This window comes from Paenibacillus senegalimassiliensis, assembly GCF_001486585.1.
Lineage (GTDB): Bacteria > Bacillota > Bacilli > Paenibacillales > Paenibacillaceae > Fontibacillus > Fontibacillus senegalimassiliensis.
The window spans coordinates 1384115-1499457 of sequence record NZ_LN909046.1 but is presented as its reverse complement, the minus strand read 5'-3'; the positions used below and the strand labels follow the sequence as shown (position 1 = coordinate 1499457).

General features: G+C 47.1%; 130 protein-coding genes and 1 tRNA gene (2 of these 131 running past the window's edge). 127 read left to right on the top strand and 4 right to left on the bottom strand.

Features of this window, described 5'->3' with window-relative positions:
• The 39 genes from plsX to BN3279_RS20865 all read left to right on the top strand — a co-directional run.
• Positions 1-789, top strand: the 3' portion of a protein-coding gene (plsX, locus tag BN3279_RS21045; RefSeq protein WP_059053674.1) for a phosphate acyltransferase PlsX. Its footprint begins 198 nt before the window's first position; only the last 789 of its 987 coding nucleotides appear in the window; its start codon lies beyond the left edge, outside the window; the stop codon is at positions 787-789.
• A gap of 12 nt (positions 790-801) precedes the next feature.
• On the top strand, positions 802-1788 hold the full coding sequence (locus BN3279_RS21040; protein ID WP_187377848.1) for a beta-ketoacyl-ACP synthase III: 987 nt from the start codon (positions 802-804) through the stop codon (positions 1786-1788).
• Between the two features lie 42 nt (positions 1789-1830).
• On the top strand, positions 1831-2766 hold the full coding sequence (gene fabD, locus BN3279_RS21035; protein ID WP_059053670.1) for an ACP S-malonyltransferase: 936 nt from the start codon (positions 1831-1833) through the stop codon (positions 2764-2766).
• 109 nt (positions 2767-2875) lie between these two features.
• Positions 2876-3625 (top strand): 3-oxoacyl-ACP reductase FabG, encoded by a 750-nt coding sequence (gene fabG / locus BN3279_RS21030; protein ID WP_059053668.1) that lies wholly within the window; start codon positions 2876-2878, stop codon positions 3623-3625.
• Between the two features lie 69 nt (positions 3626-3694).
• Positions 3695-3928, top strand: a complete 234-nt coding sequence (gene acpP, locus BN3279_RS21025) for an acyl carrier protein (protein ID WP_018750834.1) — start codon at positions 3695-3697, stop codon at positions 3926-3928.
• A gap of 127 nt (positions 3929-4055) precedes the next feature.
• Positions 4056-5294, top strand: coding sequence for a beta-ketoacyl-ACP synthase II (gene fabF, locus BN3279_RS21020; protein ID WP_082673154.1), 1239 nt, complete (start codon positions 4056-4058; stop codon positions 5292-5294).
• Positions 5295-5307: 13 nt separating this feature from the next.
• Positions 5308-6012: a ribonuclease III gene (rnc, locus tag BN3279_RS21015; protein ID WP_059053665.1), complete on the top strand. Its 705-nt coding sequence runs from the start codon at positions 5308-5310 to the stop codon at positions 6010-6012.
• A 657-nt stretch (positions 6013-6669) separates the two neighbouring features.
• The gene (smc, locus tag BN3279_RS21010; protein WP_059053663.1) at positions 6670-10242 is read left to right on the top strand and encodes a chromosome segregation protein SMC; all 3573 of its coding nucleotides are present in this window, start codon (positions 6670-6672) and stop codon (positions 10240-10242) included.
• A gap of 43 nt (positions 10243-10285) precedes the next feature.
• A complete protein-coding gene (gene ftsY / locus BN3279_RS21005; RefSeq protein WP_059053661.1) occupies positions 10286-11281 on the top strand; it encodes a signal recognition particle-docking protein FtsY in 996 nt (331 codons plus the stop codon).
• 96 nt (positions 11282-11377) lie between these two features.
• Positions 11378-12022: a PAQR family membrane homeostasis protein TrhA gene (gene trhA, locus BN3279_RS21000; protein ID WP_059053660.1), complete on the top strand. Its 645-nt coding sequence runs from the start codon at positions 11378-11380 to the stop codon at positions 12020-12022.
• A 221-nt stretch (positions 12023-12243) separates the two neighbouring features.
• Complete coding sequence (locus tag BN3279_RS20995; RefSeq protein WP_059053658.1) at positions 12244-12597, top strand: putative DNA-binding protein; 354 nt, start codon at positions 12244-12246, stop codon at positions 12595-12597.
• Positions 12598-12641: 44 nt separating this feature from the next.
• Positions 12642-14021, top strand: a complete 1380-nt coding sequence (gene ffh, locus BN3279_RS20990; protein ID WP_059053656.1) for a signal recognition particle protein — start codon at positions 12642-12644, stop codon at positions 14019-14021.
• A 61-nt stretch (positions 14022-14082) separates the two neighbouring features.
• Positions 14083-14355, top strand: a complete 273-nt coding sequence (rpsP, locus tag BN3279_RS20985; RefSeq protein ID WP_059053653.1) for a 30S ribosomal protein S16 — start codon at positions 14083-14085, stop codon at positions 14353-14355.
• 22 nt (positions 14356-14377) lie between these two features.
• Complete coding sequence (locus BN3279_RS20980; RefSeq protein WP_059053652.1) at positions 14378-14608, top strand: KH domain-containing protein; 231 nt, start codon at positions 14378-14380, stop codon at positions 14606-14608.
• A gap of 114 nt (positions 14609-14722) precedes the next feature.
• Positions 14723-15241 (top strand): ribosome maturation factor RimM, encoded by a 519-nt coding sequence (gene rimM / locus BN3279_RS20975; RefSeq protein WP_059053650.1) that lies wholly within the window; start codon positions 14723-14725, stop codon positions 15239-15241.
• Between the two features lies 1 nt (position 15242).
• A complete protein-coding gene (gene trmD / locus BN3279_RS20970; RefSeq protein WP_059053648.1) occupies positions 15243-16049 on the top strand; it encodes a tRNA (guanosine(37)-N1)-methyltransferase TrmD in 807 nt (268 codons plus the stop codon).
• Positions 16050-16166: 117 nt separating this feature from the next.
• Positions 16167-16331 (top strand): hypothetical protein, encoded by a 165-nt coding sequence (locus BN3279_RS23890; protein WP_157686470.1) that lies wholly within the window; start codon positions 16167-16169, stop codon positions 16329-16331.
• Between the two features lie 313 nt (positions 16332-16644).
• Entirely contained in the window at positions 16645-16800 is a 156-nt protein-coding gene (locus BN3279_RS23885) for a hypothetical protein (RefSeq protein ID WP_157686469.1), read from the top strand.
• A gap of 3 nt (positions 16801-16803) precedes the next feature.
• Positions 16804-17760 (top strand): tyrosine-type recombinase/integrase, encoded by a 957-nt coding sequence (locus BN3279_RS20965; RefSeq protein WP_232436900.1) that lies wholly within the window; start codon positions 16804-16806, stop codon positions 17758-17760.
• A 172-nt stretch (positions 17761-17932) separates the two neighbouring features.
• The gene (locus BN3279_RS20960; RefSeq protein ID WP_059053646.1) at positions 17933-18556 is read left to right on the top strand and encodes a hypothetical protein; all 624 of its coding nucleotides are present in this window, start codon (positions 17933-17935) and stop codon (positions 18554-18556) included.
• 131 nt (positions 18557-18687) lie between these two features.
• Entirely contained in the window at positions 18688-19320 is a 633-nt protein-coding gene (locus BN3279_RS20955) for a hypothetical protein (protein ID WP_059053644.1), read from the top strand.
• Between the two features lie 250 nt (positions 19321-19570).
• On the top strand, positions 19571-20020 hold the full coding sequence (locus BN3279_RS20950) for a hypothetical protein (protein WP_222860895.1): 450 nt from the start codon (positions 19571-19573) through the stop codon (positions 20018-20020).
• A gap of 168 nt (positions 20021-20188) precedes the next feature.
• Positions 20189-20458: a hypothetical protein gene (locus BN3279_RS20945; protein WP_059053639.1), complete on the top strand. Its 270-nt coding sequence runs from the start codon at positions 20189-20191 to the stop codon at positions 20456-20458.
• A gap of 247 nt (positions 20459-20705) precedes the next feature.
• The gene (locus BN3279_RS20940) at positions 20706-21020 is read left to right on the top strand and encodes a hypothetical protein (protein ID WP_059053637.1); all 315 of its coding nucleotides are present in this window, start codon (positions 20706-20708) and stop codon (positions 21018-21020) included.
• Positions 21021-21224: 204 nt separating this feature from the next.
• Positions 21225-21467 carry a hypothetical protein gene (locus BN3279_RS20935; protein WP_059053636.1) on the top strand — a complete coding sequence of 81 codons (243 nt, stop codon included), beginning with the start codon at positions 21225-21227 and terminating at the stop codon, positions 21465-21467.
• Positions 21468-21845 (top strand): retropepsin-like aspartic protease, encoded by a 378-nt coding sequence (locus BN3279_RS20930; RefSeq protein ID WP_059053634.1) that lies wholly within the window; start codon positions 21468-21470, stop codon positions 21843-21845.
• Between the two features lie 127 nt (positions 21846-21972).
• Positions 21973-22497, top strand: a complete 525-nt coding sequence (locus BN3279_RS20925) for a hypothetical protein (protein ID WP_148466886.1) — start codon at positions 21973-21975, stop codon at positions 22495-22497.
• Positions 22498-22681: 184 nt separating this feature from the next.
• Positions 22682-23377 carry an HNH endonuclease gene (locus BN3279_RS20920; RefSeq protein ID WP_059053631.1) on the top strand — a complete coding sequence of 232 codons (696 nt, stop codon included), beginning with the start codon at positions 22682-22684 and terminating at the stop codon, positions 23375-23377.
• A 115-nt stretch (positions 23378-23492) separates the two neighbouring features.
• Positions 23493-24413 (top strand): hypothetical protein, encoded by a 921-nt coding sequence (locus tag BN3279_RS20915; RefSeq protein ID WP_059053629.1) that lies wholly within the window; start codon positions 23493-23495, stop codon positions 24411-24413.
• 176 nt (positions 24414-24589) lie between these two features.
• Entirely contained in the window at positions 24590-25561 is a 972-nt protein-coding gene (locus BN3279_RS20910; RefSeq protein ID WP_059053627.1) for a restriction endonuclease, read from the top strand.
• A gap of 159 nt (positions 25562-25720) precedes the next feature.
• Positions 25721-26179, top strand: coding sequence for a hypothetical protein (locus tag BN3279_RS20905; RefSeq protein WP_148466883.1), 459 nt, complete (start codon positions 25721-25723; stop codon positions 26177-26179).
• A 214-nt stretch (positions 26180-26393) separates the two neighbouring features.
• Positions 26394-26708, top strand: a complete 315-nt coding sequence (locus tag BN3279_RS20900) for a hypothetical protein (RefSeq protein WP_059053624.1) — start codon at positions 26394-26396, stop codon at positions 26706-26708.
• 213 nt (positions 26709-26921) lie between these two features.
• Complete coding sequence (locus BN3279_RS20895; protein WP_059053622.1) at positions 26922-27158, top strand: hypothetical protein; 237 nt, start codon at positions 26922-26924, stop codon at positions 27156-27158.
• A 110-nt stretch (positions 27159-27268) separates the two neighbouring features.
• A complete protein-coding gene (locus BN3279_RS20890) occupies positions 27269-27805 on the top strand; it encodes a hypothetical protein (RefSeq protein ID WP_059053620.1) in 537 nt (178 codons plus the stop codon).
• 159 nt (positions 27806-27964) lie between these two features.
• A complete protein-coding gene (locus BN3279_RS20885; RefSeq protein ID WP_059053618.1) occupies positions 27965-28399 on the top strand; it encodes a hypothetical protein in 435 nt (144 codons plus the stop codon).
• A gap of 358 nt (positions 28400-28757) precedes the next feature.
• Positions 28758-29828 carry an undecaprenyldiphospho-muramoylpentapeptide beta-N-acetylglucosaminyltransferase gene (locus BN3279_RS20880; protein ID WP_059053615.1) on the top strand — a complete coding sequence of 357 codons (1071 nt, stop codon included), beginning with the start codon at positions 28758-28760 and terminating at the stop codon, positions 29826-29828.
• A gap of 402 nt (positions 29829-30230) precedes the next feature.
• Positions 30231-30545, top strand: coding sequence for a hypothetical protein (locus BN3279_RS20875; RefSeq protein ID WP_187377826.1), 315 nt, complete (start codon positions 30231-30233; stop codon positions 30543-30545).
• A 133-nt stretch (positions 30546-30678) separates the two neighbouring features.
• A complete protein-coding gene (locus BN3279_RS20870; protein WP_059053611.1) occupies positions 30679-31128 on the top strand; it encodes a GNAT family N-acetyltransferase in 450 nt (149 codons plus the stop codon).
• Between the two features lie 54 nt (positions 31129-31182).
• Entirely contained in the window at positions 31183-31431 is a 249-nt protein-coding gene (locus BN3279_RS20865) for a DUF3024 domain-containing protein (protein WP_082673153.1), read from the top strand.
• 9 nt (positions 31432-31440) lie between these two features.
• On the opposite strand, the gene BN3279_RS20860 is transcribed toward BN3279_RS20865, so the two are convergent.
• Together BN3279_RS20860 and BN3279_RS20855 are read right to left on the bottom strand one after the other, a co-directional pair.
• A complete protein-coding gene (locus BN3279_RS20860; protein ID WP_059053609.1) occupies positions 31441-31746 on the bottom strand; it encodes a type II toxin-antitoxin system RelE/ParE family toxin in 306 nt (101 codons plus the stop codon).
• On the bottom strand, positions 31730-32005 hold the full coding sequence (locus BN3279_RS20855) for a type II toxin-antitoxin system prevent-host-death family antitoxin (RefSeq protein WP_059053607.1): 276 nt from the start codon (positions 32003-32005) through the stop codon (positions 31730-31732). Before BN3279_RS20855 ends, BN3279_RS20860 begins: the two co-directional genes overlap by 17 nt.
• Before the next feature lie 180 nt (positions 32006-32185).
• Between BN3279_RS20855 and BN3279_RS20850 the strand changes: the two genes are divergently transcribed.
• The 13 genes from BN3279_RS20850 (at position 32186) to BN3279_RS20795 (ending at position 41687) form a co-directional block, all read left to right on the top strand.
• The gene (locus BN3279_RS20850) at positions 32186-32722 is read left to right on the top strand and encodes a hypothetical protein (protein ID WP_059053605.1); all 537 of its coding nucleotides are present in this window, start codon (positions 32186-32188) and stop codon (positions 32720-32722) included.
• Between the two features lie 36 nt (positions 32723-32758).
• Entirely contained in the window at positions 32759-33301 is a 543-nt protein-coding gene (locus BN3279_RS20845) for a GNAT family N-acetyltransferase (RefSeq protein WP_059054615.1), read from the top strand.
• A gap of 156 nt (positions 33302-33457) precedes the next feature.
• On the top strand, positions 33458-34369 hold the full coding sequence (locus BN3279_RS20840; protein WP_059053604.1) for an AraC family transcriptional regulator: 912 nt from the start codon (positions 33458-33460) through the stop codon (positions 34367-34369).
• Between the two features lie 25 nt (positions 34370-34394).
• Positions 34395-34553, top strand: a complete 159-nt coding sequence (locus tag BN3279_RS23880) for a hypothetical protein (protein ID WP_157686468.1) — start codon at positions 34395-34397, stop codon at positions 34551-34553.
• A gap of 354 nt (positions 34554-34907) precedes the next feature.
• Complete coding sequence (locus BN3279_RS20835; RefSeq protein ID WP_059053602.1) at positions 34908-35399, top strand: NUDIX domain-containing protein; 492 nt, start codon at positions 34908-34910, stop codon at positions 35397-35399.
• Between the two features lie 47 nt (positions 35400-35446).
• Positions 35447-35953: a GNAT family N-acetyltransferase gene (locus BN3279_RS20830; protein ID WP_082673152.1), complete on the top strand. Its 507-nt coding sequence runs from the start codon at positions 35447-35449 to the stop codon at positions 35951-35953.
• A gap of 36 nt (positions 35954-35989) precedes the next feature.
• Complete coding sequence (locus tag BN3279_RS20825; protein ID WP_059053600.1) at positions 35990-36355, top strand: hypothetical protein; 366 nt, start codon at positions 35990-35992, stop codon at positions 36353-36355.
• Positions 36356-36553: 198 nt separating this feature from the next.
• Positions 36554-36856, top strand: coding sequence for a hypothetical protein (locus BN3279_RS24300; RefSeq protein ID WP_059053598.1), 303 nt, complete (start codon positions 36554-36556; stop codon positions 36854-36856).
• Between the two features lie 30 nt (positions 36857-36886).
• Positions 36887-37414, top strand: coding sequence for a GNAT family N-acetyltransferase (locus BN3279_RS20815; RefSeq protein ID WP_059053596.1), 528 nt, complete (start codon positions 36887-36889; stop codon positions 37412-37414).
• An 18-nt stretch (positions 37415-37432) separates the two neighbouring features.
• Positions 37433-37915 carry a DUF6933 domain-containing protein gene (locus BN3279_RS20810; RefSeq protein WP_059053594.1) on the top strand — a complete coding sequence of 161 codons (483 nt, stop codon included), beginning with the start codon at positions 37433-37435 and terminating at the stop codon, positions 37913-37915.
• 45 nt (positions 37916-37960) lie between these two features.
• Positions 37961-38473 (top strand): DUF4275 family protein, encoded by a 513-nt coding sequence (locus tag BN3279_RS20805; protein ID WP_059053592.1) that lies wholly within the window; start codon positions 37961-37963, stop codon positions 38471-38473.
• A 455-nt stretch (positions 38474-38928) separates the two neighbouring features.
• Positions 38929-40389 carry an RtcB family protein gene (locus tag BN3279_RS20800; RefSeq protein ID WP_059053590.1) on the top strand — a complete coding sequence of 487 codons (1461 nt, stop codon included), beginning with the start codon at positions 38929-38931 and terminating at the stop codon, positions 40387-40389.
• Positions 40390-40436: 47 nt separating this feature from the next.
• Positions 40437-41687 carry an AAA family ATPase gene (locus BN3279_RS20795; RefSeq protein ID WP_059054612.1) on the top strand — a complete coding sequence of 417 codons (1251 nt, stop codon included), beginning with the start codon at positions 40437-40439 and terminating at the stop codon, positions 41685-41687.
• A gap of 90 nt (positions 41688-41777) precedes the next feature.
• Here the strand turns inward: BN3279_RS20795 and BN3279_RS20790 are convergent.
• Positions 41778-41851 (bottom strand) — tRNA-Pro (locus BN3279_RS20790).
• A gap of 209 nt (positions 41852-42060) precedes the next feature.
• Here BN3279_RS20790 and BN3279_RS20785 point away from each other — a divergent pair.
• The 10 genes from BN3279_RS20785 to BN3279_RS20740 all read left to right on the top strand — a co-directional run bounded on the left by BN3279_RS20785 (position 42061) and on the right by BN3279_RS20740 (position 48626).
• Positions 42061-42321, top strand: coding sequence for a hypothetical protein (locus BN3279_RS20785; protein WP_059054610.1), 261 nt, complete (start codon positions 42061-42063; stop codon positions 42319-42321).
• Positions 42322-42629: 308 nt separating this feature from the next.
• Positions 42630-42974: a 50S ribosomal protein L19 gene (rplS, locus tag BN3279_RS20780; RefSeq protein WP_059053589.1), complete on the top strand. Its 345-nt coding sequence runs from the start codon at positions 42630-42632 to the stop codon at positions 42972-42974.
• A 90-nt stretch (positions 42975-43064) separates the two neighbouring features.
• Entirely contained in the window at positions 43065-43721 is a 657-nt protein-coding gene (gene lepB, locus BN3279_RS20775) for a signal peptidase I (protein WP_089153494.1), read from the top strand.
• Positions 43722-43765: 44 nt separating this feature from the next.
• Positions 43766-44629, top strand: coding sequence for a ribosome biogenesis GTPase YlqF (gene ylqF, locus BN3279_RS20770; protein WP_059053587.1), 864 nt, complete (start codon positions 43766-43768; stop codon positions 44627-44629).
• Positions 44630-44792: 163 nt separating this feature from the next.
• Positions 44793-45413, top strand: coding sequence for a ribonuclease HII (locus tag BN3279_RS20765; protein WP_059053585.1), 621 nt, complete (start codon positions 44793-44795; stop codon positions 45411-45413).
• Positions 45414-45482: 69 nt separating this feature from the next.
• Positions 45483-46694, top strand: coding sequence for a hypothetical protein (locus BN3279_RS20760; protein ID WP_059053583.1), 1212 nt, complete (start codon positions 45483-45485; stop codon positions 46692-46694).
• A complete protein-coding gene (locus BN3279_RS24295) occupies positions 46684-47031 on the top strand; it encodes a flagellar hook-length control protein FliK (RefSeq protein ID WP_059053582.1) in 348 nt (115 codons plus the stop codon). The genes BN3279_RS20760 and BN3279_RS24295 overlap by 11 nt, the downstream gene beginning before the upstream one ends.
• Positions 47028-47333 (top strand): EscU/YscU/HrcU family type III secretion system export apparatus switch protein, encoded by a 306-nt coding sequence (locus BN3279_RS20750; protein ID WP_059053580.1) that lies wholly within the window; start codon positions 47028-47030, stop codon positions 47331-47333. Before BN3279_RS24295 ends, BN3279_RS20750 begins: the two co-directional genes overlap by 4 nt.
• Positions 47326-47718 (top strand): YraN family protein, encoded by a 393-nt coding sequence (locus BN3279_RS20745; protein ID WP_059053577.1) that lies wholly within the window; start codon positions 47326-47328, stop codon positions 47716-47718. The genes BN3279_RS20750 and BN3279_RS20745 overlap by 8 nt, the downstream gene beginning before the upstream one ends.
• A gap of 155 nt (positions 47719-47873) precedes the next feature.
• Positions 47874-48626, top strand: a complete 753-nt coding sequence (locus BN3279_RS20740) for a hypothetical protein (protein ID WP_059053575.1) — start codon at positions 47874-47876, stop codon at positions 48624-48626.
• On the opposite strand, the gene BN3279_RS20735 is transcribed toward BN3279_RS20740, so the two are convergent.
• Complete coding sequence (locus BN3279_RS20735) at positions 48613-50217, bottom strand: YifB family Mg chelatase-like AAA ATPase (protein ID WP_059053573.1); 1605 nt, start codon at positions 50215-50217, stop codon at positions 48613-48615. The genes BN3279_RS20740 and BN3279_RS20735 overlap by 14 nt on opposite strands.
• Before the next feature lie 503 nt (positions 50218-50720).
• Here BN3279_RS20735 and sucC point away from each other — a divergent pair.
• From sucC to pnp, 65 genes are all read left to right on the top strand, one after another.
• Positions 50721-51881 carry an ADP-forming succinate--CoA ligase subunit beta gene (gene sucC, locus BN3279_RS20730; RefSeq protein WP_059053571.1) on the top strand — a complete coding sequence of 387 codons (1161 nt, stop codon included), beginning with the start codon at positions 50721-50723 and terminating at the stop codon, positions 51879-51881.
• A 36-nt stretch (positions 51882-51917) separates the two neighbouring features.
• A complete protein-coding gene (sucD, locus tag BN3279_RS20725) occupies positions 51918-52847 on the top strand; it encodes a succinate--CoA ligase subunit alpha (RefSeq protein ID WP_059053569.1) in 930 nt (309 codons plus the stop codon).
• Positions 52848-52988: 141 nt separating this feature from the next.
• Positions 52989-54080, top strand: coding sequence for a DNA-processing protein DprA (gene dprA / locus BN3279_RS20720; RefSeq protein WP_059053567.1), 1092 nt, complete (start codon positions 52989-52991; stop codon positions 54078-54080).
• Between the two features lie 88 nt (positions 54081-54168).
• The gene (gene topA / locus BN3279_RS20715) at positions 54169-56271 is read left to right on the top strand and encodes a type I DNA topoisomerase (protein WP_059053565.1); all 2103 of its coding nucleotides are present in this window, start codon (positions 54169-54171) and stop codon (positions 56269-56271) included.
• Between the two features lie 71 nt (positions 56272-56342).
• Entirely contained in the window at positions 56343-57665 is a 1323-nt protein-coding gene (gene trmFO / locus BN3279_RS20710; protein ID WP_059053563.1) for a methylenetetrahydrofolate--tRNA-(uracil(54)-C(5))-methyltransferase (FADH(2)-oxidizing) TrmFO, read from the top strand.
• Between the two features lie 96 nt (positions 57666-57761).
• The gene (gene hslV / locus BN3279_RS20705) at positions 57762-58304 is read left to right on the top strand and encodes an ATP-dependent protease subunit HslV (RefSeq protein WP_059053561.1); all 543 of its coding nucleotides are present in this window, start codon (positions 57762-57764) and stop codon (positions 58302-58304) included.
• Positions 58305-58338: 34 nt separating this feature from the next.
• A complete protein-coding gene (hslU, locus tag BN3279_RS20700; protein ID WP_059053559.1) occupies positions 58339-59745 on the top strand; it encodes an ATP-dependent protease ATPase subunit HslU in 1407 nt (468 codons plus the stop codon).
• 409 nt (positions 59746-60154) lie between these two features.
• On the top strand, positions 60155-60562 hold the full coding sequence (gene flgB, locus BN3279_RS20695) for a flagellar basal body rod protein FlgB (protein WP_059053557.1): 408 nt from the start codon (positions 60155-60157) through the stop codon (positions 60560-60562).
• A 6-nt stretch (positions 60563-60568) separates the two neighbouring features.
• On the top strand, positions 60569-61018 hold the full coding sequence (flgC, locus tag BN3279_RS20690) for a flagellar basal body rod protein FlgC (protein ID WP_059053556.1): 450 nt from the start codon (positions 60569-60571) through the stop codon (positions 61016-61018).
• Positions 61019-61065: 47 nt separating this feature from the next.
• The gene (gene fliE / locus BN3279_RS20685; protein ID WP_232436899.1) at positions 61066-61374 is read left to right on the top strand and encodes a flagellar hook-basal body complex protein FliE; all 309 of its coding nucleotides are present in this window, start codon (positions 61066-61068) and stop codon (positions 61372-61374) included.
• Between the two features lie 31 nt (positions 61375-61405).
• A complete protein-coding gene (gene fliF, locus BN3279_RS20680) occupies positions 61406-62989 on the top strand; it encodes a flagellar basal-body MS-ring/collar protein FliF (RefSeq protein ID WP_059053554.1) in 1584 nt (527 codons plus the stop codon).
• Between the two features lie 11 nt (positions 62990-63000).
• Entirely contained in the window at positions 63001-64017 is a 1017-nt protein-coding gene (gene fliG, locus BN3279_RS20675) for a flagellar motor switch protein FliG (protein ID WP_059053553.1), read from the top strand.
• On the top strand, positions 64010-64876 hold the full coding sequence (locus tag BN3279_RS20670) for a FliH/SctL family protein (protein ID WP_059053551.1): 867 nt from the start codon (positions 64010-64012) through the stop codon (positions 64874-64876). Before fliG ends, BN3279_RS20670 begins: the two co-directional genes overlap by 8 nt.
• Complete coding sequence (gene fliI, locus BN3279_RS20665) at positions 64860-66176, top strand: flagellar protein export ATPase FliI (protein ID WP_059053550.1); 1317 nt, start codon at positions 64860-64862, stop codon at positions 66174-66176. Before BN3279_RS20670 ends, fliI begins: the two co-directional genes overlap by 17 nt.
• Before the next feature lie 10 nt (positions 66177-66186).
• Positions 66187-66630 (top strand): flagellar export protein FliJ, encoded by a 444-nt coding sequence (gene fliJ / locus BN3279_RS20660; protein ID WP_059053548.1) that lies wholly within the window; start codon positions 66187-66189, stop codon positions 66628-66630.
• Positions 66631-66672: 42 nt separating this feature from the next.
• The gene (locus BN3279_RS20655) at positions 66673-67629 is read left to right on the top strand and encodes a MotE family protein (RefSeq protein ID WP_059053546.1); all 957 of its coding nucleotides are present in this window, start codon (positions 66673-66675) and stop codon (positions 67627-67629) included.
• Positions 67630-67672: 43 nt separating this feature from the next.
• Positions 67673-69088: a flagellar hook-length control protein FliK gene (locus BN3279_RS20650; protein ID WP_059053545.1), complete on the top strand. Its 1416-nt coding sequence runs from the start codon at positions 67673-67675 to the stop codon at positions 69086-69088.
• 24 nt (positions 69089-69112) lie between these two features.
• Positions 69113-69610, top strand: a complete 498-nt coding sequence (locus BN3279_RS20645; RefSeq protein WP_059053543.1) for a flagellar hook assembly protein FlgD — start codon at positions 69113-69115, stop codon at positions 69608-69610.
• Positions 69607-69990 carry a TIGR02530 family flagellar biosynthesis protein gene (locus tag BN3279_RS20640; protein ID WP_059053541.1) on the top strand — a complete coding sequence of 128 codons (384 nt, stop codon included), beginning with the start codon at positions 69607-69609 and terminating at the stop codon, positions 69988-69990. The genes BN3279_RS20645 and BN3279_RS20640 overlap by 4 nt, the downstream gene beginning before the upstream one ends.
• A 92-nt stretch (positions 69991-70082) precedes the next feature.
• The gene (gene flgG, locus BN3279_RS20635; RefSeq protein WP_059053539.1) at positions 70083-70907 is read left to right on the top strand and encodes a flagellar basal body rod protein FlgG; all 825 of its coding nucleotides are present in this window, start codon (positions 70083-70085) and stop codon (positions 70905-70907) included.
• A 76-nt stretch (positions 70908-70983) separates the two neighbouring features.
• The gene (locus tag BN3279_RS20630) at positions 70984-71208 is read left to right on the top strand and encodes a flagellar FlbD family protein (RefSeq protein WP_059053537.1); all 225 of its coding nucleotides are present in this window, start codon (positions 70984-70986) and stop codon (positions 71206-71208) included.
• A complete protein-coding gene (locus BN3279_RS20625) occupies positions 71205-71678 on the top strand; it encodes a flagellar basal body-associated FliL family protein (RefSeq protein WP_059053535.1) in 474 nt (157 codons plus the stop codon). Before BN3279_RS20630 ends, BN3279_RS20625 begins: the two co-directional genes overlap by 4 nt.
• 48 nt (positions 71679-71726) lie before the next feature.
• Positions 71727-72725 (top strand): flagellar motor switch protein FliM, encoded by a 999-nt coding sequence (gene fliM / locus BN3279_RS20620; RefSeq protein WP_059053533.1) that lies wholly within the window; start codon positions 71727-71729, stop codon positions 72723-72725.
• On the top strand, positions 72715-73941 hold the full coding sequence (gene fliY / locus BN3279_RS20615; RefSeq protein ID WP_059053532.1) for a flagellar motor switch phosphatase FliY: 1227 nt from the start codon (positions 72715-72717) through the stop codon (positions 73939-73941). Before fliM ends, fliY begins: the two co-directional genes overlap by 11 nt.
• A gap of 28 nt (positions 73942-73969) precedes the next feature.
• Entirely contained in the window at positions 73970-74335 is a 366-nt protein-coding gene (locus BN3279_RS20610; RefSeq protein WP_018750925.1) for a response regulator, read from the top strand.
• Positions 74336-74344: 9 nt separating this feature from the next.
• Entirely contained in the window at positions 74345-74881 is a 537-nt protein-coding gene (locus tag BN3279_RS20605; protein ID WP_059053530.1) for a flagellar biosynthetic protein FliO, read from the top strand.
• Positions 74878-75639, top strand: a complete 762-nt coding sequence (fliP, locus tag BN3279_RS20600; protein ID WP_059053528.1) for a flagellar type III secretion system pore protein FliP — start codon at positions 74878-74880, stop codon at positions 75637-75639. The genes BN3279_RS20605 and fliP overlap by 4 nt, the downstream gene beginning before the upstream one ends.
• Before the next feature lie 40 nt (positions 75640-75679).
• Positions 75680-75949 (top strand): flagellar biosynthesis protein FliQ, encoded by a 270-nt coding sequence (gene fliQ / locus BN3279_RS20595; protein ID WP_059053526.1) that lies wholly within the window; start codon positions 75680-75682, stop codon positions 75947-75949.
• 12 nt (positions 75950-75961) lie between these two features.
• Positions 75962-76750 (top strand): flagellar biosynthetic protein FliR, encoded by a 789-nt coding sequence (gene fliR / locus BN3279_RS20590; protein ID WP_059053525.1) that lies wholly within the window; start codon positions 75962-75964, stop codon positions 76748-76750.
• Between the two features lie 14 nt (positions 76751-76764).
• On the top strand, positions 76765-77853 hold the full coding sequence (flhB, locus tag BN3279_RS20585) for a flagellar biosynthesis protein FlhB (RefSeq protein ID WP_059053523.1): 1089 nt from the start codon (positions 76765-76767) through the stop codon (positions 77851-77853).
• Positions 77854-77876: 23 nt separating this feature from the next.
• Positions 77877-79913: a flagellar biosynthesis protein FlhA gene (flhA, locus tag BN3279_RS20580; protein ID WP_059053521.1), complete on the top strand. Its 2037-nt coding sequence runs from the start codon at positions 77877-77879 to the stop codon at positions 79911-79913.
• On the top strand, positions 79910-81325 hold the full coding sequence (gene flhF, locus BN3279_RS20575; protein WP_059053519.1) for a flagellar biosynthesis GTPase FlhF: 1416 nt from the start codon (positions 79910-79912) through the stop codon (positions 81323-81325). Before flhA ends, flhF begins: the two co-directional genes overlap by 4 nt.
• Positions 81322-82209 (top strand): MinD/ParA family protein, encoded by an 888-nt coding sequence (locus BN3279_RS20570; RefSeq protein WP_059053518.1) that lies wholly within the window; start codon positions 81322-81324, stop codon positions 82207-82209. The genes flhF and BN3279_RS20570 overlap by 4 nt, the downstream gene beginning before the upstream one ends.
• Before the next feature lie 30 nt (positions 82210-82239).
• On the top strand, positions 82240-83319 hold the full coding sequence (locus BN3279_RS20565; RefSeq protein ID WP_059053516.1) for a protein-glutamate methylesterase/protein-glutamine glutaminase: 1080 nt from the start codon (positions 82240-82242) through the stop codon (positions 83317-83319).
• A 28-nt stretch (positions 83320-83347) separates the two neighbouring features.
• Positions 83348-85438, top strand: coding sequence for a chemotaxis protein CheA (locus BN3279_RS20560; protein ID WP_059053514.1), 2091 nt, complete (start codon positions 83348-83350; stop codon positions 85436-85438).
• Positions 85439-85471: 33 nt separating this feature from the next.
• Positions 85472-85933, top strand: coding sequence for a chemotaxis protein CheW (locus BN3279_RS20555; protein ID WP_059053512.1), 462 nt, complete (start codon positions 85472-85474; stop codon positions 85931-85933).
• Positions 85934-85937: 4 nt separating this feature from the next.
• Positions 85938-86567, top strand: coding sequence for a chemotaxis protein CheC (locus BN3279_RS20550; RefSeq protein ID WP_059053509.1), 630 nt, complete (start codon positions 85938-85940; stop codon positions 86565-86567).
• Positions 86557-87054: a chemotaxis protein CheD gene (locus tag BN3279_RS20545; RefSeq protein ID WP_059053507.1), complete on the top strand. Its 498-nt coding sequence runs from the start codon at positions 86557-86559 to the stop codon at positions 87052-87054. The genes BN3279_RS20550 and BN3279_RS20545 overlap by 11 nt, the downstream gene beginning before the upstream one ends.
• Positions 87055-87056: 2 nt before the next feature.
• Entirely contained in the window at positions 87057-87476 is a 420-nt protein-coding gene (locus BN3279_RS20540; protein WP_059053505.1) for a hypothetical protein, read from the top strand.
• Between the two features lie 15 nt (positions 87477-87491).
• Positions 87492-88280 carry a FliA/WhiG family RNA polymerase sigma factor gene (locus tag BN3279_RS20535; RefSeq protein ID WP_059053503.1) on the top strand — a complete coding sequence of 263 codons (789 nt, stop codon included), beginning with the start codon at positions 87492-87494 and terminating at the stop codon, positions 88278-88280.
• Between the two features lie 45 nt (positions 88281-88325).
• On the top strand, positions 88326-89735 hold the full coding sequence (locus BN3279_RS20530) for a FapA family protein (RefSeq protein ID WP_392396882.1): 1410 nt from the start codon (positions 88326-88328) through the stop codon (positions 89733-89735).
• A 69-nt stretch (positions 89736-89804) separates the two neighbouring features.
• Positions 89805-90125 (top strand): hypothetical protein, encoded by a 321-nt coding sequence (locus BN3279_RS20525; protein WP_059053501.1) that lies wholly within the window; start codon positions 89805-89807, stop codon positions 90123-90125.
• Between the two features lie 54 nt (positions 90126-90179).
• Positions 90180-90800, top strand: coding sequence for a hypothetical protein (locus tag BN3279_RS20520; RefSeq protein WP_232436898.1), 621 nt, complete (start codon positions 90180-90182; stop codon positions 90798-90800).
• Positions 90797-91381 (top strand): hypothetical protein, encoded by a 585-nt coding sequence (locus BN3279_RS20515; RefSeq protein WP_059053497.1) that lies wholly within the window; start codon positions 90797-90799, stop codon positions 91379-91381. The genes BN3279_RS20520 and BN3279_RS20515 overlap by 4 nt, the downstream gene beginning before the upstream one ends.
• A gap of 415 nt (positions 91382-91796) precedes the next feature.
• Positions 91797-92495, top strand: a complete 699-nt coding sequence (rpsB, locus tag BN3279_RS20510) for a 30S ribosomal protein S2 (RefSeq protein ID WP_059053496.1) — start codon at positions 91797-91799, stop codon at positions 92493-92495.
• A 137-nt stretch (positions 92496-92632) separates the two neighbouring features.
• The gene (gene tsf, locus BN3279_RS20505; protein WP_059053493.1) at positions 92633-93283 is read left to right on the top strand and encodes a translation elongation factor Ts; all 651 of its coding nucleotides are present in this window, start codon (positions 92633-92635) and stop codon (positions 93281-93283) included.
• Between the two features lie 96 nt (positions 93284-93379).
• Positions 93380-94108, top strand: a complete 729-nt coding sequence (gene pyrH, locus BN3279_RS20500; protein WP_018750947.1) for a UMP kinase — start codon at positions 93380-93382, stop codon at positions 94106-94108.
• A complete protein-coding gene (frr, locus tag BN3279_RS20495) occupies positions 94108-94662 on the top strand; it encodes a ribosome recycling factor (RefSeq protein WP_059053492.1) in 555 nt (184 codons plus the stop codon). The genes pyrH and frr overlap by 1 nt, the downstream gene beginning before the upstream one ends.
• 71 nt (positions 94663-94733) lie before the next feature.
• Positions 94734-95501, top strand: coding sequence for an isoprenyl transferase (locus BN3279_RS20490; RefSeq protein ID WP_059053490.1), 768 nt, complete (start codon positions 94734-94736; stop codon positions 95499-95501).
• Positions 95502-95519: 18 nt separating this feature from the next.
• Positions 95520-96317: a phosphatidate cytidylyltransferase gene (locus tag BN3279_RS20485; RefSeq protein WP_059053488.1), complete on the top strand. Its 798-nt coding sequence runs from the start codon at positions 95520-95522 to the stop codon at positions 96315-96317.
• Positions 96318-96331: 14 nt separating this feature from the next.
• Positions 96332-97471, top strand: coding sequence for a 1-deoxy-D-xylulose-5-phosphate reductoisomerase (locus BN3279_RS20480; protein WP_059053486.1), 1140 nt, complete (start codon positions 96332-96334; stop codon positions 97469-97471).
• A gap of 93 nt (positions 97472-97564) precedes the next feature.
• The gene (rseP, locus tag BN3279_RS20475) at positions 97565-98839 is read left to right on the top strand and encodes an RIP metalloprotease RseP (protein WP_059053484.1); all 1275 of its coding nucleotides are present in this window, start codon (positions 97565-97567) and stop codon (positions 98837-98839) included.
• A gap of 46 nt (positions 98840-98885) precedes the next feature.
• On the top strand, positions 98886-100337 hold the full coding sequence (gene proS, locus BN3279_RS20470) for a proline--tRNA ligase (RefSeq protein WP_059053482.1): 1452 nt from the start codon (positions 98886-98888) through the stop codon (positions 100335-100337).
• A gap of 185 nt (positions 100338-100522) precedes the next feature.
• Positions 100523-104842 carry a PolC-type DNA polymerase III gene (locus BN3279_RS20465; protein WP_059053481.1) on the top strand — a complete coding sequence of 1440 codons (4320 nt, stop codon included), beginning with the start codon at positions 100523-100525 and terminating at the stop codon, positions 104840-104842.
• Between the two features lie 614 nt (positions 104843-105456).
• Positions 105457-105918, top strand: a complete 462-nt coding sequence (gene rimP / locus BN3279_RS20460) for a ribosome maturation factor RimP (RefSeq protein ID WP_059053478.1) — start codon at positions 105457-105459, stop codon at positions 105916-105918.
• Positions 105919-106090: 172 nt separating this feature from the next.
• Positions 106091-107188: a transcription termination factor NusA gene (nusA, locus tag BN3279_RS20455; RefSeq protein WP_059053476.1), complete on the top strand. Its 1098-nt coding sequence runs from the start codon at positions 106091-106093 to the stop codon at positions 107186-107188.
• Positions 107189-107202: 14 nt separating this feature from the next.
• Positions 107203-107517: an RNase P modulator RnpM gene (gene rnpM, locus BN3279_RS20450; RefSeq protein ID WP_059053474.1), complete on the top strand. Its 315-nt coding sequence runs from the start codon at positions 107203-107205 to the stop codon at positions 107515-107517.
• Positions 107510-107836, top strand: coding sequence for a L7Ae/L30e/S12e/Gadd45 family ribosomal protein (locus BN3279_RS20445; protein WP_059053472.1), 327 nt, complete (start codon positions 107510-107512; stop codon positions 107834-107836). Before rnpM ends, BN3279_RS20445 begins: the two co-directional genes overlap by 8 nt.
• The gene (infB, locus tag BN3279_RS20440) at positions 107829-110444 is read left to right on the top strand and encodes a translation initiation factor IF-2 (protein WP_059053470.1); all 2616 of its coding nucleotides are present in this window, start codon (positions 107829-107831) and stop codon (positions 110442-110444) included. The genes BN3279_RS20445 and infB overlap by 8 nt, the downstream gene beginning before the upstream one ends.
• Before the next feature lie 15 nt (positions 110445-110459).
• On the top strand, positions 110460-110807 hold the full coding sequence (rbfA, locus tag BN3279_RS20435) for a 30S ribosome-binding factor RbfA (RefSeq protein WP_059053468.1): 348 nt from the start codon (positions 110460-110462) through the stop codon (positions 110805-110807).
• An 18-nt stretch (positions 110808-110825) separates the two neighbouring features.
• The gene (locus tag BN3279_RS20430) at positions 110826-111803 is read left to right on the top strand and encodes a DHH family phosphoesterase (protein WP_059053466.1); all 978 of its coding nucleotides are present in this window, start codon (positions 110826-110828) and stop codon (positions 111801-111803) included.
• Positions 111800-112717, top strand: coding sequence for a tRNA pseudouridine(55) synthase TruB (gene truB / locus BN3279_RS20425; RefSeq protein ID WP_059053464.1), 918 nt, complete (start codon positions 111800-111802; stop codon positions 112715-112717). The genes BN3279_RS20430 and truB overlap by 4 nt, the downstream gene beginning before the upstream one ends.
• A 320-nt stretch (positions 112718-113037) precedes the next feature.
• Positions 113038-113985, top strand: coding sequence for a bifunctional riboflavin kinase/FAD synthetase (locus tag BN3279_RS20420; RefSeq protein WP_059053462.1), 948 nt, complete (start codon positions 113038-113040; stop codon positions 113983-113985).
• A gap of 153 nt (positions 113986-114138) precedes the next feature.
• A complete protein-coding gene (rpsO, locus tag BN3279_RS20415; protein ID WP_059053460.1) occupies positions 114139-114408 on the top strand; it encodes a 30S ribosomal protein S15 in 270 nt (89 codons plus the stop codon).
• A gap of 214 nt (positions 114409-114622) precedes the next feature.
• Positions 114623-115343, top strand: partial view of a polyribonucleotide nucleotidyltransferase gene (gene pnp / locus BN3279_RS20410; protein ID WP_059053458.1) — the 5' portion only. The gene runs 1382 nt beyond the window's last position; only the first 721 of its 2103 coding nucleotides appear in the window; it begins with the start codon at positions 114623-114625; its stop codon lies off the right edge, out of view.

Here is a 115343-nt window from a genome sequence, read left to right as displayed (position 1 = left end):
GAGCCAGTGAAGGCGGTGCGGCGCAAGAAGGATGCTTCAATGGTTGTGGCAGGTCGGCTGGTCCGTGAAGGACAGGCGGAGGCCATGATCTCTGCCGGCAACACCGGTGCGCTAATGACGACGGGTCTGCTGGTCGTAGGCCGTCTGGAAGGGATTGAGCGCCCCGCGTTGGCGCCAATGATTCCGACGGTGGATCAGCGGGGTGTGCTGGCCCTTGACTTGGGTGCCAATATGGATGCCAAGCCGGAGCATCTGGCCCAGTATGCGCTCATGGGTAGCATTTATCGGCAGAAGGTGCATGGGATATCCACACCGCGGGTAGGCTTGCTCAATGTGGGTACTGAGGCTATGAAGGGTAATGAGCTGACCAAGGCGGCTTATCCACTGCTAGAGGCCTTGCCGATTCATTTTGTAGGCAACGTGGAGTCCCGGGATATTTTAAGCGGAGCTTGTGATGTCATTGTCTGCGACGGCTTCGCCGGGAATATTATGTTGAAGTCGCTGGAGGGAACGGCGGGAACGATGTTCTCCATCTTGAAGCAGGAGTTCTCCAAATCCCTGAAGAATAAACTAGCCGCAGCTGTGCTGATGCCTTCGCTGCGTGGAATCAAGAAGATGATGGACTATAAGGAGCATGGTGGTGCGCCGCTTCTGGGTCTGAATGGATTGGTTGTCAAAGGACACGGTTCCTCGGACGGAGGGGCGATCAGAAATGCAGTTCGCCAGGCCAGGTTGGCGCTGCAAAGCCAATTGACGGAGAATATAGCACAGGAAATTAGCAGGAAGTGAGTGACTAAAGCGATGAGATTGCCTTCAGTAGGAATTATCGGAACAGGGAAATACGTTCCAGAGAAAGTATTGACGAATGCGGATTTAGAGAAAATCGTAGAAACGAATGACGAGTGGATTGTCTCCCGGACGGGAATTAAGGAACGGCATATTGCAGCTCCCGATCAGGCCACATCAGATTTGGCTTATGAGGCCGCTGTTCGCGCTTTGAAATCGGCAGGACTTGAAGCAAGTGAACTTGATTTGATTATTGTAGCAACTATTACGCCGGACTCGGCGTTTCCATCGACGGCTTGCATTCTGCAAGATAAGCTGGGTGCCAAAAAAGCTGCCGCATTTGACTTGTCTGCTGCCTGCTCGGGTTTTGTCTACAGCATGGCCGCAGCCAATGGGTTTATTCAAACAGGAATGTACCGTAATGCGCTGGTAATCGGCGCGGATACGTTATCTCGAATTACCGATTATACGGACCGTAACACCTGTGTATTGTTTGGCGACGGCGCTGGCGCTGTTGTGCTTGGTGAAGTGCCGGAAGGCCGGGGCTTCCTGTCCTTCGATCTTGGTGCAGAGGGTGCTGGCGGTGAATTGCTCAAGATGGAAGCAGGCGGTTCACGGTTGCCAGCCTCGGAAGCTACCGTGGCGGAAGGCAAGCATTTCATTTATATGAATGGCCGCGAAGTGTTCAAGTTTGCGGTTCGAGTGATGGGATCGGCTACGGAAGAAGTGCTTCGCAAGGCTGGAAAGAGCAAAGAAGACATCGATCTGTTTGTGCCTCATCAGGCTAATATTCGGATCATTCAATCGGCGATGCAACGCCTGGACTTGCCGGAAGAGAAATGCGTTATCAATGTGGACAAATACGCAAACACTTCTGCCGCTTCAATTCCGCTAGCTTTGGTGGAGGCTGCAGAGGAAGGCCGCATGAAAGAGGGCGACACCCTATTGCTCGTTGGCTTCGGCGGCGGCTTGACCTGGGGAGCTTCCGTACTTGTGTGGTAAGTGAGGCAGGCGGAGATATTAATGAATGGGGGAGTGCAATCGATGAGCAAAATAGCTTTTGTTTTTCCCGGACAGGGGTCTCAAAGCGTAGGTATGGGTAAAGATTTATATGACACTCAGTCAGAGGCGCGCGAGCGCTTCGAACTGGCGGATAAGCAGCTTGGGTTTCCACTCAGCGAATTGATATTCGGTGGCCCGGAAGCCGAACTGAAGCAAACCGCCAATACGCAGCCTGCGTTGTTAACCACAAGCGTGGCTCTGGCCGAAGCATTTGCTGCCAAAGGCCTGGCACCCGACTATGTGGCGGGACATAGCTTGGGCGAGTATAGTGCACTGACTGTAGCAGGTGTGTTATCCTTCGAGGATGCGGTGTCCATCGTTCGCGCACGTGGTGAATATATGGAGCAAGCTGTGCCCGGAGGGCAGGGAGCCATGGCCGCGGTTCTTGGCGGTGAACGTGAAGCGCTGGCCGCTTTATGTGCCGACATTACGGCAGGCGGTGCATTGGTTGAACTGGCGAATGTGAACTGCCCAGGGCAAATCGTGGTATCAGGCAGCAAGGAAGGCATCGAGCAGGTAGTGTCCCGTGTGAAAGAGATCGGGGCTAAACGAGCTATTCCGCTGGAGGTCAGTGGACCGTTTCATTCCTCGCTGATGAAATCGGCCGCGGAGCGATTGCAAGATCGGCTTGCAGCCGCTGCTTTTCATAACGCATCCGTTCCGGTAGTTGCTAACGTCACGGCTCGTCCTGTTCAGGATGGGGCCAAGATTGCGGAGCTGCTGGTACAGCAGGTGTATTCCCCTGTATTATGGGAGGATACTGTTAACTGGCTGATTGCCCAAGGGGTGGATACGTTTGTCGAGATTGGCCCGGGCAGCGTGCTGACAGGGTTGATCAAGAAGACCGACAAGTCGGTGCGGTTGTTTAATGTAAATAATTTGGATAGCCTGGAACAAACGGCGGCAGCGCTGCAATAGAAGCTGTAGCCATTTCAAGGCAGGCATCGCCGCAAAGGAGCCTTAGGCTTCATGAATGGCGTGCCGGATTGGTAGACTTCGGAGTAACTAGGTGAAAGGAGATGGATTGATGAGCAAACCGCTTCAAGGGAAGACGGCTTTGGTCACGGGCGGCTCTCGTGGAATCGGCCGTAGCATTGCACTCGCTTTGGCGGAAGCCGGGGCAGATGTAGTGATCAACTATGCCGGGAACGAGGAGGCCGCAGCCCGCGTTGTTGCCGAAATCGAGGCGTTTGGCGTAAGAGCTTACGCTGCGAAAGCGCATGTTGGAAGCAATGAGCAGTTCGAGGGTATGGTTAAGTCCATGCTGGAAGCCTGGGGACGGATCGACATTCTGGTGAATAACGCAGGAATTACAAGAGATAATTTAATTATGCGGATGAAGGAAGAAGAGTTCGATCAGGTCATTGAGACGAACCTGAAGGGCGTGTTCAATGGCATTAAGGCCGTCACCCGTCCGATGATGAAGCAACGTTCGGGCCGGATCATCAACATTTCTTCGGTGGTTGGTGTGCTGGGTAATGCGGGTCAAGCCAATTACGTAGCGGCCAAAGCAGGAGTGATCGGTCTGACGAAAGCCTCGGCGCGTGAGCTGGCTTCACGTGGCATTACCGTGAACTGCATCGCCCCGGGATTTATCGAAACGGATATGACGGACGAGCTTCCGGAAGAATACCGCCAGAAGCTGCTTGCCGACATCCCGCTGGCCCGTCTGGGACAGCCCGAAGAAATCGCGAACGCCGTATTATTCCTCGCCGGAGACAGCGCGTCCTATATGACAGGGCAAACCCTGCATGTGGACGGCGGAATGTATATGTAAATCGCGTGTTTGGCTTCTATGGCATTTTAACTTCAAATCTCTTATAATACCAAAGAGGAGGTGAACCGGATGTCCGATGTATTGGATCGCGTAAAACGCATTGTTGTGGATCGCCTTGGCGCAGATGAAGCCGAAGTGACACTTGAAGCGTCTTTCAAAGACGACTTGGGTGCGGATTCGCTTGACGTGGTTGAATTGGTCATGGAGCTCGAAGATGAATTCGATCTGGAAATTTCAGACGAAGATGCAGAGAAGATAACGACCGTAGGTGAAGTTGTAAACTACATACAATCTCATACCTAATGTCATTCCAAAGTCCCGTACCTCCTTCATAGCAGGCGGGACTTCTCCTCATCTTGAGGATCTGCGGATTTCATTATTGCATCCATGAATTTGTATAGTACACATAAGTCCAACGAGGTGAGTGTGTTTGAAGCATAGAGTAGTAGTTACAGGTATGGGAGTCGTTACGTCTCTCGGTAAGGATATAGATACATTTTGGAGCAATTTGTTAGAAGGAAAATCCGGTGTTTCGTTAGTTGAAGCGTTTGATGTTAGTGATTATCCTACGAAAATTGCGGCCTCGGTGAAAGATTTTAATCCCGAGGATTATATCGAGCGTAAGGAAGCGCGGAAGATGGACCGATTTGTGCAATTTGCTGCAGCAGCGGCAAAGAATGCCATTGAGGATAGTGCGCTTAATATAGCCGAACAAGCTGACCCGGAACGGGTTGGGGTCATGATTGGTTCAGGCATCGGTGGTCTCGGAACCTTTGAAGATCAGCATAGTGCCTTGTTGGAGAAGGGGCCCAAGCGTGTTAGCCCGTTCTTTATTCCTATGATGATTGCCAACATGGCTTCCGGGCATGTGTCCATTCTGCATGGAGCGAAGGGTCCGAACACAACTACGGTGACTGCGTGCGCGACCGGAACTCATTCCATTGGAGAGTCTTACCGGCTAATTCAGCGTGGTGATGCCGATGTGATGATTTGCGGCGGCGCGGAAGCAACGATCCGTCCAACAGGTATGGCAGGCTTCTGCTCGATGCGGGCCATGTCCACGCGTAATGACGAGCCGGAGAAGGCTAGTCGTCCGTTTGATACGGAGCGGGATGGCTTTGTCATGGGTGAGGGTGCTGGAGTGCTGATTCTGGAATCGCTGGAGCATGCGCAAAAACGCGGGGCCCAGATTTATGGAGAAGTTATCGGCTATGGATTAAGCGCGGACGCACACCATATGACCGAACCTGATCCAAACGGACCGGAGCGTTGCATGAACATGGCCATTCGCGATGCAGGCATTCAGCCAGAGCAAATTGATTACATCAACGCGCATGGCACTTCGACTCCTGTAGGAGACCGCTCGGAGACGACCGCGATCAAGAGAGCGCTTGGCGATCATGCTTACAAGGTAGCCATCAGCTCGACCAAGTCGATGACGGGTCATTTGCTGGGAGCTGCTGGTGGCGTAGAGGGCATTATTTGCAGTCTAACCCTGAAGCATGGTGTCATTGCACCTACCATCAATTTGGAGCATCCTGATCCGGAATGTGATTTGGATTATGTTCCAAATGAAGCCAGACGGGCAGATGTTCAAGTGGCGATGTCCAATTCCTTTGGATTTGGCGGACATAATGCCACAATTATTTTAAAGAAATACGAAGCATAAGGGGTTAGGTCCGGTGAATGGAGATCTGAAGCAGTTACAGCAAAAACTTGAACTGGTATTCCAAAATCGGCAGCTTCTGAAACAGGCCTTCACCCATGCATCATATGTGAACGAGCACCGTTTTAATCAATACGAGGACAACGAGCGCCTGGAGTTTCTAGGCGACGCTGTCCTCGAATTGACCGTTTCGGAGCACTTATATCGGTTATTTCCCGACCGTCCTGAGGGTGAGTTGACCAAGTTGCGGGCCGCCATTGTATGCGAGCCGTCACTGGTTAAGTTCGCCGAAAGCCTGGAATTCGGCCGGTATGTACTGCTCGGCAAGGGCGAGGAATTAACGGGGGGAAGAACGCGTCCGGCACTGCTTGCAGACGTGTTCGAATCCTTTATCGGTGCATTATACCTGGATCAAGGCCTGGAAGCGGCTACTGCGTTCCTTCATCGTTATGTTTTCCCTCAATTGTCTCTGGACGGCAAGCTGCAAACGAGCGACTTTAAGACGGAGCTTCAGGAACTGACGCAGCATCACGGCATGGGAACTTTGGAGTACCGTATCGTGGAAGAGCGGGGTCCTGCCCATGAACGGGAATTCGTCTCCGAGGTTTGCATGGAAGGCCGCGCGCTCGGCCGAGGCAACGGCAGGTCTAAGAAAGAAGCCGAACAACAGGCGGCTGCCGTGGCGCTGGAGTTGCTTAAGAGCTCAGAGCTTGAGAGTTAAAATTAACGACTGTAAAGACCGTTTCGGTATGATGTACTCCATCGTCCGGGGCGGCTTTTTACTTTTTAGAGGTAGTTCAAAAAGTCAGCTTTTGATCACGAAGCGTCTTCTGGGAGTAGATTCGACGTCGAATCTTGAATTCAGCCGGGCCTTCCGTTGCTCACGTACCCAATACGTACGCTGCGCTACTCAGTCCCTAGCTTCATCCAAGCTTCTTGGTGCTGAAAAGCCGACTTTTTGAACCTGTATTTTAAAGGTAGTTCAAAAAGTCGTCTTTTGATCACGAAGCGTCTTCTGGGAGTAGAATCGACATCGAATCTTGAACTCACCCGGTACTTCCGTTGCTCAAGTACCCATGCTTTCAAAGTCGTTTTCTCCGAAAACGTGTAGCTGCGCTACTCAGTCCCTTGCTTCATCCAAGCTCAAGCGTTTTGAAAAAACGCACATCGGAAGCATAAGCTTTGGTGCTGAAAAGCCTACTTTTTGAACCTCTTATTTATAAAGGTAGTTCAAAAAAGTCAGCTTTTGATTACGAAGCGGGGCTAGGGAGTGGGTTCTTAAAAGCAGGAGTTATCTCCTGTTCCGGGGCCTGACTGGATGCCTGTCCAGCAGGGCTTCCGGTATGATACAATACAGGTTAGAGGTGATAGTGAACGTATGTTTCTGAAACGGATAGAGCTAGCGGGCTTCAAATCCTTTGCCGACAAGACGGAGATGGAATTCGTACGCGGCATTACCGCTGTAGTTGGCCCGAACGGCAGCGGAAAAAGTAATATTTCCGATGGCATCCGCTGGGTGCTGGGAGAACAAAGCGCCAAGTCACTACGCGGCGGCAAAATGGAGGACATTATCTTCGCAGGGAGTGATGCGCGTAAAGCGGTCAACTTTAGTGAGGTGTCCTTGACGCTGGATAATAACGATCAGGCGCTGCCGCTTGATTTCAGCGAAGTAACGGTAACCCGTCGGGTTCACCGCAGCGGGGACAGCGAGTATTTTATCAACAAGCAGTCTTGCCGTTTGAAGGATATTACCGAGCTGTTCATGGATACCGGCATCGGGAAGGAAGCTTACTCTATCATCGGGCAGGGGCGAATTGAGGAAATTTTGAGTACGCGTTCGGAGGACCGCCGTGGTATTTTCGAAGAGGCTTCCGGGATCGTAAAGTATAAGAGCCGCAAGCGCGATGCGCGTCGCAAGCTGGATGATACCGAACAAAATTTGCTGCGGATCAACGACCTTGTGGTGGAATTGGAAGACCAGATTGGACCGCTGAAGGAGCAGTCCGAGAAGGCACAGAGATACAAGGAACTGCGTGAACAGTTGAAAAATAAAGAAATCTCCCTCTATGTTCATCAAATTGAGCAGATTCACGAGACGTGGAGTGAGGCGAATGCCAAGCTGACCAAGCTCCAGGAAGAGCAGCTTGCTCTATCGACGGTTGTGTCTGCCCATGATGCCAAGCTGGAGAGTGACCGATTGGCGTTGCGTCAGGTAGAGGATCAAATTGAGACACTGCAAAGACAACTTCTGGAGTACAGCGAGAGCTACGAGAAGAGTGAAGGATATGGCGAGGTCTTGAAGGAGCGAGCTCGCAACCTGGCACAAAACCGCGAGCAGCTAAGCCAGTCTCTGGGGGTCAGTGAAGAACGGTTCGCTCAGCGCTCTTTGGAACTGGAGCAGCTTACGGCCCAGTTCGCAGCGGCTGAAGAACAACTGGGGATGCTGCGTACCGAGCTTGCTGCAGAAGAAGCGAAGCTTATTGGAGTGACCGGCGGAATTAGCCAAGCGCAGGAAGAAGGCTTGAAGGGCCAATTGCTGGATGTCATGAACCAGATGGCGCAATCTCGTAATGAAATCCATTATGCCGACCAGCAGAAAGAAGGCGTGAAGCGCCGGATGGAGCGGGCTGAGGAAGAAGGCGTGAAGTGGACGGATGAGCTTGATCGTCTGAAGGGACGCAAGACCGAACTGGAAATGGTGCTGGCTAAGCTGGGGGAGGAAATTGCCGAGCTTCGCGGCCGCTACATACGTGAAAGCGAGCATAATCAGTCACTACAGAAGCTGGTTGAGGAAAGCCAGGGCGGTATCCGCAAATGGGAGCAAAAACGAGAGGCACTGGTGTCGCGCCGTGATACGATGAAAGAGATGGAGGACGACTACGACGGGTTTGTGCTTGGGGTTAAGGAAGTTCTCAAGGCGTCCAAGAAGTCGTCGTTGTCTGGTGTACATGGCGCTGTTGCGGAATTGATTCGGGTACCGGAGAAGCTGGAGACGGCGGTGGAAACGGCGCTTGGTGCCGCTATGCAGCATATCGTCATGGAGAACGAGGCTGTTTCGCGCCAAGCGATCGCTTTCCTGAAGCAGCGGCAACTGGGCCGGGCAACCTTCCTACCGTTAGATGTTATCCGTCCTCGTCAGATTTCTGCGGCTGACAAGCGTATTCTGGAGGAAGCGGCAGGCTTTGTTGGCATCGGGGCCGAACTAGTGGGCTATGAGCCGAGGTATGAGAGCGTCGTTGGCAGCTTGCTGGGCAATGTCGTATTTGCCAATGATCTGGAGCATGCGAACAAGATGGCAGCCAGGCTGCAATATCGCTTCCGCATTGTGACTCTGGAGGGCGATGTCGTCAACGCCGGTGGCTCGATGACCGGGGGGAGCCAGCATCGTAAGAACAATAATTTGCTGGGACGCAAGCGTCAACTTGATCAGCTTGCGGCAGACATCCGCGAAAGTGAAGAAATGCTGGACAAGCTGCGCAAGGGTCTGACGGATGTACGCAGCCAGCTTGGCAAGTCAGAGAACGAACTGGTCCGGCTGCGTGAAGCCGGAGATGCCAAGCGGGTGGAAGAACAGGCATGTGCCGGAGACTTGAAGCAGGTGGAGCATGAATGGCGGCATGTGTCGGAGCAATTTGAGTTGTACGGCCAGGAGAAGGGACATTACCTGAAGGAACTGGAGGATCTCGAAGCAACCAAGAAGGCTGCGCAAGAGCGGCTGGTAGACTTGGAGAAAGAGGAGATATCCGTTCAGCAGTCCATCCGGGCTGCCGAGTTCGCCCGCAAGGCGAGTGAGTCGGCGAAGGAAGAACTCCAGGATGCCTTGACTGGACTTAAGGTGCGTGAGGGTAAGCTGGATCAGGAATGTCATTCCCTGCGAGAGCAATTACGCCGTTCCGAGTCGGAATTCAAGGTGCAGGAGCGGGAACTGACCCAGAACCGTACGATTTTGCAGTCTATTGAAGCGGATTTGGAGCAAAATGTACAGCAAGGCGTACAGCAACGTGAAGAATTAAATGATTATAAGCTGAAGAAGGAACGGACCAGTGAGCAGCTTGAATTGGAACGGGCTTCTCGTGCCGTCCTGGTTAAGAAGCTGGAGGACGGAGAAAGCGAGACAAAGGACCAACGGGTTGCGCTAAAAGGCGTGGAGGATCAATTGCGGCAAACCGAGATACAGGCCAATCGCCTGGATGTGGAGCTGGATAACATTTTACGCAAGCTGTCTGAGGATTATGAACTTAGCTATGAATTGGCCAAGCAGCGGTATGCTGTGCCAGAGGATGTGCCACAGACTCAAGGAGAGGTCCGGGAACTGAAACGGCAGATTACGATCCTTGGGGAAGTGAACCTTGGAGCCATTGATGAGTACAATCGTGTCTCCGAGCGCTATCAATTCCTTAGTGAGCAGAAGGATGATCTTGTCGAGGCCAAGGCGACGCTTTATCAGGTCATTCGCGAGATGGATGAGGAGATGTCCAAGCGATTCAAAACTACCTTTGATGCGATCCGCCGGGAATTTGTGATTGTGTTCTCCAAGCTGTTCGGTGGTGGCCGGGCCGACCTGATTCTGGTCGATCCCGAGAATTTGCTGGATACTGGTATTGACGTAGTAGCACAGCCTCCAGGCAAGAAGCTGCAAAATCTGCAATTGCTGTCCGGTGGTGAACGGGCGCTGACGGCGATGGCGTTACTATTTGCCATTTTACAAGTGAAGCCGGTGCCGTTCTGCGTGCTTGATGAAGTCGAAGCGGCGCTGGATGAAGCCAATGTCTCGCGTTTTGCCCAGTACTTACGCGAGTTCTCCGAGCAGACCCAGTTCATTGTGGTAACCCACCGCAAGGGGACGATGGAGGAAGCGGACGTGCTATATGGCGTGACAATGGAGGAAGGCGGCGTGTCCAAGCTCGTCTCCGTCAAGTTGGAGGATGAAGAAACGGTTGAAATTGCTTAGCTGACATTTATTGGATGGACAACATAAGGAGGGTTAACCCTGCATGAGTTTTTTTAAGAAATTGAAGGACAGTATCGCTTCCAGAACGGAATCGGTGACAAAGCAGTTCAGAGATGGACTGGAGAAGAGTCGCAAGGGCTTCGTGGAGAAGGTAACGGAGCTGGTGACTCGGCGCAAGAAAATCGATGATGAATTTTTTGAAGAGCTGGAGGAAATCTTGATTGGTGCGGACGTCGGCGTTAATACCGTGCTCAAGTTGATTGATGAGCTGCAGCAGGAGGTTAAGCAGCGTCGTATTGAGGCACCTGCCGAATTGCAGCCGCTTTTGTCCGAGAAGCTGGTGGGTTTGCTACGCGGGGATGAAGATAGCGAAATGCATCTAAGCTCTGATGGCATCAGCGTGATTTTATTTGTAGGCGTCAATGGCGTCGGCAAGACAACGACCATCGGGAAGCTGGCTCATTTCTATAAGCAACAGGGCAAAAAGGTGATTCTGGCTGCAGGGGATACCTTCCGGGCGGGCGCCATTGAGCAATTGGAAGTATGGGGTGACCGGGTAGGAGTCGACGTCATTCGGCAGCAGTCCGGGTCCGATCCAGCGGCGGTAATGTTCGATGCGGTTCAAGCAGCCAAGCAGCGTGGGGCAGATATTTTACTCTGCGATACGGCAGGCCGCTTGCAGAACAAATCCAATCTGATGGAAGAGCTGAACAAAATTTACCGGGTTATTCAACGGGAAATTCCCGGCGCTCCTCATGAGGTGCTGATGGTGCTGGATGCGACGACTGGGCAAAACGCCCTGAGCCAGGCCAAGCTATTTGGAGAGAAGAGTGGTGTAACCGGATTGGTGCTGACCAAACTGGACGGTACGGCAAAAGGCGGTATTGTCATTGCCATTCGTCAGGAGCTGAGTCTGCCTGTGAAGTTCGTGGGCCTTGGTGAGAAGGTCGAGGATTTGCAGCCGTTTGATTCGGAGCAATTTGTCCATGGCTTGTTCGCCGGACTGATTGCGGAAGAGGAAGAGGCGGAAGAAGCTTGATTCTGTCATTGAGGTAACAAATAGGGCAACTTTACCGTATATTATAGGTATGAGCCTAGATTATTAACATGGCAAGAGGAAAGGAGGCGGAGCGAGATGGCCAATACGCATTCGTTTAACCGCAGGGAGGAAGTCGCCAACGCGATTACTCACGGCATTGGGGCATTGCTAAGTGTAGCTGGGCTGGTGCTGCTGATTGTCTTCTCAAGCCTTAAGGGAACGGCATGGCATATTGTCAGCTTTACCATTTATGGGGCCAGTATGCTGCTGCTCTATATGTGCTCCACGCTGGTGCATAGCTTTAAGGAAGGACGGGTCAAGGATTTGTTTGAAATTTTTGACCATTCCTCTATCTACATTTATATTGCTGGTACGTATACCCCATTTTTGCTAGTAGCAGTTCGGGGGCCTTTAGGTTGGAGCCTGTTCGGGATTGTATGGGGGATTGCGCTGGCTGGTGTCATATTCAAAGCCTTCTTCGTGAAGCGATTCCTGGTCCTGTCAACGGTGTTCTACCTGATCATGGGCTGGTTAATCGTGATTGCATGGGGGCCGCTCACCGCTGCTATACTTTTTCAGGGAATGGCTTTACTGGTAGCGGGTGGCATTGCGTATAGTCTGGGAACGATTTTTTATGTGTGGCGTGGCTTCCCTTACCATCATGCCATCTGGCATTTGTTCGTCCTCGCCGGAAGTGTTACTCACTTCTTTGCGATTTTGCTGTATTTGCTGCCGCACTAAGCGAGAAGAACCGCTTATCTAGGGCTGGAATTGTTCGTGGTTTAGCGAGCACTTTGCCTTTGGAGAGCGGTTTTTACTATTATTTGAGGCGCCCTCCAACCGAGAAAAATTTCCATGCCAAGATGTTAAGGGAAAATACTTGACATCTTTTTCGGGTTTCTGTATTATAGGTGGAGTTGATGCGCTGTAAAGTGTTTTTCCTTGACGGAGGGAGTGCCCATATGAGTCAGGAGAATAGGCTTGAGAAAACGAATCGGATCAACCTTTTGTTCGACTTCTATGAAGCGTTGCTGACTGAGAAGCAGCAGACGTTCTTGAAATATTATTTCCTCGATGATTTCTCGCTGGGGGAAATTGCGGCAGAATTCGAGATTAGCCGTCAGGCGGTCTATGAGCATATCAAACGTGCCGAAGGCATGCTTGAGACGTATGAAGAGAAGCTGGGACTGCTGAAGAAGCATGAGCTTCAGAGCGGTGTGTTAGCCCGGTTACAGCAAATTATTGAGGACAGTGCGATGTCTTCTGTACATAAAGAACAGGCAGGAAATTTGCTTCGCGAGGCGGAGCAATTGTAAGATGGAGTTATGAGCGGAATTGTTACGAATGGAGGTGACGATATATGGCATTCGAAGGTTTGACAAGCCGATTGCAAAACGTGTTCAGCAAGCTGCGGGGCAAAGGGAAGGTATCCGAAGATGATGTAAATGCAGCGATGCGCGAAGTGCGCCTGGCCTTGCTGGAAGCGGACGTCAACTTTAAAGTCGTGAAGGAGTTCATCGCCAAGGTCAAGGAGAAGGCGGTTGGCAAGGAAGTGATGGATAGCTTCACGCCAGGCATGGTAATCATCGATATCGTCAACAAAGAGTTGACGGAGTTGATGGGAGGAAGCCAAGCCAAGCTGGCTCGCAGCAATCGTCCACCGACAGTGATTATGATGGCGGGCTTGCAGGGTGCCGGTAAGACGACGACCTCTGCCAAGCTGGCCAAGCTATTGCTTAAGGACAACCATCGTCCCCTGCTGGTAGCGGGAGATATTTACCGTCCGGCTGCTATCAAGCAGTTGCAGGTACTAGGTGAACAGATCAAGGTACCGGTCTTCGCATTGCCGGAAGGTAACAGTCCGGTAGAGATTGCACGTCAGGCGTTGCAGCACGCCAAGGACAACGGCAATGATTACTTGCTGATTGATACCGCTGGTCGTCTGCATATCGATGAGGAATTGATGGAGGAGCTACGGCAAATTCATGAGATTACTCAGCCGGACGAAGTGTTGCTCGTGGTCGATGCCATGACAGGGCAAGATGCGGTTAATGTGGCAGAGAGCTTCAATCAACAGCTTAGTCTTAGCGGGGTAGTCTTGACCAAGCTGGATGGCGATACTCGTGGTGGTGCGGCCTTATCCGTTAAAGCGGTGACTGGCTGTCCGATTAAGTTCGTCGCTTTGGGTGAGAAGATGGATGCCCTGGAGCCGTTCCATCCGGAACGTATGGCTTCGCGGATTCTTGGTATGGGTGACATGCTGTCTCTGATTGAGAAGGCTCAAGCCGGCATTGATGCGGATAAAGCCAAGAAAATGGAACGGAAGATGCGTAACGCGGAATTTACGTTCGACGATTTCCTGGAGCAGATGGAGCAGGTCAAGAAGCTTGGCCCGATTGATCAGATCATGGATATGATCCCGGGCATGGGCAACATGAAGCAGATGAAGGATGTCAAGGTCGATGAGAAGCAGATGGGCCGAGTAGAGGCGATTGTGCATTCCATGACCAAGGAAGAGAAGCAAAATCCTGATATGATTAATCATAGCCGTCGTAAACGTATTGCTGCTGGCAGTGGAACGGTATTGGCGGACGTCAATCGCCTGATCAAGCAGTTTGACGAGATGCGGCGGATGATGAAGCAGTTCTCCAGTATGATGGGGCCCAAGGGCAAGGGGAACAAAATGATGAAGCAGCTTGGCAAAGCTGGTGGCAAGGGTATGAGGTTTCCTTTCCGGTAAAGGCTTGTGAAGGGAAATGTAATTATACATGAAAGTGAATTCTTTAAAGGAGGTGAATTTCGTGGCAGTTCGTATTCGTTTGAAACGTATTGGTGCTCATAAAGCTCCTTTCTACCGTATCGTGGTATCGGATTCCCGTTCCCCGCGTGACGGCCGTTTTATCGAGGAGATTGGTTACTATAACCCGGTTGCACAACCAGCAGTAGTGAACATCGATGAAGATAAAGCATTGAAGTGGCTTCAAGATGGTGCGCAAGCATCTGATACCGTTCGCAACTTGCTTAGCAATGCAGGCGTGATGAAGAAATTCCATGAGCTTAGACAGCAGAAATAATTGCTGATTCGGAGGGTCGTATATGGAACAATTAGTCGGCGTTATTGCGAAGGCTCTTGTTGATCATCCGGACGATGTCCGTGTGGAGGTCGTGGAGAAGGAGCATCTGATTGTCTATGAATTGTCCGTGCATCCTGATGATGTAGGGAAGGTCATTGGCAAGCAGGGAAGAATCGCCAAGGCGCTCCGCACGGTTGTGGCATCGGCAGCCGTGAAGATGGATAAACGGGTGACCGTCGATATTCTATCTTAAAGAACTTTTTGATCATTCAAAAAGATATACGAAAGCGGGTTAGGATGTTTGTCCTAGCCCTTTTTCGTACATGCTGAAACATGAAATGACGGTTACATGATTAGGGAGGGTATTATGTCTGATTCTTTATTGTCTGTAGGCAAAATTGTAAATACACATGGGATTCGTGGCGAGCTGAAGGTGTTATTGCAAACGGATTTTCCGGAAGTTCGGTTCGCGCCTAAACGGCGTCTGATTATGGTGCACCCGGAGACGGGGGAGCAGTCTACTGTAGTAGTGCAGTCAGCACGGCCGTATAAGCAAATGTATATCGTGCAATTTGCCGAATTTTCCAATATTAACGAGGTAGAGAAGTACAAGGGATATGAACTGAAGGTATCCAAGTCCGAGACCGTCGAGCTGCCGGAGAATGAATATTATTTCCATGAAATTATAGGTTGCCGGGTTGTCAGTGACGAGAATGAGGATCTGGGTGAAATTATAGAGATCTTGCGGCCAGGGGCCAATGATGTCTGGGTAGTAAAGCTACCGTCAGGCAAGCAATTGCTGTTGCCAGTCATTGATGATGTGGTTCTGGACGTTAGCATTAAGGACAAGCTGGTCCGGGTTCACGTGATGGAAGGATTGCTGTAACATGCGGGTGGATGTATTGACCTTGTTCCCCGAGATGTTTGCCGGCGTATTTGGCAGTAGCATTCTTGGAAAAGCGCAGGAGAAGGGGATCATCTCCTTGAATGCAGTCAATTTTCGCGATTACGCCGGGAACAAGCACGGCACGGTGGATGATACGCCTTATGGCGGCGGTGGGGGCATGGTGCTCAAGCCTGAGCCGATCTTCCGGGCTGTGGAGGCCCTGTTAGATGAGAAGAGTCAGAGTACGGCAGAGGGAAGCGAAAAGACATCTATAGGTCAAGCGGGAGTTGAAGCAGGTGAGTCTGTGGACCGGCCCCGCATTATTTTGATGTGTCCCCAGGGGGAGACCTTCACGCAGCAAAAAGCCGAGGAGCTGGCACGGGAAGAGCATTTGGTGTTCATCTGCGGACATTATGAGGGATATGATGAACGGATTCGTGAGCATCTGGTGACTGATGAGATCTCCATTGGCGATTATGTACTGACGGGTGGAGAACTACCGGCTATGGTTGTCATTGATAGCGTGGCCCGGCTGCTGCCGGGGGTGCTAGGTAATGAAATGAGCGCCGTCACGGATTCATTCAGCACCGGGTTGCTGGAATATCCGCATTATACGCGGCCTGTTGATTTTCGCGGCTGGCAGGTTCCGGATATCCTGCTTAGCGGGCATCACGCCAATGTTGCCGATTGGCGACGGAAGGAAGCACTTCGTCGCACCTGGGAGCGGCGCCCCGACCTGCTTGAGGGAGTGGAGCTCTCTGCGAAGGAGCAGAAGTGGCTGGAGGAACTTCAGCGGGAAGCTGATTAATCTTATAGCGCCGAGACCGCGAAAATAAGTGTCATTATTCTGCTTGCTGTTGCATATCATGCAAAGTTGGGTAATAAAACAATGCATGATCTTAAGGCAGCAAGGAGGAAACGAAATATGGATTTGGAACACATGTATGAACCAAACGAGAAGCAGATTACGCCAGATGGCGAAGGGTTGCACGGAGGCGACGGGGCGGGCCTGCAAAAGGAAGCTCGGGAGCCTGACCAACAACTGCTGACCGTAGATGACATTATTAGCTTCTATAGCCAAGGGCATTAGCCTGAAATAAATACAAGCACCCGGCAGACCAGGAATGCACAGTACGACTACTTGAAGTTAGATGGATAGGCATGGAGCGTGTGCAATAAAAAGAGCAAGTTCGGTATTTAGCAGAATCCGAAAGCATCGGAAGCGATTTTCTTTTCCATTAGGGAAAGGGGATCGCTTTTTTGTTTAGGCTAGTGTCTTTAGACGCATTTTAGCAGCACGGTTATATCCCAAGAGAAAACCCGATGGATGGGTAGTCATGATTAATATTTCAGGAAGCCAGGCAGAAAAATAATTCTATTTTGCAGGAAGAGAGGTCATGATCATGATAGAAATTAGAAAGTTGAATGCGGATGCACTAGGTTTTAAGCTGCCTTACAACCCAGAGCATGTTGTGTTCATTCGGAAAATTCAGGGTAGACGGTGGGATCCGAATCAGAAGCTGTGGATTATTCCGTACAAGGAGTCAGTCATCTTTTAATTTATGGAAATTTTTCCAAGAAATTTGATTTGGCTGGAGCCTGCGCTGGTAAAGGAGTTTGAATGGTTTAATGCATTTGAAAAAAACTTAAGGAGTCAAAAGATGGATTATCGTAATGCTCTAATTGAAGAGTTGAAAAAGCGTGGCTATAGCAGTAAGACGATCAAAGCCTATTGCAGTCAGGTAAAGCGATTTATCGACTCACTCCCGCCTGATGCGTCCGAGATCAGCAGTGATGCCGTTCAAAAATATTGTTTGTCTTTATTAGCCAAGCACATCTCTCATTCCAGTGTAAATCAGACGATTAGTGCAATTCGCTTCTATGCTAAATACGTATTAAACAAGCCAATGAATGAAATTCAGTATATCCGCCCTAAGAAGCAGCATATCCTGCCCAATGTTTTATCAGAAAATGAGGTGATCCGGCTACTAACGTGCCTAACGAATCTCAAGCATCAAGCTGTTTTATACCTGACTTATTCTTCGGGGCTAAGAGTCAGCGAGGTGGTTCGGCTACGTCTCGCAGATTTGGATACGGAACGACAGACCTTGCGTGTCCGGCAAGGTAAGGGGATGAAGGACCGAATGACTCTCTTATCTCCAACGGCTATGAGTGTGGTGCAAGCTTATATGATTCAGTCTCAACCTGAAGAATGGTTATTTCCAGGTCAACGTTCCGGGCGCCATGTGACGGAGCGTACTGTCCAAAAGGTTTTTGAAAATGCAAAAAGACGGGGAGGAATAGTTAAAAAGGTAAGTGTTCACTCGTTGCGTCATTCATTTGCAACTCATTTGCTTGAGGGCGGAACCGACCTCCGCTATATTTTTAAAATTCTCCATGAACATCCTTTCTTTTGTTCATTTGATGAAGGAACTGCTAGGTCATCAGAGCGCTCGAACCACTCAACGATATACACATGTCAGCACAAAAAACATACAGCGTATTCAGAGCCCGCTTGATCGGCTGGAGCTGAAGGATGGAGAGTAGCACTGGATAAAATATACTTCGTCAATTCCTCTAAATGGATTATACTTGAAGAAGATCGGATAATTACCGATATGTGGAATATATACGAAATTCAGATAAAAGACGTTAGTTGAAACTACTTTATATAATTTGAAGGAGGAAAATATGTATTACATTTTATTGGAAGATAAATATAAAGGTAAGCAAGAAGACATTGGATGTATTATGTCTAAGTTTAGCAAAGAATTATACGAAACTGCTGGTCTTTCATTAGGAATCTATTTAGGTCCTACACACCAAGAAATAGAGTCATATGTTAAACAACAAAACTTTGAGATTGTTTTAGAAGAAATTCTATGGATGAACATGAATCAAGAAGAAAAAATAAATAAATTTTCGGATTATTTAATAAACATAGAATCTGAACAAAACGAATTAATTGTCATTGATTCGTACTTCTTCCCTCCTAATTATAATGAAGATTATTTAGAGATGATTCTAAAAATCGTCGAAAAAAGTAAAGCTAGAATTGTAAAAGTGATTACATCAAACAGAAGAAATCGAAGTTTAGAAAGTATTTTTATTGGAAGAATCAGAGGACTAGGAATGAACTTAGACATTAAATATAGTGAGAAGTTTCATGATCGCTTTTGGATTACAGATCAGTATAAAGGATTTATAACAGGAACATCTTTAAATGGAGTAGGCAGAAAAATTTCGTCTATCAATTATCTAGAAAGAGAAGACATAGAGGCTTTGTTTGAAGAAATTATAAATTTAGTGCAGTAGCATCAACTAACATATTATTCACGCTGCGGGCCGTGCGGCCCTGGGTCCGACGTTCGTCGGACAACCGGTATACGCCGGGTCGTGAATACGGGAACGTTAGACGAAATCCTATAGAAGAAAGAGGTATAAAAATGGATCTTCAAGAAGCATGGAATGTTATCGTTGCGGCAGTTCTCTCTGTAGGTGGTGCTGGAGCAATTATCATAGCCATTTCAAGTTGGCTAGGAAGAATTTGGGCTACTCATATTCAAGAAAAAGATAGAAAGAATTATCAAGCAGAGCTTGAAAAATTGAAAGCTAGTTACATAAATGATTTAGAAGCAAAAAAAAGAGATTATGAAAAAGACAAAATATTATTTGCTCGATATACAGAACATCAATTTAAGTTGTATAACGATTTGTATAGATCATTGTACGATTTAAAGATAGTTGCAGACAAGCTTTGGGAAAAAGCCATGGAAGCTAACCTTCAAGATTTTTCAAAGCAGCTAAGTGAAACAACAATAATATTAGAAAAAAGCATACTACTAATTGAGGATAAGCATTATGAACGATTATCTGAATTGTTAGATAAGTTTTCTAGTTATAAAATTGGCAAAGAAAAACTCATTGATTTAAGAAATCATTCTACCTATAGCCCTAGAGATGAAAAGACTATTAGAGACACAATAGAAATAAACAACAAGTATAGAGAAGAATATTCAAATATAATAAAACAAATCGGTATTTTATTTAAAAGACAGATCAAGATAGGCGAGAATTGAACGGACATCGTCTAACAATATATTCACGCTGCGTGCATACTCCCTTGATCCGGCAGTCGCCGGACACCCGACATGCGCCGGGTCGTGAATACAGAAACGTTAGGTGAAATCATGTAAAGCGGGAGAACAAACTATGAAATTTGGAATCAAAAACTATGAACCGTGATGTTATAGTAGTATTGAAATTGTGGAAAATTTTGATTCTCAGCTAAAGAAGCTGAGAACACAGAAAATTATAAATGTGTATTCAATGTGGAACAAAGTTGATGAAGAGTGGAATGAAGATTCTCCAATCCTTTTAGAATTGACTTCGTGTCAGTTAGAAGTTTGTAATTACAAGTTAGAAGAATTGGCTTTGTCCATGAATTCAATTGACAGAACACAAGAACTAGAAAAATATGATTTTGAAGAGTACGGAAAATTTGAATATGAATGGCGTAAGGATCGGAAAGAACTTCTGGGATTTAGACAAGCAGAGATTGTCGGAATCGAGATTATTGAACAACGATTGGAATCCACATTAATAGCAAGTAAATCAATTTCAGAAGAGGTCGGACAACGAGCTTCAAATTGGATTTTAAACGGTATAGGGTTTGCTACCTCGAAAGGGTACTTTTCTATTTGTAATGGCTTGGATACGAATCAGATTTGTACGTATAAAGAAGATGAAGAGTGTTTAAGATCCATACAAGTTTTTTAGCAATTCGAAGATGAACATGACTCCACCTAACATAATATTCACGCTGCGGGCATACGCCCTTGATCCGGCATTCGCTGGACACTCGACATACGTCGAGTCGTGAATACGGGAACGTTATGTGAAAGATTGGAAAAGATCAATAATATATAAAACAGAAGGAAAAAAGAGATGAAACCAAAAACATTTACTTCGATAAAGACAATCATAGATCAGTGGGATCCGGCAGAACTCCTTGCTATACATTGTCCACAAGACGAGTATGATTCAGAAATTAAAAAGTTAACCCTATATATACAATCAAATGAAAGTCTAAATGAAAAGGAGTTTGGAAAATACATATATAAGATCTTAACAGAATACTTAGGGAATCAATTTCAAGAGACGGAAGAAAGATGTTTAGAGATAAGTAAAAAAATATTAGAGAAAGTATGTAAATAATATTGAGTGTGCACGCAGAGAAGACCAGTCCTTCACATAACACAGTATTCACGCTACGGGGCTATCGTCCCTTGGTTGTCGGATGTATAATCATGGAAGAAGCTCAGACAACAAACGCCCCAGCCTAAGATAAGAGCTATCTAAGGTTGGGGTGTTTCGCGAATACAAGAACGTTATCAGAAACATCCGGAAAGACTAATAGAAACGATAAAGACAAAACACCCTATAAATTAGGAAGTGGTTTTCAGTGAAAAAAATAGCGGTAGTTAGTTTGTACTTTTTGAGCGAGGAAGAGGGCGGGCAAAAAAGATTGATTATTGGAGATTTTTCAACACCTATAGTTTTTGATTTGGATAAAGAATTGAAATATGGACTTTGGAGTGCGGTAGTTGAGTTACATGTTAAACCTAATGAGTGTAGAAATGCTAAGGCTGATCTATATTTTTTATGTTATGACTCAAGTGAAGCACCAAATCATTTATTAGAGCCTGGAAACAGCTTTTCTTTAACGACTAATAAGACAATAGCTAAAGGGAAGATAGAATATTTAAAGAATAAATAAACAATAAGGACAAGCGAACTGAAAGCTAATTCATAGAAGGTGGATGCATCAGATAACATAATATTCACGCTGCGGACATTCGTCCTTGGTCTGGCAGTCGCCAGACATTCGACATACGTCGAGTCGTGAATACAGGAACCCAGTGAGAGTTACAAGCTTATAAAATGGTATAATATAACCATCAAAAGAACAGGAGGGACAACGATGAAATGGGAAGAAGTTCAACAGATTTTCCCGAACCAGTTCGTAAAGTTTGAAGTTCTTCATTCGGAAGAAACGGACCATCAAGAAGTCATTGATGATGTGGCTGTGATTGGTCCGATCAGTGATGAAGACGCCACTCGAGAATTACTGAACAGCCGAGACAAGACTTTGGTTTATCATACTTCTAAAGATCAGGTCGTTGTGAAGGTACGGAAAAATATAGGGTTAAGGAGAAGTCTTTAAATGAATATTGAATATAGGGATGGACTGTTATTTACAGAAATAACAGTCCATTTTAATAAGCAGAAGAAAATCATATCGAACATTGTGATCGATACCGGAGCTAGTCATAGTTTGATTTCACAAGATGAGGTCGATGAGATTGGAATTCAGGTAGAAATTGAAGATGAGATCATAACGAGTTACGGAATTGGAGGCAAAGAGCATGCCTTCAGTAAACGAATCGAGGGTATACAGGTAGGGGATTTCATTTTAAAGGATGTATACATCGATTTTACTTCATTTAAATATCACAACATTAATGGACTTTTGGGACTTGATATATTGACAGAAGGAGAATTTGGTATTGATCTAAAGGCATTTAAATTACTCCGTTCATAATACACAAAGACATCATAAAGTGAGCGAATGATTCGAAGAAGACTGGAACATCACTTAACATAATACTCACGCTGCGGACATTCGTCCATGGTCCGGCATTCGCCTGACACTCGACAGGCGTCGAGTCGTGAATACAGGAACGTTATGTGAAATACCTGCAAACAATGGAGGAATTAAGATGGCCATTATCTTCGATGTAATAACTTCAAAAATATTTCCAGGAATATTAATATCTATTGTAACTTCCTTTATTACTGTTAGATTATCAATTAAGCAATTTTATACTCAAAAGTGGTGGGAAAGAAAAGCAGATACTTACTCGAAAATTATTGAGGAACTATCCTATTTACAATATTACTTTGGCGAGCTATTCGATGAGGGTATAAAAATTAAGAAAATTAATAGTGATGTTCATGAAGAACTATGGAAGAATTTTAGTCATTCAAAACAACAAATATATAAAATTTATGCTTCAGGTGCTTTTATAATTTCTGAAAAATCGACAAAATCATTGGAGGAACTTGTAAAGAATATCGAACAAGAGAGTAGTAATGGTGATTATGTTGGAGACTTTGATAGATGGTATGGTGCAGTCAAGAAATGTATTCAAATTATTCGAGATGAGGCTAAGAAAGAACTGAAAAAGAAATGAATATATTCTGAATTTCCAAGAAGGCAGATACCTCACATAACATAATATTCAAGCATCGGCTCCGTTGGAGCCTCGGTCTGCGGGATGGATTTCGAAGAGGGATTTCAGCAGACAACCCCGCTGGGGTTCATGAATACAGGAACGTTATAGGAAATACGAAAAATACAGAGGAGAGTGATGTAACATGCATTCAAATAAATATTTTACTAAAGAATTATTGAGAGAAGCTAACAATGCTGCAATAAGAGAAAAAAGAAATCAGGCTATTAGAGAAGAAGTCATAGAGGGTTTAGATGATGCACTTATTTATCCTGTTTTCAATTATTTTTATCATGCTAAGAATGAAATGCGTGTAATGGTTGTCCTTGGCTATAATGGGAAATGGGGACTTTTGGATATGTCAATGCTAAGATATGATTCTTTACCTACGTCAGTATCTAAAGATGACGGGAGCGTTATTTTAGAGGATGAGGAATCATATAACGCAAGAAGGCCGTATCCTAATGCTAGAGAATGGCAAGAATCAATTGTTTTAAAACCTGTAAGAAAACAAAAGTCATTTAGAGATGAAGTTTTAAAAGCTTATAACAATCAATGTGCTGTTTGTAACATTAGTAATTCTAAAGTTTTGCGGGCCGCTCATATATGGCCTGTTTCAGACGGTGGTACAGAAGAAATTCAGAACGGAGTATGTTTGTGTGTTACACATGAGGTTGCGTATGATGCAGGTCTATTCTTTATTACAACTGAGGGGAAGATTGTCTTAAATACAGAAGATGATTTGAAGATAGATTACCAAAGTATCAGATATCCAGATAATAAAGAGGATCATCCTTTCATGTATAACTTCATTAAGAGGAAAGAGTTTTTTAATTATTGATTGAAACTGAGCTATCTCGACGAGGAGACATTTCAGCAGACAACCCCTTTGGGGTTCATGAATACAGAAACGTTATAGAAAATTTCCGAAAATCTTTTTTTGGAGGTACATCTTTATGGAGAAAAAATTCTCAGCAGTTGCTATTGAACTTTTGAAAGAAGCATTATGCAATGTATATTGGTACAAAAATAATCTCAGGAGCTTTTTGAATAATTGTATTAATGATACGTCTATAATCAATAGACCCGATTGGAATGGATATAAAAGGCAGATCGTTTCAGATATTGTAGATGAACTATGTAATAATCAAGAAAAATATATTGGAGATATACGTCGCTTAATCTCAGAAGTAATAAAAATGGACAATTTTCGTCACCTAGAACAGCTTGAAGATGGAAGAAAAAAAGTTGAACGTGCAAAACAGGCTGTAGCTGATTTAAGAATGGTTGTTGAAGATCAAACTCAAAAATTAAAGGATGAAGAAGAAATCAAGCGAAAACGTATGAAAAATTTAGAGAAAATTAGATCAAGCCAAGCGGTCTTAAATAAATTGGACGAGATTAAGGCAAATTATTTTAGGCTAGTTACTTCAAAAGATTTTCAAAAAAGAGGATTTGAATTAGAGAAAGTTCTGTATGATCTTTTCGAACTGTTTGACTTAGATCCTAAAGCATCATTTAGAAATACAGGAGAACAGATTGATGGTGCTTTTTCATTAGAAGGAACTGATTTTTTATTCGAAGCAAAATGGAGGTCGCACTTGTCTGATGCGTCAGAGCTAGATAGTTTTACAGGAAAAGTAAAGAGAAAACTTGATAATACGCTAGGCCTTTTCTTGTCTATCAACGGATTCTCTGAAGATGCTGTAAGAATACATTCAGTAGGTAGAAGTACTATTCTTTTAATGGATGGTGCTGATTTGATGGCTGTATTAGAAAATCAAATTGATTTTGTTTCTTTGATTGTGAGGAAGCGGCGATATGCTTCTCAGACAGGAAATATTTATTTAAAAATTAATGAAGTATTAAACGATTAATGACTTGAAAAGTAAACATTAGATCCAGAAACTTCCTATAACATAATATTCATGCTGCGGACATTCGTCCTTGGTCCGGCATACGCCGGACACTCGACATGCGTCGAGTCGTGAATACAGGAACGTTAGCCGAAATTAGTTTAAAGTTCATTTAGAAGTATAGGGGATAATTAATAATGGAACCAAATCGAAATTATAGTGCTGCAAGTGCTCTAACTGGATACATATTTCAATATGAATTGGCAAATATGATGAAAGAACATCTAGATTTCAGTAATGTTGTGATGGAAAGTCAAGTGCATGGAGATTATGGGGTTGACATTGCTGCAGAGTATCGAGGAAAAAAGGTTTTAATCCAGTGTAAAGTAAGCCCTATTTTCTCAATGAATAGATTAGAACAAGTCCTAAAACAGTTATCTGTGTATAAATCATCTAAATATAAAATTGTTTTAGCATTCCCGGGAGAACTCTCATCAAAGCAAAAAAGCAAATTAAGCGAACAAGATTGGTTGACAGTATGGGACATTGATGAATTGTCAAAAATATTTCATTCGCAGATAAGAAGGTCACAATCAGAAGAATTAAAAAGATTATTTGAAAAAAATGAGTTATTTAGCAAAACAGAAGAAGATGAATTGTTAATACAATTGAATAACTGTTCAAAAGGGAATAGGCACTGGATGGCTTATCAGAAAATCTGTGCTAACATACTTGAGCACCTTTTTTGTCCTAACTTAGGTAAACCGATTATCGAACTTTCTGATCACATAAGAGCCAATAGAAGAGACATTATTATGGCTAACTATTGTGATGAAGGGTATTGGAAATATTTAAGAGGTAGATACAGAGCAGATTATATCATAGTTGACGCGAAAAATTATTCAACCAAAGTGGACAAAGGTTGTGTATTACAGATGGCAAACTATTTAAAAGATTATGGCCCTGGAATGTTTGGAATCATAGCTTTAAGAACAGAACCAAAAGAATCTGCAATTTATACTCAAAGAGAGATTTGGATGGCACATAGCAAACTGATTATTTTTATAAATGATACAGATTTTGAACAAATGTTGATGCTAAAAAAGAATGGGAATAACTCAGAAGAAGTTATTAAACAGAAAATTGAAGATTTTAGATTAGGTTTATGAATTAGAAGAAAACTAACATCGGCTAACAATATATTCACGCTGCGGACATTCGTCCTTGATCCGGCATTCGTCGGATACTCGACATACGTCGAGTCGTGAATACAGGAACGTTAGATGAAATGATCCTAAACCTATATATGAACCTTGGTAGGTGAATCAATGGAGATTAATGAAGTAATGCAGCCTGGTGTCACTGGATTTTCTGTTACTTCTGAAAACTGGGGAGAACAAAACAATAAGGAGTTCGAGGTGTATCTGTTCGAGGCGATAAGATCGAATAACGGAGAATGTATAAAGAAAGAATTACTAACGAACAATGGGAGCTTTTATACTTATCATATTTATAACCGAACAGAGAACTTCTATATACTCTTTCATTCCATTTATCCCTTTGTTGCATACGCTTCGGTAGTCAACATTAGCGGAATTAAATTTATAGATGAACCTGAATCTATGAGATCGACATTTAATGAAAGATATAAAGTGCTGCCGAAAGAACAATTAGAGCAAACACTATTAAAAGATCATATAAAAACACTAACAAAATACGAACAAAAAATGATTAAATACTGGGGACCAGGAACAATCGGAGAAGTTATATATAATTATTGGGATTGAATGTAACATCCAAGAGGTGGATCACTACATATAACATAATATTCTTGCTTCGTCGCTGCCACTCCTTGGTCTGCAGAAGATAAGGCGATGAAGGCAATGGCTGCAGACAACCCCTGACGGGGTTCAGGAATACGGGAACGTTATCAGAAACATCCGGAAAGACTAATAGAAACGATAAAGACAAAACACCCTATAAATTAGGAAGTGGTTTTCAGTGAAAAAAATAGCGGTAGTTAGTTTGTACTTTTTGAGCGAGGAAGAGGGCGGGCAAAAAAGATTGATTATTGGAGATTTTTCAACACCTATAGTTTTTGATTTGGATAAAGAATTGAAATATGGACTTTGGAGTGCGGTAGTTGAGTTACATGTTAAACCTAATGAGTGTAGAAATGCTAAGGCTGATCTATATTTTTTATGTTATGACTCAAGTGAAGCGCCAAATCATTTATTAGAGCCTGGAAACAGCTTTTCTTTAAGGACTAATAAGACAATAGCTAAAGGGAAGATAGAATATTTAAAGAATAAATAAACAATAAGGACAAGCGAACTGAAAGCTAATTCATAGAAGGTGGATGCATCAGATAACATAATATTCACGCTACGGGCATACGCCCTTGGTCCGGCAGTCGCCGGACACCCGACATGCGTCGGGTCGTGAACACAGGAACGTTAATTGAAAAATACGTAAAGCTAGAGAATAATCTGAACAAATAATAAGTGACCTGAATGTTGAGGGAGTTCTATGGAGAAGTGGGAAAAGCTTATTGAAATATTGCTAGATGAGAGTGCTTCAGATTCGGAGCGAGACGACGTAGCCATGGATTTAAGTGAGTATCATCATGAGACGGTAATAGAAGCTTTAATGGTAACGGCAAATCAAGATTTAACTGACGACATGATTCAAGCAAGTTGTGGTGAATCCTTAGCTATGATTTTGATAAAGAACGAGAGATTTGAGAACGAGATTTATAAAAATTGAACGACATAGCAAAAACAGAATTTGAACGCTATATCAGTTCGAAAAGAAAAGATTGGAAGAAATATTTAAACATAGATACATAAAAAAGTAAGAAGAATCAGAGGTGAACTATGGAAATTCACTCAAAGCAAAATGAAAAATTTAGACCAGATAAATTGTCTACAGAGATGAAAATAGAGACGAGAAAAGTATATAAGAATATAACAAGAGTGAAAGGTCGAATGGTTCCTATCGTTGATTGGAAACTATTCTTATATATCAATGAGAAAAAATTAGATGAAGATGAAGTATTTATAGTAGAAGAATTTTTTAAGTCCTTACTTAGTCCAGGAACATATCCTTTATTTACATGCACCTGCGGAATATTTGGTTGTGGTGGTTACTATGTTGAAGTAATTCACGAGGCAGAAAGAATAATTTGGTTAACAGAGCAATCCCCTTTCAATGATAAGACAATTGAAAGTTCAAATAAGTTTATCTTTTCATGGACTCAGATTTTTGAATTTTCTAGGGTATTAATACAAGAACTTGAGCACCTTAAAAGCATAATGAGTGCCAATGAATTAGAATTTAATTTTGAAATTGAAAAATATCACCGGATAATTACTGAAATCAGAGAAAGACAGACAAACGGTAATGATTCTTAAGCAAAATCGAAGAAATCGCAATACATCACCTAACATCATATTCATGCTATGGACATTCGCCTTTGATCTGGTATTCTCCAGATAACCTCTCCGGGGGGAATGAACACAAGAACGGTTAGACTAAATTACTACTTTTTTATCTGAAAGAAGGTAAGAGAAATGAACAAAGAGTTAATTATGTATCACTTCGAAGAATTTATAAAAGCACTAATTACTTTGTCATTATCGGCTGAGAAGCAGATTCATATCATTGGAATTGGCCATACTGGAGATGAGATGGTAATAGATTTTGATACTTTTTATAGAGACCATATTGATTCTTATATTAAAGAAGGGTTAATTTCAACAAAACAGGCAGTATTATTAGAAGCATTTGATAATTTTCTTGAAGTACAAAGTTTAAATCAACCGCCTGAGTTTTTTCTTGATCGGAAAATATTAAAAGAGAGCCAGGTATGGGAAGATATTAGGATAGAAACTAAGAAATTATTACGGGCATTGAATAGGGCAGACTGGGATATACGAGTACATAGAAGAGTGGATGGTAATGTCGAACATACTAAGACTGAGATTATTAAGAAAGATATAACATAAGATATTTCGTGGAAGGCAGCAATATCATCTAACATTGTATTCAACGCAGTGTGCGAGACAAACTCAACCCTTGACCTGAGACAGATATTTAACCGGTTAAATGGAGGAGCAACCCGATACTTTAGCACTTAAGAAGTAATTTGTATAAATTAGTAATTTAAGGAGAGGATTTTTTGAATCGAGATGAAGCCGTTGAAAAGATTAATCTCTATTTTGAAGCATGGGTTGAGAAAAACTTCGAAAAATTTGTAGAATACGAAATGAAACATAGTAAGTTTTATCCCTACAGATAGGGAAAAGAATTTCTTGTAGTAGGACTAGTAAACATATAAAATTCATGCCTGGCGAGGTGATCAAGATGAGTAAGCGAATATTGTTTACCGGTGGTGGTTCTGCTGGTCATGTGACTGTTAATTTAGCATTAATCCCGAAGTTTATTGATATGGGCTGGGATGTGAAATATATAGGGTCTAAAGAAGGGATTGAGAAAGAACTTATTAAGAAACTTGCTAATGTAGAGTACATTGGCATATCAACGGGAAAGTTAAGACGATATCTTGACAGAGAGAACTTAAAAGATCCGTTTCGTGTGATAAAGGGGGTTTTTCAAGCCTATCAAGTGATTAGAGCCATGAAACCGAATGTAGTTTTCTCAAAAGGTGGTTTTGTCTCTGTACCTGTAGTTCTAGCAGCATGGATGAACCGTGTACCTATTATTATCCATGAATCTGATATCACTCCTGGCTTAGCAAACAGGATTTCTATCCCTTTTGCCTCGAAGATATGTGTGACTTTCCCTGAAGCAAAGGAGCATATAAAAAATGATAAAGCAGTGTACGTTGGAGCTATTATTAGGGAAGAGCTTATGCAAGGTAGCGCAATTAAAGGCTTAACATTTTGTGGTTTTACAAGAAATAAGCCAGTGATTCTCTGTATAGGGGGCAGTCTTGGATCGCAAAAAATTAATGAGATACTTAGAAGAAATTTGCACCATTTAATTAATAGGTTCCAGGTTGTACATATATGTGGTAAAGGACAAATAGATAGTTCATACAGTCATTATCGTGAGTATAAGCAATTTGAATATGTTTACGGTGAATTGGTCGATATTTTAGCAATGACTGATATTGTTATTTCACGAGCTGGATCGAACTCAATATTCGAGTTTTTATCCCTGAATAAGCCGATGTTATTAATCCCATTATCACGAAAAGCGAGTAGGGGAGATCAGGTGTTAAATGCTCAATCATTTAAGTCATCGGGCTACTGTGAAGTTTTATTTGAAGAAGAAATGAATGATGCCTCATTTATAGAATCAGTCAATCATGTATTTGAGAAGAGACATGAAATTAAAAAGAGAATGAGCAAGAGCGGAAATGATAATGCAATTGACAACGTAGTTGAGCTAATTACAGCGAATGCTTTATAGGTCTTTTTATAAGATGATAATGACATCGAACCTAGCCGTTCTGAGCGGCCCTACGGTTTAAATGGGTGAGACGTCAAAAACATAGAAACTTTATTATATAACAGGGTCTAAAAGAAAAAGCCCAAAGGGCTTTTAAAGTTTTGTGATACGTAATTCATTGAAGAGATATAGAGCATCTTTAAATCCTTGTAGGTGTATTTTCTACCTAGGATGACGGAAATTGAATGGCTTGAAAACGTTATAGGAAATCAGCGCAAAAATAAATAATCTCTAAAATAATATTAAGATATATTCACTTAGAGGTTAAACTTACGGGCGGAATAAACCATTGATTTATTTCTTATACAAAAAGTATACTGGATGAGGAAAATAGATACATATATTAAAGTTATTTAGAAAAGGATGATTGTAATGATTTTTTGGAAAGGCTGGGGAATTATCGGTATTATTTTCCCTATAGCAATAGCGGCTGTACTTGCTTCATTAGGATTTAGTGATGAGAACTCAAATTGGTTTTACTTTATTGGACTAACCATATCGGCTGTACCTATATGGTTTATTGGTAAGCGTTTGAACAGAGATAAAGATGAAATTATGATTAATGAAACAACAGGGGAGCGGTTCAGGTTAGGAAATCGTCATACTCTATTTTTTATTCCCCTACAATATTATGCGGTAGTTTATCCGATCTTAGGCATCATTCCCTTTTTCGCATAAAACTAATAAAGAACACGTTTATTTTGCCTTGTCAAAGATAACGTGTTTTTTTATTAATTAAAATAGTCTCCGCCTTGGTTCGTAGATACAGCAACGCTATGTGTTTATAAAACTTTAAAGCGAGGTAGTAAACATGACCAATGTGATTATCCGACTAATTCATCATGATGAGTTAGATCAACTCCTATTGCTCTATAAGCATTTGAATGAAGATGATCCAGATATAAATATTAATGAAATTGAAGAGCAATGGAACGAGATAATGAGTGACAAGCTGATGAAAATAATTGTTGTAGAGCATGAGGGGAAGGTTGTCTCTTCATGTATTTTAGCAGTGATAAGGAATTTAACTAGAGGGGCTAGACCTTATGGATTAATTGAGAATGTGGTTACACATTCAGAATACAGAAGATACGGTTATGGCCGATTGGTGCTACAGAAAGCTACCGAAATAGCTAAGGAACACAATTGTTATAAAGTGATGTTAATGACAAGTGCAAGAATGGAAGGAACCCATGAATTTTATGAGAGTTGTGGGTTTAAGAAAGGAGAAAAGACCGGATTTGTAATGAAAATGATGTGAGGGGAACGTATTGAAGCATTCATCCCTAGGAGATCAGGTGAGATTACATAGAGAATGAATAAGGATGGAAATAATAATGCGATTAACAAAGTATTCAAGCTGCAGGGCTATCGCCCTTCGGTTGTCAGATGTATAATCGTGGAAAAGGCTCAGATAGCTCAATTAAGGTTAGAGGAATCCTATTGGAAAGTTTATTGGAAGGACAGCAAGGATAAGTGGCATTTTGTAGAGGATATTGAACCAGTGAAAGATTTTGAGAAACAATTAATGAAGATTGATAATAACGACATCTTTTGGGTGTAATAAAAGAAGCTAAAGCAGGAAGCTGTATTTTCGCTTACCGTGAAGAATTCTTCGAATTTCCACAGTATCGTCTATAACTACATAAAAAATAAGATAAGACTCAACAACTAACATTCTATAATTCAGAGCTTGAAGTCTAATATCATTGGGAGTGGATCCGCTAAACGGAAAGCTCTCTAAAATAGCAATGTGATGATCAAATGTATCAGCCATGGATAGGGCTGCATCGGGATTATCAAGCATGATATATTGGATGATATTGGATATATCGTCTTCAGCTATGGGTAAGTATTCGATTTTAAATTTCTTGTCCATGGATCTGGCTCCTCAGATTTTTCATGACTTCAGCATGACTTTTCTTGGGAGCTCTTTCATTGCTTTGTTTTTCGGCTACGGCAAGTTTCTGATACAACTCGATTAGCGCTTGTTGTTTTTCATATGTGGCATGACTCATGACAACAAGATCGCTTTGGCCATTCTTAGTGATAAAGATGGGTTCTCCATCCTGGTGGGCAATTTCAGAAATCAAGTTAAAGTTATTCCTTAAATCGGAAATTGGACGAATCGTAGGCATGATCTTCACCTCAATCGTTTTGATGTTATTAATTTTATCATAATTATGATAATTAATACATAGGGGAAGGGCAACCTAGCCGCGCTTTGCGCTGCGGCCGCCCCGTTGGGGGTTGAAGTCTCAGGTTAAGAACATTATGCAAAATTTTCAAAACCAAAATAAATATTGGAGAATTTACCGATGAAGCATTATGTATACCATTACTATGAATATGAGCGTGGACCCTTCAAGAATCTGTCCAGTTTGTCTGAGGAGATAGCGGAGAAGACATTGGATCAACTGAGACAAAGTGGAGATGTTTTTGCAAGTAAGAGGTCGGCGGATTATTTATCAGTTAGAAGAGAACTTGAGAGTAAAGCGAGAGAAATGTTTGTGAAAAGGGGAGGCAAACCGACCAAGGAGTTCCCACATTATATGACGTTGGGCGAGTGTGAGTGGATTCGGAGTTGGTACAATCAGGGATGTGTCATTCAGATTGACTTGGATCAATTTGATCCGGCTACTATTAGCTTTACCTATGGAGATTTGTTCCCAACGATGAGATACAAGGATGGTAAGCTCTATAGAGGGCAGGTCTATACGCTTGAAGAGATTAGGGAAATCATTGGTGAGTACGGGATGCCGCAGGTGTGGAACCATGATGGTAAGCGTGGACCAGAGCGATATATTGAAGTTCAGGTGTGGGATGATACAGTGATAAGCAAACATGTTTTATAGGGTTAGACCCAAAAAGAAAGACCTAAGGTGATGAATATGATAAATCTAGACACAGAAAGATTACTTATAAGAAACTTTCAATCCAATGACTGGAAGGACTTACATGATTATTTGTCCATAGAAGAAGTATTGAAATATGAACCAGGTAACGTTTGTGATGAAGTAGAGTGCAAGCAGATGGCATTAGAGCGGTCACAGAACGATATCTTTATGGCTGTAGTGTTAAGAGAGACTCATAACATGGTTGGACACATTTACTTTAATCAAATAAAACCAGATGAGTTTTTAACGTGGGGGCTTGGGTATATATTTAACCCTAAATACTATGGAAATGGATATGCTACCGAGGCAAGTAGAAGAGTATTACAGTACGGATTTGAAGTGTTAAAGGCCCATCGGGTGATAGCCATGTGTAACCCTGAAAATCATTCGTCGTGGAGATTGTTGGAACGCTTGCCCATGCGAAGAGAAGGTCACCATATGAAAAAAGCATTTTTCTATAGAGATAATGAGGGACAGCCCGTCTGGCATGATGCCTATCAGTATGCTATTCTGGCGGAAGAGTGGGTGTCTGAGTAGCAGGCGGTTATATCAATCAAGATTTTCTCCTCGAAGAGAATGGGCAGGTTGGGGAAACTTCAGGAGTTATCTTTATACTTTTGCAAAACTTGTACACTTAATGTACAGCAAAATGGTATCCAACACTTTAAGATATAAAGCATGGAGGATCAATATATGAACAGCAGTAAAACCTTTGATGATGTAATACAATACCTTGAAAAAAACATATTTGACGGTTTTGAAATTGATTATAATGAAATATCAAAAATTGCGATGAGTCCAGCAGCTTTGTTCCAACGTATTTTTATTTTTATATCGGGTGTCAGTATCGCCGACTATGTAAGGAAACGCAAGCTGACATTAGCTGGATATGATTTGAAAAATAGCGATATTTCCGTTTTAGATGTAGCCATAAAGTATGGATTTCATTCACATTCTTCATTTTCACGCGCATTTAAAGAACACCATGGTATCACGCCATCAGAAGCAAAGATTGAAACTGCTAAACTAAATAACTATCTTCCGATTAATTACTTGGAAATGCGATTTATAGGAGGAAAACGTATTATGGCGGAGATGAAAAAGATTATTTATAAGGAAGTTGAAGAGCGCCTAATGGTAGGAATGCATCGTGATACCTCTTTTTTTGAGGCTGGGGAGGTGTGGCAAGACTTCTTTAAAAGTAACGTTACCGAGAAATTAGAAACTTTGTCGGATGTAAAATGTTGCAATGATATTGACTCAAATGCTGGCATTGGTATGATGTACAATTTTCAGGATATGAATAACTTTGAATTTATTATCGGAGATTTTGTATGTATTGGCACACAAATACCAGATGGATTAGTTGCGAAGCATGTTCCTGCCGGTTTGACGGCACATATTCAGATCGAAGGAGCTAATGTTGCGGAAATACTTGATTCAGCATACTTATTAATCACAGAGGCAATTGAAAAAACCGGTAAAAAAATTGATCATGACAGTTTTTACTGGTGTGAAGTATATACGATCGAACGCTATTGTGAGCCCTTGAATCGGGGGGAGAAGGTCATTATAGATTATGTATTGCCTATTAAAACCAATTAAAATGAAATAGAAAGGAATGAACTTAATGCAAAAAGCAGTGATCGTTTGGTTCTTGACGGAAAAGAGAAATAACTTGGAAGAGCTTAATCATTTATTATCAGATGGTTGGAAAGTAATCAGTCAAAAACCAATGGGGACTGGTGACGGTAATGTTTCGGTCTCTTTAGTTATTGTTGAGAAATAAATAGGAACTTCATGATATCGAATTTCTTGTTATTTGGGCTTGCCGGTATTCTGTCTGTGATTGTCACTCCTTTGGAAGCCAAAATGTTCACTCCGCTTGCTGAACCCCTCATGCAAACCATACCTATCTACTTGGCGAAAAATGGATGCAATTTGACATCTGCCATCGGGCTCTTTGTGGCATTGTACACGTACTGAAAAAAGTGTTATTCTCCAAGGAGATGAGTTGTTACCGGGAAAACTACATGATTATCCGTTTTAGCACTAGATATTCATGTTGAGGATACAAAACACCCCAGTCTAAGATAAGAACTATCTAAGGCTGGGGTGTTTAGATCGGGGGGGGATATTTGAGATGATACGAAATACAGTAAGAGCTTTAATTATTAAGGATGATCATCTATTATTAATCAAGAAAAGAAGACCGAATATAGGTATTTATTATGCACTGCCCGGAGGAGCGCAAGAACCAAACGAAACATTAGAAGAGGCACTAATTCGCGAATGTATGGAAGAACTAGGAATTGAAATATCGATAAATAAGTTCGTTTGTATAAGAGAGTACATTTCCAATAATCATGAATATTCATTCATAATGAAAGAAGTTCATTCTATTGAATTTATTTATGAATGCACGGTTCAATCCCCGACTAGTAAATTAAAAAGCGTACAAGCTGATATTGGACAGGTCGGGAGCGAGTGGTTACCCATTAATAAAATAAAGCAAACCGTATTCAAATCACAAGATTTAGTAGAACTTTATAAATTTCCTGGAACTACGCATGAATTCTTTAATGAATATTTTTCAGATCAATCCATACTCCCATATACTAGTAAGGTATTTTGAAAAATCATAGAATTATAAAGCAATATAAAAAAAGGCGGTAGATTATATTGAATTACCCCAATATTGAATCTGAAAGATTATTTATGAGGGAACTAACTCTGAATGATGTTGAAGCCGTTTACAAACACTTTTCTTACCCAGAAGTAACGAGATTTATGGACATTGAAGTATGTAAAGATAGGAGTGAGGCTGAAGAGATCATTGCTTTTCACATACAAGATTCAGGCTGTAGATATGGGCTCTTTAGTAAAGAGAATTATGAACTGGTAGGGACATGCGGCTTTCACTGTTGGTCAACAGAGACAATAGAATCCAAGGCTGAAATAGGCTTTGATTTATCCCCTCAATACTGGGGCAAGGGACTTATGAAGGAAGCATTGGAGAAGATGATTAGAATCGGATTCGATCTAATGAAGTTAGATTATATTGAAGCAACAACGGAAGTGGAAAATATTCAGTCACAGAGCGTATTAATAAAGATGGGCTTTAAGCAAGAAAGTGAGCTTGTAGATAATTTAATATATTTTACATTGAGAAATAGCGAAAGAGTCTGAATAAGAAATAAATGATGAATGGGGAGGAATATCATTATGGAGAACATATCGCAATCGGAGAGAGCTGAAGCATTAAAATCGATACAATCTACAATCCACAAATCCGAAACTGCCTTAGCTAAAATGACGGATGAAGGTTCCAATACTACGCTTATAAAGAAACGACTCAAAGCCCATTACATTGGCTTAGCGATGCTTGAATACTATTGGAATCAAACTCCTCACAACTATTCCGAGAATGATTTAAAAGAAGCTCTTGAAACCCTGACTAATTTATTTCCATCCCTTGAGAAAAGTTATGCTAAGTGTAAGGAGAATAGTTCCCAAAGAACGTTATTAAATAGAAGAATCCGAGCATTAAAAATGGCTGTTCAAGCCATAAATGAATATACCAACGTATGAATACTCATTCGCGATTGATTTATTGGATTGGCGGATCTCCTTGTTCGGGTAAGAGCACTATTGCTGAGCTGCTAGCTGCCAAGTATAACCTAACCTATTATAAATGTGACGAGGTTTATCAGAATCATATTGAAAGAAGTAATGCAAACCTACATCCAACAATGAACAAAATTAAGGGATTATCAAGGAGTTGCGTTATTGCCGGAGCTTGTTTTTCAGTATCTCCCCCATGTTAATCATGGTGTGTGGATCGTTCCAACTTCAGATTTTCAAATGGAGCAATATTCGAAACGGGACTGGATTCATTCAATAATGGACAAATGTCAAGATCCAGACCAATCTTTTGAAAATTGGATGAATCGGGATATTCAGTTTGCTAAATTTATCAAAAGTGAAGTACATAGCAGGGGTTTGAAATTAATTGAAGTAGACGGAAGAGCATCAGTAGAAGATAACTTGGCCATTGTTGAGAATTTTTTTGAATTATCGCAAAATCTTTAAAACATGAATGACTCGTAAGGAGACTTTGGGATGTACATTGAAACCTCAAGATTAATTATTCGGGATCTCGTAATGGAGGATTGGGTTCATATCCATGTGTATGCGTCTAACCCTAAGGTGACAGAGCATATGATTTGGGGACCCAACGATGAAGATGAAACAAAATCATATGTGAAACAACAAATTGAAAACCAACGAGCAGTGGACCGAACCGACTTTGAATTTGCCGTTTTATTGAAAGATAGCAATCAGTTAATAGGCGGATGTGGAATTTATATTAAAGAGTTAAACGCGGAAATCGGGTATTGCTTCAATCCGGAATACTGGAGAAAAGGATACGCAAGTGAAGCCTCAAAAGCATTATTAAAGTTAGCGTTTGAAAAATTCAAGGTACATCGAGTTTATGCAACATGTCGTCCAGGTAATATTGGATCAGCGAATGTTTTAAGCAAGATTGGCATGAAGAAGGAAGGCCATTTAAGAGAACACCTATGGACTAAAGGGAAATTTCATGATTCCTATTTATTTTCCATTTTGGAGAATGAATATACAGAATGATTAAAGGGAGCGAATAAAATGCTAGCACTTAAATTCACTCAAAAGCTTCTAAAGGACATGAAAGTATCCCCAGTTGAACTTGAAGAGGCGGATTCACTATTTAGTTGGCATGTAAATATTCTGCAACTCAGAAAAAAGTATATCATTTTTGTTAATGACTCCAGTCGATTATGCCTAGTAATCGGTGGCATAAGGAGTTCTCACGCCAGAAAACTTCAAGAGGAATTCATCACACAACTCAAAGAATACTTAATGTTAGAGGGTGTGAGTAAGAGCTTAATAGATCAATATTTCTTGGAGGCAGGAGATATAAAAATTGCAAAGACGGATAGTAGGAGTGTAATCGGGACGATGACAGAGATGACCCTATACTCTGATAATGTGATTTTTGATAGCACATATGATCTTAGTGCCTGGTTAAATAAAATGATCTATAAACCAATATCCTATGAAAAACCTATAAACGTGTTTAAAAAAGAAATTGAACAGAGGTATAACTAACCTACAAAGAACTTGTCAGACAGTTCAATTTTGGAGGGAGCATTTATGATTAAAAAACAAATCATCGAGATGTTAGACCAGTTACCCGACGAGGAGCTGCAAAGAGTATATTGGTCACTTGAGTTTATCCACAAGAACTATTTGTTCAGAAAGAATCTGCTTGAAAAGGGAGTAGTCAGTACAGAAATATATGAAGGGGATCAAGAGATTATAGAATTATGGGAAAATACGTTTGCCCAACATATCAGTGATGAAGATAAAGAGGCTATTTACTATGACCAGTTTAAGTGGCATATTTTCAGTTATGAAAAGCAATCCTGCTTGAGAGAAGCTGAGGCAAGGGAAGCCTTTGATGCTGAAGCTAAAGCGGAGCTATACGTGATGTATCAAAATTCTCCCCTGCTTCTGCATTATAGTAATGCCAACAATGTGGTTGCTGGAGACTTTGATTCTGAACAAGATATTTATGTATTTGACAAGCATTTTAACTGGACCTATGTTCATACCCATGAATCAACATGCGGACCGTATTTTTACAAACCGGTTGATTGGGAGTGAGATCCTCTAGCAAGAATATATAGGTCTTACATCCTATTTCCCAATAAAAGGGTTGACATGGAAAAAGGACTTGGCTTAAGATGAGTTACATTAAATGAAGGGAGGTTGAAGGCAATGATGGTAGTTTATGCTGCTCGGTCGCTTAGTTTTGGTGTAAATGCAATTTCATATACTGCTCATCGTTTCTTCAGCCTCATACGGGAGACATAGGAGAGAAGGTGACTTATTACGGGATAGTTGTGATATTCCTTGATAGGTCACTTTACAGCTATGGCTATAGAAGGAGCGGCTGTCAGGTAGCTGGCAGCGAGTTCTTCTGCATGAAAATGTTTAAAGCGAAGAAGTCATGGGCGAGCTGGCCCATGGCTTTTTTGTGTTCTATGAGCCGAGATATGACTTCGAGCAGGATATGTACACTTTATGAAATGGATTAAGAAAGGATTAATTAATAATTTATGAATACTCAAATATATGGAACATCATTAAATGAACAAGGTGCCTTTCGTCATGAGGTGAAGCTGCCCTCTGGCGATCTGACGGTTTATGCAGCACAACAGTTATTCTCATCTCTGGATTACAAGGTATTTGAAATGGCAAACAACAATTTGCAAATTCCGGATATTCGCTATATGAGCTATACACCAGACGTGCATGTCGGTGTGGGTACTTGTATCGGCACGACGGCCGTATGGGATGCGCAAAGCGGGTATGTATCTCCCAGCATTGTAGGCAGTGATATCGGCTGCGGCATGCGGGTGCATATGACCAACCTGCATAAGGATGATCTTAAAGACGTAAAGCTGCGGCGTAAATTGGTCAAGGCCATTGAAAAGGTGTTGCCGATGGAGGCCAATCAGCGTGGACATTATTCCGATATTCGGCTGGAACATATTGTACGCAAAGGACTGCACGGACTGCCTAAGAAATATATCCCGGACAGCTATACTCCCAAAAAATCCACCTCATTAACTCATGTGGAGAGCAGCAAATTTGCTTTTGATGAAAGTGTGCTGGATCTTGTGCCGGATATGACCTGGCACCGGGCACATAGACAGCTTGGCACGCTGGGAGGCGGTAACCACTTTGCCGAGATTCAGGCGATTGAAATTGCCGAGGAGAACCGGAGTATTGCAGAAGCATGGGGGTTGTATGACGGCCAGATCGTTGTCATGATTCATTCTGGTTCGCGAGCCTGGGGCGGATATGTTAGTCAAATGAGCTCATCAGCCATCCTTAAGGTGATGCAGCGCCACGGATGGGGGACCTCTGATCCCAAGCTGGTCTTTGCTCCCTTGGAGCATGCAGAAGGCAGACATTATGTGAACATGATGTACTCTGCACTGAACTTCGCGGTGACGAACCGCCATCTGATTGCCTATGCCATGCGCGAAGCTTTCCGCGAAGTGTTTGGGCCAAAATGCGAATTTAGCACGTTGTACGACTTGATGCACAATTATGCCTGGGAAGAACAACATCCGCAGCATGGCGGGGTGTTCGTGCATCGCAAAGGAGCAACGCGGGCGTTGCCGGCTGGACATACCGGTAATCCGAAGCCATATATGGCTACCGGACACCCGGCACTCATTCCCGGTTCGATGGGGACCGCTTCCTATATTATGGTGGGGCAGCCAGAAGGGGCAGACAATTATTATTCCATTTGCCATGGAGCAGGTCGCATCCGCTCACGTACAGCAACCAAACGCTTGGTGAAGGTTGAAGACTTTGAAGCTGCACTCCGCGTAGGAACCGAAGATGAAATTGTTGTTAACCAGCGTTCGCTGGAATCCATCCTGGATGAGTCGCCGCAAGCGTACAAAAATGTGGATGAAATTATTGAAAGTGTGACCGGAGCAGGGCTGGCACAGGTTGTCGCTAAATGCAAGCCGCTTGCTGCCGTGAAGGGGGCCAAGTCATGACATTACAAAATCTAAATAAAATACAAAGTATCTCTTCCATTTACGCAATGAAGCCTAATTCCGTGGAGCCAATTGAAGGTTATGCTACCTATGCCCATTTAATTAGCGGTATTATTGAGGCGATTTATTCCCGCTACGGGATACGTTATGAGCTATTTGCCAGCGATGATCCAAACAATGAATATTGGAGTCTTCTGGAGGAGGATCTTCGGTCGGAGAGCGAGAATGTGGAGCTAGTGGCTCGGGTCTTTGAGGACCTGGAGCTTCGCACGTTCCACTATGACGATGAGGGCGATGTACCTACGTACGGAATGCAATATTCGTTACGCAATAATGTGTTCGCCTATCCCAAATGGGGGGTCGCCCTGGCGAGAATTCCCTTCTTCCGCTCGAATGGCATCTATACGGAAGATTTCGTATTTGCCGCCAGTGAAGAGCAAATGAAGCAATTCTTAAGCACGGTGCGTGAGCGTGAACGGCAGCAAAATATGAAGCGGGTGACCGTCTTCACCGATACCCGGAATGGTATCGAACGTCAAGGCGAAGCGATTACCCGTGCAGTTACCCGGGATCAGGTGGTACTCTCGGAACAGATCAAGCAGGATATCTTTGGTGCGTTGGATCAGTTCTTTGAGGAGGATCGCACATTTTACCGCCAGTTTGATATCCCCTACAAGCGGGGGATTCTACTGTATGGACATCCGGGTAATGGTAAAACAACCTTGGTAAAATCGATCGCCGGAAGTGTGCCTGGTCCGTCAGCCTACTGGCAAATTACCGAGTATACGACGAGTGAATCTGTACGAGAGGTGTTCGAATCAGCCAAACGGCTGGCTCCAATGGTCCTCATTATTGAGGACATCGATTCCATGCCTGAAGGCGTTCGTTCCTTCTTCTTAAACACGCTGGATGGTGCAACCTCCAAGGAAGGTATCTTCTTAATTGGCACCACGAATTATCCCGAGAAAATTGATCCGGGACTCATGAACCGGGCCGGGCGGTTTGACCGTGCTTATGAGATTACCATGCCAAGTGAAGCATTGCGCGAGCAATATCTCAAGCAACGGGGATTTGATTTGTTTGCTGGAGCAGAAGGAACGCAGGAAGCAGCGCGTCATACTGAATCTTTCTCACTGGCTCAACTTGGCGAGGTGTATGTAAGTGCGGCGCTTGAATGGCATCAGCAAGGACGTGTGGATATTGCCAAGCTGATTCAGGGCATGCGGGGGGAACTGGACAAGAGCCATAAGCACCAGTGGCTGGAGCAGCCGGGTCAGGGCCGGGTTGGTTTCTTTTGAAAGGCTGGAGCGATATAGAGATAACACTTAACAACAAAAATGACCACTTCTTCATCACACAAGAAGTGGTCATTTATTTGAAAATAGGAATCGGAGTAGCGGGATTCGAACCCACGGCCTCACCCACCCCAAGGGTGCGCGCTACCTGACTGCGCCATACCCCGATATTGTGACTGCCAACGTAACTCTAGTTATGTTCATTATAATGTATACGCTAGCAAGCCTGCAATATGTAGTGAGTCATCCACATTATTAGCTATAGCTGAATTTTTGGGCTAACGTTGTAGTCACCTATCTGTTACATCAGCCTATACCGTTCGTCCACGCTTCTCATACTATGCATTAGCTTGCAAAGGAAGGGGAGCTCGTAATGGTGGAAATTTATTATAATTGTATGTACTGTATGAACAAGAGAGTACGTGTCATGTGCCGCGATGGCAATGTGTACGAGGGGACCGTTGTTAATGTAGACCGGGAAAATGTTTATCTGAAAGTCTCAGGCGGAAGCGGACGAGTTAAAACGTCAGCGTTTGTTCCCCCATATGGTTATGGATACGGTTATGGACCGTCTCCTGCTGGAGAGCAGATTTTGACGCTCAGCTTGTTTACGCTGTTGGCCATTGCCTTGATCTAACTTGCTGTAATCCGTACCTCTAAGAAATAAGACCGAAACCTTTCCTCGGGGGCGGTCTATTTCTTTTGATGGAAAGAAAATAGAGCGTTCCTTCCGGGAGGTTAGGGAGGTTAAAAGGCCGACTTTTTACACCTCTTTAAACGCCTGTGGCATTGCAATCAGATCGCTAAAATTTCTTGCTATGTCCGGGGATTTATGATAAAATTCAGTTTGTTGTGAATTCGGTGGTCCGCTGCGGATGATGAAGGAGAACACTGAGATTTCTCCGGAAGAGGCATGAACACCTGAGTGGAAGGAGGGAGTCATAGATGAATATCGTACAAGCGATTACGCAAGAACAACTTCGCAAGGATATTCCGAGTTTTCGCCCTGGGGACACTTTGAAAGTGTTCGTTAAGGTTATTGAGGGAACTCGTGAACGTGTCCAATTGTTTGAAGGTGTTGTTATTAAGCGTCGTGGCGGCGGAATCAGCGAAACTTTTACAGTTCGTAAAATTTCGAATGGTGTAGGTGTGGAAAGAACTTTCCCGCTTAATTCCCCGAAACTCGATAAAATCGAAGTGGCTCGCCGTGGTAAAGTGCGTCGTGCGAAGTTGTATTATCTTCGTGAACTTCGCGGTAAAGCAGCGAGAATTAAAGAAGTGCGTCGTTAATTCAATTAACGAACAGGAGGGGCTTGTATATTCAAGCCCCTTTACTTTTTCCATTTACCCATTTGTGAGGGATAAGGGAGGCCGCGACCCATGGAGAAACAGGGAGAGCAGCACTATTCGGAGCAATCGCAGTCGTTTGGACAGATGGGGCAACCGGAAGGACCGGGAACAGTACATAAGGATAAGAATGAAAAAAGCGAGATACTGGAATGGCTAAAGGCCATTGTCATCGCTGTGGTGCTGGTTCTCTTGATCCGTTGGCTGTTCTTTGCACCGTTTATCGTGGATGGTCCGTCCATGCAGCCGAATTTTCACACGAGTGAACGTATTATCGTTAACAAAATCATATATGATATCCGCGATCCCAAGCCTGGGGAAGTGATCGTGTTCCATGTACCGCTGGAGGGTCGTGATTTTATCAAACGTGTGATAGGCGTTCCCGGAGATACTGTGCAGGTAGAAGGGGATACGGTAACGGTAAATGGACAAATCGTGGACGAGACGTACATTAAAGACGTCGTTGATGAGAAACATAAGAATAATGAGTTATATAATATAGAAGCGAACTTCCCGAACCAGGACGTTCCTGATGGAACCGTACCCGAGGGTTATGTATTTGTGCTGGGGGATAATCGATCGAACAGCACGGATAGCCGGAGAATCGGTTATGTTAGCTATAGTGAAATTGTGGGCCGAGCCGACATGGTATTTTGGCCGCTAAGCGATTTTAAATTCATTCGGCATTAAAAGGTGAAATAAAGGCGCGTTCATGGAAATATGAGGTGACAAATATGGCAATACAATGGTTTCCCGGTCATATGACCAAGGCACGCCGGCAAATTCAGGATAAATTGAAGCTGATCGATGTGGTGATAGAACTGCTGGACGCTCGGCTGCCTGTATCCAGTCGTAATCCGATGATTGATGAGATTTTGCAGGGCAAGCCACGCTTGATCGTGCTGAACAAAGCAGATTTGGCTGATCCGCTTGTGACGAAGCAGTGGATCGAACATTTCAAGCAAGAGGGCCATATGGCTGTGGAAGCGGACGCTTCCAGCGGACAAGGCTTAAAGGAAATTCCTCGCTTGGCGAAGGAACTGTTCAAGGATAAGATCGAGAAGCAAATCTCCAAAGGAATTAATCCCCGGGCGGTGCGGGCTCTCATTGTAGGGATTCCTAACGTAGGTAAGTCGACCCTGATTAACGGGCTGGCTGGCCGGAAAATAGCCGCTACGGGTGATCGTCCTGGTGTAACCAAGGGACAGCAATGGATTAAGGTCGGTACGGAGATGGAATTACTGGACACGCCGGGTATTCTATGGCCCAAATTCGAGGATCAAAACGTAGGTTACCGGTTGGCCGTGACAGGAGCCATTAAAGAAGAGATTCTGAATGTGGAAGATATCGCTTTTTTTGCGGTCAAATATCTCGTCCGTTATTATTGGGAACCATTTCAAGCTCGTTTTGAGCTGGCTGAAGAGCCGCAGGACTATGAGGATTCTGATGAAATTGTTGCCGTGATGGAGGCAGTCGGGCGTAAGCGCGGTTGCATCATGAGCGGTGGACGCGTGGACTTGGAGAAGGCATCGCAAATCCTGCTTCGTGAGCTCAGGGCCGGTAAGCTGGGCAGATATTCGCTGGAAGCACCTTATTAAGAAATAGCCGTCGGCCTCTCGCCGAGGGCTATTTTTTTCACAGGATGTACTATAGAATCCAAGGCAGAAAGCCGATAATAAGGGATAAGGCCATGGTGGTGACTTCCATCAGTTTGGAGTAGCTTATAGGCAAGTTCCACGGTGGAGGTTTGAAGGAGGCATTATGGAAGACTTGTTGAAATATGAACGGGAATATGGAGCTTCCTATCAGCATATTGCTGGCATTGACGAAGTGGGAAGAGGTTGCTTGTTTGGAGATGTGGTGGCCGCAGCGGTCATTTTGCCCCAGCAACTCGTGCTCCAGGAAGTCAATGATTCTAAGAAGCTAAGCGCTAAAAAACGAGATCAATTATACGATATCATTATGGAGGAAGCGTTGGCCGTAGGGATTGGTTATGTGGATGCGGCGACCATCGACCGAATTAATATCAAGCAAGCCACTCGGCTGGCCATGAAGCAAGCAGTAGAAGGGCTGGCAGTTCCGGCAGATTTCCTGTTGATTGATGCCGAGAAGGTGGATGTTCCGCTCCCCCAATTGTCGGTTATTAAAGGAGATGCGACCAGTCAGTCGATTGCCGCAGCCTCCATTATCGCCAAAGTAACGCGAGATCGGCTATGTCAAGGGGAATGGGATGCGAAGTATCCTGAGTACGGTATTGCCATACATAAGGGTTATGGGACCAAATTTCATCGTGAGCAGATTTTAGCCCTTGGACCCACGCCGCTGCACCGCAGAAGCTTTATGCGAAACCTGCTTGCGGAAGAAGAGCAGACGTTGTTCTAGACCCGTGTCATTGACCCGCTCTCGCAGGAGGCGGGTTTTCCATATCAGGTTATAGGAGGAGGGGAAGTTATGAATATCGGACCGCTGCTGCGCAGCATGATGGGAGATGTAAGGACTGGGGAGCCCAAGTCCCTGGAATTAAGAACGGGGCAGGTGGTCCGTGGAACGGTGTTGTCCGTATCAGAGGATGGGCAGGATGCGGTGATTCAGGTTCAGGGTGTGAAGCTGCACGCAGCTCTGGAAACTCCGCTTCGTCCGGGGGAAACGACGTTGCTTCAGGTCCAGCCCGAGGCTCAAGGGGGATTGCCGGTACTAAAACCCATGGAGACAGCAGCGAATACCGTGTTATCGGCTGCTTCCCTTACCAAGACGTTGGAATCCTTAGGCTTGGAGAATACCCCGGCTAATCGCGAGCTGCTGCAATTGATGCAGAAGAGCGGGTTGCCCTTGACGAAGGATAATGTATTATTGCTGCAACAGGTGTCAGGTCAAAGACCAGCGGGTGTGCCTTTGTCGGAGTGGGTACAGGCTGCGGGGATTGCCTTTAGCCGAGGCCTGCCGATTACCGGCGAATCGATTGCCGGGTTACATCAAGCTATTTTTGGCCCTCCACTTCATCTACTGTTGTCTTCGCTGGAGGAGCAGTTAGGGGCTTTCCTGCGTCAATCAGAGAGCGGGAGTCAAGGGGCTGCGGCCGGAAAGGCTGCCACTGGCACTACTGAAGGAGCACCAGCCAGCCAGCCACCGCTACCTGGAGCCGGTACAGGAGCTTCCTCCTCTTCGGCGGCGGGGAGTGCGGTGTCCAGTAGTACAGCTCAGCCGAATCAGGCGGCAGGGCTGGTGCAGTTAGCGCAGCAAGGCGGCTTGCCTGCAGGCGGGGCTGGGGGACAAGCGCTGACGGCGGGAATATCTGCCGGAAATGCGGGGGCCCCTGCCGAGCTAGCGGGCAGGCTGCAAACGTTGCTGCTTGCACTGGGTTCGGCCATGACGGAGGAGAGCATGGCCGGTGGGACAGCGGGCCGGGGAGCCAGTGGCCCGCAGCAGGGAGGCGGGCACCGCCAGCACGGCTGCGCAGGAGAGCTTGAAGGGCCTTCTGCTGCAAGTGATGGCCTCAAGCGAACTGCCGCCGCCTTTGCAAGAGGCGGCCCGGCAACTGGTGATGCAACTGACCGGACAGCAGTTGCTGCTAAATACCGATCGGACCGCTCCGTTCGCGCAGGTCACGATGTTCCTGCCCTTCATCGGTCCCGATGGGCAACAGACTGCCGCGGTGCATATTGAATCCCGCCGCGGTCGCAAGGGCGAATTGGACCCGGCTAACTGCCGGCTATGGTTCGATTTGCAAATGCAAGCACTGGGTCAAATTATGGTCGACGTGCAGGTTGCCGATAAGAAGGTGCTGCTTAAGCTATACAGCGAGAAGGAAGTTACCGGTGTATTCCTGGAATCTCGTCATGACGAGATTGAGACGGCACTAGCCGGGGCGGGCTACAAGCTTCTTTCGCTGAAGGCGGAGCCGCTAATCTCACCTGAGACAGAAGAAGGGGAGACGACGGATTTCAGCCTGCCGCTGTCCTATGCGCCAAGTCCCTACAAAGGGGTGGATTACCGGGTATGAGTGAAGAGGCAAAAGAGCCTGAATTGGCTTTCAAAAAAGCGGTTGCTTTGAAATATGATCCTGGTCAGGGAGAGTCCCCTATCGTGGCTGCCAAGGGTAAGGGACTGCTGGCAGAGCGTATTCTGGAGACAGCTCGGGAACATGGGATTCCTGTTCAAGAGGATGCCGCTCTGGTTGAGGTGCTATCCAAGCTGGATCTGGATCAGCAAATTCCAGCCGAGCTGTATGATCTGGTCGCAGAAATTTTAACATTTATATATCGTTCCGATAAAATGATGGAAAGAGAGTTGTTCCTTGAATAACCCATATAGCAAAAGAACTCCGGGAGATGAGCGAAAAGAGCGGGGGCGCCGCGCGGAACTGGCAGCCGCTGAGCATCTGCTCACCCTTGGCTACACGATCGTGGAGCGCAACTGGCGCTGTCGTTCCGGGGAGATTGATCTGATTGCCCGGCAAGGAAGCTGGACGATTATCGTTGAAGTGCGGAGTCGTAGTAGCAGGGCTGCTGGGTTTGGAACGGCTCTAGAGGCGGTGACTCCTCGTAAAATCACTCAGGTTCGCAGCACTGCAGCGGTGTATTTGCATCAGACCGGGCAATCGGATGCTCAAGTTCGTTTTGATGTCATTGCCGTTACCTTTGATCGGATTGGTAAAATGGAACTGGAGCATATCCAGGCGGCCTTCTAAGCCCGGACATTGAATACATACGGGCTAGGACTTCAGTGGGAATCATTCCCCTTGTAGTCCTAGCCCGTTCATTCTTCAGTGCCTTGTGCCACGGACTTGATGTAGTATACAGTTATTCCTGATCACTATCGTACGGAGAGGGGAGCTTTGAAGAGATGAACGGAGAAATGTATCAAATCAGTAGTCTTGTAGCCAGCACGAAGCAAGCACTGAAGCAAAAGAGCAAAATAAATTACAAGATGACCTCCTACGAGCATTCCGTGACCTTCGATTGTCTTCACAAGGACAAGGCAGTGAGAAGTCCATTCAACAACGTGGAGGAATGGTATAAACAAGCCCTCAAACGCAAGCTTACAGAGGTGAAATTTTTGACCCCTGCCGAGGTGCAGGATCGGCATTTACTCGCTTTTGCCGGTGCGCGCCGTAACCTGCTGACTTGCTTTTACAAGGATGGGGAAGTCACGTATTTAATGCCAACGTGGACATTTAATACCGGCAAAAAGGGATGGGACATCCATTATGTTGAGAATCGCTGGGAGAACCCGCAGCAAGAAAAGCCTGTTTTCCCAGACAATACAGAGAATTTTGCCAAGGTGCTTCGTGAAATTGCCCAATTGGCTGACGATATTGAGTGTGACAATTTCGGCTATTTGTTCCGTCAAGCAGAGCAGGTGCTAACGGGAGAATCGCCCAAAGCCTCCGGTATTGAAATTCCCTTGCCTCAGAAGCATTTGAACATGTTTTACGCGGCCAGCTCTGCAGATGTCTTTGGGGGCATGGGCTCTTGGAATGATTCCCCCTGGGGAATGGCGCGGGATAAAAATCTATCCGAGAAGTACGAGCAGCTATCCTCGGAATTATATAAGCAGATTGTAGGAGTCGTACTGTACGCCGTTAATGAGTGGTAAGCTGGTCGAGCTGGCGGTATTGAATGGCCTCGGCAATATGTTCAGCACGGATCTGTTCTTGCCCGTTCAGATCGGCAATGGTGCGGGCGAGCTTAATGATACGGTCGCAGGCCCGTAGACTCAGCCCAAGTGATTCGAACCCGGCTTGCAATAGCTTGGCGGCATCCGGCTCCAGCGGGGCAAACCTTTTGAGCAGGCTGCCAGAGAGCTCGCTATTACGAGAGATTGAGAGGCCCTTGTAACGCTGGCGCTGTATTCGTTCTGCACTAAGCACCTGTTTCCGCATATCAGCAGAGCTTAGGGGCTGGGTATCCTCCTGCCATTGTTGCGGTCTTGGCACTTCCACCTGCATATCGATACGATCCAGCAGTGGGCCCGAGAGCTTCTCCCGGTACTGAGCGATGCGCCAAGGCGTGCAACTACACGCTGGCAGGGGTGGCTCTGAACCAAAAAATCCGCACGGGCAAGGATTTAAAGAACCCCCAAGTAAAAAGTGGGCCGGGAAAGTAAATGCAGCACGGGAGCGGCTAATTGTCACCTTGCGTTCCTCCAGTGGCTGACGAAGCACCTCCAGTACCTGCCTGGAGAATTCGGGCAACTCGTCAAGAAAGAGAACGCCGTGATGGGCCAAACTCACCTCACCGGGCTTGGGAATGCTGCCTCCACCAATCAGACCTCCCGATGAGATCGTGTGATGGGGGGAGCGAAAGGGCCGGACGGAAATTAAGCCATGTCCATGATGGTTCAGCTTGCCTGCCGAACTGTAGATTTTGGTGACCTCTAGCGATTCCTCCGGGCTCAGAGGGGGAAGGATCGACGGTAGCCTTTGAATCAACATGGTCTTACCTGTTCCCGGTGGGCCGATCAGCACAATATTATGAAAGCCCGCGGCAGCAATAGTCAACGCACGTTTGATATGGCGCTGGCCCACAACATCGCTATAATCAAGCGGAGGCACCAGGGCAGCAGAGGTGCTGGAGCTCGCTCCAGACTCAACCTCAAGATGTTTTAGTGTAGCCAAGAGCAAGGGCTGTCCCTCTCCTTGCCGGGGATGACAACTCATATCACTTTCTTCCCTCTTAGAGCCATCACCCCCAGGGTTCAGTTCATTCAGATGCGAGATGCCATATACTCGAATTCCTCCTAGTAATAGGGCCTCCTTGGCATTTTCGCGTGGAAGCAGAACAGAGTGGAAGCCTTCCCTTCGTGCCCGGTCCACCATCGATAAGACACCAGGCACTGAGCGAAGCTGGCCATCGAGCGATAATTCGCCAATGATCAGGATACGTTCATCCGCAGGCAGTCTGACTTGATCGCTCGCCGTAAGTAGGGCCAGGGCGATGGCCAGGTCAAAGGCAGCGCCTTCCTTTCTTAAATCCGCAGGAGCTAAATTAATAGTCACCCGCTGGAGGGGGAAGCGGTACCCACAGTTCTTGATCGCTGCCCGCACCCGATCTACCGCTTCCCGAACGGCAGAGTCAGGAAGTCCCACGATATGCGTTTGGGGAATTCCATTAGCCAAATCCACTTCTACCTCAATCACAACTCCATCAATACCGTACAAGCACGCACTGTGCAATTTTCCATACATCGCAAAAAGCACCTCTTTCCACAAATTACCGCACAATTACAAAGCGGATTTGGAAAAAGGTGCCTCCTTATTTTCCGGTCAACTAAATAATATGTATTTTAGGATTCCATTGTAAAATTGTCAAGGTATCGTGGACTTAAGTTTCAGAACAATCAAATATATCACAAGAATAGTAGCTTTATTAAAAAAGTTGAAATAGGCTTCATTCATCTCATATTGAGATATTTTGTCGTATTCTGTCAGGAAAAACAAAATAACTGGCCCAAGGTACAATACTTAAGATTAAGGATAAAATCAATAATTAAAAGCGCTTGCATGAAATAGGGAGGACCCGCACAATTTCTAACCTTTCATTTATTGATTCATCTCAAAATGAGATGAAAACCATATAAAAAAGTTGTGTATAAATAATGAACTTTTTAAGGTAAGCGTTTTAAAAAAGTGGTACAATGATCTCGGTTTGAACTCTCTAATACCGCCTGTTGATAGGAGGATTTTTACCCATGAATATCCATGAATATCAAGGAAAAGAAGTCCTGAAGCAGTACGGCGTGGCCGTTCCTGAGGGAAGAGTGGCTTTTACGGTGGATGAAGCCGTGGAGGCGGCGGTAGCGCTAGGGACTCCGGTTGTGGTCGTGAAGGCACAGATTCATGCCGGAGGACGGGGCAAGGCTGGAGGAGTAAAGGTGGCCAAGGGCCTGGAGGAAGTTCGGGCGTATGCCAGTGAGCTGCTTGGAAAGGTACTGGTTACGCATCAGACGGGTCCTGAAGGCAAAGAGATTAAGCGGCTGCTGATCGAGCAAGGCTGTGACATTAAAAAAGAGTACTACGTTGGGGTAGTCATCGACCGTGTAACCGGCCGGGTAACCATGATGGCGTCGGAAGAAGGCGGTACGGAGATTGAAGAGGTGGCCGCATCCACACCAGAGAAAATATTCAAGGAAGTTATTGATCCGGCTATTGGCTTACAACCTTATCAGGCTCGGCGCTTGGCTTACAACATCCATATTCCGTCTGAACTGGTCGGAAAAACGGTACAATTTATGCTTGCTCTCTATGAGGCCTTTGTCGATAAAGATTGCTCTATCGCAGAGATTAATCCCCTCGTTGTAACAGGCGATGGCAATGTGCTGGCGCTGGATGCCAAGCTGAACTTTGATTCTAATGCGCTGTTCCGTCATAAGGATATCTTGTCCCTGCGGGATTTAACTGAGGAGGACGAGAAGGAGATCGAGGCATCCAAGTTTGATTTGAGCTACATTTCACTAGATGGCAATATCGGCTGTATGGTCAATGGAGCGGGCCTGGCCATGGCGACGATGGATATCATTAAATACTACGGCGGAGATCCCGCCAACTTCCTGGATGTAGGTGGTGGAGCCACGGCAGAGAAGGTGACTGAGGCCTTCAAGATCATCTTGTCCGATGCTCAGGTGAAGGGGATTTTCGTGAACATATTTGGCGGCATCATGAGATGTGACGTGATTGCTTCAGGCATCGTTGAAGCGGCACGTCAAGTTGAATTGGACCGTCCGCTGGTTGTGCGTCTGGAAGGGACAAATGTGGAACTCGGCAAGCAGATTTTGGCCGACTCCGGTTTGCCTATTGTTGCGGCGGGCTCAATGGCGGACGGTGCCCAGAAAATAGTTGCACTTGTATCCTGAAGTCATTCACCTATCCATGAAGGGGAGGCTCGAAATATGAGTATTTTGGTCGATAAAAATACGAAGGTCATTACCCAGGGAATTACGGGGAAAACAGCATTGTTCCATGCTAAAGGGGCCTTGGATTACGGGACACAGATGGTTGGCGGAACCTCGCCAGGCAAGGGCGGTACCCAGGTTGATATTACCTTGGAGACGGGAGAAGTAGTTAGCCTGCCGGTGTTCAATACGGTGCTGGAAGCTAAGGAAGCTACGGGTGCGACAGCGACCGTGATCTATGTACCTCCTGCCTTTGCGGCGGACTCCATTCTTGAGGCTGTGGAAGCAGAGCTGGAGCTTGTCATATGCATCACGGAAGGTATTCCGGTGCTCGACATGGTTAAGGTCAAGCGTTATATGGAAGGAAAAAGTACGATCCTGATTGGTCCGAACTGTCCAGGTGTCATTACTCCGGGGGAATGCAAAATCGGTATTATGCCGGGTTACATTCATCTTCCTGGACATATTGGTGTTGTTTCGCGAAGCGGCACGCTGACCTATGAAGCAGTTCATCAATTGACAACTCGTGGCATCGGGCAATCCTCTGCTGTCGGCATTGGTGGGGACCCGGTCAAGGGCTCTGAATTCATTGATATTTTACGTCGTTTCAATGACGATGAAGACACCCATGCGGTTATCATGATTGGTGAAATTGGAGGTACGGCTGAGGAAGAGGCTGCCGAATGGATTGAGCAGAACATGACGAAGCCAGTCGTGGGCTTTATCGGCGGTGTAACAGCGCCTCCAGGCAAGCGGATGGGCCATGCCGGTGCTATTATATCGGGAGGCAAGGGGACGGCCAAGGAGAAAATCGCCAAGCTTGAGGCTTGCGGGATTAAGGTAGCCCCAACCCCCTCGGAAATGGGAGCGACGCTGGTTAGCGTTCTGGAGGAACGCGGCCTCTTAAATCTTTGCACGACAAACTAAGCTTTGCTATAATGCAAGAAAAATGTCTCTTAGAGGTAGTTCGAGAATTTAATACCTCTTAATGCAAGGTAAGCAACCTTCTACGCCTATGGGCAGAGGGTTGCTTTTTGTTGTTTTATGGGACGGATACGGAGGAAGTCTATGGAGAAGAAATGGATTTTGGCAGGACTGCACGCCTTTCCTGGAATTGGCTTTGCCACATTGCAATGTATCATTAATCATCCATTAGGGGGATGGGAGCATGCCTTGCAATTTAACTCATCGGATTGGTTGGAACGTGGCTTGGATCTGGAACTGGCTATGAAGCTGTGCAGCGAGTGGTCAAGGGACTGGATCGAAGCCCGGAGGGAACAGCTTGAACAAAAAGATATTGAGGTCATTACCCGGCTTGATGCGGAATACCCCTTACTATTGAAGGAAACGATGCGTCCTCCCTGGGTGCTCTATGCCAAAGGAGAATCGAAGCTGCTACATAGTCTGTCTGTAGCCTTGGTTGGTACACGTGTGCCTACAGCTTATGGAAGGAAGGTTGCATCCATGCTGACGGAGGAGCTGGCATCACGGGGAATCAGCATTGTAAGCGGGCTGGCTCGGGGCATTGACGGTGTGTGCCATGAAGCAGCCTTGCTGGCCGCAGGGCCAACCATTGCTGTGCTGGGTACCGCCATCGATGTACCTTATCCTTCGGAGCATACGTCACTGTATCGGCGCATTGTGGAGCAGGGCCTCGTCGTCTCCGAGTATCCTCCCGGAACGCCAGGGCATCCGGGTATGTTCCCCCAGCGCAACCGGATTATCGCCGGAATTGCACGAGGGACGGTGGTGGTTGAAGCCGATGCGCGCAGTGGGTCGCTTATAACGGCCGACTTGGCTTTGGAGGCTAACCGCGACGTATTTGCTGTGCCAGGTCCAATCACTTCACCCAAAAGCCGAGGAACATTGGCATTGCTCAAACAAGGGGCCAAGATCGTGACAGATGCGAGTGACATTTTAGAGGAGTATGAATCATTTTTACCGTCTGTGGGAGAGTCTGTCAGGGAAGCGGTAACAGAAAACGAGTTGACAGATGAGGAGCGCCGCATATACCATATGTTGGAGCAGGGAACGCTGGGTTTTGACGAACTGCTCGTTCGGACCGGGTGGGATTTTGGACTTTTGCATTCAGTTCTGTTATCTTTAATCATGAAAAAAACGGTGGTGCAGTTACCCGGCGTCGTTTATCAACTAATATAGTCCATTCCTAACTGAGAGTGGCCCAATATATGACTATATGCGTATCATCTATTAGAAGCTTTGTATTGTTTGAGAGGAGGACGAACCTGTGGCGGATTCACTCGTCATCGTGGAGTCGCCTGCAAAGGCGAAAACGATTGGTAAATACCTAGGCAGCAAATTCATCGTGAAAGCCTCAATGGGGCATGTTCGCGATTTGCCCAAGAGTCAAATTGGGGTTGAAGTAGAGAACGACTTCAGTCCGAAGTATATTACGATCCGTGGTAAGGGTTCCGTACTAAAGGAATTAAAAGACGCCAGTAAAAAAGTGAAGAAAATTTATCTGGCGGCTGACCCGGATCGTGAAGGGGAAGCCATTGCCTGGCATCTGGCCCATGTCCTTGACATGGATAAAACGGAAACATGCCGCGTTGTATTTAATGAAATTACTAAGCAAGCCGTCAAGGATGCCTTCAAAACGCCGCGCAAAATCAATATGGATCTTGTTAACGCGCAGCAGGCGAGACGTATCCTGGATCGTCTTGTAGGTTACAAAATCAGCCCTCTGTTATGGAAGAAGGTCAAAAAGGGCTTGTCTGCCGGACGGGTACAGTCCGTAGCGGTCAAAATTATTCTGGATCGTGAGAATGAGATCTCTGCATTTGTTCCGGAAGAATACTGGAGCATTACGGCTAAGTTGAAGACGGGAGACAGTGCCTTTGAAGCGAAGTTCCATCAACTCCATGGCCAGAAGCTGGAACTGAAGAGTGAAGAACAAGTCCAGCAAATTCTGAGCGCCATTGAAAAGGCTAAATTCAGCGTAGCTGATGTGAAGGAGAAGGAGCGTCTTCGCCATCCGGCAGCTCCTTTTACCACGAGTTCCCTGCAACAGGAGGCTGCGCGTAAGCTTAATTTCCGTGCGGCCAAGACGATGTCCGTAGCTCAGCAATTGTATGAAGGGGTGGACCTCGGCAAAGAGGGTACCGTCGGTTTGATCACCTACATGCGTACAGACTCCACGCGGATCGCTGCGTCGGCTCAGGAAGAGGCGAAGGAATATATTGTCGGGAAATACGGAGATGCCTATGCGCCTGAGACTCCGCGACAGTATGTGAAGAAGGCTGCCGGGGCACAGGATGCCCATGAAGCCATTCGTCCGACCTCGGCATTGCGTGATCCTGAATCCGTGAAGGAATTCACCAGCCGGGATCAATATCGCTTGTACAAGTTGGTGTGGGATCGGTTTATGGCAAGTCAGATGTCTTCTGCCGTGCTGGATACGATGTCAGTGGACATTGCCGCTGGTGAAGCTACATTTCGTGCCGTAGGCTCGAAAATTCGTTTCCCCGGCTTCATGAAGGTGTATGTGGAAGGCAATGATGACGGGAAAGCCAATGAAGACGATAAATTTTTGCCGCCATTAAAATCGGGGGATAAGCTTAAGAAGGAAGCCATTGATCCCAAGCAGCATTTCACCCAACCACCTCCACGCTATACCGAAGCCCGTCTGGTTAAAACACTGGAGGAGCTTGGTATCGGGCGTCCAAGTACGTATGCACCAACGTTAGAGACGATTCAAAAGCGTGGGTACGTTGCTATTGAAGATAAGAAGTTTATGCCTACGGAACTAGGGGAACTCATTATCGAGCAGATGGAGCAATTTTTCCCTGAAATATTGAATGTGGAATTTACAGCTCATATGGAGGAAGACCTTGACCATGTAGAAGAAGGGGCCGAGGATTGGGTCCGAGTGCTTGGCGAGTTCTATGAGTCCTTCGAGAAGCGGCTTCAAGTGGCTGAAGAAGAGATGAAGGAAATTGAGATCGAGGATGAGGTCTCCGACGAAATCTGCGAAAAATGCGGCAAGCCTATGGTTTACAAGCTGGGGCGCTTTGGTAAGTTTCTGGCGTGCTCAGGTTTTCCGGATTGTCGCAATACGAAGCCCATCGTCAAGGATATCGGCGTTCCATGTCCCACCTGTAAGGAAGGTCATGTGGTGGAGCGTCGCAGCAAGAAAGGACGGGTCTTCTATGGCTGTGACCGCTATCCGGAGTGCGACTTCGTATCCTGGGATAGACCATCGCCGAAGCCATGCCCTAAATGTAGCTCTTTGATGATTGAGAAGCGTAACAAGCAAGGTGTCAAACTGCGTTGTACCGCTTGTGACTACGTGGAAGAAGTTGAAGAGAACGATGATGGTGCAGATGAGTAAAAATCCTGGGGAGTGCAGGTAGGCTCCGGCAGCTTAGAGATACTTCATGGGTAGTGTAGGGAGGATTAAAGTTGACAACTAAAGATAAGATTACCGTGATCGGGGCGGGTCTGGCTGGGAGTGAGGCGGCTTGGCAGATTGCTAGCCGTGGCATCCCTGTTGTGCTGTATGAGATGCGGCCCGTCGTCAAGACCCCGGCTCATCATACCGATCAGTTTGCTGAATTGGTATGCAGCAACTCGCTGCGTGCCAATGGGCTAACCAATGCGGTCGGGGTTCTCAAGGAAGAGATGCGGATGCTTGATTCGCTGGTGCTCGGAGCGGCTGATCGTCATGCGGTTCCCGCGGGCGGAGCACTTGCCGTTGATCGGGACGGGTTCTCGGGAGAGATTACCAGAACTTTGCGCGAGCATCCGCTCATTGAGGTGCGGAACGAAGAGATCACTGAAATTCCGCAGGAGGGCATTGTAGTCATTGCTACAGGCCCATTGACTTCTCCGGCGTTAGGAGAGCAAATTCGCCGTTTGACCGGTGAGGACTATTTCTATTTCTATGATGCCGCTGCTCCTATCGTGGAGAAGGAATCAATTGATATGAGTAAAGTATATCTGGCATCGCGTTACGATAAGGGTGAAGCTGCTTATCTGAATTGTCCGATGACGGAAGAAGAGTTTGATGCTTTCTATGATGCTTTAATTACGGCAGAGGTTGCCGAATTGAAGGAGTTTGAGAAAGAGATCTATTTTGAAGGCTGTATGCCGATTGAGATTATGATGCGACGCGGGAAGCAGACGGCGTTATTTGGTCCCATGAAGCCTGTTGGCTTGATGAATCCCCATACAGGCAAGCTTCCTCATGCGGTTGTTCAACTGCGTCAGGACAATGCTGCGGGCACACTGTACAATCTGGTGGGGTTCCAGACTCATCTGAAATGGGGAGAGCAAAAACGGGTCTTCTCCATGATTCCAGGATTGGAGAATGCTGAATTTGTCCGTTACGGTGTCATGCATCGCAATACATTTATCAATTCGCCCAAGCTGCTTTCCCCGACATATCAGCTAAAAGAGCGACCGACCTTGTTCTTTGCCGGTCAAATGACCGGGGTGGAGGGATATGTCGAGTCTGCGGCATCGGGCCTGATTGCGGGCATTAACGCAGCTAGAGCTGCCACCGAGACAGAGGGGATCGTCTTCCCGGAAGATACAACCCTGGGAAGCATGGCTCGTTATATAACCACAGCCGATTTTGAACACTTTCAGCCGATGAATGCTAACTTTGGACTATTCCCGAAGTTGGATACCCGTTACCGCAAAAAAGCGGAGAAGAACGAAGCGCTCGCGAGGCGTGCGTTACAAAGCTTAACATCCTTTATTGCAGAAAAACGGTTGGACTAACAACCGTTTTTTTGCAATCTATAAGGCAAAAAGGTTATGCTGACAATAAGCTATTTCATAACATAGAATGAGCGCTGATGAAAGGAAGGCATAGCCATGGACATGACTTTTCACGCCACAACGATTTGCGCCGTGCGTCATAACGGTCAGGGAGCGATAGCCGGAGACGGGCAAGTCACATTTGGGCAAAATGTAATTATGAAGCAGACGGCCAAGAAGGTGCGTCGCTTGTACCGGGGTCAGGTGATTGCCGGATTTGCCGGCTCGGTTGCCGATGCCATTACGCTGTTCGAGAAATTTGAAGGCAAGCTGGAAGAACATCACGGCAGTTTGCAAAGGGCTGCGGTGGAATTAGCCAAGGATTGGCGGCAAGACCGCGTGCTGCGCAAATTAGAGGCTCTTATGATAGTTATGGATAAGACCGGTATGCTATTAATTTCCGGTAACGGTGAAATCATTGAACCTGACGATGAGATTCTTGCTATCGGCTCAGGTGGTAATTTTGCACTATCGGCAGCTCGTGCGCTAAAGCGACATGCCACAGGCATGGAAGCGAAGGAAATGGCGCGCGCCTCGCTGGAGGTTGCTTCAGAGATTTGCGTGTACACCAACGGGAACATCATTGTAGAAGAATTATGATCTTAGGCAAGAACATAGTTTGGGGGGACGTAAAATGGCTGATCAGAATTTAACGCCAAGACAAATTGTTGCGGAGCTTGATAAATATATCGTGGGACAAAAACAGGCTAAGAAATCGGTCGCGGTCGCTTTGCGTAACCGTTACCGTCGTAGCCTGCTTCATGAAGAAGTGCAAGATGAGATCGTGCCCAAGAATATACTGATGATAGGTCCGACCGGGGTGGGTAAGACGGAGATAGCCCGCAGGCTCGCCAAATTGGTCGGTGCGCCGTTTATCAAGGTAGAGGCGACCAAATTCACGGAGGTCGGGTATGTGGGCCGTGACGTGGAATCTATGGTCCGTGATCTTATCGAAACGGCGATACGTACCGTTAAGCTGGAGCGTACGGAGAAAGTAAAGGATAAAGCGGAAGAATTGGCTAACGAGCGTTTGGTTCATATCCTTGTACCCTCTGATAATAAAGCCAAAGGTGGGCGTAATCCTTTTGAGATGCTGTTTGGGGGCGGAAATGCCAATGAGACGCCTGAACAGGAATCCAGCACGGAAGATGCCGACTTGACCGAACGTCGCCGCCAATTGCGCTTTAAGTTGCTGTCCGGCCAGTTGGAGGACGACATCGTTGAAGTAGAGGTGGAGGATAACACCCCGACCATGATGGATATGTTCGCCGGCCAGGGCAATGACCAGATGGGCATGAACATGCAGGAAATGTTCGGCAGCCTCCTTCCCAAACGCACCAAAAAAAGAAAATTGACGGTCAAGGAAGCGCGTAAGGTATTGACCCAAGAGGAAGCAGCCAAATTGATCGATCAAGATGATCTGGTTCAAGAGGCGGTAACACGTGCCGAGCAAACCGGTATTATTTTTATCGATGAAATTGATAAGGTAGCAAGTCGCAGTGGCCAGGGTGGAGGTCCGGATGTTTCGCGTGAAGGCGTTCAAAGGGACATTTTACCTATTGTTGAAGGTTCGACGATCATGACTAAATATGGCCCGATCAAAACGGATTATATTTTGTTCATCGCAGCAGGGGCTTTCCACATTGCCAAACCCTCGGATTTAATTCCCGAACTTCAGGGACGTTTCCCGATTCGTGTAGAGCTTAGCAGCCTTACACTGGAGGATTTCGTGTCTATTCTGACGGAACCTCAGAACGCATTAACCAAGCAGTATGTGGAGTTGCTGCGCACGGAGAACCTGGAAATTGAGTTCTCTGCGGCAGCAATCCAAGAAATTGCCCGTATTGCAGCGGCAGTGAATTCCAATACGGAGAACATTGGAGCTCGAAGATTGCATACCATTCTGGAGAAGCTTCTGGAAGACCTTTCCTTCGAGGCTCCAGAGCTAACCCTTGATAAAATGATGATCACCCCGGAATACGTAAAAGAAAAACTGGGAAATATTGCCCAGGATCGTGACCTTAGTCAGTTCATCTTGTAAGCTGATATGAAAGTTTCTGACTGGGACCTGAGACGATTTTCACAAATTGTTAACAAAGGAGCATTTCGCCGGATACAGGCGGATGGTCCTTTGTTTATCTGACAAAATCTACAAAATATCGCCTTAATGCATTTACATTAATATTGAAAAAATACCATAATTATATAATAATATAAATGAATTACATGGAATTTTGGAAAGATAGGGCTTTTTTCTTATTGTAATAATGTCGAATCTCCGTGAAACTTAGGATATATGACATTATTAGTCGTTTTTTCGTCTAGGACATAAGAAAGATAAAAAGAAAGACAATGATTAGCAAAATAATGTCGAAAAAAAGAGGATTTGCGTACTGTTTGTTGAATAATGAAATTTAAGGTAATTTGATGAAGCAGGGGAGGGAAATGAAGTGCAATTGTTGAACGGAGTAGGGTTCGACAGACTAGAAACAGCCGTTCAGGCCGCGAATATTCGGCAAGGGGTTATTTCCAATAATATTGCTAATGTAGATACTCCCTACTTCAAACGCTCGAGCGTAGCTTTTGAAAATATGCTGCAAGCCGAGATGAAGGATGGAGTGCCCGAGTTGCAAGGACAAAGAACTAATTCCAGGCATTTCGTTATAGGTCCAACGAATGGCGTCCCTGAGCCTTTGGTGACAACGGACGAGAACACGGTTATGAATAATAACCTAAACAACGTGGATATCGATAGTGAAATGACACAGCTTGCAAACAATCAGTTGCGTTACAACGCTTATATCGAACAAATGAACTATCTGATTAAAATGAAACGAACTGCTGTGGAAGGGAGATAATGAACATTGAAGATCAGCGACAGTTTTAGTATCACCTCTTCGGCTTTAACCGCACAACGTCTTCGTATGGACGTTATTTCCTCGAACATCGCCAATGCTGAAACGACTCGATCCAGAGTCGAGGATGGCAAGGCTGTTCCTTACCGCCGCAAAACCGTTGTTATGGCTCCTAAAGAACTTGATTTCAATAGTGCTCTCGACTCAGCTATGGGAAAAGGGGCAGTTGGTCAAGGAGTCAAAATCACCAAAATTCAGGAGGATGCGGCTCCGTTCAAACCGGTTTATAACCCAACTCATCCTGATGCAGACAATGAAGGTTATGTATACATGCCTAATGTAGACATTTTAAAAGAGATGGTCGATATGATCTCGGCTACTCGCTCCTATGAGGCCAATGTGACCGCGCTCAATGCAAGTAAAGCGATGATTACCAAGGCTTTGCAAATCGGTAAATAGTAGATAGATGATAGATAACTTATAACTTGTAGTTAGGAGTGTTGACGTTGATTGAGAGAATGAGCTTTGACGCTGTAAAGCCATTGGCCGGAACACAACTGACCAGCCAGACGCAGTCGCAGACTCCCGCGGGATCGATCAAGCAGTTTGGTGCTTTCCTGAATGATGCCATTGAAGGTATTGCCGCTCAGGAAGTTAATGCACAGCAAGTGAACAATCAGTTCCTCTTGGGCAAAGTGAACGCCGATGAAATGATGATCGCCTCGGAGCAAGCTTTGTTAAGTTTGCAATTGACTACGCAAGTCCGCAATAAAGTGATAGAAGCTTATCAAGAGATTATGCGTACGCAAATTTAATGCTCGAACATGCTTCGGATGAGGTGACATTGTGAATGAGAGAATTACACAGTATCGGGATCGTTTAACCGGATACTGGAACCAATTCAGTCAAAAACAAAAAATACTACTGATCTCAACGATTGCTTTTATTATGCTAGCTATTATTTTGCTGACGATCCAATTCTCCAAGACCGAATATGAGGTAGCTTTCACAAATCTGGATTCTACCGACGCGGCTGGGATCATTACCCACTTGGAATCAGCGGGTGTTCCTTATCAGCTTGGATCTGATGGATCGACCATATCGGTGCCCAGCAAAGATGCTGCTCGTGTGAAGGTCGACGTTGGATCGCAAGGCATCGTACAGAACGGTTCCATCGGTTTAGAAGCGTTTAACCAAAGTTCTTCTTTGATCGGGATGACCGACAACGAGTTTAACGTCAAATATAAGAGCGCGTTAAACGGCGAAGTAGAACAACTTCTTAAACGGATGCAAGGCATCAACGATGCCAAGGTGCTCATTAACCTTCCGGCAGAAAATGTATTTGCCAGTGCGGAGGAACAACAAAAGGCAACGGCTTCCATCGTGATGTCGTTCAAGCCGGGATATCGTCCTAATCAAGATGCGATTGACGGATATTTCAACTTGGTCAAGACATCCGTGCCTAACTTGCCGATAGAGAACATCTCCTTATCGGCCAGCGATGACACCGTGCTTCTTCCAACAGGGCAAGGCGGCTCATCGGGCTCGCTTACGACAGCCGTTCAGGAGAACATGGCGCTACAGAAGAAGTTCGAAAGCGATGTTCGCCAAAGCGTGAAGCAATTTCTATCCAAATTGACCGGTCCAGACAAAATAGAAGTGTTGGTAGCCTCCAAGCTGAATTTTGATCAGATCAGTCAAAAGGATAACCTCGTCACTCCGGTAGACACGGATAATATGAGAGGGATTGAAATCAGCGCTCAACGGATTCAAAAGAGCTACACAGGTGCAAGTCCGGATAGCGGTGTGCCCGGGACAGGGCAAGAGGATGTCGTTAATTATCCTTCGGCAGAAGAGAGTGGGGGATCGTCGTCAGAAGAAAGTTCGTCGACGATTAACTACGAAGTCAACAGAATTACCAAGGATATTATCGCCAGCCCTTATGTTATTAAAGATTTAACCATCAATGTTGCTGTTGAACCACCTGAGGGTGAACAAACTTTGGATGAGAATACCCGTTTGGCGATTGAGAATATTCTATCTAATATTGTCGGATCGTACTTGGCGGATTCAGGTACTACTTATACAGACGAGGAATTGCAGAGAAAAGTTTCGGTATTGTCCCAACCTTTTCATTCGGGAGATGCACAAAAGGCTGGCTTGACCTTGTCCAGCCCGTGGGTATGGGGAGTTGGCGCAGCAGCACTGCTGGCTTTGACCGCTCTCGGCATCGTATTGTTCCGTCGTCGCAGCAAGCCAGACCTGGAAGTGGAGGAAGAAATTCCATTACCGCTCGCTCCGGAGTTTCCATCAATTAATTTGGATACAGTCACGAATGAGAACCAAGTGCGCAAACAATTGGAAACACTGGCCCAGAAGAAGCCGGATGAGTTCGTTAACTTGCTTCGCACCTGGCTGGCTGACGAATAGGGGTGAACGCATTGTCAAAAACAGCGAGCCCGGTTTTAAGCGGGAAACAAAAAGCCGCAATATTGCTGATTACATTGGGTCCAGAAGTATCGGCCCAAATCTTCAAGCACTTGCGGGATGATGAAATTGAACAATTAACGTTGGAAATTGCCAATGTCCGTACGGTGGATAGCGCGGACAAAGATATGATTATGGCTGAATTCCACCAAATTTGCCTGGCTCAGGAATATATCAGTCAGGGCGGTATCAACTATGCCAAGGAAATTTTGGAGAAGGCACTGGGTCAATCCAAAGCCGTCGATATCATCAATCGTCTGACGGCAACCTTGCAGGTTCGACCTTTTGATTTTGCTAGAAAGGCTGATCCAAGCCAGATTCTGAACTTTATTCAGAATGAAAATGCTCAAACGATTGCTTTGGTTCTATCCTACTTGCAATTTGAACAAGCCGCGGCGATTCTGTCCTCGCTTCCTCAGGACAAGCAGGCCGAAGTAGCCAGAAGAATTGCGGTCATGGATAGTACCTCTCCTGAGGTTATCTCTCAAGTGGAACGCGTGCTGGAGCAGAAGTTGTCCGCAACGGTAACACAAGATTACACCAGCGCGGGTGGCATTGAGTCCATCGTACAGATTCTGAATGGGGTAGACCGCGGGACAGAGAGAACGATTCTGGATTCCTTGGAGGTTCAAGATCCGGAATTGGCCGAAGAAATCAAGAAACGCATGTTTGTGTTCGAAGATATTGTCAATATCGACAATCGTTCGATTCAACGTATTATCCGCGATCTCGAAAATGCCGATTTGCAGCTTGCCCTCAAAGTGGCCAGCGAAGAGGTCAGAGAAGCGGTGTTCCGCAATATGTCCAAACGGATGTCCGAGACATTCAAGGAAGAAATGGAATATATGGGGCCGGTACGGCTGCGTGACGTTGAAGAAGCTCAAACGCGTATCGTAGCTACCATCCGCAGATTGGAAGAAGCGGGTGAGATTATCATTGCCCGTGGCGGAGGAGATGACATCGTTGTCTAACCTGATCAAGGTGTCGCAGTATGTTCCCGTTGAAATATTGAAGCAACTAGATTTAGCCAAGTCTTACGCTGCTCCTGCGGCGGAGGAAGTGACAGATTCTCCTGCCGAGCGCGAGCAGGTGAAGGAAGTTGTTCCCTCTCCCGAAGATATTGAGGCAGAGCAAGCGAGGCGGCAGATGCTGAGTGATGCCAAGGATTTTGCTGAACAGCAGGTCAGGGAGGCTTCGGACAAGGCCGAACAGTTATTGACGGAGGCCAAGGAACAAATCGAACTTTGGTGGCAAGAACGCCGTGAACAGGATGAGGATATGATTGAAGCTCTGAAAGCGGAAGGCTTCAATCAAGGTTATGAAGAAGGCAAGGTTCAAGCCGAGGAAGCGATGCGATCCAAGGTTGAGGAAATGATGCGTGAAGCTAGCACAGTCCTAGAGCATGCTTATGATGAGAAGAATCGTATTATTCAGGAAGCGGAGCCATTCTTGGTTGACTTGAGCTCCGCGATTGCCGAGAAGGTTATCGACAAGCAACTCTCTCTGGAGCCGGAATACACTCTGGAGCTTATCCGAAAAAGTCTGGCTCGGAAGAGAGAGCAGGGAGTCATTGCGTTATGTGTATCCCCGGGATACTTCTCGTTTGTACAAGCTGCGCGTGAGGAATTAACCTTGGCCATCGACTCCCAGGCAGAGCTGCAAATTCTTCCAGACCCTACAGTTAAGGATCGCGGTTGTGTCATCCGCTCATCGTTTGGAAGTGTGGACGCGCGAATCGATACTCAACTGGCGGAGATCAAGAAAGAGTTGCTTCGCATTTCATTGCAGTCGGAGGATCGGGGGCAAGGGAACGATGAGTATGAACGCTGAACGTTATATCGATCATCTCAAGCAGCTTGATCCGGTCAGGGTTAACGGCAAGGTCACGCAAGTCATAGGACTGATGGTTGAATCCGAAGGCCCGGATGCCAGCATAGGCGAGCTTTGCTACATTTATCCCAGCAAGGCTTCACAGCCACTGCAAGCCGAAGTTGTCGGCTTTCGTGATAACAAGGTGTTGCTGATGCCCCTTGGGGAATTACAAGCAATTGGCCCAGGCTGTGATGTTGTAGGAACGGGTAAGCCGCTTACTGTACAAGTAGGCTCTGAACTGCTTGGCAAGGTGCTCGATGGCTTGGGGCAACCCCTGGATGGGTCATTGTTGCCATCAAGAATGAGCCATCATTCGACCTACAGTAAGCCGGTCAATCCGTTGAATCGTCCCCGTGTACTTGAACCTATCAGTATCGGGGTGCGGGCTATCGACGGCCTGCTGACCATCGGCAAGGGTCAGCGCGTAGGGATATTTGCCGGTTCCGGTGTCGGGAAGAGTACCCTGATGGGGATGATTGCCCGCAATACGGCGGCTGATGTCAATGTGATTGCCCTGGTCGGGGAACGTGGACGTGAGGTGCTGGACTTTATTGAGCGGGATTTGGGACCGGAAGGACTGGAACGCTCAGTGGTCATCGTAGCTACTTCGGACCAGCCAGCCTTGATTCGGATGAAGGGTGCGCTAATTGCAACGAGCATTGCTGAATATTTTCGGGATCGTGGATTGAATGTCATGTTGATGATGGACTCCGTCACCCGGTACGCTATGGCGCTTCGTGAAGTGGGACTGGCCGTTGGTGAACCTCCGGCAATGCGTGGGTACACCCCATCCGTATTTGCAGCTTTACCTAAGCTGATGGAGAGGGCGGGGACAGGCCCATCAGGATCAATTACCGCTTTCTACACGGTTCTCGTAGACGGCGATGATATGAATGAGCCGATCGCCGATGCGGTACGCGGAATTCTGGATGGACATATCGTGCTGAACCGAAACATTGCTAACAAGGGCCATTTTCCTGCCATCGATATTCTAGCCAGTATCAGTCGTGTTATGAAGGATATCGTGACGGACGAGCAAAATGATGCTGCGGAGAATTTGAAGAGACTGATGGCGGTATACAAGGATTCCGAGGATTTGATTAATATCGGAGCCTATCAATCAGGCTCCAATGCAGACATTGATGAAGCCATTGGATATATCCAGAGCATTTGGGCGTTCACAAGGCAGAAGGTAGATGAGAAGGTAACGCTTGCCGAAGTACAGGATCGTTTAATTTCTGAATTTGCAAGGAGATGACCCTTAAAGGATGAGGTTCCGTTATGTCTATCAAAAAGTTGTGGATTTGAAATCAAACGAGAAGACGCAAGCTGAGTGGATGCTCTCTGCTGCGGTAGGACAGCTTCAATCTGAGCAACGTTCCCTCGAACAACTGCTGGAGGAGCAAGAACAGACCGCTGCGGTGCTGCAATATGAGATGGCCAATAGAGCTCCGATGGTCAAACTCCAGGAATTACAGCGTTATATGGAGTACATGGAGCAGGCCATTGAGCGGAAGCTTGGGGATATCCGAAGGGCAGAAATAAACGTGGAGCAAAAAAAGACTATATTGAACGGCAAGCTGTTGGATGAGAAGGTTTGGCTAAAAGCGAAGGAAAAAGCCAAAGACAAATTTCAGCACGAACTGCTTCTTCGGGAACAAAACGAGCTGGATGAGATGGCGACTGTCCGGTTTGCCATGAGAGCCCGTTAAGGATAGCGGGATTGACATGGACTTGTCGAAGGAGGGGGATTAATGGCTAGAACGGATCTGGAGCTGGACGAGGAGTTGGAAGAATCAGGCGGAGGATTTTCGCGTTTTCTGTTTTTTGCGACGCCGATTCTATTCACGGTTGTACTACTGGGAGTTATGCTCACCTTATTTAATATGGATTTCCGTAACATGATGTACCGGTGGGCCGATGCCATTCCTGTCGTAAGGGACTTCGTTCCGGACCCGGAGCGAACGGAAGACGAGCAGGAGCAGAAGCTGGCCGCAGATAAGGAAAAGGAATTGAAAGAGCAGCAGAAGAGTATAGATGCTGCGGTAAAGCAGCTCCAGGAGCAAGTGGCTAAGCAGGATACGGATTTGCAAACTGCGGCTCAGCAAGCCGAGGCCCAGCAAGCAAAGGTGAAAGAACTGGAAGAACAGCTTGCGGCTGCGCAGGTGCAGAAGCAGGTAGAGGAAGAGAAGGCAGAAGCAGAGGCTTACCAGAAGGAAGTCAAGAAGCTAGCACAGTTATACTCAGGGATGAGCCCTAGCAAAGCGGCGGCTATCTTCGATAAGTTAACTACGGAAGAAACGGTGCAAATGCTTAATGCCATGAATAATGAGGGCAAGGTGGCCATCTTAGAGAAGATGAATCCGCAAAAAGCAGCCGACATTTCAATTAAATTGAAAGATGTCAAAGAGGCAGACGATTTGGCCATTGCTGCTCTGCAATCGAGATTGAAGAAAGAAGCAGAGACCGATCAGGCTTCGTCAACTACGGGAACGGCGTTGGATGATACGGAGCTAAGCCAAACCTTCTCAGCTATGCCGGCCGCCGAGGCCGCAAAGCTTGTGTTACAGACCTACAAAATAAGCCCGGATAAAGGTCTGAGAATCATGAAGTCGGTGAACAGCTCGGCGCGGTCGGATATATTGGCCGAAATGACGAAGGCGGATGAAAAAACTTCTGTGAAAATCTTGAATCAACTTGTCTCGAAATAAGGGTGCTATAACCATCTTTGCTTGAAAGGAGGTGAAAATGAAAATGAGTCAAGCAATTACGAATGTAACTACGGGTAAGACGACGACAAATGCTTTGTGGTACGGAGCCAGTGGTAAAGCAGAAGCAAGTCAAAGTAGCGGCGCTTCCTTTGATCAGAAGCTTATTTCTATGCTGATGGGTGATGCAAAGTCACAGGAAGGTCAGACCTCGATGTCCCTGCTGGCTTTGGTCGGTTTGACAGGTTTGGCGGAAGGTGCAGAGGCTGAGGGGACTGATGCTGAGCTAAATGCAGCACTTGAAAATCTCCTGCAGGATCTGCCCAAGCTTGATGAGGCCTTGCAAAATGATTCCACGTTGTTATCTGTTCTCCAGGGCTGGCTGCAATCTCTCCAAACGTTAGTTCTGCCGGGGAATGCCGGAACTGCAGACAACGGAAATCAAGAGGCACATGCTCTGCCGGTATTGGCGCAGCACGCGGAAACGATACGTTTTGCCGTGCAGGATGCATTGGTTCAATTACTGTCGTCAAGCGAGTCGGCTTCTGGTACGGAGAATCAGCATCAGGTCAAGATGATGTTGCAGACGTTGCAAAGCCTGCTTAATGATCTGCCAGATGCGTCAGATTCCAAGACCCTGAACCTCAAAGGTGCTGAATTAACGAACTTAACTACACAAGCCAAGGTAGTCGCCGGGTCAGGAGCTACGGCTGGTGGGCAAGGCAACTCAGGAGAACATTCCAAGGGGCTGAAGAACGGTAACCTATCAGTTCCATTGCAGCAAGGACAACAAGCATCGGATGTTTCGACAGCTAAATTTGCTCAAGTAATTGGAACGTCAGCAGCTTCGGCAGACTCGGTAAGCGATGGTCAAGGTGGAGAGCCGGATACAAGTCTGGAAACGGGGAATATCGTGACCGCCGGACAGTTAGCCTTGAGAGATCATGGTGTTGCTGCCTTGAAGCAAGTAGCTAAGCCAGTGCCAGTTGAGAACTTTGGCAAAGAAATGAGTGGTTTCCTGGTCAACAAACTGGAGATCGTCAAATTGCAAGGTGTTTCAGAGGCGAGAATTTCGCTGTATCCGGAACATTTGGGCCAAGTTGATGTGAAAATTACGATGCAAAACGGGCTGTTAACGGCTCAATTCGTAACGGAACATGCCTTCGCCAAGGAATCTCTGGAGCAACAAATGTCGCAATTAAGAGCTGCGCTCCAATCGCAAGGGCTGCAAGTCAGCAAATTGGAAGTTACGCAGAATACAGCATTGTCCTCCCATATGTATCATGATGATGGACGTCAATCCGGGAATGGTACAGGGCAGAAGCAAGCTGAGAAACGCAGACAACTGGCGGAAGATGATCTTCTGACTATCCACGATCTTAATGAAGAGTGGAATGAATGGATAGCTGAAGTGAAGGCCAAGGAGCAGGATTACGGTAGTTCCTTTGTAGCCAGAGCTTAAATTAGGCGGAAAGGAGGTAATTTCATGGCAGATACGTATACATCCTCTGTAATGTGGCCGAATTACTCGCAAGCGAATGTAGAAAAAGCAAGTAAAAAAAGCAATGAGCTAGGCAAGGACGCTTTCTTGAAGCTGATGATGGCTCAAATGCAAAATCAGGATCCGCTATCACCTATGGATAATACACAAATGGTTGCCCAGATGGCTCAGTTTACTTCAGTAGAGCAACTGACCAACATTTCTGATCAGATCAGCAAGATGGGCGAATCCTTGGGGAATACATCAGGCTTGATTGGCAAAGAAGTAACCTGGATTAGCCAAACGAAAACAGGTAATTATGATGTGGTTACTGGTCAGCCTGAAGTCATTCAGGAGAGGGATAGTGGCATTGTGGATTCCATCGTTGTACGCAGTGGTGTTCATTATGTCAAAATCGGAGCCAGAGAGCTGGAAGTCTCGCAGATTGAACAAGTTTCAGTGCCTGTTGAGGAAGAGACAGAGCAAGGAGTTGATCCGTCATGAATGTCCCCATAAAGGTTGGACAGTTCTATGCGGGTAGACTGCAACCCGGCAACTTGCAACAGAGCAAAGCGGTTCAAGCGAATACCCCTCAAACAGCATCCTTTAAGGATATGCTGCAGGATCAACTAGTGCATTTTAGCAGTCATGCGGTCAAACGATTGGAGCAGCGGGGGATTGAATTGAAGCCGGAGCAGCTTCATCAAATCGGTTCAGCCATTGACAGTGCGGCGGCCAAAGGGGCGAAGGACTCGCTAATCCTGATGAAGGATATGGCCCTAATTGTGAATGTGGATAACCGTACGGTTGTGACTGCAATGGATGGCAGCAGCATGAAAGATAATGTATTCACGCAAATTGATAGCGCAGTAATTATTGCCTAACTAGACTGGCTGGACCGGGTACGGAAGCCAGGAAGACCGCGGATCGACTGAAGCGGCTTCAGAGCAAGACAATCAAAGAGGAGGATGAAAGAATGTTAAGATCTATGTATTCTGGCGTATCCGGAATGCGCGGCTTTCAAACCAAGCTTGACGTTATCGGTAACAATATCGCTAACGTAAATACAGTTGGTTTTAAGGCTGGGCGAGTGATGTTTAAGGATATTATGAGCCAAACGATTTCCGGAGTTACGGCTCCCGTTGATGGTGAATCCGGTGGTGTTAATGCGAAGCAAGTGGGATTGGGTGTATCCATCGGTTCAATCGACACGCTTCACACCGGCGGTAGTGCCATGACAACCAACAATCCGCTGGATTTGCGTATTGATGGGGACGGATTTTTCCTGGTGAAGCTGACTGCAGATCAAGAAGTTCCGTTCCTGACACGGGCAGGGGATTTCCATTTGGACGCATTAGGTCAATTGGTTACGTCAGACGGGCTGCTAGTTTGTAATGCCGGTGGAGACGTACTTGAACCCATTGATTTTGAAGAAACCACGGCTTTTACGATTGCTTCTGATGGATTTTTTATGTTGAAGACAGCTGCAGGAGCGACTGAGCAGGGTGACCAACTTGGCATAGCCAGAGTGACGAATCCCGAGGGGCTTGAAAAGATTGGTGGCAACCTCTACCGTGTTTCTTTGAATGCTATTGCAGAAGGGGAGCTTGAATACACCAACCCTAATAATGCTGAAGAGGGAACGGGCGCTGTCGTATCCGGTCAGTTGGAAATGTCCAACGTTGACCTCACTGGGGAGTTCACCGAGATGATCGTGGCTCAACGTGGCTTCCAGGCCAACTCGCGGATTATCACTACGTCTGACGAAGTTCTACAGGAAGTCGTTAACCTGAAACGATAAGCTAGTGGGTAGCCTGGGAGGGACCCGTTCTTCCCGGGCTGCTTATCCGGTCCCATGATCACTCAGGAGGGAAATCATGATTTCTGTAACGCGCTTGAACGGTTCACAGTTGTGGCTTAATGCAATAATGATTGAAACGGTGGAAGAAACACCGGATACATACGTCACCCTTGTAACGGGCAAGCGTATTATTGTGCTGGAGAAGGCGGCCGATGTGATTGCGATGGTCAAGGAATATTACCAGGAAATCGGCATCCACGCAGCAACTATTAAAGTGCAACAAACGGAGGAATGGTCATGAAGAAAATGCTGCCTTGGCTGATGACGATTTTGCTGGCTGTCACCCTGATCGTACTGGCTGCCTTCTTGCTGGTGAATCAAATGAACAAACCTGAGCCCGGCACAGAAGTGAGAAGTGCTGTTAACAGTGTAGCGCAAACTAGACAGTTATCAGCGGATGAGATTGTATTAGTGACAGCAACAATCGATGATATCAAGACAAACTTGTCAGATCCGAATTACGTGGTAGTCATGAATTTTGCCTTCCAGTTGGATAACGAGATCTCCAAGGAATCCTTTGACAAAATTAAGGATTACAAGATTAAGCCAATTATCATTAAGACGTTGGCTGACACCAAGCCGGAGGAACTGACTGGGGCATTAGGGAAAGACAATCTGAGTACCAAGCTACTCAACCTGATCAACAAATCGTTGCCGGAAGGGAATTTGATTCAGATCGATATTACCAACTTTATTATGACTAGAATTTGAATCTACTAATATCGACCGAATACGAGTTTTTCCAAGGGGGTGAGATGGTTGGTTGATGTATTATCGCAGAATGAGATTGACGCACTGCTTGCCGCGCTGTCATCCGGAGAGATGGATGCCGAGGAACTGAAGAAGGAAGAAACGCAGAAGAAAATCCGGGCTTATGATTTTAAACGAGCCGTGAGATTTTCCAAGGATCATATTCGGAGCTTGACCCGGATTCATGAGAATTTTGCCCGTTATCTCACCACCTATTTTTCGGCCCAGCTTCGCACGTTTGTTCAGATTAGTGTGGTTCAGGTAGAGCAGCTTCCTTATGATGAGTTTATCCGTTCTATTCCCAAAATGACGATTCTGAACATTTTTGAGGCGGAGCCGTTGGAGGGGAGAATGGTGTTGGAGGTTCACCCCAACGTTGCCTACGCCATGCTTGACAGGCTGCTGGGTGGGCTGGGAACAGCACCTTCCAAGTTTGGAGCGCTGACAGAGATTGAAACGATTATCATGGAACGCATTTTCAGCCGAGCCTTTGAAAGCTTGCAAGAAGCCTGGAAAACCATCATAGACATTAGTCCGAGGATGGAAGGGCTTGAGACAAACCCGCAGTTTATGCAGATTGTTTCACCTAATGAGACGATTGCACTTATTTCCTTAAGCACCAAGATAGGCGATACGACCGGGATGATCAATCTCTGTATTCCACATGTTGTTATCGAACCTATTATGCCGAAGCTTTCGGTTCACCATTGGTTTGTATCACAGAAGAAATCGCGTGTTCCCGAAGAGGTTGAAGCGCTGCGCAATCGGGTCCATAAAGCTCAGTTGCCAATTATTGCGGAGCTAGGGGAGTCACAACTCACGATACGCGAATTCCTGGGACTCTCCGTAGGCGATGTAATCTCGCTGAACAAACCGGTACAAGATGGGCTGCATATTCGGATTGGGGACAGGCTTAAATACATCGGTAGTCCGGGGACGTTAAAAGACCGGGTTGCTGTGCAAATTGACGAAATTGTCACCGAAGGAGTTGAGGAACTTGACGAGTAAAGATTATTTGTCCCAAGAAGAGATCGATGCCCTGCTGAAGCAGGCTAATCAGGAATCTGATTCAGCGCCAGCGGAACCGACGGTTGATGATGTATTGTCGCCACTGGAGCAGGATGCTCTTGGGGAAATCGGCAATATCACGTTCGGTAGCGCAGCAACTGCGTTGTCTACACTGCTGAATAAGAAAGTGGACATTACGACCCCGAAGGTATCAGTCATTACGCGAGCCCAGTTCGAAGCCGAATTTCCAAAGCCGCATGTAGCTATTCACGTCGAGTATGTTGATGGTTTTGAAGGGATGAACTCTCTGGTCATCAAGACCCGCGATGCTCAAGTTATTGCTGATTTGATGCTGGGTGGAGAAGGTAATCCGGCGAATGAGGAATTAAATGAAATCCATATCAGTGCTGTTCAAGAGGCCATGAACCAGATGATGGGTTCATCAGCAACCTCGATGTCGACTATCTTCAATCGGTTTGTTAATATCTCGCCGCCTGGTATCGATATTCTCAATATGACGAGTGGACATGGACTTGGCAGCTTGCCGGAAGCGGATCCCTTGATCAAGATATCTTTCCGCTTGACCATTGGAGACTTAATTGATTCGACTATTATGCAGTTGCTCACTGTGAAGTTTTCCAAAGAAATGGTCCATAGTTTGATCAGCGGATCTACAACGGAAAGCGCGTCTTTAGAAGCAGCGGCAACGGCAGCTCCGCCAGCACCTTCAGTATCAGCTCCGCCAATGTCGGCAGCCGCTCCAGAAGTGCCAGCACCGGCGTATCAGCAGCCGCCAGCGGCCGAGTATGGTCAACCTTCTGCACCTTACGGTTATCCTCCGCAAGGTCAGCCTTACACAGAGCCACATCATTACGGAACTGCTCCCGGACGCAATTTGAATGTACAACCCGTGCAGTTTGCAAACCTGGGGAATCCACCCTTCGGTCAAGTTGAAGAAAATAATTTAAACTTACTGATGGACATACCCCTGAAAGTCACCGTAGAATTAGGAAGGACCCAAAGGCAAATCAGAGATATCCTGGAATTATCGCAAGGCTCTATTATTGAGTTGGACAAGCTTGCTGGTGAGCCTGTAGATATTCTGGTCAACAACAAGTTGATTGCCAAAGGCGAGGTCGTAGTTATTGACGAGAACTTCGGCGTTCGCGTTACGGATATCGTTAGCCAATGGGACCGCATTCAAAAATTACAATAGTAGATAGTTTAGGGAGGATTTTAAATCAATGGCAAACCGAATTCTAATCGTAGACGATGCAGCTTTTATGAGAATGATGATCCGCGACATTTTGACAAAAAACGGATTTGAAGTTGTGGGAGAAGCTCAAGACGGCGCGCAAGCGGTGGAGAAATTTAAGGAGCTGCATCCTGACCTGATTACGATGGATATCACGATGCCCGAAATGGACGGCATTGCTGCATTAAAAGAAATTAAGAAAATGGACCCAAATGCTAGAGTGATTATGTGTTCTGCTATGGGGCAGCAAGCGATGGTCATCGATGCTATTCAAGCGGGGGCAAAAGATTTCATCGTTAAGCCTTTCCAATCTGACCGTGTTATTGAAGCGATCAACAAGACGCTTGGAATGTAGGGTTTAGAGATGACTTTGGGGCAGCAGGATTCTCAGTTTGTTACCGGTGATGTTAATGTCTGGGGAAGTTTGGTTACCGTAATCGTTGTTCTGGTCCTTATTGTGGCGTTGATTATTATATTGGCCCGTTTTCTAGGCAAGCGGAACCGGTACTTTTCTCAGAGTCGCTCCATCCGGATATTGGGAGCCGTTGGCCTTGGCCCGAACAAATCTCTTCAGGTTATTGAAATTGGAGATCATGTATACCTCATCGGTGTAGGGGAGGATGTTTCCTTCATTGATAAAATATCCGATCCGGATGAGGTGGCTGTACTGGAGCAAGCATTTGAGTCGGAAGGAACCGAACTGTCAGGCCTCGCATCCAGCATTTCTGGTCTGATCTCCCGTTTCAAAAAGGAGCCACCGCAAGAAGAGGAATTGGAAGGCACCGCTTTTCATGAGGTGTTCCAGTCACAACTGCGTAAGCTGCCGGATCGGAAGCGGCAGATGGAAGAACTGCTACAAGAGCCGGAAGAACAATCTACAGATCGGTTGAGGGATTCATGAAGAAAAAAGTGCTGATAGTCAGCTTGTTGCTGGCCTTGTGGAGTGTGCTTGTTGTCACCGTCGCTTCTGCCGAGCCAGTCAATCCGATTCCGAATATAGATATTCAAATCGGAGACTCGGGAGGGACACCAAGCACCAGCTCACTTTCTATTATTCTACTGATTACGGTGCTTAGCATTGCGCCCGCTATATTGGTGCTGATGACGAGCTTTACTCGCATTGTCGTCGTGCTTGGCTTTGTCCGTAGCTCCTTGGGTACGCAACAGATGCCGCCCAACCAGGTGTTAATCGGTCTTGCCCTGTTCCTGACGTTGTTCGTCATGAGTCCAACGCTCTCTACCATTAATGAAGTGTCTCTCCAGCCTTACATTAAGGGGGAGATCACGCAAACGGAGGCATTGGATAAGGCCGCTGTACCGATGAAGAAGTTTATGTATACCCATACGAGAACGAAGGATCTTCAATTGTTTATGGGCTACACCAAGATGGAGAAGCCAAATAGCTATGAAGATATTCCGTTGTCTGTCATGGTTCCAGCCTTCGCTATCAGCGAACTGAAAACAGCGTTTCAAATGGGCTTTATGATCTTTATTCCATTCTTGATCATAGACATTGTCGTTTCAAGTGTGCTCATGGCGATGGGGATGATGATGCTACCGCCGGTCATGATTTCATTGCCTTTCAAAATACTGCTGTTTGTGCTTGTTGACGGCTGGTATTTAATCGTCAAATCATTGCTCGTCAGCTTTAATCCATAGAGAAGTGCAGTAGGTTATTCAGGGAGGGGGAAGACGGTTTATGAGTTCGGAATTTATTATCGGTCTGGCCGGACAAGCCGTGTATACCGTACTGAAAGTCAGTGCACCGATGCTGCTTATCGCACTAACGGTGGGGCTCCTGATAAGCATCTTTCAAGCGACAACCCAGATTCAGGAACAGACGCTGGCCTTCGTTCCCAAGATTATCGCTGTACTGATCGCTTTATTGATATTTGGCCCATGGATTCTGACTACTTTGGTTGATTTTACGTATGGCATACTAAATAACCTTGCTAGTTATATCGGTTAGGCATCGGTGATTATGGAGACTTTACTGCAAGGTATTTCTGTATTTATGCTGATTTTTTGTCGAATGACCGCTTTTTTTGTAGTAACACCGATTTTTTCATCCCGTTCTGTTCCCAACACATTCAAGGTTGGGTTCTCGGGAATGATTGCGCTCGTAATCTTGTTGACTATTGGTACACAACAGGCGGTGCCAAACGACCTGAACTATGTTTTGTACATTATCCGTGAAGTGCTAATCGGACTGCTCATGGGTTATGTAGCCAACTTAATCTTTAATGTTATTCAAATGGCTGGTTCATTTATTGACATTCAGATTGGCTTCGGGATCGCCAATGTCATCGATCCGATGACAGGTGCTTCTGCACCGGTACTCGGTAATCTCAAGTATATTATCGCAACGCTGGTGTTTCTAAGTATGAACGGACATCACTATCTCATTGATGCCGTGATTCGCAGCTATCAGTGGATTCCGTTGTCCAATGATTTATTCCAAAAAATATATAACGGAAATTTGGCAGAATTTCTTGTTCAGACGTTCAGTCATGCCTTTCTCTTGGCGTTCCAATTGGCTGCTCCGCTGGTCGTTGCCTTGTTCGTCACGGATGTAGCACTTGGTTTTCTGGCGCGTACTGCGCCGCAATTCAATATTTTCGTAATCGGGATTCCGGTTAAGATTATCGTTGGGTTGGTCGTCTTGCTCATCCTGGTGCCAAGTTTCATTTACGCGTTCCAATCTTTGTTCGAAGTGCTGTTTAATGCGCTGCATGATCTGCTCAGCACGATCGGCCGAAGACCGACGTAGGATGGGGGATTGAAATGGCGTATCGGTATTCGCTGGACCTACAGCTTTTTGCCGGAGAGAAGACCGAGAAAGCGACCCCGAAGAAGCGGCAGGATGCCCGCAAAAAGGGCCAGGTCGCCAAAAGCCAGGATTTAACGGGTGCCTTCATTCTGTTAGCCGGTTTTCTTAGTCTCACTTTTTTCGGAGGATACATCAAGGAACGCCTGGTGATTTTGTTCACTGATGTTTTTTACCACCGAATGTCGATGAATGTCACTCAGGAAAATGTGATGACGATGTTCAGTGATTTGGGAGTTCAGATTCTGTTGTTGCTGGCTCCTATCTTCCTCGTCGTCGTAGTTATCGCTGTGATAGTGAGCTATGGACAGGTAGGATTTATGCTCACCGGAGAATCGCTGAAGATGCAGTTCAGCAAGCTTAATCCTATTAAAGGATTTAAAAATATTTTCTCTATGAGGTCGCTGGTAGAGTTCTTAAAGACCTTGTTCAAGCTTTCCATTATTGGTTATCTCGTATATTCAACGATTTGGGGCTATCGAGGGACCATCGCTTCTCTAGGGCATTTGTCCATAGAAGACACCTTCCACTTTACAGCTCGTCTGACCATGAATCTGGGGATCAAAATTGCAGCCGCTCTTATCGTGCTGGCGGTACTGGATTATATGTACCAGAGATACGAGCATGAGAAGAGTTTGAAGATGTCCAAGCAGGACATCAAGGACGAGTATAAGAAGATGGAAGGGGACCCGCTGATCAAAGGGAAAATCCGCGAAAGACAACGGAGAATGGCGCTGCAGCGGATGATGCAGGAGATCCCCAAGGCTGACGTAATCATTACGAACCCTACGCATTTCGCTGTTGCCATCAAGTATGACGGTACACAAATGGAGGCTCCGCAGGTCGTTGCCAAGGGTCAGGATTATGTGGCGCTTCGTATTAAGGAAATCGCTAAGGAACATGGAATCATCACGATGGAGAACAGGCCACTCGCTCGGGCGTTGTTTCAACGGACCGAGATCGGGGAGACCATTCCCGCCGATCTGTTCCAGGCTGTAGCTGAAGTATTGGCCTATGTGTACAAACTCAAAGGCAAGGTTAGATGATGAAGGGATCGAGGGGAACAACGATGAAAAAATTCAAAGAAATATTTATCCTTGTTGGCATTATAGGTATTGTTCTGCTCATGATCGTCCCGATCCCGACATGGTTGTTGGACTTTTTATTAATTATCAATATCTCGCTCTCATTAATTATTTTGCTCGTCGCGATGAACACCAGGGAAGCACTGCAATTTTCCATATTTCCGGCGATGTTGCTCATAACGACCTTATTCCGCCTAGCGCTGAATGTGTCGACCACCAAGCTGATTCTGGGGCAAGCCAAAGCCGGCCACGTTGTGGCCACGTTCGGCTCATGGGTCTCCCAGGGGGAACCCGTTGTCGGTTTTGTCGTCTTCCTGATTCTCGTGGTTGTTCAATTTATCGTTATCACTAAAGGCTCCGAGCGTGTGGCTGAGGTTGCTGCACGTTTTACCCTCGATGCGATGCCAGGTAAGCAAATGAGTATTGATGCTGATCTCAATGCGGGCATGATCAATGAACAGCAGGCACGCGAGCGCCGCAGAAAAGTAGAGAGAGAAGCTGACTTTTACGGGGCAATGGACGGGGCGAGTAAATTTGTTAAAGGTGATGCCATCGCCAGTATCATTATCCTCATTATTAACTTGATCGGCGGCTTCATCATCGGGATGACAATCCATGGTATGGAGTTTGGCGAAGCGATGTCCACGTACTCACTGCTGACCATCGGGGATGGTCTGGTGAGTCAGATTCCAGCGCTGTTGATTTCTACGGCGGCGGGGTTAATTGTGACCCGCGCTTCTTCCGAAGGCAATCTTGGTGAAGATATTACCGGACAATTGTTGGCTTATCCTAAGCTGCTATATATCGTAGCCGGAACGATTGCCTTGCTGGGGCTGTTTACACCAATTGGTCCTTGGACCACGTTGCCCTTCGCCGGTTTGCTCATCTTTGCGGCTTTCCGAATGCAGAAAAACATCGATCGGCGCGTTGTCGAACAGGAGCAGCAGGAGGAGGAACAACAGATCGAAGAGGTACGGAGTCCGGAGAGTGTTATCAATCTGTTACAAGTAGACCCTATCGAATTCGAGTTTGGTTACGGGTTGATTCCGTTAGCGGACACGGGGCAAGGTGGAGACTTGTTGGACCGTATTATTATGATTCGACGCCAGTGTGCCCTTGAACTCGGGCTGGTCGTACCGGTGATTCGAATTCGCGACAATATTCAACTAAAACCGAACGAATATGTCATTAAAATAAAAGGAAATGTCGTAGGCGGCGGTGAATTATTACTTAATCACTATTTGGCCATGAGTCCCGGGATGGAGGACGATAGCATCACGGGTATTGAGACCCAGGAACCGGCCTTTGGACTTCCGGCCCTTTGGATTGATGAAGCCTCCAAGGATCGGGCAGAGTTGTCAGGTTATACCGTGGTGGATCCACCATCTGTAGTTGCTACACACTTAACGGAATTAATCAAGAAACATGCACATGAGCTGCTTGGACGTCAAGAGACCAAAGCCCTGGTCGATAACCTCAAGGAAAGCTATGCCGTGCTTGTGGATGAACTTATTCCGTCCGTGTTGACTATCGGCGATGTACAGAAGGTGTTGGCCAAGCTGTTGCGGGAGAAAATTTCTATCCGTGATATGGTGACGATCTTTGAGACGTTGGCGGATTACGGGACATATACCAAGGACCCGGATGTGCTGACCGAATATGTCAGACAAGCTCTTTCCCGGCAGATTACCCAGCAGTTTACGCAGCCAGGCGAAACGATGCGAGTCATTACCGTAGGACCTACACTGGAGAAGAAAATTGCAGAGAGTGTGCAGCAGTCGGAGCAGGGTAGCTATCTGGCCCTTGATCCGGCATCGACGCAGACGGTGTTCCAAAAGTTGACCGAGCAGATCAATCGCTTGATCCAGACAGGACATCAGCCGATTCTCTTGACCTCTCCAACCATCCGCATGTACTTGCGCCAGGTCATTGAGCGTAGCATGCAGGATATCCCGGTATTGTCTTACAGCGAATTAGAGCCGAATGTTGAAATTCAGAGTGTCGGGGTGGTGAATTTATGAGAGTGAAGCGCTACATCGTAGACACAATGCCTGACGCTATGCTGAAAATCAGGAATGAGCTTGGAGCGGATGCCGTCATCTTGAGTACCAAGGATATGAAGGTAGGCGGTTTTCTAGGAATGTTTCGCAAGAAGAAGATTGAAGTCATCGCAGCAACGGAGAGCCATACTGCTCCCGCCTCGAAGGGAACTGGAACCAGACCGCAAGCGTCCAAGCCAGCGACTCCCGCGCCTGTTGCCCGTCGTGCTGTGCCGGAAGCTTATCGCAAATCGGCGCAGTTAGCCTCATCCGCTTCTTCCGAAGAGAAGGCGGTATCAGTGGTAACGGCAACTTTGTTGCAGGAGCGGGAGGAACGGTCACAGGTGTTAACGGCACAGCCTGCTGTGAATACAGCTCCACTCAAGGCTCAGGTTCCCTCCAGATCAGAAAGTTCCGCCATTTCGGCGGAGCAATTCGGAGAAGCCATCAAGCGAGCTTCGGCTCTGGATACCGCTTCGCTTATTCCTGAGCAGGTGAGTCCGGAACTGCATAAGAAGGAAGAGGCTTTGCTGGAAGAGATTCGCCAGATGAAGCTGTGGATGAGTCAGTTGGCTAAGAAACAGGGAGATGAGCGGGAATTGCCGCCCAAGTTGCTGGAGATTCGCCAGCGACTGACCGATCAGGAAGTGACGCCAGAGTGGATTGAGACTTGGGTCGACGAGGTTTACGACAAATGGATGATCTCTGGAAGAAGCTTAAGCGATGAGGATGTGCTGGAGCGCACGAGGAAGACCATCGAATCCTTCCTGAAGGGGAGAGTCAGCTCCGGTATCGGGGAGCGCACGCGGATAGTGTACATTGCCGGACCTACTGGCGTGGGGAAAACTACAACTATCGCGAAACTGGCGGCTGATCAGATTTTCCGTCTCAAGAAGAAGGTTGGGTTCATCACGGCGGATACGTACCGTATCTCGGCCGTCGAACAGCTAAGGACGTATGCTTCCATTTTAAATGTACCAATGGAGGTTGTGCAGTCTCCTGGCGATGTGCAGCGTGCGATGCAGCGTTTGGAGCATTGTGATTTAATCCTGATGGATACCGCCGGCCGCAATTACTTAAATGAGTTGTTCGTTGCGGAGCTACACAGTCTGTTGACCCCTTCGGACGAAAGTGAAACCTATCTTGTGTTGAGTCTGACCTCAAAGTCACAGGATATGAAACGAATTACTGAGCATTTCAGCAGGTATGATTTGACCCGGGTGATCTTCACGAAGCTGGATGAAACAGAGAGCTTTGGTCCTATCTACAATCTGCTGGGACAATATCCTCTCCAGGTCTGTTACCTGACCAATGGTCAAAATGTGCCTGATGATCTGCTGCACGCTGATGAGAAGCTCCTGGTGGATATTCTGCTCGGAGAGCAGCAGCTATGAATGATCAGGCTGAGACGCTCCGAAAGCTGGTGTCCTCAAGGGTAAACTCTGGCGAGCCCCGAGTCGGTAAAGGGGCAGCTCGGATTCTTACCGTCAGCAGCGGCAAGGGCGGTGTGGGCAAATCCAATTTCACGTTGAATTTCGCCCTTGCTTTAAAGACGCTGGGATGTAAGGTTCTGCTCTTTGATGCCGACATCGGGATGGCAAATATCGACGTCCTGATGGGGGTGCGGTCCAGGTACAATTTGTATCATTTATTAAAGGGCGAAAGAGATATTAACGAGATCATCGAGTTGGGCACGCAGGCGTTGCCCTTTATCGCCGGAGGTTCCGGCCTCGCCGATCTTTTTTCGCTCTCGGAAGCGGATTTGAATATCTTCACCTCGCAAATTGAAGCATTGTCAGACGAAATGGATTACATCATCTTTGATACCGGAGCGGGATTGTCGAAGGAAACGCTGAAATTCATCATGGCCGCAGACGAGTGTCTGGTTGTTACTACGCCAGAGCCTACGGCGATTACCGATGCTTATGCATTAATTAAAGTGGTGCATGGGATGGAAACAGAGGCTAACTTTCGACTGGTGATCAACAGGGTTACGGGAGAGCCGGAAGCAAAGCAAGTGGCCGACAAAATTTCGCTCGTAGCCCAGCGCTTTCTGGACATGGACATCCCTACGCTTGGTTATATCCATGATGATCCGCATGTCATGCAGGCGGTCAAGAAGCAGATTCCTTTCTCTGTCGCATTCCCCGGTTGTATGGCTGCCCGGGATGTCCAGCGATTGGCGTTCCAGTATCTGAATGTTCCGCAAACCAAGCCGAGAGATACTTTATCAGGAATCAAGGGATTTATGCACAAATGGTTAAAGCTAGCAAAATGATTCTTCGTGAAGGAACAGGAGTGGAGGGCAATGCCTTATCGAGTGTTGGTCGTTGATGATTCGGCGTTTATGCGTAAGATCATATCCGATCTCATCGAACAGGACCCGGCCTATCGTGTAGAGGCCACTGCCAAGAATGGACGGGAAGCGGTTGAACAAGTCGCCGCCATTCAGCCGGATTTGGTGACCATGGACGTGGAAATGCCGGAGCTCAATGGCCTGGATGCGCTGAAAGTAATTATGAAAGAGCATCCCTTGCCGGTAATCATGCTCTCCGGCATCAATGAGCAGGGTATGCGGGAGACAATCATGGCGCTGGAGCTTGGCGCCTTCGACTTCATCCGCAAGCCATCGGCTACTACCAGCTCGCATGACATCGAAGAGGTGGGGCGCGAGCTTCGCGAACAGATGCGGGTAGCGATGGCAGCGAAGGAGCGGCGGGCCGCGCGGGCGCCGGTGGACCCGGTCGCGCCGAAAGGCCGGGCGACGACGGGAGCAGCCGGCCTGGCACAAGGAGCCGGCCCGCGGACGAGCTTCACCGATCTGGTCGCGATCGGTACTTCCACGGGCGGCCCCAAAGCTTTGAAGGCCGTCCTGGAGAAAATTCCGGGGGATTTCCCGGCACCGATTGTCATCGTGCAGCACATGCCCCCGAATTTCACCAAGTCCCTCGCTCAGCGGCTGAATAGCTTGAGTGAGCTGACCGTAGTGGAAGCGGAGCAGGGTGAAAGGCTGCACAGCGGTACGGCTTACATTGCGCCGGGCGGCTTTCATCTGAACGTGATACCCAGCCCTGGCGGCGGTTATCGCATACATCTTACAGAGCAGGAGCCGCGTAACGGACACAGGCCTTCGGTGGACGTCTTGTACGAATCGCTGCTTCCTCTTGAAGCATTAAAGCGGCATGCCGTGCTGCTGACCGGAATGGGCAGCGACGGAGCGAAAGTCATGAAGCAGTTGTATGATGCTGGCGTGACTTCCACCCTGGCCGAGAGCGAAGAGACCTGTGTGGTGTTCGGGATGCCGCGCTCGGCTATCGAACTCAATTGCGTCAGCCATGTTTTGCCGCTGCATGATATCGGTCCTAAGCTAGTACAAGTTGTGAAATAACGGAATCTCTTGGAGGAGGTGCCTCACCATGGACATGAACCAATATTTATCCATGTTTATCGATGAGTCGAACGATCATTTGCAATCATTAAATGAAAAAATGCTGGAGCTGGAGAGTAACCCTGATGACATCAGCATTGTCCAGGTTATCTTCCGTTCTGCCCATACCCTGAAAGGGATGGCGGCTACGATGGGCTTCGAGGATTTGTCCTCGCTGACGCATCAGATGGAGAATGTACTTGATCTGGTGCGCAACGAAAAGCTTAAAATGCAGGAGTTCATTTTTGACACGCTGTTCAAGAGCTTGGATGCCTTGCAATTAATGGTCGAAGATATTACGCAAGGCGGTGAGGGCAAGGAGGACGTCAGTGCCATCGTGGCTTCATTGCAATCGATCGTGCGTGGTGATTTCGAAGGCGGGGGCAAATCCGGGGCTGACAAGCCAGCGGAATCTGCAGCAGGTGGTTCAGGTACTCCAGCCATTCAATTGGATGAGTTCCAATATTCCGTATTGGAGCAGTCGATCGGTGAAGGTCATAAGGTCATGTACATCGATGTGGCGATTCGTGAGGATTGTCAACTGAAGGCAGCCAGAGCGTACCTGGTATTCGACCTGCTAGAGCGTTACGGGGAGATTGTGAAATCTTCTCCATCCGTACAGGATATTGAACAAGAAAAGTTTGACCGCAACTTCTCACTCTATTACATAACCCAAAAAGAAGCTGCCGAGATTCAGAGCATGGTTATGAACCTGTCGGAGATCGCTTCTGCTGAAGCCACGGCGCTGGATCATGAGACCTTGTCGCAATTGGCTTCAGGAGCGATGGGAGCGGCAGCTACCGCAGATGTTACGGCTCCGGCAGTAGCCGAAAAGACAACTGATGCTGCACCAGCCAAAAAGGCGGAACCAACTGCTGCGGACCATAATCAGAAGAACGGTGCACGGGCTGGGGGCGGAACTCCTGCTCCTTCACGGACGATTCGTGTTGATATCGATCGCCTGGATGTCCTCATGAATTTGCTTAGCGAGCTGCTGATTGACCGCTCTAGACTGGAACAACTGGCTGAGGAAGTAAAGCGTAGCGACCTTACAGAGACGGTAGAGCATATGAGCCGTGTTGGCAGTGACTTGCAGAATATCGTACTGAAGCTGCGGATGGTGCCCATTGACACGGTATTCAATCGGTTCCCGCGGATGGTACGGGACCTTGCGAAATCGCTGGATAAGAAAATTGATCTCGTCATTGTGGGGGCGGAAACAGAGCTTGACCGAACCGTTATCGACGAAATCGGTGATCCGCTCGTGCACTTACTCCGCAATGCCGTTGACCATGGCGTCGAATCTACCGCAGACCGTATCGCTGCGGGCAAACCCGAGACAGGTACAGTTCAATTGCGTGCCTTCCATAGCGGCAATCATGTCTTCATTGAAATAGAAGATGACGGGCATGGTATCGACCGGGAGAGAATCCTGAAGAAGGCCATCAAGAATGGCGTTGTTACCGAAGGTGAAGGAAAGATGATGTCCGATGAGCAGGTATTCATGCTGCTGTTCGCTGCCGGTTTCAGTACAGCAGAGGTCATTTCGGATATATCCGGACGTGGTGTTGGGCTTGACGTGGTTAAGTCGAAGATCGAATCCTTGAGCGGTGTTGTGTCTGTTGAATCGAAGCTGGGACAGGGTACGAAGTTCTCAGTGCAACTGCCACTGACCTTGTCCATTATTTCTGCCATGCTCGTCAAGGTGGGCCTGGAGAAATATGCAATTCCGTTGTCCTCTATTGTAGAGACCGGATTGATCAAGCGCGATCAAATCCGCGAGGTTCATGGGTACACCATGATTCCTTATCGCAATACGCATATTCCGCTGATGTCGCTCACCGCACTCTTTGGTGCTCCTGGCTTCGCCGAGAACGAGGAAGAGGAGTCCGAGATTGTTGTCATCCGCAAGGGTGAGAGAATGGCGGCATTGACGGTAGAGGAATTCATCGGTCAAAGCGAAATCGTCATCAAAAACCTGGGCAAATACTTGCCGGCGGTGCAGGGAGTTGCTGGGGCAACCATTCTGGGCGATGGCCAGGTTGCGCTTATCATTGATCCTAACGCGTTCATCAAATAAGACGATTCATATACTCTTAAGGAGGTTTTCCACATGGGAGAGGAATTAAAAGTTATCGTATTTAAACTAGGGCAAGAGGAATACGGGATTGACGTCGATAACGTACAAACCATCGAGCGGATGATGCCGATAACCCGCGTACCCAAAACATTCTCTTTTGTCAAAGGGGTCATCAATTTGCGCGGTGTGGTCATTCCGGTGATTGACTTGCGCGGACGCTTCGGCTTGGAAGAGGTGGAGCATACCGATCAGACCCGGATCATCATCGTATCGGCGGATGAGCTGGAAGTTGGATTTATCGTCGATTCGGCCAATGATGTTATCGATTTGGACTCCGACCTGATTGACTCACCTCCAGATGTGGTAGGAGGTATTAAGGCTAAATATTTGCATGGGGTTGCTCGTATTTCCGAAGAGCGCTTGCTCGTGATGTTGAATTTGTCAGAAGTGCTTAGCCGGAAGGAAATCATTCAGTTGGAAAGTCTAGAGGGCTAAAGCCATGGATCCGGTCAAAGGATTTGAAGAATTCAAGATGGACATTTTGAAGGAAGTGGGCAATATCGGAGCCGGGAACGCGGCTACGGCGCTTTCCAAGCTGCTCGACAAGCCCATCGATATGGCTGTTCCGAAAGTTCAGATGCTTCCGTTCGAAGTGATCGCTGAGCGCGTTGGAGGAGCCGAGAATATCGTGCTTGCCGTCTTCTTCCGTGTGGAAGGGGATGCGCCGGGTAACTTGTTTTTCATCCTGAGCCCGGAAGCGGGCAAGAAGCTCTTGCAGCGATTGGCAGGCATTAGTGTAGAAAGCTCCAGTGAATTTTCGGAAATGGAATGGTCGGCGTTGTCGGAGATCGGCAATATATTGGCAGGCTCTTATCTGTCATCGTTGGCCGATTTCACTTCCCTGTCGATGACTCCTACGGTGCCGGCTCTTGCCCTGGATATGGCGGGAGCGATTCTAAGCTATGGGCTCCTGCAATTTGGAGAGATGGGGGATTCTGCCCTGCTGATTGATACCACATTTATTGAAGGACAGCATGAGGTGGAAGGACAATTCTTCCTCATTCCTGATCCGGATTCCTTCGCTAAAATATTTGAGGCGCTTGGAGTATCCACTGATCATGATTGGTGAGCAACACATCGTTAAGGTAGGCATGGCCGAGTTAAGTGTCATTACTCAGCAGGGGTTGATACGAACAACTGGGCTAGGTTCATGCGTCGGGTTGACATTGTTTGACCCAGAGCTCAAGCTGGCTGGTCTGGCGCATGTCATGCTTCCCTCTGCCAGCATTGCCAGGGAAGGGGCATTGAACATTGCCAAATATGCAGATACCGCTATTCCGGCGTTGTTCGACAAATTAATTTCTATCGGCGCGGTTCCTGGCCGTGTAGTAGCGAAGATGGCCGGCGGGGCTCAGATGTTCTCCTTTGCCGGGAGGGGAGATTCCATGCGAATCGGCCCGAGAAATGTTGAATCCTGCAAGATTCAACTGGAAGAACTGGGTATTCCTTTGCTGGGAGAGGATACAGGCGGGAATTATGGTCGTACGATTGAACTGGACAGTGAGACAGGGTTGTTATATGTACGAAGTGTACAAATGGGGATAAAGGAATTGTAGCCATGACTGGAAAATTGCGATATTACTTTTTATTGGGCTTTATCGGTTTTCTGATTTCGTTTGCCGCATCGGCGGGAAACAATTTGTTCATGACCAGCTTTATCCGGGGATTAATATCCTTTGCGGTCTGGTTCCTGCTGGCCTTTGCCGGCGGCTGGATGCTTAGCTTTCTGAAGGAGATGCCCAGCGGTAATAGCCTTGAGGGCGAGGATGAATTTGCATCCGAGGAAGGGAAGGGTGGTAACCTGGACCTGACTACCCCGGATGAAAGTGAAGAGCTTAATGATTTGTTGAAGCCGGAGCCGGCTTCGGCGGAGGATGCGCCATTTGCGCCACTCAATCCGCCCAAACTAGTAAAGACACCTGACGACAAGGATCCGGAAGAGCTGGCTAAGATCGTTCGTCACCTGACAGAACAATAAGGAGGGTGAAGACCATTGAGCGAGCGGAAGACATCCACTCTGAATTATGCCGAGCTATGGGAGCAGTGGAAAGAACAAGGCGATTTAGAGGCCAAGAAACAACTTATCGAGAAATACCTTCATATTGTCGACTACGTTTCAGGACGTCTCGCCGTTGGTCTGCCCAAAAATGTGTCTAAGGATGATCTTGCCAGCAATGGGGTTATGGGACTGATCGATGCGGTTGAAAAATTCGATTACAAGCGTGGACTTCAGTTCGAGACCTATGCATCATGGCGGGTCAGAGGAGCCATTTTGGACGGCCTGCGGCAGGGGGATTGGGTTCCCCGGTCCGTGAGAGAGAAAGCCAAGCGAATTGAGGAGGGCTACCAGCACCTGGAGCAGCAATACCTCCGCTCTGTTACGGACTCCGAGATGAGTACCTATTTAGATATCAGCGAGAAAGAGTTCCAAGGCATGCTGCAAGAAGTTGCCGTCATGACGCTTTGTTCCCTGGAGGATCCGATTCGTGAAGAAGAGTCGGAGACTCGTCTTACTTTACTCGTTGACGAAAAAGCAAAAAACCCGGATTATAAGGTTAGAGAATTCTATCTACGAGATTCGCTGACGAAAGGCATCGAGAAATTAACAGAAAAGGAACGCATGGTGATCTCTCTGCTATACTACGAGGATCTGTCGCTAAGCGAAATCGCTGAAGTGATGTCACTTTCTCCTTCGCGTATTTCTCAGCTACATTCCAAGGCGATTTTCAGGCTTCGTTGTAGTTTGGACAAGCAGCGAGATTTACTGCTTCGTGAAGACTAACGGGTTATTGTGAACGAGCAAATGGATGGAAGGAGGAACAACTTCGTGGAACTTCTGGATGATTTGAAACAAATGCTAACCGTAACGCTGAATGATGATAAGACCGTTGCTTACTTGCAATTTGCCAAGAAGGAGGATAATTTCTCCTGTACGGCAGATCAATTGCTTCGTTTCTTGCAAGGGGAAGGGGTCAAGCACGGGATTCAGGACGATATTGTCCGGCGTTTTTCAGCAAATCCTAGGGAGTACTTCTTCAGCAAAACACCGATTGCCATTGGTCAGGAACCATTTGATGGAGAAGACGGCATGATTCGTTATGCGGTGGCCATTGATGATGCTAATCGGCATAAACCTGCGGAGAACGACGAGGGGACAGTGGATCTAAAGGATGTAACTCGACTGAACAACATCCGCAAAGGACAGATTATCGCTGAACTCGTGCCCCCTGTTCCAGGGCGTAACGGAACTGCGGTGACCGGAGAAGCAATCCCATGCAGGGAGGGGAAGCCTGCCCACTTTAAAGTGGGTAAGAACGTGGTCATGAATCCGGAGCAAACGGCACTATATGCCGCTATTGATGGATTGGTAACTCGGACGGACAAAGGCGCCCTAAATGTGTTTCCCATTTATGAGATTAACGGAGATGTTGACTACAGCAGCGGAAATATTGATTTTGTAGGTACCGTCGTTGTACGTGGCAACGTGCTAACTGGCTTCAGAATTACAGCGGCGGGAGACATTCGCGTTGTTGGTGGAGTTGAAGGGGCCGAGTTGTTCGCGGATGGCTCCATCGAAATTTCGGGTGGTATTATCGGTTACAACAAAGGTTTGGTCAAAGCGGGTCAAAATGTCAAGAGCTCATTCATCCAGGACGGAAACGTTCAGGCGGGAGAAGATGTCATTGTCTCGCAAAGCATTATGCACTCCAACATTCGCGCCGGACGGGACATTATATGTAGTGGAGCTAAAGGCTTGATCGTCGGGGGCAACCTTCAGGCGGGAGAGAAAGTAATAGCACGCATTATTGGCAATCCGATGTCGACGACGACGACGATTGAAGTAGGCGTTCTTCCTGAACTTCGTAATGAATTGCAGGAGCTTCGCCAGCAGCTTAAGGAGCAAATGGCCAATCTGGACAAAACAGAGAAGGCGCTTACGTTACTGAACCAGCTTGCTTCTATGGGAAGATTAACCCCGGATAAGGTCGAGATGCGTTCCAAGCTGAGCATGACCAAGAAAGCGAGCACCCAAGAGATGAACCTGATGAAGGAGCGAATGCTTTCTATTGAGAAAGCGCTTGAAGATACAGGGAGAGCAAGGGTAGATGTGTTCAAGATGATCTATGGCGGCTCCAAAATCGTAATAGGACGTTATACCAAATATATTAAAGACCCCGTATCTCATATGTCCTTCTACTATAGTGAAGGTGATATCTCCATGTCGGCTTACATCTAGATCGGTTTTGAGCGGATTTGAATTCCCAATGCGAGCTATTCAAGCCTTTCACTAAGATGAGGTGATCCCATGAATATGAAATCCGTAGAGATGCAAATCGCAGTCCCCCGGACAGGTGATGCCGGACGTGTTCAGCAAGATCAGCAACATCGGCCGATTCTGGATCAAAGCTTGCTGTCAGGCCAAACGGTTAAGGACAGCGAATTAGAACGTCAACGCAGTGCTGGCGTGGACGAGAGTGCCCATAACCTGAACGTGCGACGGGAAGGGAATGGCTCCGGCTCACCAGAGCAAGAGGAAGCACGTTCCGAGGACAGCGCCGAAGAGGAAGAACGGGAACACATGGCGGAACACCCTTACAAAGGAAAACACATCGACTTGTCTTGGTAGCATTCCGTGCAACCTGAGTGCTACCTTGACTTGTGGTAAATTCAACAGCAAAAGGTGAGGATTGCATTGTTTGAAGCTCCTTGGGTTTTCATAGTATTGCTTGGGGTTGCAGCGCTGGTATATGCCTTGCTGCTTCCCAAGCGTCAAGTCGCCGAGAGCTCCAAAGTGGATGCGGCCAGAGAGATGGAAGCTACGCTTGAGCAATATATGGCGGATATCGAGAAGGAAAATGAAGAGTTGATCGGTATGGTTGCCCAAATGAAGCAAGATTTTGCGGGCAAGCAATTGGCTCAGCAGGAGCTTATGGTTGAGCTTCGTCAGCGCCTGGGAGAAGTGGAGATGCTCACACGTCAGAGTGATTCTCGAATTCTGGCGTTGGAATCAGGAATGCAGCAACATGAAGTTGCTGTCACAGAGGTTATAGCCGAGCAAGCACAACCACTCGTGGCTGCGGCTATCGAGCCTCTAGAACCTCCAGCGGCTGAGGTGCAACCAGAGCCCGTCCTATTGGTGGAAGAGGAGCCTCAGGAGGAGCATGTACGGGATCGTTATCCCGAATTATTTGATTTGTATGCCCAAGGAAAATCGATGGACATGATTGCCAAGACGGTGGGACTTCAACGAGGCGAAGTGCAGTTGATTTTGCAATTGGCCCGGAAGGAGGAGTCCCCATGATAAAGAATCGCCATTTCATGTTTGGCTTGGGCTGCGGACTTATTGTCGGAGCCTTGTTGCTGCAGCTTATGCTGATCGGCCAGAATATGGGCGGACAGTTACATACCAGAGAGCAAATTCAGCAGGCTGCGGAACGCGCGGGACTGAGAGTCTCTGAATTGGACGAGGAATTGCTGACTGAAGAGCAGTGGCAGGAACGGGTTAATGAGGATGTACCTGCTTTGGAAGACCAGGAGCAAGGTGATCTTGAGACGCCGGTAATTCCTGATATGAATCAACCAACAGATCCTGATACTCCGCAGCAGCCTGAAGTACAGGGGGAAGATTCAGCGGGGAATGCAGGTCAACCTGCAGAGGATCAGGCTGCGGTCGAAGTGGAATACAAAATTGCCGGTGGAACGACCCTGGAGGGTGTAGCCAACGGTTTGCTACAGGCCGGAGTGATTGAGGACAAGGATAAGTTTGTAGAGGCTGCGGTAGCCAGGAAGATCAACTACAAGGTTCGTGCGGGCACATACAAATTCTATGTCGGAGAAGAGTTTGACTCTATCATTAAGAAGATTTCCACGCGAAATAACTAGGAGTGCGAGTTCAAAAAGTTGGGTTTACAGGACCGAGAAGGTTGGATAAAGCTAGGGACTGAGTAGCGGAGCGTAGATAGATCTACGTGAGCAACGGAAGGCCCGGCTGAATTCAAGATTCGATGTCGATTCTACTCCTTGAACAACCCCGTCCTGGGAAGACGACTTTTTGAACTACCTCTAGAATGACATATGGCAGAAGGGCGCTTTATAGTGCCTTTTTTTCATTTCAGCGGATGAAGAAACTTCGGTTGCATCCGTTTTTCACTTATGGTATATTAAATGACGGTGTTATAACGCATGGAGATCGATTTCGTCAGGGGTGCTCACTTGATTTGACAAGGAGTCCTGCCGGGAAATGAAATCTCCAGAGGAAGCATCAAAACAAAAAACCAAACTTAGGAGGTGCGTGAAGATGGCAGTAATCTCCATGAAACAACTGCTTGAAGCAGGTGTGCACTTCGGTCACCAAACTCGTCGTTGGAACCCGAAAATGGATCGTTATATCTTCACTGAAAGAAACGGCATTTACATTATCGACCTGCAAAAAACGGTCAAGAAAGTAGAAGAGGCTTATAACTTCGTTAAGAGCATCGCAGAAGAGAATGGTACCATTCTGTTCGTGGGCACGAAGAAGCAAGCTCAAGATTCCGTTAAGGAAGAAGCTGAGCGTGCTGGTCAGTTCTACATCAACCAACGCTGGCTCGGTGGTACTCTGACAAACTTCCAAACAATCCAAAAACGGATCGACCGTTTGAAGAAGCTGGAAGCTTGGGAAGAGGACGGTACATTCGCTGTATTGCCGAAGAAAGAAGTTATCATTCTTCGCAAAGAAAAAGATCGTCTTGAGAAGTTCTTGGGCGGAATCAAGAACATGAAAGGCCTGCCAAGTGCCTTGTTCATCATTGATCCACGCAAAGAGCGTATTGCGGTAGCAGAAGCCCGCAAATTGGGTATCCCAATCGTAGGTATTGTTGATACGAACTGCGATCCGGACGAAATCGACTATGTTATCCCAGGTAACGACGACGCTATCCGCGCCGTAAAACTGTTGACTGGTAAGATGGCAGACGCCGTGATCGAAGCTCACCAAGGCGAGCAAACAACGGCCTAATGGCCTGACTAATCCGATAAATTAAAATGAAAGGGTGGTTGGAAGGTGACAAACCTCTCACTGCCCTTTTTTTAAAGTGTGAAGGTTTTAGATTTTAAGGGAATCACCCTATATATCGATATGGAGGGAATATAAACATGGCAGTAGATGCAAAAGCGGTTAAAGAGCTACGTGAAAAAACAGGTGCAGGCATGTTGGATTGTAAAAAAGCACTTGAGGAAGCAAATGGTGATTTGACCAAAGCGGCTGAATTGCTTCGGGAAAAAGGCCTTGCTGCCGCTGCTAACAAAGCAGGACGTATTGCTACAGAAGGCGTTGTTGAATCTTACATTCACGCTGGCGGCCGGATTGGCGTTCTCGTGGAAATCAACTGTGAAACTGACTTCGTAGCTAAAACCGATCAATTCAAAGATTTTGCTCGTGATGTCGCCATGCATATTGCGGCTTTGAGTCCTCTTTATGTACGTCGTGAGGAAGTTCCAAACGATGCGATTGAGAAGGAAAAAGAAATCTTGAAGGCTCAAGCTTTGAACGAAGGCAAACCAGAAAAAATCGTTGAGAAAATGGTCGAAGGCCGCATTGGTAAATACTATGAAGAGTATTGCTTGTTGGAACAATCCTTCGTTAAAGACCCAGACAAAACGATCTCCCAATTGCTGAATGAAAAAATCAGCACGATCGGTGAGAACATTTCCATCCGTCGCTTTGTTCGCTATGAACTTGGTGAAGGTCTGGAGAAAAAAGTGGACAACTTCGTAGAAGAAGTTATGTCTCAGGTGAAGAGATAAGCATAAAGCAAACCATCCATAGAGGGTAGGAAAGTTGGAACACGCGGTGTTCCTTCTTTTTTAACCTGTGAATGAGTTCATGGTGGAGGTATACATTTGAAACAGCCAGTGTTTAAACGTGTTGTATTGAAGGTCAGTGGCGAGTCACTGGCGGGTCAAAATGGTTATGGTATTGATGCGGATACTATCGCCTCTATTGCCGAGCAAGTGAAGGAAGTGGTGGAGCTTGGCGTGCAGGTGGCCATCGTTTGCGGAGGCGGCAATATCTGGCGGGGCATTGCTGGCAGCGCCAAGGGTATCGACCGGGCGACAGCCGATTATATGGGCATGCTTGCCACGGTAATGAACTCTTTGGCCCTTCAGGATGCATTGGAGCAAATTGAAGTGCCTACGCGAGTGCAAACTTCCATTGCTATGCAGCAGATTGCGGAGCCTTACATTCGCCGCCGCGCCATTCGTCACTTGGAGAAAGGCCGGGTTGTTATCTTTGCAGCGGGTACGGGGAATCCATTCTTCTCTACCGATACAACGGCAGCTCTTCGCGCCGCGGAGATCGAAGCAGAGGTCATTCTCATGGCCAAGAACAAAGTGGATGGCGTTTACTCCGCAGATCCGTTCGTTGATTCAAGTGCTGTGAAGTATGAGACATTGACGTATATGGAAGTGCTGAACAAGAACCTGGGTGTCATGGACTCAACAGCGTCCTCGCTGTGTATGGACAATGACATCCCACTGATCGTTTTTGCGATAACCGAGCAAGGGAACATTAAGCGCGTCGTTCTCGGTGAAAGAATCGGGACGATCGTCAAAGGGAGTGTAGATTAATGCCGCAAGCGATTAAGAAACATGCGGAAGAACGGATGGACAAAGCGATTCAAGCCTTGAAGAGAGAACTGGCGACATTACGTGCCGGAAGAGCCGCTCCTTCGTTGCTGGACCGGGTTCATGTGGACTATTACGGATCGCCGACCCCAATTAATCAACTAGCTAACATCAATACACCGGATTCTCGGACCTTGATGATCCAGCCTTGGGATAAATCATCCTTGTCTGAGATCGAAAGAGCGATTCAGAAGTCGGACTTGGGCTTGACCCCTGCTAATGACGGGTCGCTGATTCGCCTGAGCATTCCGCCTCTAACCGAAGAACGTCGGGTTGAACTGGTTAAGCTGACCAAGAAATTTGGCGAAGAAGCGAAGGTGGCTATCCGCAATATCCGTCGCGATGCCAACGATGATATTAAGAAGTTGGAAAAAACGGATATTTCGGAAGATGAGTCACGCCGCCACCAGGAAGACATTCAAAAAACGACGGATAAATTTATCGCGGAAGTGGATAAGGTCCTAGCTGCGAAAGAGAAAGAGATCATGGAAGTTTAAGAGACATAAAGCGGCCCCTCCTATTACGGTGGGGTTTGTCTCTTTTTCATCACCCGGCTGGAGGAAAAGGAATGATCAAGTTATTTCAACCCTGGTGGAAAAAGAAAAAGCATCCCACAACCGCCTTGCTATCCCCGGATAATATCCCCGAGCATGTTGCGATCATTATGGACGGCAACGGACGTTGGGCGCGCAGGCTAGGTTTGCCGCGTATTGTTGGTCATCGGTCAGGGATGAAAGCCGTGAAGAGGGCAACGATTGCCGCGGATGAACTTGGTATTTCTGTGTTAACGCTGTATGCTTTCTCAACCGAGAATTGGAAGAGGCCTAAGGATGAAGTTGATTTTTTGATGTCGCTCCCTCAGGAGTTTCTTGCAGTTGAGCTTGATGAATTGGTCGAAAAAAACGTCCAGGTACGTATGATGGGACATACGGAAGAATTGCCCCGGCATACGCTAACCGCAATGGAAGAAGCCATTGAACGGACGAAAAATAATACAGGTCTTATTTTAAATTTTGCCTTGAATTACGGGAGCCGCCGTGAAATTACGGAGAGCGTAAAAGATATTGCCAGAAGGGTGCAATCCGGGGAAATGTCTGTCGAGGAGATCACGGCCGATACGATTCAGGCTGGGCTCTTGTCAGCAGAACTTCCGGAGCCGGATTTATTGATCCGGACGAGTGGAGAGCTGAGACTGAGCAACTTTATGCTGTGGCAAACCGCTTATAGCGAACTGTGGTTTACGGAAATTTACTGGCCCGATTTCGGGAAGGAACATTTGATTGAAGCCGTAGCGGAATATCAGCGCCGCACACGGAGATATGGTGGACTAACCTAGCGAGGAAGGTGTGGACTGGTGAAACAGCGGTTAATTACGGGCATTGTCGCCGGTGGCTTTTTTTTAGGAATATGCTGGTTGGGCGGATTGACCTACCACGTACTTGTCTTGCTTATGGCTTTGATCGGGTTTTATGAATTTGTCCGTATGACCAAGCTGCCTGCCTTTGGGGGTAGTGCTATTTTGGGCTACCTTGGCATATTGTACCTGGTCTTCCCGTGGGAACTGCTTGGCATTGCCAGACCGCTTGACGCGTACGCGGCACTGTGGCTGTTTATGCTGTTGTTCTTGGCTGTTACGGTTATTTCAAAAAATGAACAACCCATCGGTCAAATGGCGTTGTTATACCTGGGCGTAGTGTACATCGGGGTTGGGTTTTCATCGATGGCGGAAATGCGCAGTACCTCTGACGGCAACGGACTTTTCTGGACCTTGCTGATGCTGGCGGCAATTTGGAGCAGTGATGCCGGAGCTTATTTTACCGGACGCCGTTTTGGTCGTCATAAACTTTGGCCAGTCATCAGCCCGAATAAGACTGTGGAAGGAGCCCTTGGGGGCGTCGTGATGGCAATCGGTGTTGCCGTTTTGTTTGCTTTGGCCTCTGACGGCTTGCTTACGGTAGGACTTGCTGTCTTGCTTGGCGCTTCGGCTGCGGTGGTGGGACAGTTCGGTGATCTCATTCAGTCGGCCTACAAGCGAGTGTATGGTATTAAGGATTCGGGGAAGCTGCTGCCGGGCCATGGCGGGATTTTGGATCGGTGTGATAGCTGGATCGCGGTGTTCCCGTTTATACATATCCTTCTATATTACGTTTAACTACGAGGTGTGAAATGAAGAAAATAGCGTTGATCGGCTCAACGGGATCGATTGGTACGCAGACATTGGATGTTTTACGTGCCCATCCTGAAAGCTTCTGTCTGGAGGGGATGGCGGCAGGCACCAATATCGATTTGTTCGTCCAGCAGGTTCATGAATTTGGGCCGAAGAAAGCTTCGGTGGCAACTAAGGAGCTCGCTGAACGGGTACGTCTACAACTTCCTGAGCATGTGGAACTGTACTATGGCGAGCAGGGACTCATTGAGGTTGCTGCCGGTACGGATGCGGATACTGTGGTAACGGCGATTGTCGGCAGTGCAGGGTTGCCAGCAACATTGGCCGCGATTGAAGAAGGCAAGCATATCGCTCTGGCCAACAAAGAAACGCTGGTTACTGCGGGGCACCTGGTCACAGAGCGCGCCAAGCAAAAGGGAGTGGCTCTGTTGCCGGTCGATAGCGAGCATTCCGCTATTTTTCAGTGCCTGAACGGAGAGAGAACGGAAGAAGTAGAGCAAATTACGCTAACGGCTTCAGGCGGCTCCTTCCGCGATCTGACGCGTGAACAACTGCGGCATGTAACCGTGGAAGATGCACTTAAGCATCCTAACTGGTCGATGGGGGCGAAGGTTACGATCGACTCGGCCACGATGGTCAACAAAGGATTGGAAGTGATCGAGGCCCGTTGGCTCTTTGATCTTCCCTTTGAGAAAATTGGAGTATTACTGCATCCGGAGAGCATCATCCACTCTTTCGTTGAGTATCGTGACGGCAGCGTCATTGCCCAATTGGGTACACCGGATATGCGCGTTCCGATCCAATATGCTTTATCGTATCCTCATCGCTGGACTTCACAGGCCCGTCGGCTCTCGCTGGCAGAGGTGGGGAAGCTACATTTTCGCGAGATGGATTTCGAACGTTTCCCGTGTTTAAGACTGGCCTATGAATGTGGTAAAATAGGTGGTACAGCAACCAGTGTTTATAATGCGGCTAATGAAGTGGCTGTCGCCCGCTTTCTTAGTGGAAGCATTTCATTTCTGGAAATAGAAACGATCATAGAGAAGGCTTTGTCCCGGCATGACGTGCAGTCTAGTCCAGATTTGGAAACGATTCGTGATGCTGACCGCTGGGCAAGAGCGCTGGCCGAGACTCTGTAGGCGTTCACAGTATTCTCTTGTGCCTGGTCGGGGAATATATTAATTGAAATAGATGCCTGGACGATCCGTGGCCAAAAAGGAGGATGCTTACGCTTGGAATTACTAAGAATCATATTTTTAACGGTGCTCATGTTTTTTGTCATCGTTACGGTGCATGAATGGGGACATTATTTCTTTGCGAAGCGTGCCGGTATTTTGGTGCGGGAGTTTGCTATCGGTTTTGGTCCGAAGTTGTTGTCCTTCAAGCGGGATGAAACGCAGTTTACTTTGCGTCTGCTGCCTTTCGGAGGTTATGCCAGAATGGCAGGCGAAGACCCTGAACTGGTTCAGATTGCCGAGGGTCAGACGATTGCGCTTCGTCTGGAGCAGGGTAAGGTACAGAAAATTTATCTGGACCGCCTGGACAGCCGCAAAAATGTGATTCGCGGAGAGGTGCAGCATATTGACCTTGAGGATGACCTGACGGTCCGCATGGATGTGGATGGGGAAGTCCTTAGCTACCCCGTTCATCCGCAGGCGATGATGGTTACCAAGGGCCGGGAGACACAGATTGCTCCGAGAGATCGGCAATATGGCAGCAAGACGGTCGGACAACGCGCTCTTTCTATCTTTGCGGGACCGCTGATGAACTTTATTTTGGCCTTCGTGCTGTTTGCCTTGCATATTCAAATGGCCGGAATTCCCCTGGAGCAACCTACCCATTTGCAAATCGGTGAAGTGATGAAGGGAATGCCAGCAGAGGAAGTAGGACTGCAAGCCGGAGACATCATAGAGACTATTAATGGTCAGGCGGTGGGTACGGATGCTAACAAAATGATTGAGATGATTCAGGCATCCAAGAACCAACCGATGGAGTGGACGGTCAACCGTGACGGAGCCACTGTTCGTGTGACGATTACGCCACAAGGGGCAAGTAATGAGGACGGCAAAATCGGCAGTACCATTGTTACCGTCTTCCCGACACGTAGTGCTTCATTTGGAGAAACGTTCCAGGTGGCCGGGCAAAGTATGGTTCATACCACCAAGGCCATTTTCCTTGGCTTCAAGCAACTGATTAACCAATTCTCAATGGATGATTTGGGTGGACCGGTCCGCACTTTTGAAGTAACCGGGCAAATTGCCAAGCAAGGTATTGCACAACTTACCTACTGGGCAGCTATTCTGAGCTTGTATCTCGGGATCTTCAACCTGTTGCCGATTCCGGCGCTCGACGGGAGCAGATTGATCTTCCTGGGCGTCGAAGCGCTGCGGGGCAAGCCGATTGACCCCAACCGCGAAGGCATGGTACATTTTATCGGCTTTGCGATGTTGTTCCTGCTGATGATTGCGGTAACCTACAATGATATTTTACGGCTGATTCAAGGCTGATGTATTTTTAAAAACTTGTTCTATTTACGGGAGGAAAAAGGTTCTTATGGCAAAAGAGGAGAAACAATTCGTTACGGAGATTACCCCCCAAGGGGAGGATTTCTCCCGCTGGTATATCGATGTAATCAAGAAAGCGGACTTGATGGACTATTCTCCGGTTCGCGGATGTATCGTATTCAAGCCGGACGGCTATGAAATTTGGGAGCATATGCAAGCGGAACTGGATCGCCGCTTCAAGGAAACGGGCCATCGCAATGCTTATTTCCCGCTATTCATTCCGGAGAGCTTTTTTCAGAAGGAAAAGGAGCATGTGGAAGGCTTTAACCCCGAGCTGCCTTGGGTGACGGAAGCCGCGGGCGAGAAGCTGGAAGAACGTCTGGCGATTCGTCCCACCTCCGAAACGATGGTTGGTCATATGTATGAGAAATGGATTCAATCCTACCGGGATCTGCCTGTGTTGATCAACCAGTGGGCCAACGTGGTTCGTTGGGAGAAGCGCACCTTGCCGTTCTTGCGTACCAGTGAATTCTTGTGGCAGGAAGGGCATACCGCCCATGAAAATGAACAGGATGCTCGCGAGGAAACGATGCGGATGCTGGAAGTGTATCGCGACTTCGTAGAGAACTACCTGGCCATTCCGGTAATTGAAGGACAGAAGACACCTTCCGAGAAGTTTGCCGGTGCAGTGGATACATTCTCCATTGAAGCGATGATGAAAGACGGCCGTGCCGTTCAGGCAGGAACCTCGCATTATATGGGAACCAATTTTGCTGCAGCGTTTGATATTCAATATTTGAACCGTGAGAATGTACGGGAATATGTACATACCACTTCTTGGGGAGTAAGTACACGCTTGATCGGTTCGCTGATTATGGTGCACGGAGATGACCGCGGGCTGGCATTACCACCGAAGGTGGCTCCGAAGCAGGTGATGATCATTCCGATTGGACCGCCAAAAACATGGGAAGCCGTTGTAAGCAGAGCAGACGAGCTGTTTGCACAGCTTAAGAAAGCAGGCATCCGTGTGGGAATTGATGATCGTGCCGATTTCCGCCCAGGTTGGAAGTTTAATGAGTATGAGATGCGTGGTGTTCCAGTACGTCTGGAGATTGGACCACGCGATATGGATAACGGCGTATGCGTTCTGGCTTCGCGTATTAGCGGAGAGAAGAAAGTGATTCAGCAGGATCAATTGGTTGAAGAGGTTACCACTATGCTGGAGCAGGTACATCAGGAGATGTACGATCGGGCTAAGGCTTTCCGTGAGGATCACTTCTATAGCGTAGACACGCTGGATGAAATGAAAGCGAGCATTGAAGAAAAACGTGGCTTTACCTTAGCCGGATGGTGCGGATCGGAGGCTTGCGAACGTCAGGTTAAGGAAGAGACGGGAGCAACTAGCCGGAACATTCCGTTCAAGCCGGCAACGACGAAGCATACTTGTCTCGTCTGCGGGGAAAAGGCGAAACATACGGTTGTTTTTGCCAGAGCCTATTAATAAATGAGCTTGTTTGGCCGTAGAAGCCTGGGGGAACTTCAGGTGCGGGCAAACGTAAGCAGTCACCAAGGCTTTCGGCAGACTGGCACCGGCAGGATTTTAGCGCCTGCTGGCCACTGCCGGAAGCCTCTTTCTGTTGTAGGTTTGGAACTATAACACCAGCAAGCAAGACGGAGGGAGAGAATATGACCGGGATACAGGAGAAGAGGAATCGGCTCGAGCTGTTGATGAAGCAGGCGGAAGTGCCGGAGCCGCTCATCGATCCCTATTTTCTCGATGGACATATTGAGAAGGTAGAGGTGAGCCGGAGCAATCGGGAATGGAAGATTACGATTGCCAAGGATACACTGGTGCCGTCTGAAATTTATAGTACTTATTGCCTTAGAATCAAGGAGCGGATGGAGCATATCGCCGCAATATCCTTTGAATTTAAATATGGTCCTGACTTGTCTGCCAAAGAGATTGTCAGCGAGTATTGGGGATTGTTCATTGAGTGGGTGAAGCGCCAAATTCCGTCCGTTAACGGGTGGATGGCACGTGCCAGCTTTGAGGTAGAGCAAGACTTGATAACCATTACGCTTGGTGATGCTACAGCTTTGGAATTAGCGGGCAAGAAGCATATTGATAAAGCGGCTGCCACATTTTACGAGACTTACTTTGCACTGGCTTTACGCGTGAAGATGCAGGTAGGAGAGAATCAGAATGAGGCGGTTGAGGAATTTCAGCAGCGCATCGTTGAAGAGAATCGTGAAGTCATTCAGCAGATGATGGAGAGTGCGGCGGCTGAAGCCCCTCCTGAAGAAATGGTTGATGGGGAAGTTATCAAGCTGCAGCTTGGATACGACATCAAGGAACAGCCCGTCCCTATTCAGCAGATACAGGATGAAGAGAAGAAGATTACGATTCAAGGTACTGTCTTTGGCTTGGACCGCAAGGAGCTTCGCAACGGGAACACGTTGTTTATGTTCTATCTAACGGATTTCTCGGATTCCTTGCAAATGAAGCTGTTTGCCAAGAACAAAGATGATTTGAAGGTGATGGGTCAACTCGCCAATGGGAAATGGATCAAAGCCCGCGGCAAGGTGGAGATGGACCGTTTTATGACGGTTCCTGAATTAGTGATGATTCCGTCTGATCTTTGTGAGATCGGCGCACCACCGGGACGTAAGGACAATGCTCCTGAGAAACGCGTGGAATTCCACTTGCACACGACCATGAGCACGATGGATGCGGTTGCGCCGATTGGTGATTATGTGAAGCTGGCTGCCAAGTGGGGACATAAGGCCATAGCTGTTACGGATCATGGCGGGGTTCAATGTTATCCTGATGCGGCCAAGGCGGCCAAGAAGAACGGTATTAAAATGATCTATGGTGTTGAGGCGAACGTTGTCAACGATAACGTGGCCGTAGTATTGAACGCCCGAGGTGACAATTTAAAGGCCGCGACCTATATCGTATTCGATATTGAAACCACCGGCCTATCTGTCACTCAGAACAAGATCATAGAAATTGCCGCGGTGAAGATGGAAGAGGGCAAAGAAATCGACCGTTATGCAACCTTCGTCAACCCGCATGTTCGTATCCCCTATAATATTCAGCAATTGACGAACATCAACGATGAAATGGTCAAGGATGCTCCTGACGTAGATGAGGTACTCAAACAATTTGTGCAGTTTGCTGGAGATGCGGTGCTGGTAGCCCATAATGCTCGTTTTGACGTCGATTTTGTCAATGCCAAGCTGAAGGAACTGGGCTTGCCAGAGATGACTAACCCGGTGCTGGATACGTTGGAACTCGCACGGATGCTGTTCCCGACAATGAAAAATCACAGGCTTAATACACTGGCAGCTAAATATAAGGTCTCATTGGAGAATCATCACCGGGCTATCGATGATACCCTTGCCCTTGGCGAGATTCTGAATGGGCTGCTTGAAGATGCCAACAAGATGGAAGGGTACACCACTCTGGATCGCCTGAATGATAAGGTGGGTAAGGATTTATCCAACTCGCGTCCGTTCCATTGCGGTATCTATGCCTTAAATGCTATCGGTAAGAAGAACCTGTTCAAGCTGGTCTCCATGTCGCATACGGAGTACTTCAAGCGTGTACCGTGCATTCCCAAGTCCAAGCTGGTAGAGATGCGCGAAGGCTTGCTGATCATGTCAGGCTGTGAGAAGGGCGAATTCTTCGAGGCCGTGCTGAACAAATCGGTAGAGGAAGCTGAAGCTATAGCCGAATTCTATGATATTTTGGAAGTTCAGCCATTGACGATGTATATGCATTTGGTTGAAAAAGGGTTGGTTGGCAGCAAGGATGAGCTCCAGACGGCTGTTCGCAAGGTGGTGGAGATTGGCATGAGGCTGGGTAAGCCTGTGGTGGCTACCGGCAATGTGCATTATCTCGAACCGAAGGACAAGCTGTTCCGCGATATTACGATTCACGGAATTACCGGCTTTAGCCCGCTTAAAGATATCCGCAAACCCGATGCTCATCTCCGAACGACAGAGGAGATGCTGGAGGAATTTGCTTTTCTGGGTCAAGACAAGGCGCAGGAAGTAGTGGTGAGAAATACGGTGGCTCTGGCAGAGCAGTTCGAGGAACTGGAGTTGTTCCCTGATAAGCTGTTCACCCCAATTATTGACGGGGCGGATGAAGAAATTCGGGAGACCTGTTATAATACCGCAAAATCCATTTACGGCGACGAATTGCCGGATGTCATCATCAAGCGCTTGGAGAAGGAACTAGAGCCTATTATTAAATACGGGTTCTCGGCGAACTATCTGATATCGGAAAGATTGGTGAAGAAGTCCAACCAGGATGGTTATCTCGTTGGTTCACGGGGTTCAGTTGGTTCTTCTGTCGTTGCGTTGTTCCTCGGGATATCCGAGGTAAATCCGCTACCTGCCCATTACATTTGCCAGAATTCTGAATGTCGGCATAGCGAATGGTTCCTGGACGGTAGTGTGCCGAGTGGCTTTGACTTGCCTGATAAGGATTGTCCGCATTGCGGTAGCAAGTTGAAGGGTGAAGGCCAGGATATTCCTTTTGAAACTTTCCTGGGCTTTAAGGGAGACAAGGTGCCTGATATCGACTTGAACTTCTCGGGGGAATATCAACCGGTAGCGCACAATTATACGAAGGTATTGTTCGGAGAGAAAAATGTATTCCGGGCAGGTACGATTGGTACCGTTGCGGAGAAGACCGCCTTTGGCTTTGCCAAGAAATACGAGGAAGATCACAGCAAACAATGGCGCGGAGCCGAATTGAATCGTTTGGCGGGGGGCTGTACCGGAGTCAAGCGCAGCACAGGACAGCATCCGGGCGGGATTGTGGTTGTGCCGGATTACATTGAAGTAGAGGATATTACTCCTGTACAATTTCCAGCGGATGATACAAGTTCAGAGTGGAAAACCACGCACTTTGATTACCATGCCTTCGACGCAAATTTGCTAAAGCTGGATATTCTGGGGCACGATGACCCGACGATGATGCGGATGTTGCAGGATTTGACCGGAATTGATCCAATAAGCATTCCGATGAATGATCAGAAGGTCATGAGCATGTTCAACTCGACAGAAGCCCTTGAAGTACAGCCACAGCAAATTCGCACGCCGGTAGCTACCTATGGTGTTCCGGAAATGGGGACCAAATTTGTGCGTCAGATGTTAGTGGAGTCGCAGCCTTCCTCATTTGCCGATTTGTTGCAAATATCTGGTCTGTCACACGGAACCGGCGTATGGTTAGGTAATGCCCAGGATCTGATCAAGAACGGGACCTGCAACATCAAGACGGTAATCGGCTGTCGTGATGATATTATGTTGTTTCTCATTTACAAAGCCGGGATGGATGCGGGTCTGGCCTTTAAGATTACGGAGAGCGTCCGTAAGGGCAAGGGACTTACGCCTGAATGGATCGATGAGATGAAGAAGTGCAAGGTTCCGCAATGGTATATCGATTCATGCTTGAAGATTCAATACATGTTCCCGAAAGCCCATGCTGCGGCCTATGTTATCTCTGCTGTACGGACTGCGTACTTCAAACTTTATTATCCCATTGAGTATTATGCGACTTATTTCTCTGTACGTGGTGAGGACTTCGATATCGAGTTGTTCTGTCAAGGGTATGAAGCCATCTATCGCAAGATAGAGGAAATTGAGCAGAAGGGCTTCCAAGCGCTACCTAAGGAAAAGAGTATGCTCTCCATCTTGGAGATGGCGCTTGAAATGACGGCGCGTGGTTTCCGCTTCAAGCCGATTGATCTGTACCGGTCCGACGCCACCAAGTTCGCAGTGGACGGGGATTCACTGATTCCTCCATTCTCGGCATTGGCCGGGATTGGCGAGAACGCAGCCAAGAATATTGCCGCAGCGAAGGATCAAGGGGAGTTCTTGTCCATCGAGGATTTCCAGCAAAAATCGAAGGCAAGTAAGACGATTATAGAGTTGCTTAACAACATGGGCTGCTTCCGCGGCCTGCCTGAAAGCAATCAACTGTCATTATTCTAAGATAAACGTATACATGGTAAGGATGGTCGAGTGTTGAACAATATCGCTAAGGTTCTTTGCTGGCACAACCTGATGTTTGGTTGAGAAGCCTGAGGGTATTTGCTCAATTAACTGGAAATCCTCCAACTAATAGTCATTGCTGCCGCTATTATCAACAACTAGCTGGAAATTCTCCATATAATTTTGGCCAAAACACTGAAAATGGACCTGAACCACGGATTTATAGGGAAGTTTTCCAGCTAAATAGTGAAATTTAGTCCATTTAGGCAAATTAGCAGGAGAATTTCCTATTAGTGTACTTGGCATCATGCGGGAACTGAGAACAGTAGGCATCAAGAGTTGGATGAGTAGCGGAGCGTAGACAGATCTACGTGAGCAACGGAAGGACCCGCTGAATTCAAGATTCGCCGTCGAACAAGCTTCTTGTATAGGCCACGTGATCCGAAGATGATTTTTTGAACAACCACTAGTAAAGGTGTTTTACTTGTCACTATTCCCGGACTATGTTATAATTTTTTTGGCAATCATGAAGATAGAACCGTTGTTTAAAGAGTGGGGAAACCCACTCTTTACTCTTTGGTATACAGGAATGAACCTATGGAGGTAATGTACGCTTGAGCACACCAAAGATCAAAGCGACCGTGGAGGAAATGGTCACGCCTTATTTGGAGGAAAACGGCTTTGAACTGGTTGACGTGGAATACGTCAAAGAGGGGAGCAATTGGTTCCTGCGCGTATTTGTGGATAAGACAGGCGGCATTGACATTGATGACTGCGGCCGAATCAGCGAATATCTGAGTGAGCGTCTTGACAAGAACGATCCGATTCCTTCGGCTTATTTTCTGGAGGTATCATCGCCTGGTGCAGAACGCCCGCTTAAGAAAGCCGAGGATGTATTGGGGGCAGTTGGTAAAGACGTGTTTATTACTACATACGAACCGGTAGACGGCCTGAAAGAATTTGAAGGCCGACTTCTTTCCTTTACCGACGACGAGTTGGTCGTTGAAGCGGGGAAGAAGAGTCACGCCATTCCATATAGCAAAGTTGCCAGCGCCAGATTAGCCATCATTTTTTGATATGAGTCGGGCCTTTTTGGGAGCTTTCGCCTGCGGACTATTCTTATATCTTCTGGATTGGCCGCGGCGGGCGCGGCTTTACTTATGCAAAGAAATATGCATCTGCAACGTTTAATTGTATGTGATTATGTGTGACCTACAGGGGACTATTGAAAGGGGGAACTCGAGGCAAATGAGTATGGATTTTATCGAAGCCTTGAATGAATTAGAACGGGAAAAAGGGATCAGTAAAGACATCTTATTCGAGGCGATTGAAGCTGCGCTGATCTCCAGCTATAAACGTAACTTTAATACAGCGCAAAACGTACGGGTCGATATGAACCGCCATACTGGAGCGATCAAGGTATTTGCCCGCAAGCTTGTGGTTGAGGAGGTACTCGATCCGCGCACGGAAATTTCGTTGCCAGCGGCCCGGGAGCTGAATGCCAACTATCACCTTGACGACATTACCGAAATCGAGGTGACACCTCGTGACTTTGGGCGAATTGCGGCGCAAACGGCCAAGCAGGTCGTGACGCAGCGCATTCGTGAAGCGGAGCGCGGTCTGATCTACAATGCTTTTGTGGAGAAAGAAGACGATATCGTTACGGGGATCGTGCAACGTCAGGATCTGCGCAACATTTACGTCGATCTTGGCAAGATCGAGGCGCATCTTCCACTGAACGAGCTGATGCCGAACGAAAAGTTCAAGCACGGAGATCGTATTAAAGCCTACATTACGAAGGTGGAGAATACGACAAAAGGGCCGCAAATCTTGCTGTCCCGTACACATCCGGGCTTGCTGAAGCGCTTGTTCGAGTTGGAGGTCCCAGAAATATTTGATGGCGTGGTGGAAATTCGTTCCGTGGCCCGTGAGGCTGGCTTCCGCTCCAAAATTGCCGTATATTCTCGCAACAATGAAGTAGATCCGGTAGGTTCGTGCGTAGGCCCCAAAGGGACTCGCGTTCAAACCATCGTAAACGAATTGCGTGGGGAGAAGATTGATATCGTGCGCTACTCTGAAGAGGTGGAGGAGTACGTAGCCAACGCGCTCAGCCCTTCCAAGGTGCTGGAGGTGCAAGTGTTCGAAGCAGAGAAGATGGCACGTGTCATTGTGCCGGATTATCAGCTTTCACTGGCCATCGGCATTAAGGGACAAAATGCACGTCTTGCAGCCAAATTGACCAGTTGGAAAATCGATATCAAGAGTGAAAGCCAAGCGGAAGAGGAATTCGGAAGAGAAAAGACCGAACAAAGCGAATTGCCTCAGGATTCCATCTCCGTAGATTAACGGGAGGTGGCGTGATGAAGACAAGAAAAGTACCGTTACGCAAATGCGTAGCCTGTCAGGAAATGATGCCCAAGAAAGCATTAATCCGCGTCGTGCGTACTCCGGAAGGGGAAGTGTCGATCGACCTGACGGGAAAGAAGTCGGGTCGTGGCGCTTATCTGTGCGGCAAAGAGGCCTGCTTCAAGCTGGCGCAGAAGAATCGCGCGCTGGATCGTGCACTCAAGGCGCCGGTAGGGGCTGAGGTATACGAGCAGTTAGCCCGCGACTTCCTGGCCGTAGAGGACCAATTCAACGCCGCTGGGGCGCAGGAAGAGCAAGAAGATGAATAGGCAGCCTTTATCGGGGCTTGGCTTGGCCATGCGGGCTGGGAAGCTGGTAACCGGTGATGAAATCGTAACGAAGGCGATTCGTTCCGGCGAGGCCAAGCTCGTCATTGTAGCGAAGGATGCATCAGACAATACTCAGAAGAAGTTTCGCGACAAATGCGGAACCTACAAAATCCCCTTGATGGTCGGATTTGACCGCGAGCGGCTCGGAAACAGTGTAGGGAAGCCGGAAAGGGTTGTCATGGCCCTCATCGATCAAGGGTTTGCCGATATGATTCGTAAAGCGATCGTGAAAACGTCGGAGGTGGAGTATATTGAGTAAACAAGAAAAACAAGATAAGCTCAGAGTGTACGAATATGCCAAGTCGCTCAACATGAGCAGCAAGGAAATCATCACCATTCTTAAACGCCTGGATATCCCGGTGAACAACCACATGAGTGTCATGGAGAATAACGCCGTGACCCGTGTGGAACAATTCTTCAAGGATATCAAGAGCAATGCGGCAGCGAAACGCGAGAACTCGGTGCGTTCGGAGGCTACTGCCAAATCGCCGGCTTCGGCTTCCGCAGGAGGAAGCCAGACACCGAAAACTTCAACCCAAGGTAACCCTAGTTCTGCAAGAAACCAAAATCAACAGGAAAAGCAGGTAAGCATGAATAATAGACCAAATACAACTCAAAATGTAACTAACGGCAGCACGACTGTCCAGGAAAGACAAAGTCGTCCAACCAGCAATCAGCAAGGAAGTCGCCCACAGGGGCAACAAGGCGGCGCAAACCGTGGGCCTCAAGGCAACAACCGGAGTCAGGGGCAAGGAGGCGCACCGCGCCAAGGCCAGAGCTCAGGAGCACCACGTCAGGGGCAAAGTCAAGGCGGAGGCGCACCACGCCAAGGTCAATCACAAGGTCAAGGTCAAAGTGGTGGCAACCGTAGTGGGCAGCCGCAAAACCGCAGCTTTACTCCAAGTAATAACAGCGGTGGAAGCAACAACAACCGTAGCCAAGGCCAAGGTCAGGGTCAAGGTCAAGGCGCGAGAAAAGGAAACAATAGCGGCGGTCGTAACCAAAGAGGTTTTGATGATCGTGGCGGCAACTACAGAAACAATCGCGGTGGTAAAGGTGGCCGTGGTGGTAGAGGCGGCAATCAGCAACCACCACGTGAGAAGATTGATAATACGCCGAAGAAAATCATTGTACGCGGTACAATGACCGTTGGCGAAACTGCTAAGCTTCTCCACAAGGATGCTTCAGAAGTCATCAAGAAGCTGATTACGCTTGGAGTGATGGCAACCATTAACCAGGAGCTGGATATCGATACGATTCTGCTGCTGGCAGGGGACTTCGGAGTCGAGGTTGAAGTGAAGATTCCGGTGGAGGAAGATCGCTTCGAGACACTTGAAGAGGTTGATGAAGCAGCAGACCTTAAGGAACGTCCGCCGGTTGTGACGATTATGGGTCACGTTGACCACGGGAAAACAACACTTCTGGATGCCATTCGCTCGACAAATGTGAGCAGTGGTGAAGCCGGGGGGATTACCCAGCATATCGGTGCTTATCAGGTGGAGATCAATAGCAAGAAAATTACGTTCCTGGATACCCCGGGTCACGAAGCCTTTACGGCTATGCGTGCTCGCGGAGCACAGATGACGGATATCACCATTATCGTGGTAGCTGCTGATGATGGCGTTATGCCACAGACCGTTGAGGCCGTTAACCATGCCAAGGCGGCAGGCTTGCCAATTATCGTAGCAGTGAACAAAGTTGACAAGCCGGACGCAAATCCGGATAAAGTAAAACAAGAACTGACCGAGTACGGACTTGTGCCGGAAGAATGGGGCGGGGATACGATCTTTGTTAACGTTTCGGCGAAGCAAAAGATCGGTCTGGAAGGTTTGCTTGAAATGATTCTGCTCGTTGCTGAAGTCAATGAGTACAAGGCTAATCCGAACAAACGTGCTCGCGGAGCCGTCATTGAGGCCGAGCTCGACAAGAGCCGTGGACCTGTAGTACGCATGCTGATTCAGCATGGTACACTCAAAGTCGGGGATGCCTTTGTGGCAGGTAACTGCTTCGGACGCGTTCGTGCGATGGTCAATGACCGTGGGCGTCGTCTGAAAGAAGCAGGGCCTTCCACTCCAGTGGAAATTACCGGTCTGACCGAGGTTCCTCAAGCGGGTGATCCGCTTATGGTATTCGAGGATGAGCGTAAAGCCCGCTCCATTGCCGAGAAGCGCGCAAGCGATCAACGTCAATCGGATTTGGGTGTGAATACGCGGGTTACGCTGGATGACTTGTTCCGTCACATCAAGGAAGGCGAGATCAAAGACCTGAACGTCATCATCAAAGCCGACGTACAAGGCTCTGTTGAAGCCCTCAAAGGCTCGCTGGAGAAGATCGAAGTTGAAGGTGTACGCGTGAAGATCATCCATAGTGGTGCCGGAGCTATTACAGAATCCGATATCATCTTGGCGGCGGCTTCCAATGCGATTGTCATCGGCTTTAACGTTCGTCCGGATAGCCAGACGAAGGCTACTGCTGAACAAGAGAAGGTAGATATTCGTCTTCACCGGGTAATCTATAACGCGATTGAAGAGATTGAACAAGCAATGAAGGGTATGCTTGATCCGGTCTTCAAGGAAGTGGTTATCGGTCATGCAGAAGTGCGCAATACGTTCAAGATCAGTAAGGTGGGCACGATCGCAGGTTGTATGGTAACCTCGGGTAAAATCGCCCGTTCTGCGGAAATGCGTTTGATCCGCGACGGAATTGTCATATTTGAAGGTAAAATCGATTCCTTGAAACGGTTCAAGGACGACGCCAAGGAAGTTGCACAAGGTTACGAATGCGGAATTACCTTGGACAATTATAATGACCTTAAAGAAGGCGACGTCATCGAAGCGTTCATCATGGAAACGGTGCAGCCGAAGTAAGGTAGGTGTGAAGAAATGGCCAAAAATCGTACCGGCCGCGTAGGCGAACAGATCAAGAAAGAACTCAGTTTGCTCATTCAAAGTGAACTCAAGGACCCGCGCATCGGCTTTGTCACTGTGACCGGCGTCGATGTCACCAACGATCTTTCGCAGGCCAAAGTGTACCTCAGTGTATTCGGCGACGATGAGAAGAAAAATGAGTCGTTGAAGGGAATTGAAAAAGCAACCGGCTTTCTGCGTACGGAGCTTGGCAAGCGAATTCGGCTTCGCCATACTCCGGAGCTGATCTTCAAGATTGATGAATCGATTGCTTACGGAAGCCGAATTGAGAAGTTACTGGGCGATATCACGCACGATAAATGAATGTAAAAGGAGACGGCAATGCAGACCATGAATCGGGAGCTGCATCAGAGTAAACAATTTCTGATGGAGCATGACCACTTTCTCGTAGTGTCGCATGTACAGCCGGACGGAGACGCAGTCAGTTCCACCCTAGCGGTGGGCTGGCTTCTGTCATGTCTGGGTAAAAATTACGTTATGGTCAACGAAGGACCTATTCCGAAACGGATGGGTTACTTGTGGCAGGCGGATCAGATCCATGATCTTTCGGTAAACCCGCTGGATCGGAAATTCGAGCATGTCATTTGCGTGGATTGTGCTGATTTCAAGCGGGTTGGAAAGACCAAAGACTGGTTCGAAGAAGGGGCGAAACTGCTGAATATTGATCACCACCCGACGAATGATGCCTTTGGTACAGTCAATTTGGTGGTGCCTGATGCTGCGGCCACTGCTGAAATTTTATATGATTTTGTGACTTATATGGGGCTTGAGTTGAATAAGGAAGTGGCAACAGCCCTTTATACCGGGCTTCTGACCGATACTGGCGGATTCCGCTATTCAAGCACATCCCCGAAGGTTATGGAGATTGCATCCAGACTGTTGGAATACGGTGTAGACGGACCGGCTTTGTCCGAGCTCTTGCTTGAACAGATGACGCTGCCACAGTTGCGCTTACTAACGAGGGCTTTGAACGGCTTGCAGCTGAGTGAGGATGGACTTATTGCCTGGGTATCGGTGTCCGATGAGGACCTGCAGGCTACGGGTGCCAGCCATGAGGATATGGAGGGTATTGTGAACTATCCTCGCAATATTCAGGGGGTGGAGACAGGCTTGTTGTTCAAGGTAATTGATGAACAAGCGGTCAAGGTGAGTATGCGCTCGGCAGGTAAAGTGGATGTGGCTCTGGTGGCGAAGCATTTTGGCGGCGGGGGACATGTCCGGGCTGCAGGTGCACGCATTGAGGGTACGCTGGACACCATTGTTCCTCAAGTTCTGGAGCAGGTGAGGCTACAACTATGACATCGTATGAGGGGATATTGCCTATTTATAAGCCGACAGGCTTCACTTCGCATGATGTGGTTGCCAAATGTAGAGGCATTCTGCGAATGAAGCGTATCGGGCACACCGGTACGCTGGACCCTGCGGTAACGGGCGTGTTGCCCCTATGCCTGGGACGAGCCACACGAATGGTTGAGTATCTTCAGGAGCTTCCGAAGGAATATGAAGCTACCCTGGTGCTCGGAGTAGCCACCGATACAGAGGATATGACAGGGAATGTGGTAGAACAAGCCGATCATATTACTGTGGCTGAAACTCAGGTACGAGAGGTGCTCAGTCGCTTTGTCGGAACGATTTCGCAAATTCCGCCGATGTACTCCGCTTTGAAACAGGATGGGAAACGTCTCTATGAATTGGCTCGCGAGGGCAAAGTGGTGGAGCGACAACCTCGTGAGGTGACTATACATGAACTGGAACTGTTATCGTTCCAAACCGAGGGACCCCATCCGCAAATCTCTTTCCGTGTTCTCTGCTCGAAAGGGACTTATATACGTACCTTATGCGTGGATATCGGCCAAGCTTTGGGCGTGCCTGCTGCAATGAGTCAGCTTGTACGTACGATGTCTGCTGGATTTACTGGAGAGAAATGCTTGACGTTGGAGCAGGTGGCGAGCCATGTTGCCGCTGGAACATTACAGGATTACATACTTCCAGTCGATTATGGCGCAAGGAATCTTCCGGCTCACACGGTAGCTGCGGAGAAGGTAGCTGCTGCTTTGCAAGGCCAGCGCCTGTCCTCAGCCGTAGTTGAGCCAGCTGTTTCTCGTGGAGAGACGATCCGCCTTTATGATCCGGAGCAGCGGTTTTTAGGTATTTTTCGAGCCGAGGAAGACACCGGGGCTATTAGAGCGGTCAAAGTCTTCTTGCCTGAATAGGCCATAATTGCGAGTTCAAAAAGTCGGGTTTACAGGACCAAAGCCTATGCTTCCGATGTGCGTTTTTTCAAAACGCTTAAGTTGGATGAAGCTAGGGATTGAGTAGCGGAGCTACACGTTTTCGGAGAAAACGACTTCGGAAGCATGGGTACGTGAGCAACTGAAATGTTTCTGAAGGAAACATACTACGGAAGCATATGCTAGGCCCGGCTGAATTCAAGATTCGAAGCCCGAATTTACTTCTCGAACAGCTTCGTTCTGGGAAGACGACCTCTAAATAAGTTAGATGCTAATCCGTGGGAAGTGGCAGGTGAAATGATATGCAAACGATCAGATTGGCTTATCCGTTAACTGAACAATTTATAGAGCAACATTCCCGGCCGCAGGTGCTGGCTATCGGACAGTTCGATGGTCTGCACTTGGGACATGCGAGTGTTATAGAATCCGCCATAAAGCTGGCAACAGAGCTTGGCTTGCCCGCTTCTGTGATGACGTTCCATCCGCATCCGAAAGAAGTGATGAAGAAGGGGGATTACGACGGATACTTGACACCGCCCGGGGAGAAAGAACGAATTCTGCGGGAAATGGGTGTGGAGTATGTATACATTGTCGATTTTGACGACGCCTTTTCCCAAGTCAGCCCTAAAGATTTTGTGACGGGTATTCTTGTCCCGCTTCAAGTGCATACCGCTGTTGTCGGCTTCGACTTCCATTATGGTTATCGTGGTGAAGGAGATGCCGGGATGCTTCGCGAACTGAGCGGGAACGCTCTGGATGTCCACACAGTTCCGCCTTTTCTGATTGATGGGGAGAAGGTAAGCAGCTCTGGAATTCGCAAAGCGTTGCAAGAAGGGCAAATGGAGCAAGCCAATCGCTGGTTTGGCCGCCCTTATTCATTGAAGGGGACCGTCATGCACGGAGAGAAGCGCGGACGCCAGCTCGGCTTCCCAACAGCAAATCTCAAGCTATCAGAGCATTATGTAGTGCCTGCTAGCGGAGTTTATGCCGTGCGGGCGACTCATGGGCAAGACAGCTATGGTGGGGTTATGAACGTAGGAGTCAAGCCGACGTTTCATGAGGATGGTAAGGTCTTCTGGCTGGAAGCGCATTTGTTTGACTTTTCGGGAGATTTGTACGATCAGTCTCTATCCGTTGAACTGGTTAGTTATATTCGTCCAGAGCGTAAATTTAATTCGCTGGACGAATTGGTTGCCCAAATTACTCATGATGCAGCTTGCGCAAAGCAACTTCTAAGTGTATTGCCGTAACGGCATTTACTTTTGCCTGGAGGCTATGGTATACTATGTAACGTTGTTATGAGGAATTTATTTCTTGCTGGCAACAGGAACCTTGGCTTGGTCGTACGGTTTCACCGCCGGCAACGAGGCCAATGGCGATTTGATATGAAGGAGGTGAACAGGATGGCATTGACTCAAGAACGTAAACAACAACTGATCCAAGAGCACAAGACTCATGAATCCGATACCGGATCTCCAGAGGTGCAAATTGCTATCCTTACGGAGAACATCGTGAATTTGACGGACCACTTGCGTACGCACAAGAAGGACCATCATTCCCGTCGCGGTCTTCTGAAAATGGTTGGTCAACGTCGTAAATTGTTGGCTTACTTGAAGAACAATGACGTAAGACGTTACTCCGCTTTGATCGAGAAGCTTGGATTGCGTCGTTAATATGCAATGTTTGATCAAAGCAGCCTAGTTGCATGGCGGACGCTGGCATAGCGTACGCCATGCGGCCAGGTTGTTTTTTACAAATGAGACTTTATTATAACTACTAGAACGAGTGGCTCCGTCAGGAGCTTTTGTTACGAATGGGGTTATCTCCCGTAAAGCAGGAAATAATGAACCCAGTACCGAACTTTTATTCAAGATAAGGAGGGATTTCATGGAGAATCAAGTGAAAATGCAATTAGGGGGAAGAACCCTAGTGCTGGAAACCGGCCGTTTGGCCAAGCAGGCAAATGCAGCGGTCATGGTTCGGTATGGTGATACTGCAGTATTGTGTACCGTTACAGCATCTTCAGAACCAAAGGATCTGGACTTTTTTCCACTGACGGTTAACTATGAAGAGAAATTGTATGCCGTGGGCAAAATTCCAGGTGGATTTATCAAGCGTGAAGGACGTCCCAGCGAAAAGGCAATTCTGGCGAGCCGTTTGACAGACCGTCCGATTCGTCCGTTGTTCCCGGAAGGATTCCGTAATGATGTGCAAATCGTTAATTTGGTCATGAGTGTGGACCAGGATTGTGAGCCGGAAATTGCGGCTATGATCGGGACTTCAGCCGCGCTTAGCATCTCTGATGTTCCGTTTAATGGGCCGATTGGTGGTGTTGCTGTTGGACGTGTGAACGGCCAATTTGTAATTAATCCGGATATTGCTCAGCAGGAAGCCAGTGACATCTATGTTGTTGTTGCCGGAACCAAGGAAGCCATTATGATGGTGGAAGCAGAAGCCAATGAAGTACCGGAGGATGTGATGCTCGAAGCGATCATGTTTGGTCATGACGAGATCAAGAACATCGTAGCGGTTATCGAAGAGTTGGTGAAGGTGGCCGGTAAAGAGAAAATGCAAGTGAAGCTGCATGCCGTGAATGCGGATGTGAATG

Excerpts from the sequence above, each read along its gene's own strand:
- BN3279_RS21040 (WP_187377848.1), top strand. The coding sequence starts at position 802 with ATGAGATTGCCTTCAGTAGGAATTATCGGAACAGGGAAATACGTTCCA.
- fabD (WP_059053670.1), top strand. The coding sequence starts at position 1,831 with ATGAGCAAAATAGCTTTTGTTTTTCCCGGACAGGGGTCTCAAAGCGTA.
- fabG (WP_059053668.1), top strand. The coding sequence starts at position 2,876 with ATGAGCAAACCGCTTCAAGGGAAGACGGCTTTGGTCACGGGCGGCTCT.
- acpP (WP_018750834.1), top strand. The coding sequence starts at position 3,695 with ATGTCCGATGTATTGGATCGCGTAAAACGCATTGTTGTGGATCGCCTT.
- smc (WP_059053663.1), top strand. The coding sequence starts at position 6,670 with ATGTTTCTGAAACGGATAGAGCTAGCGGGCTTCAAATCCTTTGCCGAC.
- ftsY (WP_059053661.1), top strand. The coding sequence starts at position 10,286 with ATGAGTTTTTTTAAGAAATTGAAGGACAGTATCGCTTCCAGAACGGAA.
- trhA (WP_059053660.1), top strand. The coding sequence starts at position 11,378 with ATGGCCAATACGCATTCGTTTAACCGCAGGGAGGAAGTCGCCAACGCG.
- BN3279_RS20995 (WP_059053658.1), top strand. The coding sequence starts at position 12,244 with ATGAGTCAGGAGAATAGGCTTGAGAAAACGAATCGGATCAACCTTTTG.
- ffh (WP_059053656.1), top strand. The coding sequence starts at position 12,642 with ATGGCATTCGAAGGTTTGACAAGCCGATTGCAAAACGTGTTCAGCAAG.
- BN3279_RS20980 (WP_059053652.1), top strand. The coding sequence starts at position 14,378 with ATGGAACAATTAGTCGGCGTTATTGCGAAGGCTCTTGTTGATCATCCG.
- rimM (WP_059053650.1), top strand. The coding sequence starts at position 14,723 with ATGTCTGATTCTTTATTGTCTGTAGGCAAAATTGTAAATACACATGGG.
- trmD (WP_059053648.1), top strand. The coding sequence starts at position 15,243 with ATGCGGGTGGATGTATTGACCTTGTTCCCCGAGATGTTTGCCGGCGTA.
- BN3279_RS23890 (WP_157686470.1), top strand. The coding sequence starts at position 16,167 with ATGGATTTGGAACACATGTATGAACCAAACGAGAAGCAGATTACGCCA.
- BN3279_RS23885 (WP_157686469.1), top strand. The coding sequence starts at position 16,645 with ATGATAGAAATTAGAAAGTTGAATGCGGATGCACTAGGTTTTAAGCTG.
- BN3279_RS20965 (WP_232436900.1), top strand. The coding sequence starts at position 16,804 with ATGGAAATTTTTCCAAGAAATTTGATTTGGCTGGAGCCTGCGCTGGTA.
- BN3279_RS20960 (WP_059053646.1), top strand. The coding sequence starts at position 17,933 with ATGTATTACATTTTATTGGAAGATAAATATAAAGGTAAGCAAGAAGAC.
- BN3279_RS20955 (WP_059053644.1), top strand. The coding sequence starts at position 18,688 with ATGGATCTTCAAGAAGCATGGAATGTTATCGTTGCGGCAGTTCTCTCT.
- BN3279_RS20950 (WP_222860895.1), top strand. The coding sequence starts at position 19,571 with ATGTGGAACAAAGTTGATGAAGAGTGGAATGAAGATTCTCCAATCCTT.
- BN3279_RS20945 (WP_059053639.1), top strand. The coding sequence starts at position 20,189 with ATGAAACCAAAAACATTTACTTCGATAAAGACAATCATAGATCAGTGG.
- BN3279_RS20935 (WP_059053636.1), top strand. The coding sequence starts at position 21,225 with ATGAAATGGGAAGAAGTTCAACAGATTTTCCCGAACCAGTTCGTAAAG.
- BN3279_RS20930 (WP_059053634.1), top strand. The coding sequence starts at position 21,468 with ATGAATATTGAATATAGGGATGGACTGTTATTTACAGAAATAACAGTC.
- BN3279_RS20920 (WP_059053631.1), top strand. The coding sequence starts at position 22,682 with ATGCATTCAAATAAATATTTTACTAAAGAATTATTGAGAGAAGCTAAC.
- BN3279_RS20915 (WP_059053629.1), top strand. The coding sequence starts at position 23,493 with ATGGAGAAAAAATTCTCAGCAGTTGCTATTGAACTTTTGAAAGAAGCA.
- BN3279_RS20910 (WP_059053627.1), top strand. The coding sequence starts at position 24,590 with ATGGAACCAAATCGAAATTATAGTGCTGCAAGTGCTCTAACTGGATAC.
- BN3279_RS20905 (WP_148466883.1), top strand. The coding sequence starts at position 25,721 with ATGGAGATTAATGAAGTAATGCAGCCTGGTGTCACTGGATTTTCTGTT.
- BN3279_RS20895 (WP_059053622.1), top strand. The coding sequence starts at position 26,922 with ATGGAGAAGTGGGAAAAGCTTATTGAAATATTGCTAGATGAGAGTGCT.
- BN3279_RS20890 (WP_059053620.1), top strand. The coding sequence starts at position 27,269 with ATGGAAATTCACTCAAAGCAAAATGAAAAATTTAGACCAGATAAATTG.
- BN3279_RS20885 (WP_059053618.1), top strand. The coding sequence starts at position 27,965 with ATGAACAAAGAGTTAATTATGTATCACTTCGAAGAATTTATAAAAGCA.
- BN3279_RS20880 (WP_059053615.1), top strand. The coding sequence starts at position 28,758 with ATGAGTAAGCGAATATTGTTTACCGGTGGTGGTTCTGCTGGTCATGTG.
- BN3279_RS20875 (WP_187377826.1), top strand. The coding sequence starts at position 30,231 with ATGATTGTAATGATTTTTTGGAAAGGCTGGGGAATTATCGGTATTATT.
- BN3279_RS20870 (WP_059053611.1), top strand. The coding sequence starts at position 30,679 with ATGACCAATGTGATTATCCGACTAATTCATCATGATGAGTTAGATCAA.
- BN3279_RS20865 (WP_082673153.1), top strand. The coding sequence starts at position 31,183 with ATGAATAAGGATGGAAATAATAATGCGATTAACAAAGTATTCAAGCTG.
- BN3279_RS20860 (WP_059053609.1), bottom strand. The coding sequence starts at position 31,746 with ATGGACAAGAAATTTAAAATCGAATACTTACCCATAGCTGAAGACGAT.
- BN3279_RS20855 (WP_059053607.1), bottom strand. The coding sequence starts at position 32,005 with ATGCCTACGATTCGTCCAATTTCCGATTTAAGGAATAACTTTAACTTG.
- BN3279_RS20850 (WP_059053605.1), top strand. The coding sequence starts at position 32,186 with ATGAAGCATTATGTATACCATTACTATGAATATGAGCGTGGACCCTTC.
- BN3279_RS20845 (WP_059054615.1), top strand. The coding sequence starts at position 32,759 with ATGATAAATCTAGACACAGAAAGATTACTTATAAGAAACTTTCAATCC.
- BN3279_RS20840 (WP_059053604.1), top strand. The coding sequence starts at position 33,458 with ATGAACAGCAGTAAAACCTTTGATGATGTAATACAATACCTTGAAAAA.
- BN3279_RS23880 (WP_157686468.1), top strand. The coding sequence starts at position 34,395 with ATGCAAAAAGCAGTGATCGTTTGGTTCTTGACGGAAAAGAGAAATAAC.
- BN3279_RS20835 (WP_059053602.1), top strand. The coding sequence starts at position 34,908 with ATGATACGAAATACAGTAAGAGCTTTAATTATTAAGGATGATCATCTA.
- BN3279_RS20825 (WP_059053600.1), top strand. The coding sequence starts at position 35,990 with ATGGAGAACATATCGCAATCGGAGAGAGCTGAAGCATTAAAATCGATA.
- BN3279_RS20815 (WP_059053596.1), top strand. The coding sequence starts at position 36,887 with ATGTACATTGAAACCTCAAGATTAATTATTCGGGATCTCGTAATGGAG.
- BN3279_RS20810 (WP_059053594.1), top strand. The coding sequence starts at position 37,433 with ATGCTAGCACTTAAATTCACTCAAAAGCTTCTAAAGGACATGAAAGTA.
- BN3279_RS20805 (WP_059053592.1), top strand. The coding sequence starts at position 37,961 with ATGATTAAAAAACAAATCATCGAGATGTTAGACCAGTTACCCGACGAG.
- BN3279_RS20800 (WP_059053590.1), top strand. The coding sequence starts at position 38,929 with ATGAATACTCAAATATATGGAACATCATTAAATGAACAAGGTGCCTTT.
- BN3279_RS20795 (WP_059054612.1), top strand. The coding sequence starts at position 40,437 with ATGAAGCCTAATTCCGTGGAGCCAATTGAAGGTTATGCTACCTATGCC.
- rplS (WP_059053589.1), top strand. The coding sequence starts at position 42,630 with ATGAATATCGTACAAGCGATTACGCAAGAACAACTTCGCAAGGATATT.
- lepB (WP_089153494.1), top strand. The coding sequence starts at position 43,065 with ATGGAGAAACAGGGAGAGCAGCACTATTCGGAGCAATCGCAGTCGTTT.
- ylqF (WP_059053587.1), top strand. The coding sequence starts at position 43,766 with ATGGCAATACAATGGTTTCCCGGTCATATGACCAAGGCACGCCGGCAA.
- BN3279_RS20765 (WP_059053585.1), top strand. The coding sequence starts at position 44,793 with ATGGAAGACTTGTTGAAATATGAACGGGAATATGGAGCTTCCTATCAG.
- BN3279_RS20760 (WP_059053583.1), top strand. The coding sequence starts at position 45,483 with ATGAATATCGGACCGCTGCTGCGCAGCATGATGGGAGATGTAAGGACT.
- BN3279_RS20750 (WP_059053580.1), top strand. The coding sequence starts at position 47,028 with ATGAGTGAAGAGGCAAAAGAGCCTGAATTGGCTTTCAAAAAAGCGGTT.
- BN3279_RS20740 (WP_059053575.1), top strand. The coding sequence starts at position 47,874 with ATGAACGGAGAAATGTATCAAATCAGTAGTCTTGTAGCCAGCACGAAG.
- BN3279_RS20735 (WP_059053573.1), bottom strand. The coding sequence starts at position 50,217 with ATGTATGGAAAATTGCACAGTGCGTGCTTGTACGGTATTGATGGAGTT.
- sucC (WP_059053571.1), top strand. The coding sequence starts at position 50,721 with ATGAATATCCATGAATATCAAGGAAAAGAAGTCCTGAAGCAGTACGGC.
- sucD (WP_059053569.1), top strand. The coding sequence starts at position 51,918 with ATGAGTATTTTGGTCGATAAAAATACGAAGGTCATTACCCAGGGAATT.
- dprA (WP_059053567.1), top strand. The coding sequence starts at position 52,989 with ATGGAGAAGAAATGGATTTTGGCAGGACTGCACGCCTTTCCTGGAATT.
- hslV (WP_059053561.1), top strand. The coding sequence starts at position 57,762 with ATGGACATGACTTTTCACGCCACAACGATTTGCGCCGTGCGTCATAAC.
- hslU (WP_059053559.1), top strand. The coding sequence starts at position 58,339 with ATGGCTGATCAGAATTTAACGCCAAGACAAATTGTTGCGGAGCTTGAT.
- fliI (WP_059053550.1), top strand. The coding sequence starts at position 64,860 with ATGAGTATGAACGCTGAACGTTATATCGATCATCTCAAGCAGCTTGAT.
- fliJ (WP_059053548.1), top strand. The coding sequence starts at position 66,187 with ATGAGGTTCCGTTATGTCTATCAAAAAGTTGTGGATTTGAAATCAAAC.
- BN3279_RS20655 (WP_059053546.1), top strand. The coding sequence starts at position 66,673 with ATGGCTAGAACGGATCTGGAGCTGGACGAGGAGTTGGAAGAATCAGGC.
- BN3279_RS20650 (WP_059053545.1), top strand. The coding sequence starts at position 67,673 with ATGAGTCAAGCAATTACGAATGTAACTACGGGTAAGACGACGACAAAT.
- BN3279_RS20645 (WP_059053543.1), top strand. The coding sequence starts at position 69,113 with ATGGCAGATACGTATACATCCTCTGTAATGTGGCCGAATTACTCGCAA.
- BN3279_RS20640 (WP_059053541.1), top strand. The coding sequence starts at position 69,607 with ATGAATGTCCCCATAAAGGTTGGACAGTTCTATGCGGGTAGACTGCAA.
- flgG (WP_059053539.1), top strand. The coding sequence starts at position 70,083 with ATGTTAAGATCTATGTATTCTGGCGTATCCGGAATGCGCGGCTTTCAA.
- BN3279_RS20630 (WP_059053537.1), top strand. The coding sequence starts at position 70,984 with ATGATTTCTGTAACGCGCTTGAACGGTTCACAGTTGTGGCTTAATGCA.
- BN3279_RS20625 (WP_059053535.1), top strand. The coding sequence starts at position 71,205 with ATGAAGAAAATGCTGCCTTGGCTGATGACGATTTTGCTGGCTGTCACC.
- BN3279_RS20610 (WP_018750925.1), top strand. The coding sequence starts at position 73,970 with ATGGCAAACCGAATTCTAATCGTAGACGATGCAGCTTTTATGAGAATG.
- BN3279_RS20605 (WP_059053530.1), top strand. The coding sequence starts at position 74,345 with ATGACTTTGGGGCAGCAGGATTCTCAGTTTGTTACCGGTGATGTTAAT.
- fliP (WP_059053528.1), top strand. The coding sequence starts at position 74,878 with ATGAAGAAAAAAGTGCTGATAGTCAGCTTGTTGCTGGCCTTGTGGAGT.
- fliQ (WP_059053526.1), top strand. The coding sequence starts at position 75,680 with ATGAGTTCGGAATTTATTATCGGTCTGGCCGGACAAGCCGTGTATACC.
- fliR (WP_059053525.1), top strand. The coding sequence starts at position 75,962 with ATGGAGACTTTACTGCAAGGTATTTCTGTATTTATGCTGATTTTTTGT.
- flhB (WP_059053523.1), top strand. The coding sequence starts at position 76,765 with ATGGCGTATCGGTATTCGCTGGACCTACAGCTTTTTGCCGGAGAGAAG.
- flhA (WP_059053521.1), top strand. The coding sequence starts at position 77,877 with ATGAAAAAATTCAAAGAAATATTTATCCTTGTTGGCATTATAGGTATT.
- flhF (WP_059053519.1), top strand. The coding sequence starts at position 79,910 with ATGAGAGTGAAGCGCTACATCGTAGACACAATGCCTGACGCTATGCTG.
- BN3279_RS20570 (WP_059053518.1), top strand. The coding sequence starts at position 81,322 with ATGAATGATCAGGCTGAGACGCTCCGAAAGCTGGTGTCCTCAAGGGTA.
- BN3279_RS20565 (WP_059053516.1), top strand. The coding sequence starts at position 82,240 with ATGCCTTATCGAGTGTTGGTCGTTGATGATTCGGCGTTTATGCGTAAG.
- BN3279_RS20560 (WP_059053514.1), top strand. The coding sequence starts at position 83,348 with ATGGACATGAACCAATATTTATCCATGTTTATCGATGAGTCGAACGAT.
- BN3279_RS20555 (WP_059053512.1), top strand. The coding sequence starts at position 85,472 with ATGGGAGAGGAATTAAAAGTTATCGTATTTAAACTAGGGCAAGAGGAA.
- BN3279_RS20550 (WP_059053509.1), top strand. The coding sequence starts at position 85,938 with ATGGATCCGGTCAAAGGATTTGAAGAATTCAAGATGGACATTTTGAAG.
- BN3279_RS20545 (WP_059053507.1), top strand. The coding sequence starts at position 86,557 with ATGATTGGTGAGCAACACATCGTTAAGGTAGGCATGGCCGAGTTAAGT.
- BN3279_RS20540 (WP_059053505.1), top strand. The coding sequence starts at position 87,057 with ATGACTGGAAAATTGCGATATTACTTTTTATTGGGCTTTATCGGTTTT.
- BN3279_RS20525 (WP_059053501.1), top strand. The coding sequence starts at position 89,805 with ATGAATATGAAATCCGTAGAGATGCAAATCGCAGTCCCCCGGACAGGT.
- BN3279_RS20515 (WP_059053497.1), top strand. The coding sequence starts at position 90,797 with ATGATAAAGAATCGCCATTTCATGTTTGGCTTGGGCTGCGGACTTATT.
- rpsB (WP_059053496.1), top strand. The coding sequence starts at position 91,797 with ATGGCAGTAATCTCCATGAAACAACTGCTTGAAGCAGGTGTGCACTTC.
- tsf (WP_059053493.1), top strand. The coding sequence starts at position 92,633 with ATGGCAGTAGATGCAAAAGCGGTTAAAGAGCTACGTGAAAAAACAGGT.
- frr (WP_059053492.1), top strand. The coding sequence starts at position 94,108 with ATGCCGCAAGCGATTAAGAAACATGCGGAAGAACGGATGGACAAAGCG.
- BN3279_RS20490 (WP_059053490.1), top strand. The coding sequence starts at position 94,734 with ATGATCAAGTTATTTCAACCCTGGTGGAAAAAGAAAAAGCATCCCACA.
- BN3279_RS20480 (WP_059053486.1), top strand. The coding sequence starts at position 96,332 with ATGAAGAAAATAGCGTTGATCGGCTCAACGGGATCGATTGGTACGCAG.
- proS (WP_059053482.1), top strand. The coding sequence starts at position 98,886 with ATGGCAAAAGAGGAGAAACAATTCGTTACGGAGATTACCCCCCAAGGG.
- BN3279_RS20465 (WP_059053481.1), top strand. The coding sequence starts at position 100,523 with ATGACCGGGATACAGGAGAAGAGGAATCGGCTCGAGCTGTTGATGAAG.
- nusA (WP_059053476.1), top strand. The coding sequence starts at position 106,091 with ATGAGTATGGATTTTATCGAAGCCTTGAATGAATTAGAACGGGAAAAA.
- rnpM (WP_059053474.1), top strand. The coding sequence starts at position 107,203 with ATGAAGACAAGAAAAGTACCGTTACGCAAATGCGTAGCCTGTCAGGAA.
- BN3279_RS20445 (WP_059053472.1), top strand. The coding sequence starts at position 107,510 with ATGAATAGGCAGCCTTTATCGGGGCTTGGCTTGGCCATGCGGGCTGGG.
- rbfA (WP_059053468.1), top strand. The coding sequence starts at position 110,460 with ATGGCCAAAAATCGTACCGGCCGCGTAGGCGAACAGATCAAGAAAGAA.
- BN3279_RS20430 (WP_059053466.1), top strand. The coding sequence starts at position 110,826 with ATGCAGACCATGAATCGGGAGCTGCATCAGAGTAAACAATTTCTGATG.
- truB (WP_059053464.1), top strand. The coding sequence starts at position 111,800 with ATGACATCGTATGAGGGGATATTGCCTATTTATAAGCCGACAGGCTTC.
- BN3279_RS20420 (WP_059053462.1), top strand. The coding sequence starts at position 113,038 with ATGCAAACGATCAGATTGGCTTATCCGTTAACTGAACAATTTATAGAG.
- rpsO (WP_059053460.1), top strand. The coding sequence starts at position 114,139 with ATGGCATTGACTCAAGAACGTAAACAACAACTGATCCAAGAGCACAAG.